Consider the following 100,011-nt stretch of genomic DNA (forward strand, 5'->3'; position numbering starts at 1 on the left):
CATGAGGCGGTGGGCACGGCCTGGAGCGCGGCGGCGTCGAGCTTCTGCTTCTTCGCCTCCGGCGCCATCATTCCGATCATCCCGTTCCTGCTTGGCATGACGGGCGTCGCGGCACTGGTGGTTTCCGCCGTGCTGGTGGGCATGGCGCTCCTGGTGACGGGCGGCGTCGTCGGACTGCTGTCCGGGACCTCCCCGACGAGCCGCGGTTTCCGGCAACTGGCCATCGGCATGGGCGCCGCCGGCGTCACGTACCTCCTCGGCCTGGCGTTCGGCGCGGTGGTGGCCTAGTGGACAGTCCCCCGCCCGGTCAACGGAGGCCGCGGCATTCCGGCCGGATGGGCATGACGGCCCGGATTCTGCGCAACGTGGCCCTCACCGCCCTGATAGCGGTGACGGCGTTTACCGCTGCCGGACTGTTCTACGGCGATCCACGTTTCGTGGGGCTCTTCGAGTTCCGGAACAGCACGGTCCCCAACGGACAGGCCGCGGACCAGCAGCCGGGAACAGCTGCGGAAACGGTTGGGTCCGATGCGCCTCCCCCGGGACTGGAGGAACAGGACTCCCCGCTGGGAACAGCGGACGAGCCGCCTGTCCCCAGCGACTCCTTCAAGTTCCTGGCGATGAACGACGACGGCACTCCCGTGGGCTATTCGCCGTGCCGCCCGCTGCATTACGTGGTCAATGCCGGGCTGGCTCCGGCCGGCGCGGAAGGCCTGGTGGAGGAAGCCGTCGGCACCATAGCCCGGGCCACCGGGATCCGCTTCATCAACGACGGACCATCCACCGAAGCGCCTTCCGAGGACCGCGATCCCTACCAGCCAGAAACTTACGGCGAGCGGTGGGCGCCGCTCCTCATCTCGTGGACCACTCCGGAAGCCTCCCCCAAGCTCAAGGGGCAGGTGATCGGCACCGGCGGGAGCACGCACTACAGTTTTGACGGCGGCCCGAAGACATTCGTCACCGGCAGCCTGGACCTCGACGCACCGCAGATTGCCGGCGAACTCGAGCGGCCCGAGGGCTCCGCCTACGCCACCGCCGTGGTCCTGCACGAACTGTCCCATGTGATGGGGCTGGAGCACGTCGATGACCCCATGCAGCTGATGTACCCGGAAATCGGCACCCCCGACGGCCTCGCCGCCGGCGACCTTAACGGCCTGTACCAGCTGGGCCAGGCGGCCTGCCGCAAGGACCTTTAGCCGGCCGCTGCCAACGGGACCCTGCTAACGGGACACTGCTAATGGGACACTGCGTCGAGGGCTTCCTCCACGGTTTCCACGAGGAAGATCCTGTCCGCCATGGACTTGCCCGCCGCCAGGCTCTGCAGCAAGGGCCACGCCGGATACCGCCGCTTCCAGTGCTCGCTGCCGACGAGCACCATGGGCCTGATGGTTTCGGAGGCTCCGTAGTAGTTCTCGCACGCGTCCTGGAAGATTTCCTGCAGGGTGCCGGCGGACCCGGGCAAGAAGATCACACCGCCTTCGCAAAGCTCCAGCAGGATTGCCTCCCGGATGGCGTTGGCGAAGTACTTAGCGATGTGGGTGGCGAAATAGTTGGGCGGCTCGTGGCCGTAGAACCAGGTGGGAATCCCCAGCGACGGCGTCCCGCCCGGATGGCGTTCGACGACGGCGGCGGCCGTCCGGGCCCACGCGGACACCGAGGGCCGGAAGCCCGGAACGGCTGCCAGCTGGGTCAACGCAGCGTGGAAGTCCGCTTCCGGCAGTTCGCTGAGGTACGCGCCCATGTTGGCGGCCTCCATGGCCCCCGGCCCGCCGCCGGTGGCCACCACCCGGCCGCTCCTGGCGAGGAGCCGTCCGGCGACGGCGGCCTCCATGAAGGCCGGCGTTCCGCGCCCCGCGGTGTGGCCACCCATCACCCCCACCATCGAGCGGCCACCCAGCTCGGAGCGCGTCAGGTCATCCAGGGCGTCGCCGATCGAATGGTCATGCAGCGCCGCGGCCAGCGTGGCATCCAGCCGGTGGCGCTGGCCGGGCCGGATGCTCCAGTGGTAGATCCGGGCGTCCAGCGTGGCCTCGTAGGGCGCACCGGGCGGACCGGAGTAGAGCTCCTGCGGTGAGTAGAGCTGCCCGCGATAGGGGTTGAAGGGGACGGACTCCAGCCTGGGGAAGATCAGCGCCCCGCGGTCCCGCAGCGACTCCTCCACGCCGTCGTCGAAGGTGCAGCCAAGGAAGATCGCGCCCTGCGCGTCCATGCCCTGCAGCGACGCGGTGCGGCCGCGCAGGTCCAACGACTGGGCGTGCCAGCCATGCATGGTGCGGACGCCCGCTTTCACCAGCCGGTCGAAGCTGTCCAGGCTTTCAACCTCAAGGGTTCTGGGGCTTGGGCTCAGGCTCCCGGCGGCGTTCATGCAGTCAGCCTAGTCCGCAGCGGGCAGAGCAGAAGCGCCCCGGCGGAAATCCGCGGGGCGCTTCTGCAGCTACGTTCAGTGGACGGACAGGCGTTCACGTCCGGGCGGGGCCGCCGCGGATCAGGAGACCTGGAGCCCGCCGTTGATGTCGTACGTGGCGGCAGTGATGTAGCCGGAGTCCTTGCCGAGCAGGAAGGAGATCAGGGCCGCGACTTCCTCGCGGGTGCCAACGCGCCCCATCATGATGCCCTCGGACATCTGGGACTTGCGCTCCTCGCTCAGGGTGCCGCCCATGATGTCGGTGTCGATGGGACCGGGTGCGATCGCGTTGACGGTCACCCCGAACTCCCCCACCTCACGGGCAAGGGCGCGGGTGAAGCCGATGATTCCGGCCTTCGACGCGCTGTAGGCCACCTTGGAGTACGTGCCGCCGCCGCGCTGGGCGGAAATCGACGAGATGCTCACGATGCGTCCGAGCTTGCGCTCGATCATTCCCTTGAGCACGCGCTGGGACACGATGAACGTTCCGCGCATGTTGATGGCGAAAACCTTGTCCCACTCCTCCACGGTGGTTTCCATGAACGTCGTCGGCGAGCTGATGCCCGCAAGGTTCGCGAGGGCCACGATAGGCGGCAGGGATTCTTCGATCTCGGTGATCGCCCGGTCCACGGAGGCGGCATCGGAAACGTCGGTGCCAACACCGATCGCCTTCACGGCGCGGTTGGAGCCGATCTCGGCAGCTGCGGCCTTGGCGTCCTCGGCGTTGATGTCCAGGATCGCTATGGACCAGCCCTCGCTGGCCATCCGGTCAGCGGCTGCGCGGCCAATGCCGCGGGCGGACGCCGCTCCGGTCAGCACTACGGTGCGTTCTGCGGGAAATGAAGTGGTTGTCATGAGGTTTCTTTCGTCGGCAACTAGGGGTCAGGAGACTTTGGTGGTGTTCACTGCGGCTGCGGCGGCGACTGCGGGATCGAGGGCCGCGTCGCCTTCAGGGCGCTTCCGTGCGTAAAGGTAGGTAGCCACGGCCGTGACGCACAGGCAGAAGGACAGGAACATCAGTCCGCTCTGGTTGTTGCCCGTGGCGTCCTTGAGCAGGCCAACGGCGTAGGGGGCCACGAAACCGCCGAGGTTGCCCAGCGAGTTGACCAGGGCCAGACCGGATGCAGCTGCAGCTCCGGTGAGCGCGGCGGACGGCATCGACAGGAACGGGGCGATTGCACCGTAGATCCCCATGGCCGAGGCGGTCAGGGCGATCATGGCCAGGACGGGGTTGACCGGGAGCAGGTAACCGGCTGCCAGCAGGCCCATGCCTGCCAGCACCATGCTGACGGCCGTGTGCCAGGCGCGCTTGCCCGTCCGGTCCGCCCGCTTGCTCCAGAAGTACACAAAGACCGCGGCGATGGCATAGGGAATGAGGACAATGAAGCCCACTTCTGCGGTGGAGAACTTGCCCAGCGCTGCGACGATGGTGGGCATCCAGAGTCCGAGGCCGTAGATACCGCAGACCAGGCCGAAGTACAGGGCCGAGTAGACCAGCGTGCGTTTGTCCTTCAGGCCAGCCAGGAAGTTGTGGTTTCCACCCTTGGACTTGGCGGCCAGTTCGGCATCCATGGTGGTGGCGAGCCATTCGCGCTCGTCGGTGTTGAGCCACTTGGCGTCCCGCGGGCGGTCGGTCATCAGGAACGGGGTCAGCATGCCCAGCAGGATGGCTGGGATGCCTTCGATGATGTAAAGCCACTGCCAGCCGTGCAGGCCCATGATGCCGTCCAACTGCAGCAGCAATCCGGACACCGGGGCGCCCAGGGCATTGGACACGGGCTGGGCAAGGATGAAGATGCCCAGGACCGTGACTCGCTGCGCGGCGGGGAACCACAGCGTCAGGTAGAAGAGGATCGCGGGGAAGAACCCGGCCTCGGCCGCACCCAGCAGGAAGCGGATGATGTAGTAGGTGCTTTCACCGTTGACCATGGCCATGGCCGTGGCGAAGATGCCCCAGGTGATGAGGATCCGCGCGAGCCATTTGCGGGCCCCGAACCGGTACATGCCGGCGTTGCTCGGAACCTCCAGGAGCGCGTAGCCGAGGAAGAAAATGCCGGCGCCCAGGCCATAGGCGGCGGCGTTGAGGCCGATGTCCTCGCTCATGGTGAGCTTGGCGAAGCCCACGTTGTTGCGGTCAAGGTAGGCAACAAAGTAGAGCAGGACAATCAGCGGCATGACGCGGCGGCGAACCTTGCGAAGTGTGCGTTCGCCGAGCTCGCCGAGTCCTGCGGACTGCATGGAGAGTGAAGTCATCGTCGACCTTCTATCTGACGGATGCGGCGCCTGAACAGCAGCTGGATCCGATGGGGGATGTTGAGGGGATTCCGTCGATTAGTAACTCAGTCTGATGTCTGACATCTGACGGAAGAGCATGAGAAAGATCATAGGAGGGTGATCTGGGTTACGTCAAGCCTTGCGTGTTTCGGCGGGCGCGCGATTGGGCGGCTCCGCAGCGGGCGACGTCAGGGCTGGGGGTGGTGGACGTAGCGCTCGTAGTCGCGGTACGTCTGGTCCATGTGTTCGTCCATGGTTCGCCGGGACACTTCGGCGTCCCCGCTCAGGATGCCGTCCAACACCTTCTGGTGGTACTCGATGGCGTGCAGCTGGATTTCCGGCACGGCGGAGGTCTCCCGCCGCGTCATGTAGAGCAGCTGTCCCAGTTGCGCGAACAGCGCCCGGACAAAGGGATTGCCCGAGGCTTTCAGCACGGCGTCATGGAACGCGATGTCGGCCTCGACAAAGCGGTCCAGGTCCCCGGCCTCGTGGAAGCGTTTCATGTCCGCGATGCACTCACGCATCTGCTCGGCGTGCTCGGGAGTGTGCCGCTTGGCGGCAAGGGCGGCGGCGCCGGTTTCCACCATGCGCCGCATCTCGATGAGCCCCACGGAGACCTGGTCCGCACCGTTTCCGTGCGACGCGGCCTTGAAGATCGCGTCCAGCCCGGTCCAGTTGTCCGAGGGATTGACGAACGTTCCGCGCCCGGCCTTGACGTAAAGGATGTTCTGCGCCCTCAGCGCTTTGAGGGCTTCCCGTACGGTGAGCCTGCTGACCTCGTAGGCCTTGGCGATGTCGGCTTCGGGCGGGATGGCATCGTGCGGCTTCAGCTTGCCGTCGAGGATGTCGTCGAGCAGGCCGTCGACGAGGTCGTCAACGAGTGTCCTGCGGCCCATCCTGGCTCCTGCCTTCGGTCTTGCCCTCTGCTGCTGGCGCTTTCCACATTACTGTCGAATGCCGTCCGGATCAGCATCACGGCCGGAACCGGCGACATACTTGTCCGGCTTTGCCAGGGCAGCTTCCAGGTTCGCGGAGTGGCCGGGCGGCGCGGAAGCCTAACGGCTTCAGGCTGTTGCAGAATGAATCATGCGCACTCCGCCCCTGCCCTCGCCCGGCCGCCCCCGGATCGGAATTCCGGTCCGCCTCAGCAGCTCCCTGGACCCGGACCCGCGGGTGGGGGAAGCCAACGAGCTGTTCGATTTCATCGTGGACCTGATCCACGACGGCGGTGGGGAGCCGGTACTGCTTACAACGAACTCCGGCGACGGCCGGCTGGCCGAAACGCTCAGGGGGCTCGACGGCGTCGTACTCCCCGGCGGGGGCGACCTTGACCCGCGACTTTACGGCGAGGAGCAGGGCGACGAGTGCTACGACGTTAACCTCGCGCAGGACACACTGGACCTGGAAGTGGCCCGCGGGACCATCGATCAGGGCGTGCCGCTACTGGGGATCTGCCGCGGACATCAGGTCCTCAACGTGCTTTATGGCGGCACCCTCGTCCAGGACATGGCTGTCAGCGCCGTGACACACCATGAGCCCGCGGCCACTGCCGGCGCAGGCCCGAAGGGTGCCGATGAAGCCGGAACCGGCCCTTGGGCCTGGCACGACGTGGACGTGGCCCCGGGCTCCAAGGTGGCCGGACTGTACGGCCCGCCGGGCAGGAGGGAAGCCCTCACGGTCAAGATAGCCTCCGGCCACCACCAGGCGGTGGCCAGGGTCGCGGACGGGCTGGTGGTGACGGCGGTTGCCGGCGACGGCACCGTGGAAGCGCTCGAGGACCCGGACCGCTGGGTGGCGTCCGTTCAGTGGCATCCCGAAGCACGGGAGCTCCCGGCGGAGGAACGTGTCGCCCCGTTCCGTGCGTTTGTGGAGGCCTGCCGCACGCGTCAGCGGGCCTAGCCGGCCAAGGCCGGCCGTTGGCGGGTGACCGCCGCAACATCGGAAGGCATCCGGTTGCCGGTCCTTGGCACCCCAAATCAGCCTGCTATTATCGTCAAAAAGGCAGTATGTCCTATCAAGAGAACATACGCTGACATACGCGGGTTCCCCGGCACCATCGGAACCCCGCGGAGCACAAGGGAGCGCTCAGTGGCGAATCAACTTAATCTCAGCATCGACCGCTCTTCGCCGGTGCCCCTCTACCACCAGGTGGTCCAGGGCATCGAGTCCGCCATCCACACCGGGCTGCTCCCCCCGGGCAGCCGGCTCGAAAACGAAATCGACCTCGCCGCCCAGCTCAACCTGTCCCGCCCCACCATGCGCAAGGCCATGGACGAGCTGGTGCGTTCCGGCCTCCTGGTACGCAAGCGCGGCGTGGGAACGCAGGTGGTCTCCAGCCAGGTCCGGAGGCCGCTGGAACTCTCCAGCCTCTACGACGACCTCACGAACAACGGGAGCAAGCCCACCACCGACGTGCTCAGCTTCTCCCACATCGAGGCCGACGCACCGACGCGTGAAGCGCTCCAGCTTCCTGCCGGTGCAAAGGTCTACCACTTCACCAGGCTGCGCAAGGTGGGCGGCAAGCCGCTGGCGCTGATGGAAAACTGGGTCCGCGATGACATCACCCCCATCGACGAAGCCCAGCTCGGCGCCCAGGGCCTGTACGCGATCCTGCGCAACGGCGGAGTGAACTTCCGGCTGGCCTCGCAACGCATCGGAGCCATGGTGGCCAACGACTACCAGGCGCCCCTGCTGGACACGCAGCCCGGTTCGGCGCTGGTGACCATGGAACGCACCGCGGTGGATGACACAGGCCGCATGGTGGAAACCGGGCACCACGTCTACCGCGGTGACTCCTACAGCTTTGAAATGACCCTCGTCCAGCGCTAGGCGCCAGCGCCAGGCCCTGCAGGCAGCACGCACGTAAACGAAAGAGTAAATCTATGGCCAACTGGGTATATCCGCTGGGTTCCGCTGCCGACGGCAGCTGGGACGTCTCACTGGGCACTTCGGACTCCGCCTTGAAGGTGGACGGCTGGGCCCACACCGGGCTCAAGGTCGCGACCCTGGCGGCCGGCGCCGCCGTCGAACTTCCCGCCGCCGGTGAGGAACGCATTGTGGTTCCGCTCAACGGGTCCTTCACCGCCACGGTCGACGGCGAGGACTTCCGGCTCGCCGGCCGGGCCAGCGTGTTCAACGGCCCCAGCGACGTGCTCTACACGGGCACCGGGAGGACCCTCACGATCAGTTCGGCCGACGGCGGCAGGGTGGCCGTCGCAACGGCTCCCGCGAACACTGCCTACCCGACCCGGCTCGTGACGGCCGCCGAGACTCCCGTGGAGCTGCGGGGCGCCGGCAACTGCTCGCGGCAGGTGCACAACTTCGGCACCCCCGCCGCGCTGGAAGCGGACCGCTTCATCGTCTGCGAAGTCATCACCCCGGCCGGCAACTGGTCCTCCTATCCCCCGCACAAGCACGACGAGGAAAAGGACGGCGAAACCAGCCTCGAGGAGATCTACTACTTCGAGACCCGGGTGGCACCGGGCCTTCGGGCCGCACCCGGCCCGCAGGGGGACGCCATCGGCTACCAGCGGGTGTACGCCTCGGACGAGCGGCCCATTGATGTCTCGGCGGAGGTCCGCACGGGCGACGTGGTCCTGGTTCCCTACGGCTGGCACGGTCCGGCGATGGCTGCCCCGGGTTACGACCTGTACTACCTGAACGTCATGGCCGGTCCCGGGCCGGTCCGCGACTGGCTCATCAGCGACGACCCGCACCACGGCTGGATACGCCAGACCTGGGAAGGCCTGGACGTGGACCCGCGGCTTCCGTTCGGAGCCTAGGCCAGGAACGTTTCAGACGGTGGCGCGTGGAGCCAGGCGCTGCGCAGGGCATTGCGTGGCCAGTCCGCAACTTCCTAAGCGGCCGGGAATATCGCCCACTCCGGAAAGGGGTCAGTGGGCGGTTGCTCCAGGCTTCGCGGCGCGTCCGGCCAGTCGGGTGGTTCCCAGTCCTGTTCTTCGCCGCGGTAGTAGCGTCCCGAGGGTGAGATCCATCCGGGCGGCTTGTCCCGGGTGGCTTCAACGGGTTTCCAGCGTGTGCTGTGTTTGAGCCGGTGGTGTTTGCGGCATGGCTGGCCAAGGTTTGTGATGCCGGTGCCGCCTCCGTCCGACCAGGCCAGAAGGTGATCCGCCTCGTTGTCCAGCGATTGGTTGCTGCAGCCTGGAAAGGGACACCGTCCGTCTCTGAGCCGCAGCCATTGGCGCATTGGTTTCGGAACGCGGTAGCTGGTGCGTCCGATCTCCAGCAGGGCACCGTTGCGTGGATCGGTCAGCACACGGAGGAAGGACGCGGCACCCTCCCCGACAAGCCGGCGGGCCATGCTGGCGGGAATGGGACCGTAGCCATCCAGTGCGGCCGGTTCCGTGCCGACGTCCATGAGCGATAACACAGGAACGGTGACGAGAACCTGCGCCGTTGGGGACGGGGTTCCTTCCGCGACGCCGCCGAGCAGCCAGGAAGCGGAGACGTCTGCGCGGAGCTGCGTCAGGGTCCGGAGTTCATGAGGGCCCTGCAAAGCGCGCGCCGCTTCGGTGGCGCGGGACCAGATGCCGGCCGCTGCGTCCGCGGGGAGGTAGGCCGAGATCCAGGCCATGCCATCCCGGTCCGGGGTGTACTCCAGTCGGCGGTCACGGGCGCTTTTGCGGTGGCGTATTTCGATGCTGACAGGATGATGGCGCTCGCGCCAACTGCGCGCTTTCGCGCGGAACCGGGACGCCACAAGCTCTCCGGCCGGGCAGCCGCGCGCAGCCCGCGGAGCCTCCGGGTCGAGGAAATGGGCTTCCAAGGCCGCCGCGGCCATGGGTTCCAGGCTGGCAGTTTCGTCGCACAGGATCCGCGCGTGCTGCCAGGACAGGGTTCCGGCCCGCAAGGCAGCAAGCGTCAGCGGCAAGGTGGTGGTCAGCGTGCGGGACTCCGCCAGGAAGGCTGCCGCCGTGCCTTCGCTGGCAGTCAGAGCGCAGGCAACTTCCGCAACCATACCCATGTCCAGGACAGCGTCGTCGTCGCGGCTCACCGCCGGCGCTGCGATGCACCGCGAGGCCTCAGCGTAGTCCGCAGCCAGCCGGACCTTGAGCGCCGCCGTACGGGCTTCCAAGCGGGTGACCTCTTCCATTGACTGCAGACATTTTTCTGCCACGAGCCGCAGAAGGTCGGCATCAGCCCGGTCCGGGGACGGGGACGCAGCGAGAAGCCCGGCGAGCGCAGCAACGGATGCTGCTATCGCCTCCAGATCTTCCGCCTCCAGATCTTCTGCAGCTGCCTTGCTTTCCATGGACCCAGCATGGCAGCGAGCACTGACATTTACGGCCCGGACTGCCCGCGCGCTGCGCCCGGCGCTGAAAACAACTGATGCCCCCAACCGCGTGCGGTTGGGGGCATCACATTTTGCCGGGGGCTACCGTGCCACTTTCTGGGCCACGCGGACCGGGAGTCCTGTTACCAGCGATTCCTGGGCGGCGTCGGCCACACGGGATGCAGCCACGGCGTCCTCAGGGGTGCACGGATTCTCCCGCCGGCCCAGGATCAGCTCCACGAAGGCTTCCATCTCGGAGCGGTACGCCTGGTCGAACCGCTCGGCAAACGTCTTGTGGGGCTCCCCCGCCGGGAAGCCGACGCCGGCTTCGGCCGAGGCCATCGCCGTCTTGTCATCCAGCCCGACCATGAGAGAACGGCCCGAACCCTGGATTTCCAGGCGGACGTCGTGGCCTGCGCCGTTGTACCGGGTGGCAGAGACGGTTCCGACCGTCCCGTCGTCGAACGTCACCAGCGCCAGGGCCGTGTCCACGTCGCCCACTTCCCCGATGGCCGGGTCACCGTTGTTGGAGCCCCTGGCATACACCTCGACGATTTCCCGGCCGGTCAGCCAGCGCAGGATGTCGAAGTCATGGACGGAGCAGTCCCGGAAGAGGCCTCCTGAGCTGGCCAGGAACTCCACGGGCGGGGGTGCCATGTCGCACGTGACGGCCCGCAGCGAGTGGATCCAGCCCAGTTCGCCCTCCTGGTAGGCCCGCCTGGCTTCCAGGTAGCCGGCGTCAAAGCGGCGCTGATGGCCGATCTGCACCACGCCCTGCCTGTCCCGGATGTAATCCAGCACCGGCAGTGCATCCGCCACGTTCATGGCAACCGGCTTCTCGCAGAAAACCGGGATGCCGGCATCCACGCCGGCCTTGATCAGCTCCGGGTGGGTAGCCGTTCCGGTGGCAATGACCAGTCCGTCCAGCCCGGAGGATAAAAGTGCCTCCGCCGAGGGAAGGAACTCGGCGCCGAGCCCGGCCGCGACGGTCCGCGCGTGCTCTTCCGCGACGTCCGTGAGCCGGAGCCTGACGTTAATGCCTTCCGGGTTGAGGACCCCGTTCAGCGCGGCGATGTTGTTGGCATGCATGACGCCGATTCGCCCCACTCCGACCAGGCCAAGAATGACGTCTTTCACGATTTCTCCTCCGCATAAACAGTAAATGCCGTCCGGAAGGCGTCCAGCGCCGCGACGCTGTCACCCTTGGCCCAGGCTTCCATGCCCACGGTGCCCTCGTAGCCGGCGTCAGCGAGCGCCCTCGCGACGGCCGCATAGTTGATTTCCCCGGTCCCGGGTTCACAGCGGCCCGGGACGTCCGCCACCTGGATCTCGCCGATATAGGGCAAAGCCGTGCGCACCAGCTCGATGAGGTTCCCCTCCCCCATCTGTGCGTGGTACAGATCCAGCATCAGTTTGGCGTTGGGGTGCCCGGCTGCCTGCACCAGCGCCAGGGTGTCCTTGGCGCGTGACAGTGGGATGCCGGGGTGGTCCAGAATGGTGTTGAGGTTCTCGAGGCAGAACGTCACGCCGTATTTCCCGCCCAGCTTGCCAAGACGCTCCAGGGTCCTGGCACCGGTGCTCCACATACGGCCGGTGGAACGGTAGACGGGGCGCGCGGCATGCCCGTCGACGAGTTCGGCCGGGTGCACCACCATGCGGCTGACACCCAGTTCAAGCGCGGTCGGGATCAGCGACTCGGCTGTTTTCACCACGTCATCGGCCGTGTCCGGGTCCACCAGGCTGCCCGAGGTGTACCCGGTCATGGAGGAAAAAACGGCACCGGTGGCCTTGAGCGCACTGATGTCCTTGGTGCGCGAATCCCACAGCTCCACGTCGAACCCGGCCTCGTGGATCCGACGCACGCGTTCCACAAACGGAAGGTCCGTGAAGACCATCTCGGCGCAAACTGCCAGCCGCATCAGACTCCGGCCTTGTTACTGAGTGCGGATGCTGTAGGCAGTCCTGCCACGGCCACCGGGGCTCGGCGCTTGACCGATTCGATGCAGGCCAGCGCCATGGCCAACGCCCGCCTGGCGTCAGCGGCACCCGGCGTCAGGGTGACGTCGGACGACGACTGCGGCACGCTGTCGCGCTGTGAACGCACCGCAGCCGCGAAATCGGCAAGTTCATCCGTGTAGGCCTGCCGGAAGAGTTCAACGTTGAGCCTTGGCGTATCGGCAGACATCCCATCGGCCGTGTACCGGCGCGCTGCCGTTTCTGTTGCGCGGCCGGCCTGGACCATCCCCTTCGAACCGAAGACCTCGCCGCGGATGTCGTACCCGTACAGGGCACTGAAGTTTGCTTCCGCCACGGCCACGGCACCATTGGTGTAGCGGATGGTCACCACTGCGGTGTCCAGGAATCCCTGGTCGCGCAGCCCGGGCTCTACGAGGGCGTCCGCCACAGCGTAGACCTCCACTGGCTCGGCACCTTCGTTGAACCAGTTGAGGGTGTCGAAGTCGTGGATCAGGGTCTCCAGGAAAATGGTCCAAGCCGGGACCCTGGCAGCATTCGGGATACTTCCGTTGCCGGGGTCGCGGGTCAGCGAACGCAGGAGTTGCGGCGTCCCGGCCACACCCGCGGCAAGGTCCTTCTTGGCGGCTTGGAAATCATCTGCGTACCGCCGGTTGAATCCGACCTGGAAGTGGACGCCTGCTGCCTCCACCGCAGCCAGGGCCGCATCGAGCTCGTCGAGCCCCTGTCCGGCAGGCTTCTCGCAAAAGACGTGCTTCCCCGCGGCAGCCGCCTGCGCGATGAGGGAAGAGTGGAAGCGCGCCGGGCTGGCGATGATCACTGCGTCGATCTCGGGATCTGCCAGGACATCCTCGGCGTTGGCCGTCACTTTGACGGGGCCCAGGGACCGGGCCAGTGCCTCAGCGGATTCAACGTTGGGATCGGCGATGGCCGCGAGGACGGCGCCGGGGACCCGGCGCGCGATGCTCTCGGCGTGGAAGGCGCCCATCCAGCCGGAGCCGATGAGACCGATCCGCACGGGCAGGGGAAGGTCGGTGGAGTTCTGATTCAGGTAAGCCATGGGCTCGTCCTTTCGATTGTTCACAACTTTGTGAGGGTGGAACCGGTCCGCTGCGGGACCGCGGCTTCCTGGCCTTGCCCGGCCGGCGCAGGAAGGAGCAGGGCCGTGCCCCGAAGGGCGGACGCTGCTCCCCCGCGCTGCTAGTAGGTCTTGCCGGTGGTCTGGGCTACCTCTGCCACCTCGCCCTGGACTTCCTTGACCACGTCGCCGTGGCCGCCGAGTTGTTCGAGTTCGTGGGCGAGTTCGGCGAGCTCGGCGCCGCCGGCCATTTGGGCCGTGAGCTCGTCGAGGGTGATGTCCTTCTTGTCGTAGTAGCCGATTGACTTGCCGCGTTTGAGCAGCAGGAACCGGTCGCCGACGGGGAAGGCGTGGTGCGGGTTGTGGGTGATGAAGATGACCCCGAGGCCGCGGTCGCGGGCCTGCAGGATGTAGCGGAGCACGACGCCGGACTGCTTCACGCCCAGGGCAGCGGTGGGCTCGTCCAGGATCAGGACCTTCGCGCCGAAGTACACGGCCCGGGCGATCGCGACGCACTGGCGTTCACCGCCGGAGAGCTGGCCGATGGGCTGCTCCACGTCGCGGAGATCGATGCCCATCTCGGCGAGTTCCTTGAGCGTGATCTCCTTCATCTTCTCGACGTCCATGCTCTTGAACGGGCCGAAGCCGGAGGTCAGTTCCGAGCCGAGGAAGAAGTTCCGCCAGATCGGCATCAACGGGACCACCGCAAGGTCCTGGTAGACCGTGGCGATGCCGGCGTCCAGGGCGTCCCGGGGCGAGGAGAACTTCCGTTCCTCGCCCATGATGTTCATGACCCCGGCGTCGTGCTGGTGCAGGCCGGCGATGATCTTGATCAGCGTGGACTTGCCCGCGCCGTTGTCGCCCAGGACGCAGGTGACGCGGCCGTTGTCCACGGCCATGGTGACGTCGGACAGGGCGATGATGTTGCCGTAGTGCTTGCCGACGCCCTCGAGGGAGAGCAGGTGCACGGGGGTGTGCGTGAGGGGGTCTTTTTCGTTCTGCAGCAGCGTTTGCTGGTCGATCTCGTTGGCTTTCATTTCTCCGGGCCCCTTTACTTGAGTTCCGCGCGGCGCTTGACGATGAGGTTGACGATGGTGGCCAGCAGCAGCATCAGGCCCAGGAAGAACTTGAACCAGTCCGGGTTCCACTGGGCGTAGACGATGCCCTTGTTGGCCATGCCGAAGATGAACGCGCCGATCGCGCCGCCGATGGCCGAGCCGTAGCCGCCGGTCAGGAGGCAGCCGCCGATGACCGCGGCGATGATGTAGAGGAACTCGTTGCCCACGCCTTCACCGGACTGCACGGTGTCGAAGGCGAAGAGGTTGTGCATGCCCAGGATCCAGCCGCAGAACCCCACACCCATGAACAGGCCGATCTTGGTGGCCTTGACCGGCACACCGACGGCGCGGGCCGCGTTCTCGTCCCCTCCGACGGCGAAGATCCAGTTCCCGACCCGGGTCCGCATCAGCACCCAGGTGGCGACCGCGACGAGTGCGATCCAGATGAACACCGTGATCTTGACGTCGACGCCGCCGATGGACACCGAGGAGGCGAACACCGCCCGGGCCGAGGCGAAGCCGTCCATGTTGGAGATGGACGGGGAGGACACTGAGCCGCCGATCAGGCGGGTCAGGCCCAGGTTCAGCCCTGTCAGCATCAGGAAGGTCGCCAGGGTGACGATGAAGCTGGGCAATTTGGTCTTCATCAGGATCCAGCCGTTGATATAGCCGATGCCCAAGGACACCACCAGGGCCAGGAGGACACCAACCCAGACGTTCGTGCTGAAGTACCAGCTGAACATCGACGCCGTCAGCGCCGAGGAGATTACGGCAACACCGGTGGACAGGTCAAACTCGCCGCCGATCATCAGCAAGGACACCCCCACGGCCATGATCCCGATCGTGGAACTGCCGTACAGAATGGTCGCCAGGGCGCTGGGCTGGGTGAAGGTCGGGGAAACCGCCGCGAAGAAGATGAAGAGGACGATGGCGCCCACGAGGGCACCGACCTCGGGACGTCCGAGGAGCTTCTGGAACGGACTGCGCTTGGCGACGCGCTCATCGGGCGCCGGTGACTTTGTCTTGGTCTGGGTCATGGTCATGATAGATCTCCTTGCTGCCGGGCCGGCCTTGACCGGCCCGGCCAGCGGGCTGTTAGCGGATACCCTGCTGGGCGAAGGTCAGGACTTCGGCCGCATTTGACTTGTCGACGAGGCTCGGTCCGGTGAGGACCGACTGGCCGCCGCCGATACTGAATCCGCCGCGCTTGTTCTGCCACAGCGCATCAACGGCTCCGTAGCCCTGCAGCCACGGCTGCTGGTCCACGGTGAACAGAACTGCACCATCCACGATCTTCTGGGCGAGATCCGCGTTCAGGTCGAAACTTGCAACCTTGGCAGAGCTGCCGGCGTCCGTGACCGACTTGAGGAGAGTCAGGGTTATGGGGGCACCGAGGCCGATGATGACGTCGGCGTCATTGGTAGCCTGGAGCTTGGCCGTCGCGGTGGACTGGACGGAGGTCATGTCCTTGCCCTCGACGTAAAGGATCTCCGTTCCAGGCACCTTCGCCTTGACACCGGCGCAACGTGCTTCAAGTCCGACGTGGCCCTGCTCCTGGATCACGCAGACCGGGTGTTTGAAGTTCTCCGCCGCGAGCCGCGTACCGACGGCCTGTCCGGCGAGCTGCTCGTTGGAACCGAAGTGCGTGAAAGCCCCCAGCTGGGTGGCGACCGATTCGCCGGCGTTGAGGCTGACGATCGGGATGCCCGCGTCGGTAGCCTTCTGCAGGGCGTCTTTTAGGGCTTCGGGCTTGGCGAGTGTGACCGCGATGCCGTCGACCTTCTGGTCGATAGCCTGCTGGATGAGCTGGGCCTGACGCCCGGCTTCGGGATCGGACGTGTAGAGGAGCTCAACGTTGTCCTTCGCCGATGCCTCCTCGGCACCCTTGCGAACGATGTCCCAGAAGGTGTCCCCTGCTGCGGCGTGGGTAATCAGGGCGATCTTCATCCGTTCCGTTGTGGCGACCTGACCGCCGCCGGCCGCGTTGCCGGAATCCGCGGGCTTGCCGCCGGTGCTTGAACATGCACTCATTGCCAGCATCGGCACAACCGCCGCCACAAGGGTCGCCTTGCGCCAGGAAAATTTAGCCACCGTGAATCTCCTTTGATTTCAGCTCCGGGCTGCTACCTTGCAGCCGCCGGAATAATGCCTACTTCGATCATGGTGACTTAGCTCACGCATGTCAATAGTTTGTCCTGACATTAGGATGTAATCACGTAACTAAAGTGGGTGGGCGCGTAAGAAGTCATTGGTTCGCGGGCGATTCCAAGGCGGTGGCAGCAACCAAGAACCGACGACGACGGCAGCGAAAAGTGGCGGTGACAGCGACAGTAACGGAGAAGGGGCAGCATCAAAATTGTCGGTGCCTGATGATCTGACGGGGTTATGGATCGCAGGACAGCCTGGAGTGCGGAGAGCAGGGAGGCCATGGAGGCCGTCGCTGCATCCGCTGTTGCGCTTGCAGCCTTCACCTCCGGCGCGGACCACGCTGATCAGTCGGGCATTGATCAGTCCCGGGACACGGATCCGTTCCGGGGCGTCGATCCGTCCCGGGGCGCCGGTCCGTTGCGGGACGCTGAACCGCTGCTGGATGCCGATCCGTTGCGGGATCTGGCCGATGCCTGCCTGGACGGGCTGGCCGGTGCGGCCCGGCTGGAGGCTCGGACCGCCGCGCTGAAGGTGCGGCTGACCGCGGACTACCTGCAGGCCACCAGGGCCCTGGCGTCCCCGGCGGCGTCCCCGCACGACCACACCGTCCAGGAGATGGCGCTGGTGTCTGAGGTCGCCTGTGTCCTGACCGTCAGCGAACGCACCGCCAGCGCCTTGTTATGCGAGTGCGAGGCACTGACAACTTCGCTGCCGCTGACCCTGGCGGCCCTGCAGGCCGGGACGATCTCCTGGCAGCATGCCCGGATCCTCGTGGACGAAACCAGCAGCCTGGACCTGGCCGGGGCGGCGGCGCTGGAAGCGCACTTCCTGGACCCCGAAGCACCGAACCCGGCCCGCGGGTGCCCGGCCGGGGACCTCGTCCCGGGACGGTTCCGCACCAAATCACGCACCTGGCGGGAACGCCACCACCCGGTCAGCATCGAACAACGCAACACCAAGTGCGCCGCGGACCGGCGGGTCGAGTTCGTCCCGGACCGGGACGGCATGGCCTGGCTCTCCGCGTATCTCCCGGCCGATACCGCCGCAGGGATCTGGGAACGGACCACCGCCGCCGCCCGCGCCCTCCAAGGCCCAGACGAACCCCGGACCCTGACCCAGCTGCGCGCCGACATCGCCGCCACCCGGCTCCTCACCAGCGACGGGACCGGGGGCTGCAGCAGGACATCGGGCGGACTGGCCGACTGCGGACTGGCTTGCGGCGGAACTTGCCTGGACGGCGGTGCGTGCGGGGGCGGGTGCGGGGGTGTGCCGTCGCCGCGGGCGCAGGTCCTCATCACCGTCCCGGTCCTGTCCCTCCTGGGCGTCACCGGTGAACCGGCCATGCTGGACGGGTACGGGCCGATCCCGCCGTCCATGGCCCGCCGCCTGATCACCGACGGTGCCGACTCCTTCTACCGGGTCCTGACAGATCCCCGCGATGGTGCCCCGCTGGAAATCGGACGGACCAGCTACCGCCTCACGAAAGCCCAGCGCCAGTGGCTCCGGCTCCGGCTCCGCGACAGCAGATGCCCCTTCCCCGGCTGCAACAGCCACTCCCTGGACAACGACGCAGACCACCTCCTGGCCTGGGCCGACGGAGGCACCACCGGGATCTCCAACCTGGGCCAGCCCTGCCCCAAGCACCACCGCCTGAAACACGGCTCGGCCTGGACACCGGCCGGGGCCAGCAAAGACAGCCCGCCGGGATGGACCTCACCCTCAGGACGGTACTACGCCAGCGAACAGCAGGACTGGGAACCACCCGACTGGCCGCCCCACCTCATGGCCGCGAACGAAGGCCTAGACGGAGGCCTGCCCGCGGATCCAGGCTGGGATCCCGAACTGGACCTGCACGCGGACCCCGGCCGGGATCCCGACCTGGACCTGCCCGAAGACCCCTTCCCGGACTGGCACCACTTCACGGCCGCGTTCGAAGTTCCCGCGGCAGGCATGGAGGATCCGCCCCTGGCCAGCGCCCCTCGAGGACCCTTTCCCGCAATGGCTCCTGCTCCTGTCTGCGTGCGACTAGTTGCCTAACGTTTCAGCCCAGTGATTCCACCAAGTTGTGGCACAAGGCGCCCTAGGTCCGCTGGAGTTCCACACTCTCCTGCTCACTGTCCGCGCTGACGCTGACGCCGGATTCGGGCAGGCCGCCACCCTGCGCGCCGTCGTGTCCGGCGGGCACGGCTTGCCCGGCTCGCCCGCCGTCGTGCCGCTTCGCAGCGGCCGCCGCGAACACCATGACCCCCAGGCCCAGCAGGGTGATTGCGGCGCCGGCCCAGATGGGCGAGGTGTAGCCGAGGCCGGCGGTGATGGTGACGCCGCCGAGCCAGGCACCGAGGGCGTTGCCGACGTTGAACGCGCCGATGTTGGCGCCGGAGGCCAAAGTGGGGGCGCTGTGGGCGTATTTCATGACCCGCATCTGCAGTCCCGGGACCGTCGCGAAACCGAAGCCGCCCATCAGGACGATGGAGGCGATAGTGAGGGGCTGGTTGCCGGCGGTCAGCGCGAAGGCCACGAGGACCACCACCAGCACAGCCAGGACCATCAGGAGGGTGCGGTCCACGTTCCGGTCCGCCGCCTTGCCGCCCACGGTGTTGCCGATGAACAGTCCAACGCCGAAGAGGATCAGGAGCCAGGGCACGGTGGAGGCCGCGAAGCCGGTGACCTCGGTGAGGGTGAAGGCAATGTAGGTGAAGGCGCCGAACATGCCGCCGTAGCCGAGGATGGTGACGAGGACGGACAGCCAGACCTGGCCGGAGCGGAAGGCGCTGAGTTCGCTGCGGAGGCTTCCGGGGGCGGTGTCGCCGCGGCCGGTCTTGGGCACGAGCGTCAGGATGCCCACGAGTGCCAGGACGCCGATGCCCGTGATGGCCCAGAAAGTGGAGCGCCAGCCTGCCGCCTGGCCGAGCATGGTGCCGAACGGAACGCCCAGGACGTTGGCGGCGGTGAGTCCAGTGAACATGATGGCGATGGCGCCGGCCTTCTTGGTGGGGGCCACCATGTCAGCGGCCACTACCGCCCCGATGCCGAAGAACGCACCATGGGCCAGGGCGGCAACGATCCGCCCGATCATCATCATGGAGTAGTCGGGGGCGAGGGCGGAGATCAGGTTGCCGCCGATGAACAGCACCAGCAGGACGGCGAGCACGGGTTTGCGCTCGAAGCGGGTCACGGCTGCGGTGAGCAGCAGGGCGCCGACGACGACGGCGAGGGCGTAGCCGGAGATCAGCCAGCCGGCCGTGGCCTCGCTGACGCTGAAGTCAGCGGCAACCTCGGGCAGCAGGCCCATGATCACGAACTCGGTGAGTCCGATCCCGAACCCGCCGAGGGCGAGGGCTATCAGGCCAATAGGCATGGTGAAGCTCCTTCAAAAACTGTACGGAATGGGGTAGGGCGCGTAAGCTAGTAGTTGCAGACGCGTTATTTATTGTTGCACAAGCAGATACCACGCGCAAGCAACTATTATTTGTTGTGCCCCGTTTCACATCCGCGGGTACACGAACCGAAGGGAAGTACCAGATGGGCATCAAGGACGACGCCGTTGAAGTCCGCGCGCAGGGCTGGCGGACCCTCGCGGCCCTGCACGGCCTGATCGAGTCGGAGCTGGAGCGCTCGCTCCAGGCCGAAGCCCAGCTGTCCGTCGTCGAATACACCGTGCTCGACGCCCTCAGCCGGCAGGACGGCTGGCACATGCGCATGCAGCAGCTTGCCCGGGCCACCGCGCTCAGCGCCAGCGCCACCACGCGGCTGGTGAACAGGCTCGAGGACCGCGGCCTGCTGACGCGCATCCTTTGCGCCGATGACCGGCGCGGCATCTACACCGAGCTCACCGACAGCGGGATCAGGCTGCTTGAAGAGGCACGCCCCGCCCACGACGCCACGCTGGAACGCGCCCTCGCCGAGGCCCAGGGAGTACCCGAACTCGCCCCGCTGGTGGACGCGCTGCCCAAACTGCACGCGCACACCTAGGTCCCAAAGGAGCCCCGCAAAACAAGAGGCTGGGCAAGAGCCCGCACAGCAAAAAGCCCCGCGCCGCGCCGAAGCGCCCGCGGGGCTTTTTGCTGTTTGCTGGCCCTACTTTCCGGCCACATTCTTGAAGAAGTGTTCCAGGTCTTCCAGGCTCTTGTCCTTGGTCTCGGGAATGTACTTGGCCGCGAAGAGGATGGCTCCTACTCCGAGGCCGGCGAAAACGAAGAACGTGCTGGAGATGCCGATGGCGGCCAAGAGCTGCGGGAATCCGAAACCGATCAGGAAGTTCACGATCCACAGCACGAACGCCGAGGCGCCCATGCCCAGGCCACGGATCTTCAGCGGGAAGATCTCCGACAGCATCAGCCAGGTGACGGGCGAAATGGCGCCCTGCTGGAAGGCCAGGAACGTGACGGTCAGGGCCAGGATCACAAGGCCGCGGCCGGTTCCTTCAGGCAGGACGAGCGAGAAGAAGCCGATAAGCAGCAGTGCCGTGGTGGTGCCGATCTGGCCGGTAATGAGCATCTTGCGCCGACCCACCTTGCCCAGCAGCCAGATGCCCACGAATGTTGCCAACACGGAAATGACGCCGTTGGCAATGTTGGCGGTCAGCGCGGCTTCGCGGCCGAAGCCGGACTGAGCCAGGATCTGCGTGCCGTAGTACATTATCGAGTTGACGCCGGTGATCTGCTGGATGACGGCCAGGCCGATGCCCACTATGAATATCCGCCGGAGCCAGGGAATGCCGAGGTCCTGCCAGGAGCCCATCTTGGACTTGTAGTCCTCAACGGCCATGGACTTGACTTCTTCGAATTCAACGTGCGCCTCCGCCTGGGAACGGATCCGCTGGAGCACGCTCAGGGTTTCGCCGAAGCTCCCCATCGAGGCAAGCCAGCGGGGGCTTTCGGGCATGAAGTTCATCCCGACCCACAGTGCAATGGCCGGCAGGGTGGCGATCACCAGCATCCACCGCCAGATGCCGCCGGCTTCGCCGAAGGTGTTTCCGAGGTAGGCATTGAAGATGAAGGCAAGCAGCTGGCCGGTGACGATCATGAGCTCGTTCTGGGTCACGATCCGGCCGCGAAGGGCGCTGGGCGAGACTTCGGCCAGGTAGACGGGAACCGTCACTGAGGCGCCGCCGACTGCCAGCCCTAGGACAAAGCGGGCTGCGATCATCACCTCGGTGCTCGGCGCAAAGGTACAGGCGAGGGTACCGATCAGGAAGATCACGGCGAGGACCATGATCATCTTGCGGCGGCCGTTGCGGTCTGCCAGGCGGCCGCCGAACAGCGCCCCGAACGCTGCTCCGAACAGCAGCGAGGACGTCACGAGCCCCTCGGTCAGTGGGCTGAGGCCCAGGTCCTCCTGCATGTAGGGCAGGGCGCCGTTGATAACCCCTGTATCGTAGCCGAAGAGCAGGCCTCCGAAGGTGGAAATGATGGTGACAGTCCGCAGCGCCCGTTTGTGGTTGACCGGCCGCTGCTGTTCGGTGACGGCGGTCGTCATAGGCTGACCTTCTGGACGTACTGCTTCATTGTCTCCAGCTGGTACCGCGAAACGTCCGCCGCGTTGTCGTCCTCGGCAAAGACGCTGGACACCATGACCGTGTCGTCGCGGTCCAGGAAGCCGATTTCCTGCAGGCCGCCGAAGAACTCGTCCCAGTTGACGTCGCCGTCGCCGATCTTCAGGTGCTGGTGCACGCGGACAGGGTTGCCGGGCGGGTTGGTGATGTAGCGCAGGCCGTGCGAGGCGTGGTGGTCCATGGTGTCTGCAACATGGACCAGGCGGAGCTTGTCCCCCGCGGCGCGCATGATGTCCAGGGGCGCGTTCTTCATGTGGAAGCTGTGCGAGGCCACGTACACCAGGCCCACGTTCTTGGAGTTCAGGCCGCGGATGACGCGGATGGCGGCAAGGCCCTCCTCCACGAAGTCGTCCGGGTGCGGATCGATCAGCAGGTCGATGCCTTCCCGTTCGATGATGGGCAGCAGCTCTTCCATGGAGCGGTAGAAGGCGCGCTCTGATTCTTCGGCCTTTTCGGGGCGGCCGCTGAATTCGGTGTTGATGGTGCTGACGCCAAGGTCCACGGTGATCTGGATGACGCGCTTCCAGTAACGGACGGCTGCCTCGCGGGCATCTTCATCGGGGCCGGACCAGCGGAGCACGGGCAGGACCGAGGCAATCTCGATCCCGGCGTCCTTGCAGGCCTTGTTCAGCCGGCCCACCAGTTCGTCATCGGCCTTCGGGTGGTTGTAGAACGGGATGAAGTCGGCGTGCGGGGTCATCTGCATGTACTTGTAGCCCAGGTCCGCCACCACCCGGGGAAATTCAAGCAGGCTGTGCGAGTGGTGGAACGGCGTGGGGTCAAGTGCGATTTTCACGAGGAACACTCCATTGTGGATCAGTCAGGTTGTGCATGGGAGCGGAAGGAAACGGGGAGGGGGCCGCGGCCCCCTCCCCGTCGTTCCTAGCTGTAGAGGGCAGGCTTGTCGTTCAGTTTCACGGCGACCTTTTCGCCGTTCTTCTGCGCTTCCACGCCGGCTTCGCAGCATGCCGCGGTGGCGTAGCCGTCCCAGGCGGTGGGGCCGCCGATTTCGCCGCGGAGTGCAGCGTCGACCCAGGCCTGGATTTCGACGTCGTAGGCCGCACCGAAGCGCTCTTCGAAGCCGGGGGTGACGTTGCCGCCCCAGCGGCCGGCGCTGCGGGTGTACGGTCCCTTGTCGCCGCCAATGTTGACGATGCCGTCTTCGAACGCGGCCTGCGTGGCCACTTCATAGCCAAACTTGGCGTTGACGTAGATTTCGACGTCGGCGAGCACACCGGACTCGGTTTCCACCAGGACATGCTGGGGATCGTGCTGGCCGGCCGGGGCGTTCTTCGTGGCCTTGCCCAGGCGGACCTGGACGCTGGTGATTTCCTCGCCCGTGAAGAACCGGATGGCGTCGAATTCGTGCACCACCGAATCGTTGATCAGCATCTCGTTGGTGAAGCCCGGCGGCGTGGTGGGGTTGCGGTGCTGGTGGTGCAGCATCAGCAGTTCGCCCAGTTCGCGGTCGCGGATGACCTGGCCCAGGGCGGCGTACTCGGCGTCGAAGCGGCGCATGAAGCCCACCTGGATGCGATTGTGGCCCAGCTTTTCCTCGGCCTTGACGATCTTCCATGCTGATTCGGCGTCGGGCGTGAGCGGCTTCTCGCAGAGGATCGGGATGTCCCTGGCAAGTGCTTTCAGCAGGATGTCCTCGTGCAGGAAGCCGGGGGTGGCAATCAGTACTGCGTTGACGTCGCCGTTGTTCAGCGCCTCTTCGGCATCGGAGAGGGCCACTGCGCCCGGGATGCCTTCGATGGCTGCCTGGGCGCGGGCGAGGTCCACGTCCACGACGGCGGCGACTTCAGCGCCGTGGATGCGCTTGCTGAGGCGCTGGATGTGGTCCGCGCCCATGCGGCCAGCGCCGATGACGGCGACGCGAAGGGTTTCAGTCATTGTTCTTTCCTTACGTTTCAGGTAGCCTGGGCGGCTGTCAGTTGACGGCCGTGCGGGAACCGCAGGACAGCAGGTAATTGCGGGTGCGCTTGGCGATCGGCATGGGAACGTCGAAGGCCACGGGGTACATGTCCTGCTCCACGATGCCGAAGACGGGGCGGTTCAGTGCCTCCACTGCTTCGATGACGGCGCGGAGGTCGGGCAGCCCGTTCGGCGGCTCGGTCATGACGCCGGCAAGGTTTGCCGCGGCCCAGGTCATGTTTTCCTCGTTGACCTTCCTGAGGATGTCCGGGTTGATCTGCTTCAGGTGCAGGTAGCCGATGCGGTCCGGGTAGTTCTTGATGAGCTCCAGGCTGGAGGCACCGCAGTATTCGGCATGGCCGGTGTCCAGGCACAGGTTCAGGTATTTCGAATCCGTGGCGGCCAGCAGGGTCTCGATGTCCTCCTGTGCCCCGACGTGGGAGTCTGCGTGGGAGTGGAACTGCTGCTTCAGGCCGAAGTCCTCCAGCAGGGTCTTGCCCAGGCGGTTGTGGCCGGCGAACAGGTCGCTCCAGGCCTTCTCGGTGAGCTGGCCGCTTTCCACCGCTTCGCCGGTGACGTCGTCGCGCCACATGGCCGGGATGACCACGATGTGCTCGCCGCCCATGGCCGCCGTGAGCTCGGCGACCTTGCGGGCCGGTTCCCAGGCCGTCTCCCACTGGTCCAGCCCGCGGTGGAATGCGGTGAATACCGTTCCCGCAGTGACCTGCAGATCGCGCTGCTTGAGCTCCTCGGCCAGCCGGGTGGGGTCGTTCGGCAGGTAGCCGTAGGGGCCGAGTTCGATCCACTTGTAGCCGGATTCGGCCACTTCGTCGAGGAACCGCTCCCACGGGGTCTGCTTGGGGTCATCCGCGAACCAGACGCCCCAGGAGTCCGGTGCGGTGCCGATGATCAGCTTGTTGTCGGTCATTTCTATTCCTTCTCATCGATTGCTCCGTAACCGCCCTTTTGGACGCTCAAAACGGCGGTTACGGAGCAGTCGACCGGGGTTTGTCGGGGTTAGTTGGACGGGAAGTTGTACGAGGCACCCGAAGCGTGGGTGGGCTCGGGCCAGCGGGACGTGACTACTTTGCCACGGGTGTAGAAGGAAACGCCTTCCGGCCCGTAGATGTGCTTGTCGCCGAACAGTGAGGCCTTCCAGCCGCCGAAGGAGTGGTAGGCCACCGGGACGGGCAGCGGCACGTTGATGCCGATCATGCCCACGGTCACCGAGCGCTGGAACTTGCGGGCGTTGGCGCCGGAGGAGGTGAAGATGGCGGTGCCGTTGCCGTAGGGGTTGGAGTTGATCAGGCTGATGCCTGCATCCAGGTCCTCCACGCGGACGACGACGAGGACCGGTCCGAAGATTTCCTCGGTGTAGGCGGTCATTTCGGCTTTGACGTGGTCCAGGACGGTGGGGCCGACCCAGAAGCCTTCCTCGTGGCCGGGGACCACCAGGTCGCGGCCGTCCACCACCATGGCCGCTCCCGCGGCTTCGGCTTCGGTGACGATCTTCACGATGCGTTCCTTGGAGGCGGGCGTAATGACCGGGCCCATTTCGGCGTCGGGCGCGGTGCCGTTGTTGACCTTGACGGCCAGGGCGCGCTCTTCGACCTTCTTGACCAGCAGGTCGGCGGCATCGCCGACGGCGACGGCGACGGAGATGGCCATGCAGCGTTCACCGGCGGAGCCGAAGGCGGCGGCGGCGAGGTGGTCGGCGGCGTTGTCCAGGTCGGCGTCGGGCATCACGATGGCGTGGTTCTTCGCACCGCCCAGGGCCTGGACGCGCTTGCCGTGCTTGGTGGCCGTCTCGTGGACGTACTGGGCGATCGGGGTGGAGCCGACGAACGAGATGCCGTCCACGTCCGGGTGGGTCAGGAGCCCGTCCACGGTTTCCTTATCGCCGTGCAGGACCTGGAAGACGCCGTCGGGCAGGCCTGCCTGCTTCCACAGCTTGGCCAGCAGCATCGAGGCGGAGGGGTCGCGCTCGGAGGGCTTGAGGATGAAGGCGTTGCCGGTGGCGATGGCCATCGGAGCCATCCACAGCGGCACCATCACGGGGAAGTTGAACGGCGTGATCCCGGCGACGACGCCGAGCGGCTCGCGGAAGGAGAAGACGTCGATGCCGGTGGAGACCTGGTCCGAGTAGTCGCCCTTGAGCAGCTGCGGGATGCCGCAGGCGAACTCAATGACCTCCAGGCCGCGGCCGATCTCGCCCTTCGCGTCGGAGAGGACCTTGCCGTGTTCGGCGGTGATCAGTTCGGCGAGTTCGTCCACGTGGGAGGCGACGAGTTCGCGGAACTTGAACAGCACGGTGGTGCGCTTGGCCAGGGAGATGTCGCCCCAGCTGTCGGCGGCGGCGCGGGCAGCGGCCACGGTGGCATCCAGGTCCGCCCGGTTGGCCAGCCGCAGCTCCGCGGACACGGCGCCGGTGGCGGGGTTGTAGACGGGCTGGGTGCGGGTGCCTTCGCCCGGAGCCTCTTCACCATTGATGAAGTGGTTGATGGTGGTGGTGACGGTCGTCGTTGACATGTGTTGGACTTCCTTGGTCTGTGAGGAGTTCTATCCGAGCAGCTTGCGCTGGCGGTTCTTGTGGTCGGTGTAGGTCTGGAAGGCTTGCCGGGTGGAATCGAGATCGGAAACCTCGGAGACCGGAACGTCCCACCATGATTCGGAGCTCGGGGCATCCAGCAGCGGGTCGGATTCGACGTGGATCAGGATGGGCCCGCCGCGCTCGGGGGCGGCCTTGGCGTCGCGGATGGCCTGCTCGAGTTCGGCGATGACCTTCTCCCCCGGTTCGATCCTGATGACCTTCACGCCGAGGCTTTCGGCGTTCAGGGCCAGGTCCACCGGGAGCGTTTCGCCTTCGTCGAAGCTGTGCTGCTCCTCGTTCAGCGCCCGGTACTGGGTGCCGAAACGCTGCGAACCCAGCATCTCGGAGAGCGAGCCGATGGAGGCGTAGCCGTGGTTCTGGATCAGGACCACGATCAGCTTGATCCGTTCGGCGACGGCGGTGACCAGTTCGGTGTGCATCATCAGGTAGGAGCCGTCCCCCACCATGACCACGACGTCGCGCTGTTCGCCGCCGCGCGCGGCCTCCGCCAGCACTGCCCGCTTGACGCCCAGCCCGCCGGGGATCTCGTAGCCCATGCAGGAGTACGCGTATTCCACGTGGTAGCCGAAGGGGTCCCGGACACGCCACATCTTGTGCAGGTCCCCGGGCAGGGACCCCGCGGCGCAAATGACGACGTCCTGGGCGTCCATGGCCCGGCTGGTGGCGCCGATGATCTCGTTCTGGGCCGGCAGAGGCGTGAACCGGGTATCGAACGCCTCGTCCACGGTGGCGTCCCAGCGCTTCTTCTCGGCAGCGATCCTCTGTTCCAGGTCGGCACCGACGCGGTAGCCGCCCAGGGCCTGGTTCAGCTTGACCAGGACCTTGCGGGCATCGGCCACGATCGGCAGCGAGGTGCCGTGCTTGTACGCGTCGATGGCGGCGACGTTGATGTTGATGAACTTCACGTCCGGGTTCTGGAACGCGGTCCGCGAGGCGGTGGTGAAGTCCTCGTAGCGCGTGCCGATCCCGATGATCAGGTCCGCCTCGGCAGCGATGGCGTTGGCCGCCGTCGTGCCGGTGGAGCCGATCGCACCGAGGGAGAACTTGTGGTCCCAGGGCAGGACCCCGACGCCGGCCTGGGTGTTGCCCACCGGGATGCCCGTCAGCTCGACGAACTTCGCGAGTTCGTCGTTGGCGTAGGCGTAGAGGACGCCGCCGCCGGCGATGATGAGCGGGCGCTTCGCGGTACGGATGGCCTCGGCGGCACGGCGGATGTCCACGTCGTCGGCGTCGGGGCGGCGGATGCGCCACTCGCGTTCGGCCAGGAACTCCCCGGGCACGTCGAAGGCCTCGGCTTGGACATCCTGCGGGAGCGAGATGGTGACGGCGCCGGTCTCGGCCGGATCCGTCAGGACGCGCAGGCCGTGGTGGAACGCGGAGAACAGCTGCTCGGGCCGGGAGACCCGGTCGAAGAACTTCGACAGCGGCCGGAACGCGTCGTTGACGGTGATGTCGTAGGCGTAGGGCTGCTCGAGCTGCTGCAGGACGGGGTCCGCAGCACGCGTGGCAAAGGTGTCACTCGGGAGCAGCAGCACCGGCAGGCGGTTGGTGGTGGCCAGCGCCGCCCCGGTGAGCAGGTTCGAGGAACCCGGGCCGATCGAGGTGCTGATGGCGAACGTCTGGCGGCGCCGGGTGTGGCGTGCGTAGCCCACGGCCTGGTGCGCCTGGGCCTGTTCGTTGCGGCCCTGGTAGTACGGCATGATCGTCGGATCGAGCTGCTGGTACTGCTTCAAAGCCTGTCCGACGCCGGCAACGTTGCCATGGCCGAAGATGCCGAACGTTCCGGGGATCAGGCGTTCCCGGTAATCCAGCCCGCCGACAGAGTCAACGGTGTACTGCTTGGAAAGGTATTCCACCACGGCCTGGGCCACGGTCATACGACGGGTTCCGGTTGCTGTTCTCGTCCCCATGGGAAGTTACTCCGATACTTCTGCGGTGTGGGCTGATGCGGTGTGGTGAAGGAGGGAGGCGGCAGTGGCCACGGCGCCGGCAACATCGCCGTCCTGCGGATACAGGAGGGTCCGGCCGACAGTGAGGCCCTGCACGCCGGGGAGGGCCAGGGCGGCCTCCCAGGTGGCGAAGACCTCGTCCTGGGTGCCTTCCGGATCCCCGCCCAGCAACACGGTAGGCATGGTGGTGGCGGCCATCACGCGCTCCATCTCGGCCACCACGGGCAGCTTCATCCACGTGTACGCGCTCGTGGACCCCAGGCCCTCGGCGATGGCGATGGACTTGATGACGGCGTTGGTGGACAGGTCATTGCGCACCTTGCCGTGTTCGCGGACGGACAGGAAGGGCTCCACCATGGCGATCAGCTTGCGTTCAGCGAGGGAGTCGATGACCTTGGCCGTTGCTTCCAGCATGGACACGGTGTCCGGGTCGCTCAGGCAGATGCGCGTGAGCATCTTGCCGCCGTCGGCCCCCAAGGCTTCCAGGGCTGCGGCGGTGTGGCCGGTGAAGCGGTCATCGAATTCGTTGACGAGGCCGGACAGGCCGCCGCGGTTCATCGATCCGAAAATCAGTTTGCCGTCGAGTGCCCCGAGCAGCAGCAGGTCGTCCATGATGTCCGGCGAGGCGAGCACGCCGTCCACGTCGGGGTTGGCCAGCGCAATCTGCAGGCGGTCCAGCAGCTGCCGGCGGTCCGCCATGGCCACGGGATCGTTGCCAACCGCGAGGGCGCCGCGGGCGGGGTGGTCTGCGGCGACGATGAAGTTCTGCCGGCCGTACTTAAGCCCGGGGTGGCGGCGCCGAGCCTTGGCAGCGCGGGCAATAGCGTCCGGATCCTCCAGGCGGATGGTGCTCAGGTGCGCGTAGCGGCGGGGATCATCGTCGAGGGCATTGTTCGAGGCGATGGGCGTGAGGGTCACAGTGCTGCTCCTTCTGTGGCGAACTGCCCGGGAACCAGGCGGCCGCGTTCGGCCAGCAGCGAGGTGACCTCGGCCGGCGTCGGCATGGCGTCGGCGCAGGACAGGCGGGACGCGACGATCGCGCCGGCGGCATTTGCGTAATCCAGGACCTGGGCAAGGGGCCAGCCGGACAGCAGTCCGTGGCAGAAGGCGCCGCCGAAGGAGTCTCCGGCGCCGAGGCCGTTGACGGTCTCCACCGGAACGGGGGCGGACACCACGCGTTCGATGCGGGTCTTGGCCATCACGCCTTCGGGGCCGAGCTTGACGACAGCGATTTCGACGCCGGCGGCCAGGAGCCGGTCTGCCTGCTCGTCCGGGGTTCCCTCGCCCACTGCGACGGCACATTCCTTGTCGTTGCCGATCGCCACCGTGACATGCGGCAGGATCTTGGCGACCTGGGCCCGGGCTTCCGCTTCCGAGGCCCAGAACATGGGCCGGTAGTCCAGGTCCAGGATGGTGTACTGGCCGTCTTTCAGGCCGGCGTGCGGGCGGGCTTCGTGGGCCTTGATGTGCGCTTCGCGGCTGGGCTCCTGGCACAACCCGGTCACGGTGGACCAGAAGATCCGCGCCTCCCTGATGGCGTCCAGATCCAGCTCTTCGGCCTTGATCTGCAGGTCCGGGGCCGTGGGAAAACGTCCGTAGAAGTAGAGCGGGAAGTCTTCCGGCGGCTTGATGGCGCAGAACGTGACCGCGGTGGGCCATTCCTTCACCGGCGTCACGAACGTATCGTCCACGTTGAACTTGTGCAGTTCGCGGTGCAGGTACGTGCCGAAGGCGTCATCACCGGTGCGGGTGATGACACCGGTCCGGCGGCCGTGCCGCGCGGCTGCCACAGCCACGTTGGACGGTGAACCACCGAGGTACTTTCCGAAGGACGTGACGTCCTCCAGATCCACCCCGATGTCGTTCGGGTAGATATCAACGCTGATGCGCCCGATCGTGAGCAGTTCGTGGGTCACGGTAATCGCGGACCTTTCTGGTTTGAACTCTGTACCTCTGAACAGATAGAGCTCCGGTTCCTGGCGGACCCCCGTGAGCGGGGCCACAACCACTACTTTGCCCTAGAAATAATGTCCTGTCAAAGGTTTGTACTGACATATTTACAACTTGGCATAACATGCCGAATAGACACCCGCGGGACTGCCCGGCGGGGCCAAAAAGGCCCGGGCTACTTGCGGGGAACCGACAGTTCGCCGGTGACATACTGGGCCCGACCGAAGCCGAAGGACCAATCACCGGCAGTGTTCTCCACGTAGCCGATGAACACGTCCTCGCCGGCCACGCCCAGCTCTCCCAGCCTGCCGGCGATCGCCGCAAAGAGGGATTGCTTGGCTTCCTGGCTCCGGCCGCCCTGGGTGAAAATCTGGATCATCACCACGTCCGGCGTGCGCTCAAACCCCAGCCCGGCATCCTGGGCAAAGATCTGCCCGCGGGGATGTTCGGTCAGGACATGGAAGTAGTCGCGCTCGGGGATCCCGTATTCCGCCAGGATCGCATCATGGATCCCCCGGCTGAGACGGCCCAGCTCCTCGGGGCTGCGGCCCTGGTTGACATCAATTCGCACGAGAGGCACGGTTTGCTCCTTCAGTAGTTTGTCCTGACATACTAACAAACTATGGATCGAAGGAACAAGCCATCAGTGCAGGGAAATACCCCTTGCCCGGGGGCTCCAGCAGGCGTAGCCTTAAACAACCAAGAGGTTGATAAAGCGATTGATTGACTAAGGGCAAGGTGATTGGCAGGCCATGGACTCCGGCGACGATGAACTGCTCGATGCGGCCTTCCTGGCCCTCGCCGATCCGGTCCGCCGGCGCATCATCTCCCGGCTCAGCCGGGGCCCGGCTACCGTAAACGAACTGGCGGAACCCTTCGCGATCACCAAACAGGCGGTCTCGAAGCACATCCAGGTCCTCGAGCAGGCGCAACTGGTCACCCGCACGCGTGACGCCCAGCGCCGGCCCGTCCACCTGAACCCCGCACGGCTGGAGGCGCTCACCGCATGGATTGACCAGTACCGGTTGGTCCGCGAGGGGCAGTTCCGCAGCCTCGATGCCGTACTCCAATCCAGGGCCGCCTCAGGCGGCACACAGGCAAAGGACCCATCATGAGCAACGAACTGAAACTCAGCATCCCCGAGGGACTCCCCTTCATTGACTACGAACGGGAATTCGACTTCCCGGTGGCGGACGTGTTCCGCGCCCACGAGGAACCGGACCTGATCGTCCAGTGGCTCGGCCCCCGGGGACTCAAGATGGAAATCAACCACTACGATTTCCGCACCGGCGGCAGTTACAGCTACCTCCACACGGGACCGGACGGTGCCGCGTACGGGTTCAGCGGCGTCTTCCATACTGTCCGCGAGAACGAGTTCGCCGTCCAGACCTTCGAATTCGACGGCTACCCGGACGTGGTCAGCATCGAGTTCCTCACCTTCGAGGACCTGGGCGGCGGCCGGTGCCGCGTCAAGGGGCATTCCGTCTACCCGAGCCAGGAGTCCCGCGACGGCATGGCGCAGTCCGGCATGGAGGGCGGCATGACGGAGGGCTATGAGCGGCTCGACGAACTCCTCGGCGGGACTGCCGGCAGCCGGGTGGCCGGGGAGGGAACGGCATGAGCAACGCACTGAAGCTCGTGGCCCCGGAGAATCTGCCGTTTGTGGACTCCGAGCGCGAGTTTGATTACCCGGCGGCAGCGGTCTTCCGCGCGCATGTGGATCCGGGGCTGTTCCGGCAGTGGATCGGACCGCGGCAGCTGGCCACGCGGATTGACGAGTTTGACTGCCGCCCAGGCGGAACGTACCGCTTCGTGCAGGAGGGCAGGGACGGCCGGCGGCATGCGTTCCGCGGCGTCTTCCACACGGTCCGCGAGAATGAGTTTGTGCTGCAGACGTTCGAATATGAGGGATATCCGGATGTCGTCACGCTTGAGTTCGGAACGTTCGAGGATTTGCCGGGCGGGCGTTCCAAGCTCACCGGCAGGTCCGTTTACCCCAGCGTGGAAGCACGAGCCCGGTTCCTGGCTGACGGCATGGAAGCCGGCATTGCTGCCGGCTACGAACAGCTGGACGAGCTGCTCGGCCGGTGAGGCAGCCGGCAGTTAAAGAAAAGTACGACGGCGTCCCGCCACCCTCCCTGGGGAAGGCGGCCGGACGCCGTCGTACTTTTGGTGCTGTGGTGCTGCGGACCTAGAGGGTCGCGAAGACCTCGCGCAGCAGCTTGGCGGTCTCGGACGGCGTCTTGCCGACCTTCACGCCGGCAGCCTCGAGGGCTTCCTTCTTGGCCTGGGCGGTGCCCGCGGAACCGGAGACGATGGCGCCTGCGTGGCCCATGGTCTTGCCTTCCGGAGCGGTGAAGCCGGCCACGTAGCCAACAACCGGCTTGGTGACGTTGGCCTTGATGTAGTCCGCGGCACGCTCTTCAGCGTCGCCACCGATCTCGCCGATCATCACGATCGCCTTGGTCTCGGGGTCCGCTTCGAACGCTTCGAGGGCGTCGATGTGCGTGGTGCCGATGACGGGGTCGCCGCCGATGCCGATGGCGGTGGAGAAGCCCAGGTCGCGCAGTTCGTACATCATCTGGTAGGTCAGGGTGCCTGACTTGGAGACGAGGCCGATGGGGCCCTTGCCCGTGATGTTTGCCGGGGTGATGCCAACGAGGGCCTCGCCGGGGGTGATGATGCCGGGGCAGTTCGGTCCGATGATGCGGGTGACCTGCTTGCCGTTGGCGTCGACCTTGGACTGCGCCAGCGCCCAGAACTCAGCGGAGTCCTGGACCGGCACGCCTTCGGTGATGACGACAACCAGGCCGATGCCGGCCTCGATGGCTTCAACAACGGCGTCCTTGGTGAACGCCGGCGGCACGAAGACGATGGAGACGTTGGCGCCGGTCTCGGCAATGGCTTCCTTGACCGTGCCGAAAACGGTGATTTCGTTATCGCCGTGCAGGACCGTGGTGCCGGCCTTGCGGGCGTTGACGCCGCCCACGACGTTGGTGCCGGCCTTGAGCATCAGGGCGGTGTGCTTGGTGCCTTCGCCGCCGGTGATGCCCTGGACGATGACCTTGGAGTCCTTGTTCAGATAGATAGACATGGTGCGTCCCTTTACTTAGCTGCGTTGGCGAGCTCGGCGGCCTTGTCGGCGCCCTCGTCCATGGTGGCGGCCAGGGTAACCAGCGGGTGGTTGGCCTCGGCCAGGATGCGGCGGCCTTCTTCGACGTTGTTGCCGTCGAGGCGGACAACCAGCGGCTTGTTGGCGGAGTGCCCCAGCTCAGCCAGTGCACCCACGATGCCCTTTGCCACAGCGTCACAGGCGGTGATGCCGCCGAAGACGTTCACGAACACGGACTTGACCTGCTCGTCGCCCAGGATGACGTCCAGACCGGCAGCCATAACCTCGGCGGACGCTCCACCGCCGATGTCCAGGAAGTTGGCGGGTTTGACGTTGCCGTGGTTTTCACCGGCGTAGGCAACGACGTCAAGGGTGGACATGACCAGGCCGGCGCCGTTGCCGATGATGCCAACTTCGCCGTCCAGCTTGACGTAGTTGAGGTCCTGCGCCTTGGCCTTGGCCTCGAGCGGGTCAGCAGCATCCTTGTCTTCGAGGAGTGCGTGCTTAGGGTGGCGGAAGTCCGCGTTCTCGTCCAGGGTGACCTTGCCGTCAAGGGCAACGATCTCGCCGGCGCCGGTCTTGACCAGCGGGTTGACCTCAACCAGGGTTGCGTCTTCCTTCTTGAAAACGTCCCACAGCTTCAGGATTACGTCGGCGACTTTGCCGCGCAGTTCCTCCGCGAAGCCTGCAGCGGCAACGATTTCATCGGCTTTGGCTTGGTCGATTCCCACTGCGGGATCGATGGCGATCTTGGCGAGCGCCTCGGGGCGTTCGACGGCGAGCTGTTCGATTTCCATGCCGCCTTCTACCGAGCACATGGCCAGGTAGTTGCGGTTGGCCCGGTCCAGCAGGACGGAGAAGTAGTATTCCTCGGCGATGTCCGCGCCCTGGGCGATCATGACCTTGTTGACCGTGTGGCCCTTGATGTCCATGCCCAGGATGTTGGTGGAGTGCTCCAGAGCCTCATCGGCGGTCTTGGCGACCTTAACGCCGCCGGCCTTGCCTCGGCCACCGACCTTAACCTGTGCCTTGACGACAGTTACGCCGCCGATCTTCTCGGCAGCTGCCTTTGCTTCTTCAGGGGTGTGCGCCACGATGCCAGCAAGCACGGGTACACCGTGCGCCTCGAACATATCGCGCGCCTGATATTCAAACAGGTCCACGGTTTAGTGTCCTTCTACGTCGAAGTAGTTTCTGTACAGCCGGACCCCACGTAGTCGTGGTTACCGGGCTGCGGAATAAACGCACCCTGCGGCAGGTTTGGAAACGAGCCACACGGCGCAATGCTCCTTTCGGAACTCTAGTCCTTTCTGCGGACCGGCCCGTTCCAGAGTACCTGTTATGTGAGTAAGGACACTATTCTATGGAGCGTAGAAAAACCCCTAGATTACGGGCTTTTTGGCCCCTCCGAGGGCGTCGCTGAGGCGTTTTCACTGCCTCCGGAAACTAGTTCGTAATGGTCCCGGGTAATGAAGAAGGCAACACCGGCTGAGACGTTTCCGCAGGCCACGCCACCGTTGTAGGCCGAGCAGCGCAGGCCGTTCCGCTCGAGGTTCTGGCCGTCGTCCAGGACGGGGAGCTGGGATACGGGGCCGGCTTTGCTGCCTTTGGGCCCGAATTCGGCTTCCATCCGGGTCACACCGGAGCGGCATTCGCCGTAGCTCGCCTTGTCCGGCGTGAGCAGGGCTGCGCCGCCCAGGTAGCCCAGGCCGGTGCCGGCGCAGTCGTCCGTGACGTCCGCGGGATCAGGTTTGGCATACCTGGCCAGCTCGCAGTGCGCCACCGGCACGATGGCGAGCTTGTTGTTGCCGGGGTCGCTGAAGGCGTTTGGTTCATACGGCAGGTTGACGTGTTCGCCGCGCGCCGACGTGAGGGAGCAGACGGTGTTTCGGTCCGCCGTGACGAAGCTGAGTACGTCCTCGCCCGCAGAGAACGGGGCGGAGTCCGCCACGGGCGCCTGTTTCAGCTGCTCCAGCACGGGAAGCGGCGGCGGGGGCATGTAGTCCGGGTCCTTCTGCGTGACGGTGCACGCCGTGCAGGCCATCAGGAAGAGGGCGGCCAGGATCCCCAATACAGTCCGTCGCATGGCACCCATTATGCGTCATGACCGCCGTCAGCCCGCGCCGGGAACGTTCGGCGTGCTCATCTACTACCTGGTCGCCAACATCGCTGCCTTCACGCAACCGGCCACAGACCGCCGATACCCCAAAGCACTCCAAGTGGTTGGCGCCGTGGCATGTGTGGCCCTGGTCGCTACCCTCCCGCCGCTGTCCGTGGTGCTCGGCATCCTCATGTTCGCCGCAGGGATCATCCTGCGCCTGGCCAGGCTGAGCAGTGTCGGTTTCAGACCGTGCAGCCGACGCTCGGCGCTCAGCCGACGTGGACCCAGGGGCGTTTTGTGACGTCAGGTTCGGCCTCTCGGAGCACTTCGCGGGTGACCGGGGCGATCTCGCCTTCGCCTAGGAACAGGAAGCGCAGAAGGTTGATTACCGGGTTGCCTTCGGTCCAGCGGAAGTAGATGTGGGGCATTAGGCCGGTTACGTCCCGGATGTGGAAGAGCACCGAGGCAATGGTGTTCGGGACCACGGGGCCGTGCACTTCCAGGATCCGGTAGCCGTGCCGGACCACCCCACGGACTTCGAGTGCGGTTTCGAAGTCGGAGGAGTCATCCACGATCACTTCCAGGAACAGTGCCTCGTAGTCGACCGGAATGTGGCTTACCTCGATTGCCGAGGTGAGCTTGTCCCGGTAGGCCTCTGCGGTCAGACGGAGCGGTTCGTGGGCGATGAGCGCGATGGGGCCGCTGAGGTTGGAGGACATGAATTCCAGCGCTTCCCGGTCAAGGTGGACGTGGGTGGCGTGAAGTTCGAAGGACCGGCGGACGCGGGACAACAGGGAGATCACGATGATGCCAAGAATGAAGATCGCGGCGATCCGGATGCCCTCGGGACGTTCGAAGATGTTGGCGATCGTGGTGTAGATGAAGACCACGGCAGTCACCCCGAACCCGACAGTGCGTTTGCGCTGCCTCGCTCGGCGGGACGAAAGCGTGACGGCGACGGCTGCCGAGGTCATCAGTACCAGCACCCCGGTTGCGTACGCGCCGCCCTGGGCGTCGACGTCGGCGTCGAACAGGAACGTGATGAGGAAACCGACCAGGGTGAACACGAGCACCAGGGGCCGCACGGCCTTGGCCCATCCGGGGGCCATACCGTAGCGGGGCAGGTACCGCGGGACCAGGTTCAGCAGCCCGGCCATGGCGGAGGCCCCCGCGAACCAGAGGATGGCGATGGTGCTGATGTCGTACACGGTGCCGAAGCCGACGCCGAGGTACTCGTGGGCCAGGAAGGCCAGGGCACGGCCGTTGGCCTGGCCACCGGGCTGGAAATCCTGCTCCGGGATCAGGACGACGGTGATGAAGCTGGTGGCGATCAGGAAGGTGCTCATGATCACGGCGGCCGTGGTCAGCAGGCGGCGGGCGCCCTTGATGCGGCCGACAGGGTTTTCCTCGGTGTCATCAGGATGGCCCTGGATCTGGGGCATGACAGCCACTCCGGTTTCAAAGCCGGAGAGGCCCAGCGCCAGTTTGGGGAAGACGAGCAGCGCGAAGCCGACGACCATGACCGGGTTGCCGTGGGAGGTCCACAGGGTGCTCCACCAGTCGCCGACGGCAACGGGGTGGGTGAACACCTCGAACAGTGTGGTGAGGACCACGACCAGGTTCAGTCCGAGATAGAGGGCGACCAGGGTGACGGCGACGCCGATGGCTTCCTTGAATCCGCGCAGGAACACGGCGGCGAGCAGGGCGAGCAGGAAGAGTGTCACGGCAACGTTCTGCCCCTGTAGCCAGGCCGGGACGATCGGGTTCTGGATCACGTGGGCGGTGGCGTCCGCAGCGGAGAGCGTCATCGTGATCATGAAGTCGGTGGCGGCGAACCCGAGGAGAACCAGGACGAGCAGTTTGCCGCCCCAGCGGGGCATGAGGCGTTCCAGCATGGCGATGGAGCCCTCGCCGCGGGGGCTCTCGCCCGCAACCCGGCGGTAGACGGGCAGGGCGCCCAGGAGGGTGACGGCCACCAGGACGATGGTGGCCAGTGGGGAAATCACGCCGGCGGCGAGGGCCGCGATGGCCGGCTGGTAGCCCAGGGTGGAGAAGTAGTCCACCCCGGTCAGGCACATCACCTGCCACCACGGATGTTTCTTCAGGTGGGAGTCGCTTACGGCGCCGGGCCCCGGGTGTATCCCCTTGCTGTCCTGGAGTCCGAACAGCAGCCAGATCTTCAGGGCCGCCATGCCCTTGGGGCGTCGTGCTGATGGGTCCGCGGGGGGCCTGCTCAACGTGGTCATGGATTCCTTTCCGCGCGGCACACCGCGTCGCGACCACAGCCGAAGCTAGCACCGGCCACGAAGGATTCCCGCGGATTGTCGCCGATCTTTGCGAATCCTTAACGCCGGGTCCTTAACACCGGGGCGAATGCGGGAACGGCGAAAGGCCGTGCGGACCGGTCCACCGACACAGGATTTGTCGCGGGCGCTAAGAAATCGTCAAGGTCCGGCCCTGGCGCGTTAAGAATTCGTTAGGGACGGCTTTTTCATGGCTCTTTCGCGACTCGCCGGGGGTTGACTGGGCCTGTCCCGCAGAAAATGTTGCGGGCGGATGAAAGGAACGTGTCGTGGCCGATCTGGCTGTTGTGGGCATTTTTGTGGTGTCCATGGGTTTCGTGATGTGGGTCGGTCATCTCCTGACCGGGGTGGTTGGCGGTGCCAGCGATGGGCCGGTGACGGACCAGTGAACGCGGATGCCATCATGTGGGCCGTGCTGTTGATCGCGGGCCTGGCCCTGCTGGGCTACCTGCTGGTTGTGCTCATTCGCCCGGAAAAATGGTGAGGATCCAGTGAACTTCAATACTGCCTCGTTCCTCATTCAGGTGGCCGGCCTTGTCGTGGCCCTGGCCGCCGTGCACAAGCCGCTCGGGGTGTATCTGGCCCGGGTTTTCGAGGGCAAGACTTCGACCCGGGCGGAGCGGCTGTTCTACCGGCTCGCCGGTGTTGACGCCGGGACCGAGCAGACCTGGTCCGTTTATCTGCGCAGCGTCCTGGTGTTCTCCGCCGTCTCAATCCTGGCGGTGTTCCTGCTCCAGCGGCTGCAGAGCGCCCTCCCGGGCAGCAACGGTCTGGCCGGGGTTGACCCCTGGGTGGCGATGAACACGGCGATTTCCTTTGTCACCAACACCAACTGGCAGACCTACGCCCCGGAGGCCACCGTCGGCATGTTCGTGCAGATGTGCCTTTTGGCCGTACAGAACTTCCTGTCCGCCGCCGTCGGCATCGTCGTCGCCGTCGCCTTGATCCGGGGCATCGCCCGCACCCGGACGGATCGGCTGGGAAACTTCTGGGTCGACCTGGCCCGGACCTCGTTCCGTGTCCTGCTGCCGTTGGCGGCCGTCGTGGCCATCGTGATGGTCCTCGGCGGCATCGTGCAGAACTTCTGGTCCACCGACGTCACCAACCCGGCGTCCGGGATTGCGCAGACGATTCCCGGCGGGCCCGTCGCGTCCCAGGAGGCGATCAAGATCCTGGGCACCAACGGCGGCGGCTATTTCAACGCCAACTCCGCCCACCCGTTTGAGAACCCGAACGTGTTCATCAGCCTGTTCCAGGTGTTTCTGCTCCTGCTGATCCCCTCGGCCCTGCCCTACGCCTACGGCCGGATGGTGGGCGATCAGCGGCAGGGCTTCACCGTTGCCGCGGTCATGGGATCGCTCTGGCTGGCCTCCGTTTCCCTGATGGGCTGGGTGGTGGCCTCCGGGCAGGGAACAGCGACGGCGGCCGCCGGGGGCCTTGGCGAAGGATTCGAGCAGCGCTTCGGGCCGGTGCCGAGCGCGATCTTTGCCGCCTCCACCACTTTGACGTCCACCGGGGCCGTGAACACCGCCCATGATTCGCTGCCGCCGCTGGCCGGCGGCACTGCGATGGTGAACATGATGCTTGGGGAGGTTGCCCCCGGCGGGACGGGCTCCGGGCTGTACGGCATGCTGATCCTGTCCATTATCTCCGTCTTCATCGCCGGGCTCATGGTCGGGCGCACTCCGGAATACCTGGGGAAAAGGATCGGCCCGAGTGAAATGAAACTCACGGCCCTGTACATCCTGGTCACCCCGGCCCTGGTGCTCGCACTGACCGGCGTCACTGCCCTGCTCCCGGACGTCGTGGCCAATGCCCCGTCCTCGGGCCCGCACCAGTTCAGCGAACTGCTCTACGCCTTCACCTCCGGAGCGAACAACAACGGCTCGGCCTTCGGCGGCATCACCACCTCCGGCCCGTACCTGTCGGTCATGATGGGCATCGCCATGCTGCTGGGCCGCTTCCTGCCGATTGCGCTGGTGCTGGCCCTGGCCGGCTCCCTCGCCCGGCAACAACGCATCCCCGTGTCGGCCGGAACCGTCCCGACCCACGGATGGCTGTTCGGCTCGCTGCTCCTGGGCGTGACGGTCATCCTGACCGCGCTCAGCTACTTTCCGGCCCTTGCCCTGGGGCCTCTCGCAGAAGGACTTCTCAAATGACCCCGTCCCGGACGGACACCGCCGCCGCCGCCGCCGAAACCTACGCCGACGGCAACCCCCTGGGCACCCCCGGGGAGCACAAGCACCACACCAAGGCCCCGGCGAAGCTGACGCTCTCCACCGTCGCGGCCGCACTCCCGGTCGCGGTCCGGAAGCTCGCACCGCGGCAGATGATCCATTCCCCGGTCATGTTCACCGTGCTTGTCGGCGCCGCCCTGTGCACGGTTATCAGCGCGGCCCGGCCGTCGGTGTTCGGCATCGCTGTCACGGCGTGGCTGTGGCTCACCGTGCTGTTCGGAACACTCTCCGAAGCCATCGCGGAGGGCCGGGGCAAAGCCCAGGCCGACAGCCTCCGGGCGAGCCGCAAAGGCGTACACGCCAGGCTGCGGCAGCCCGACGGCAGCACCAGGGACGTCCCCGGCACGGAGCTGCGGCTCAACGACGTCGTCATCTGCGAAGCCGGGGACGTTATCCCCTCGGACGGTGAAATCATCGAGGGCCTGGCCAGTGTTGACGAATCGACCATCACCGGCGAATCGGCCCCGGTCATCCGCGAATCCGGCGGGGACCGCTCCTCCGTCACCGGCGGCACCAGGGTCCTCTCGGACCGCATCGTCATCCGCATCACCGCCGAGCCGGGCCAGACCTTCATCGACCGGATGATCAAGCTCGTCGAGGGCGCCGTGCGGCAGAAGACCCCCAACGAGATCGCCCTGCACGTACTCCTCGTGTCCCTGACGATCGTGTTCCTCATCGTCACCATGTCCCTGGCACCGTTCGCCTCCCTCGCCGGGGCCACGCCGTCACCGATCGTGCTGGTCGCGCTCCTGGTCTGCCTGATCCCCACGACCATCGGGGCCCTGGTCCCCGCGATCGGCATCGCGGGCATGGACCGCCTGGTCCAGCACAACGTGCTGGCCACCTCCGGCCGCGCCGTCGAAACCGCCGGGGACATCACCACCCTGCTGCTGGACAAGACCGGCACCATCACCTACGGCAACCGCCGCGCCGTCAACTTCTTCCCCGCCAACGCTGTGGAGCGGACCGAACTCATCGACGCGGCCCGGCTCTCCAGCCTGGCCGATGACACCCCCGAGGGGCGCTCCATCGTGGACCTCGCCGCAGACAAAGGCGTGACCGGGCCTGACCTGGGCGCACTCCGAAAGACCTTCGGCGAGTTTGCGGTGGTCGAGTTCAGCGCCAGCACCCGGATGAGCGGGCTGGATGTTGACGGCACGCAGATCCGCAAGGGCGCCGCGTCCGCGGTAGCCGCGTTCGTTGAAGAGGCCGGCGGCCGCATCCCGGCCGAAGTCGAGCACCGGGTGAAGGAAATCTCCGCCCAGGGCGGCACACCCCTGCTGGTCGCCCGGATCAGCGCGGCCAGCCACGCCGAAGTCCTCGGAACCGTCCACCTGGCCGACGTCGTCAAGCCCGGCATGCACGCCCGCTTCGCCGAACTGCGGAAAATGGGAATCCGGACCGTGATGATCACCGGCGACAACCCCATCACCGCCAAGGCGATCGCCGCCGAGGCCGGCGTCGATGACTTCCTCGCCGAAGCCACCCCCGAGGACAAACTCGCCGTCATCAAAAAGGAACAGTCCGAAGGGAGGCTGGTGGCCATGACCGGGGACGGCACCAACGATGCCCCCGCGCTGGCCGCCGCCGACGTCGGGGTCGCGATGAACTCCGGGACCCCGGCAGCGAAGGAGGCCGCGAACATGGTGGATCTCGACTCCGATCCGACCAAGCTCATCAACATCGTCGGCATCGGCAAGCAACTGCTCATCACCCGCGGCGCGCTCACCACCTTCTCGGTCGCGAACGACGTCGCCAAATACTTCGCCATCGTCCCGGCCCTGTTCACCGCCGCCTTCCCCGGGCTCGGGCTGCTGAACATCATGGGCCTGGCCACCCCGTCCTCGGCCATCCTGTCCGCGGTGATCTTCAACGCCCTGATCATCATTGCCCTGGTACCGCTGGCCCTGCGCGGCGTGAAGTACCGGGCAGTGTCGGCCAACCAGGCCCTGGGCCGGAACCTGCTGGTCTACGGGCTCGGCGGGCTCATCGCACCCTTCATCGGCATCAAACTCATCGACCTGCTCATTTCCCTCATCCCCGGTATCGGCTAGGAACACCCCCATGAACATTCTCACCGGTTACCTCCGTCAGGCCGGAACCGCCCTGCGGTTCCTCATTCTTGCCACCGTGGTTCTCGGACTGGTCTATCCATTGGCGATCTTCGGCATCGGGCAGGCCATCGCCCCCTACCAGGCCAACGGATCCATTCTGAAAGGCCCGGACGGCAAGCCCGCCGCTTCGGCACTGCTGGCACAGGTCTCCGCCGACGATACCGGCATCCAGGACCCGAAATGGTTCCACGCCCGGCCCTCGGCCGTGAAGTGGGACCCGGACTCGTCCTCGCCCAGCAACCTCGGCCCCAACGATCCCAAGCTGCTCGATGCCGTCACCGCCAACCGGTCAGCCATTGCCGAGGCAGAAGGCATCAACGGGGCGGATGTCCCCTCAGATGCCGTGACGGCCAGTGGATCCGGGCTGGACCCGGACATCTCCCCGGCCTACGCCAGGATCCAGGTCCCCAGGATCGCCGCAGCCAGCGGCCTCAGCCCCGAAGCGGTCCAGTCCATGGTCGACCGGCACACCAGTACAGGTCTGGAGGCGCTCCTGGGACAGCCCTCCGTGAACGTCACGGCACTGAACCTGGACCTGGCCGCCGCGGTGCAGTCCAAGTGAAAGAATGACCACATGGCACGGGCAACGCTGCGGATCTTCCTGGGGGCCGCACCCGGGGTCGGCAAAACCTACGCCATGCTCGAGGAGGGCCACCGGCTAAAAGGACGCGGCGAGGATGTCGTGGTCGCCTTCGCGATGGACCACGGCCGCAGCGACACCCGTGCCCTGCTCGACGGGATCGACGTCATCCCGCCCCGGCGCCTCCCGTACCGGGGCACCGAGTTCGAAGAGATGGACCTCGACGCCGTCCTGGCACGCCGGCCCGGCACCGCGATCGTGGACGAATACGCGCACTCCAACATCCCCGGCAGCCGCCACCCCAAACGCTGGCAGGACATCGAGGAACTCCTCACCGCCGGCATCAACGTCCTGTCCACCGTCAACATCCAGCACCTGGAATCCCTGGGTGACGTCGTCAATGCCATCACCGATGTCCGGCAGGCCGAGACCGTGCCCGATGACATCGTCCGGCGCGCCGATCAGATCCATCTGGTGGACATTTCCCCGGAACTGCTCCGTCAGCGCCTCGGCGACGGAAAAATCTACGCCGCCGACAAGATCGACGCCGCCCTGTCCAACTACTTCCGCCTCGGTAACCTGACAGCCCTGCGGGAACTTGCCCTGCTCTGGCTCGCCGACAGGGTGGATGAGGGCCTGGCCAAATACCGTGCCGAGCAGGGGATCGAAGCCAGCTGGCCGGCTCGTGAACGGATTGTCATCGGCCTCACCGGCGGCCCCGAAGGCGAGGCTCTGATCCGCCGGGCCGCCAGAATCCTCAAGCGCGTCAGCGGCGGAGACCTGCTCGCTGTTCATGTGCGCGCCGCGGATGGCGTCGCCGCAGAATCCCCGCAGGCCCTCGAAGCCCAGCGCCAACTGATCCGAGACCTTGGCGGCAGCTACCACACCGTGGCCGGAGAAGACCCGGCCACGGCCCTGCTGGACTTCGCCCGCAGCGTCAACGCCACCCAGATCGTCGTCGGTGTCTCCCGCCACAGCAACCTCAGCAGACTGTTCGGCGGCGGCGGGATCGGCAACCGGGTGGTCAGGGACTCCGGCGACATCGACGTGCACATGGTCTCCCATGCGCTCGGCGGGCGCGGCCTCGACCATCCACGGGAACGGGACCTCGGACGCGTCCGGGTTGCTGTCGGCTTCGCCCTGGCAGTCCTTCTCCCGGTCCTGCTGCAGCTGCTGCTGGCCGCCAGCCCGGCCCATAATGTTGCGACGGCCGTCCTGATCCAGCTCACCGGATCGATTGCCGTCGCACTGGTCGGCGGGCTGTGGCCGGCATTGCTTGGAGCACTGTGGAGCAGCCTCCTGGTGAACTACTATTCCACTCCGCCGGTAGGCAACCTGACTATCAGCGACCCGCAGAACATCCTCGCGCTCCTGGTCTTCGTCGGCGTCTCCGCAGCTGTGGCAGCCGTGGTGGACGTTTCGGCCCGCCGCTCGAAGGAAGCCTCCCGCGCCCGGGCGGAGGCCGCAACCCTGGGTGATCTGACGCGCGGGGCCGTCAGCGCCGAGGACACGGTCAAGGGATTGCTCGAGCAGGCGCTGGACGTGTTCCAGGTGCGCGGCTCATCCCTCTTCACCCGGGCGGGCAGCACCTCCGGGAGCAACGCGGCCGCCGACGGCACTGACAGCAGCTGGCGGCTCGTGGCCCACGCAGGGGATATTGCCGCCACCGGCCCGGATGAAGGCGAGAACATCGAAGACGTGAATCCAGGGACCCGCCTCGTCCTCTCAGGCAGGGTCCTGCCGGCTGCCGACCGGCGCCTGCTCGGCGCGTTCGGCGTCCAGCTCGCGGCCCAGCTCGAACGCCGCCAGCTCGCGGCGAGCCGCCGCGAAGTCCTCCGCCTGGCCGAAAGCAACACTATGCGCACCTCGATCCTCCGTGCCGTCTCCCACGACCTGCGCACACCACTGGCCGGTATCAAACTGGCAGTCGGCGGCCTCAGACAGCCCAACATCCACTACACCGCAGAGGAGGAACAGGAACTGCTCGCCACCATTGACGAGTGCTCGGACCGCCTCGACGCCCTCGTGGGCAACCTCCTGGACATGTCCCGGATCACCTCGGACTCAGTGAACCCCCTGATCCGGCCGGTCCGCTGGTACGAAGTCATCCAGCCAGCCCTGCACGGCATCCCGGCCGGCAGGGTCCGGGTGGACCTGCCGCCCAACATGCCCGAAGTGGATGCCGACGCGGGAATGCTCGAACGGGTCATTGCCAACATCGTGGAAAACGCCATCAAATACGCCCCGGATTCCGACATCGTCCTGGTCGGCGCCGCCGGCGGACTCAGCACCACCACACTGACAGGGCAGCCGGCAGGGGAACTGCGCATCATCGACCACGGCCAGGGCGTCCCCGCCGAAAGCGTCGTGCAAATGTTCCAACCATTCCAACGGCTCGACGACGTCCCGGCGGCCACAGGGGTCGGGCTCGGCCTGGCCGTGGCCAAAGGCTTCACCGAAGCGATGGGCGGCACACTCACCGCCGAACAGACACCCGGCGGCGGACTCACCATGGTTATCCGCCTGCCGCTCTCCACCGGCGTAGCCTTCACCGACGACGGTGCGCAGGCGCCGGTAAGCGCACAGTCCGCGCTCCTGCGACGGCAGCACACCTCACCCCTCCCAGCCCGGAAGCAGACACCATGAGCAACGTACTCGTGGTGGACGACGACGCCCACATCCGGAGCGCACTAGGGATTACTCTTCGTGCAAACGGCTATACCGTCTCCACCGCACCGGACGGTGAATCCGCACTTGTTTCAGCCGCCCAACACCCGGTCAATGTCGTCATCCTCGACCTCGGCCTGCCGGACATCGACGGAACCACAGTCATCACGCGCCTGCGGAAGTGGAGCGGCGTGCCAATCCTTGTCCTTTCCGCCCGGCACGGTTCCAACGACAAGGTCCAAGCCCTGGACGCCGGCGCGGACGACTACATCACCAAACCGTTCGGATTCGACGAGCTGCTCGCCCGCCTCCGCGCCCTGCTGCGCCGCAGCCTTGAACCTGACGAAACACCGATCATCACCACCGACGCGTTCACCGTGGACCTGGCCTTGCACCGTGTCCTCCGCGACGGAAAGGATGTGAGCCTGACACCCACCGAATGGAACATCCTTGAGCTTCTGGTGCGCAATCCCGAGAAACTCATCACCCAACAACAGCTGCTGTCCGAAGTGTGGGGGGCCGCCTACGGGAAGGAAGCCAACTATCTGCGGGTCTATATGGCCCAGCTCCGCCGAAAGCTCGAACCCGAACCCGGAAACCCCCGCCACCTCTTGACCGAATCCGGCATCGGCTACCGCTTCCAACCCTGAGCTCCGTCCGGACATGGGACTGTCCGATAAACGGTGTGTGGGTCCGGCCGGTTTTCACTAGTGAATGGTTCTTTCGAACCGACCGGCGAAGGTAATCGCGAACGCGTTCAGCGCAGGCTTCCACCTCATGACCCAGCGTGCCCGACCGCCGCCGGTAGGATCAAGAGCCCTGGTGACGCGCAACCTTTCGGTCGTCTTCGCAACGATGCGGCCATCCATTGTGGTCTCAAGTCCTCTTGAACGGGCAGTGGACACCGCACGCGTGATCGCCGAAGCGGCCGGAGCCGCCCGGTGGGTGGATGAGTGCTTCAAGGACAGGGACTACGGCCCGCAAACGGGTCACCTCACGGCTGAGGTGACCGCACGGTGGGGAACGGTGGATGACGCGCCCGGTATGGAGCCGGCCGCGGACGTTCTCGCCCGTGCCCGTCCGGCCCTTGATGCGCTCCTTGACGATGCTCCGGGACTATCCGTGATCGTTGTTACCCATGACGCGGTGATCCGGCCAGATCGGACCTGGCCGCGCCGACCGGGAGCTGGAACGATCTCTGCCGTGCAAACGGGATCTGGAGTGTCCTGACGACTGATCAGAAACCCGCCGCCTGATCAGGGCCAAGTCTCCACATCTCCGTCAGGACCTGCCTCTACACACCAGTACCGGATCGTGGCGCCCTGCGCGCCCTCTTGACCCTGGACTGATCGTGTCAACGTGATCGGAGTCCGCTGGGGCGGACCGAACAGTACGCGCCTGAGCTACTTGTCGGACCGGCTGGCAGGAACGGTCCACCCGGATGGCGGCGGATCTGATGTCGATGGGGCGTGTCATGAGTTTTCTTGCAGGATCAGCGACGGACCCGAGTAATTTCCTCGCAGTCGCTGACGGGGCAGTTGCGGGTGCATCGCTTCGTTTCCTCCTAGACCGCGGGACGCGTTTCGCTGGCGGCTCTCGGCGGTCGTGGATTGTGGAGTCCGTTCTGGCGTTCGGGCTGGGTCTGCTGGCCGGGGTTGTTCTTGGTGCCGGATCAGGTCCGTCCCTTTCGCCGCTGGGGTTGGGGGCGTTTGCCGCGATGGCGGCCTATGCCGGGACAGCGTTCGCGGTGTCCTGGATGGGGCAAAAAGAGACGGAACACGCCCCTGTCGTGCCCGCGGCGCACCTGCTGGTAACACTGTTTGTTTCACTTGCAGGAGCCGCCGTCGTCATGGCCGTTGCCGGGCAGCTCCAGGCCGGTTAGGCGGCCGCACCCTGCGCGGGAGCGGGCTTGAGCAAGGGAATGAAAGCGATCAGCGCGGCAAGCTGGGTTGCCACGGTAAAGACGATGAGCCCTGTCATTGTGGCCGCGTAGAGGGCTCCGATGATGGTGGACCCTGCCAGCCAGGCGAGGCCGTAGAAGGCGGTGAAGATCCCGTATCCGGTCCCGCGCCGGGCAGCCGGGACGATGTCGGCGACGGCGGCGCGGAGCGTGGATTCGTGGATTCCCAGAGCCGCTCCCCAGACCACGGCGCCGGCCCAGACCAAGCCGGGAGTGGTGGTGAAGGACAGGAACGGGACGGCGGCGGTCAGCGGCAGAGCGATGAGCAGACCGCGCAGCCCGATCCGGTCATAGAGCGCCCCGGAGGCCAGGGCCGCCAGGGCGGCTGCGCCCATGGAGACGGCATAGGTGACCGGTATCAGGGCCGAGGGCATCACCTTCTGGACCTCCAGGTGGAAGGAGATGACCCCGAAGGTCGAAAAGCCGAACATCGACACGGCGGTGAACGCGCTGTACCACCAGAACCGGGCCGGCAAAGGGACCCGAACCCTGACCTGGCCGGGCACGGCCACGGGCTCCCTGACGGCCTGTGTTTCATAGCGTGCCGGATCCGGCGCAGCCCGGCGCAACAGGAGCACGGCAACAAGGGCCGCCGCCCCCGGGATGGCAAGGACACCGAATCCGAGCTGGTACCCGGAGACGGCGATCATGAGCCCGACAAGCAGCGGACCCAGGAGCGCACCGGACTGGTCGAGGGCTTCGTGGATCGCGAAGGCCTTCCCGCGGCCCATATCTGCCCCCGCATGGGAGAGCATGGTGTCCCGGGCCGGGGTGCGGACGGCTTTGCCGAACCGCTCCATGACGACCAAGGCCGAGGCCTGCCACAAGGAACTGGCGAGGGCCATGAACGGTACTGCGATGACGGTCAGGGCATACCCGGCGATGGTCAGTGGCCAGTACTTACGGGTCCGGTCGGCCAGGGGGCCGGTGCCCAGGCGCATGACCAGGGCCACCGCTTCCCCGAATCCGGTGATGAAGCCGACCATGACCGCGGTCGCGCCGAGGGTGGCCAGGAACGGGCCGGTGATGGACCGGGCCCCTTCGTAGACGACGTCGGCGAGCATGCTCACGACACCGAACGTGAGGACGAACCCCATCGGTCCGAGCCGGTTCTCCCGGGCAGGATCTGCCTGGGCCTTGGCCAGTCGCTGTTCGTTCATGTCCGGCATGGGGGCGCTCCCTGCTGCAGTAGATGGACTCGTTCAGGCTGATGCCTCTTATAGGAGGCTTGCCAGGGCCAGGCCTGCGGCCGCCGCGGCCACAGCGGCGATGGCGGTACCGACGCTGTTCAGGAGGGCCAGTCCTGTGCGGCGGGACTGGATGAGCCGGACGGTCTCGAAGCTGGCGGTGCTGAAGGTGGTGTAGCCGCCCAGGAACCCGGTACCGGCGATGGCCTGTAGCTCGACAGGTGCCGCGTGGCTGATCACGGCTCCGGCGACCAGTCCTAGCAGGAAGGATCCGGTGATGTTGATGGCGATCGTGCCAACGGGCAGGGCGGCGCGGAGCCGGGAGCGGACGAGCCCGTCGATGACGAATCGGGTTCCGGCACCGAGTCCTCCGGCGAGGCCGAGCAACAGGATGGTGAGAGTGTTCATCGGTCGCTCTCCTGTCGGTCGGGGGGGAGGGTCGCGTCGTGCCTCCGGGTGGTCATTCTGGTGTGGTGTCCGGCGGCGACCCGGATCCCGGCCACTGTTGCCACCGCGCCGCCGATCACCGTGGCGGCGACATAGATCACCGCGTCGGTGGTCCGTCCGGTCCCGAGCAGGGTGTTCGTTTCCAGGGCCAGGGCGCTGTAGGTGGTGAAGGCGCCCATGAACCCGGTCCCGGCGAGCAGCCGGATGAACCTCAGCCGTCCGGCGTCCGGACCGCGGCGGACCAGGGCCTCCAGCAGCGCACCAAGCAGCAGCGCCCCGGCCAGGTTGATGATCAGGGTTGGCAGCGGCCACCCGCCCGGGGACGGCAGTGCGCTGCTGAGCCCGTATCGGGCCAGGGCGCCGAAGACACCGCCGGTGATGACGACCAGCACGAACCCCGGGTGCAGGTGCACGGGCCCGTGGGAGCGGGCCTCGCCGAGTGTGCCCGCGTCCGCGTCCCCTTCGCTGGTTCCTGCCGTGTCGCTGTCGATGGGCAGGTGACCGGTCGGGTCGGTTCGTTCCGGAGCTCCGGTGTCCGCCGTGGTCTCGGGGGTGGGCGGTTCCATTAGTGGCCCTCCTGCCGGGGGTGCCTGGTGTGGGGAGCGAGCGGGACGACCAGGACGGGCCGGTGCTGGCGGTGCGTGAGGTGCACCGCGACCGAGCCTACGAGCAGTTCCTCGAACCGGGCCCCGAGGCCGCGTTCGCGGGTGCCCACGACGATGATGGAGGCGTCCGCTGACTCGGCCAGCCGTCCCAAGGCCCGGGCGGGGTCACCTGCGAGGGTCACGAACGACCAGCGGACCCCGCTCCCGTCAAGGGCCTCCTGCAGCCGTTCGCGGATGCCGGCGCTGATCCCTTCGATGTCGTCATCGATCCCGTCCGGATCAATTGGCAGAGTCTCGACCCGGCCGTCGGGTTCCTCGGCCAGGTAGCTGGTGACGTCTACGTAGGCGCAAACCAGTTTGACGTTCAGGCTGTGGGCCAGTTCCGCGGCCCGGTGCGCAACAGCCAACGGCTGGCCGGGCACGACGCCCATCAGCACAGGGCCCGTGATCCGGCGTGGAACATACGGTGTCGGCCCGGTAGCGGGACGGGGCTCGTTCTCTGGTTCGTTCATGGGCGCTCCTGCTTGGGATCGGTGTCGTTGAGGTAGGTTCCCTCAGGACCGTAAGGCAAAGAGGGGTCCTCGTCGGTGATTTCCAGCAGCCGGTTGTATTTGGCGACGCGTTCCCCGCGGGCCGGGGCCCCGGATTTCAGCTGCCCGCAGCCTGATCCGACGACGAGGTCAGCGACGAACGTATCATCGGTTTCCCCGGACCGGTGCGAGACCATTGCCCCGAAGCCCCCGTCGAAGGCGGCCCTGAGAGTGTCGAACGTTTCGCTCACCGTGCCGGCCTGGTTCGGTTTGATCAGCACCGCTGTCGCGGACCGGTCCCGGATGCCGTCCCGTACCCGGTCAGCGGAGGTGACGAACAGGTCATCCCCAACGACCTGCACCCGGTCCCCGAGGGCCGCCGTCAGTGCCGGCCACCCGCCGGTGTCTTCTTCGGCCAGGGGGTCCTCCAGGCTCCAGATCGGGTAGTCGGTGATGAGCTTCTCGTAGTAGCTGACCATCTGTTCGGGGGTGTGGGCCTTGCCGGCGACCGTGTAGGTCCCGTCGGTGTAGAAGGAGTTCGCGGCCGGGTCCAGGGCGATCGAGATCCCGTCCCGGCCGGGGGTGTAGCCGGCATCCTCGATGGCGGCCACGATCAAATCCAGTGCTTCCTCGGGGCGGGCGATGTCAGGGGCGTAGCCGCCCTCGTCGCCCAGGCCGGTCGCCAGGTCCTGCCGGCGCAGGCGCCGGGCGAGGGCGTGGTAGACGTCCGATCCCCAGCGGAGCCCGTCGGCGAAGGAGGGTGCGCCGGCCGGGGCGATCATGAACTCCTGGAATTCCAGGGGGTTCGCGGCGTGCTGGCCGCCGTTGAGGACATTGAAGTGCGGTATCGGCAGCCGTCCGGCCCGGCCCAGGGTCTGGGCGGTCCAGACATGAAGGGGCAACCCGGCCGCTGTCGCGAAGGCACGGGCTGCGGCCATCGACACCGCCACAATGGCATTTGCCCCCAGACGGGACCTGCCGGGTGTTCCGTCCAGCCCGACCAGTGCCTGGTCCAGGTCCGCGAGGGTCTGCCAGCTGCGGGAGGTGAGCAGCTCACTGATTTCGCCGCGGACGTTGGCGACCGCCTTCTGCACGCCGCGGCCGGAGTACTCCGAGCCGCCGTCGCGAAGTTCGACCGCCTCATGCGCCCCGGTGGATGCCCCGGACGGCGCCGAGGCAACCGATACGGCGCCGTCCGCTGCCGTGAGCCAGACCTTCACCGTAGGGTAGCCGCGGGAGTCCAGTATCTGCAGGGCTCGCACCCCGGTGATCGGCAGTTCATACATGATGTTCTCCGTTCGTTGTCTCAGGTCCCGCCGGCGGCGGCGACCAGGGCGGCGGCGGTCCGCGCTGCCAGCGGATTCAGGTATTCCCCGCCCCGCACCACGGGCATCAGCCCGGCGGTGAAGCGGTAGGCCAGAGGGTGCCCTGTCGGGATGTTCAGGGACTCGACCTCCGCATGGGAGAGGCCGTCCAGGACAAGACACAACGCCCGCAGCGAGTTCCCGTGCCCGATCACCAGTACATGCTCACCTGCGCGGATCCGCGGGCGAAGATGCTGGTGCCAGAAAATCCGGACCCGCTTGACCACCCCGCACAGGGATTCGGTGGCCTGGACCGCTTCCGGAGGCAGCCCTGCGAACGCCCGGCTGCGGCGGAGTGCGGCCACCTGTGACCATGGCATCGGCGGGGGTGCACCGTAGTAGGAGCGGCGCCAAAACCGGAAGACCTCCGGCCCGAGCTCGCTGAGCAGTTCCGTTCTGGCCCTGCCGGTCAGTGAGCCGTAACTGCGCTCGTTCAGCTCCCACGCCGCAAGCACCGGAATACCAGGGTCGCCCAGGACGTCGAGGAGGATGCGGGCAGTGTCCCGGGCACGGGTCAGCGTGGAGGTGTAGACAATATCGGGGGAAAACGATGATGAGGCCAGCAGAGCACCGGCGCGTGCCGCTTCGTCTTCTCCAATGGGGCTCAGGGCCGGGTCGAGCAGGCCGGTGAACCGGTCCTGGGCGTTCAGGACGCTCTGGCCGTGGCGGAGCAGGAGAAGCGGGCCGGGTGCGGGCATGAGTTACCTACCTTCGTATCAGCAAAGGTAGGAACCATTAGCCAGGAGGCGGTTCGAACGCCCCGCACCTTCGTGCGGGATGTTCCGGCGGGATCCATCACCGTGAACAGAGACTACAGGGACAGCGGCGACCGCCGCCACACTGTGACGTGGTCAGTTTCTCCGCCCTGTCTCCGTGGTGTCCGGTTCGGGACCTGCGTCCGTCGCGGCGGCGGCCAAGTACAGGGGCAGTCCCCAGCCGGCGAAAAAGCCGATGGCCTCGATCCAGGAGGTGTTCTCCTCGCTCCCGACCGGAGCGCCGTAGTCCGTCATCGAATCGGTCAGGTGCCTCATCCGCCCCCGGATCTCCCGCAGCCGGGCCGCGACCGCGTGCCGCAGCTGCTCAGGCAAGGGCCTGCGGGCCGCCAGGTGGAAGCGGCAAAACAGCACCGGATCACCGGCTCCCTCAGGCGTTCCGGGATCGCAGCCAGGACATACCCGGCCCCGCCAGAGCGGGAGTGTTTCCCGGCACCACACCGTGGTGTGCACGAGCCCGTTGGCTTCAACGGTGAGGGCTTCGGTGTTGGAGTTCGCGTAGCCCATGCGCAGACCGGGCAGGTCCGGTGAGGCCATGTCCTCACAGATTCGGCAGGGCCCTACCGGCAGAAGCACATCGTCCGGATGCCGGTGCAGTAAGGAAGTTTTCCGGTCCAGCCCGTCGGCGACGTGTTCCAGGAGGTCCTCGTACAGGATAGTCACGTCGAAGGGTTGGTGCCCTCCTCGGGACCCGGCGCCGGCCTGCCACAGCTCAACCTCAACAACGGCGTAGGCCCAGGTATGCCGGGGACACAACCCGAGGGAGGCGCGCAGCAACCGGCGCATGCTCCCGTCCATGATGTCACCGTGAATGAACGACCAGAGTTGGCGCACTTCCTCCACGGACAGTTCCAACGGGCCGACCGGCACCAGGACGCCGGTGAGCCCACCCCTGTCCGACGTTTCCGGGCTGCCGGGCCCGCTCCGAGTTCCAGCCATAGCGACCATCCTGCCCTTCACAATCGGGGCAGGAACCATCAGCCACGTCGGCGGTCCGGACCGGCAAATCAACCGGTCCCGGTGGGATCCATCACCGTTACAACAAGGCTAAACCCGCAGCCAGCCGATTGTGCAGCGTTCCTGGACCCACGTTGACTCTTCTCCCAGCCAGTCCGGCCTGCCGACTTCCCTACGCCCGTTCACAGATCGACTCCGTTTCATCTGCCTCGATCCTCCGAAGGGACTTCATGAGGGGAGGCACCACTGCGACGAAACTCACGTGCCTCGCCTTGACGGCGACCCTGACTTTGCCCAAACACCCCGCGAGGGCAGATAATCCGGAAGCTGGTGACGTTGCTGGCGAAGATCTTCTCGCCGTCGAACCCAATGGCCCGGGGCCCCTTCAGCCGGGCCCGCTCCGGATAGAGTTCCGCGGGGTTATCCGCCCGGTGCTCCGTGGCACGCCGGAACGGAAAGAGTGGAATGACACGAGCCGAGATCCCTGAACTGTAATCCTGCCGCCAGGACCCGGCAAGGGTCGCTGCCCGGCGGCGGGACCCTTGCCGTCCTGGAACGCGTGTTAGGCGTCGAGCTTTGTCAGCGGTGCGTACCTCAGCAGCAGGCGCTTTTCGCCGACGCTGAACTTCACCTTGGCCACGGTCTTGTCCCCCGCGCCTTCGACTGCCAGGACGGTGCCGTTTCCGAAGCTCGTGTGGTTCACCTTGTCCCCGACACTGACGGCAACGACTTCCTTCTGCGGCTGTACGCGGTTCTTAGCGACGGCGGCCGGAACATCGGCATTGAAGCCGGCGGAAGGGCTCGCTGCGTTGCCGCGGGCCGTGCCCGCGCCCCAGAACGATCCGCCGTACCTGCTGGACCCGATGGACGCCCCGCTCCCCCAGCCGCTGACCTGCCGCGAGGTGCCTTCACGCCGCCATTCCACCAGTTCGGCGGGAATTTCCTCGATGAACTGGCTGGCCGGGTTGTACTGGCTCTGGCCCCACATGCTGCGGACTTCCGAACGCGTCACATAGAGGCGCTTCCGGGCACGGGTCAGGCCCACATAGGCCAGCCGCCGTTCCTCCGCGAGCTCCTTGGGATCCGTGGCCGAACGCTGGTGCGGGAAGAGGCCGTGCTCCATGCCGGTAAGGAACACCACCGGGAATTCCAGCCCCTTGGCCGTGTGGAGGGTCATGAGCGTCACCACGCCCAGCCGTTTGGCTTCGGCCACGGCGGCATCGATGTCAGCGCCCGGGGCGTCCGGGATCTGGTCGGCGTCCGCCACGAGCGACACCTGTTCCAGGAAGGCGCCCAGGGAACCTTCGGGGTTCTCCTGCTCGTATTCGCGCACGACGGCGACGAGTTCCGCGAGGTTTTCCACCCGGGACTCGTCCTGGGGATCGGTGCTGGACCGCAGTCCCGCCAGGTACCCGGTCTGCTCCAGGACAGCTTCCAGGGCAGCAGCGGCACCGGAGCCGCTGGCCACTTCGGCGAGGTCATCCAACAGCTTCACGAAACCCAGCACCGCGTTGACCGAGCGGGTGGCCATCCCGGGCGCCTGGTCCGCACGGCGGGCGGCGGCCATGAACGAGGTCCGTTCGCGTTCGGCCAGGGCCGCCACGGCACCCTCGGCGCGGTCGCCGATGCCGCGCTTGGGTTCGTTGAGCACCCGGCGTAGGTTGACGTCGTCGTCGGGGTTTACCAGCACGCGCAGGTACGCGAGGGCGTCCTTGATTTCCTTGCGCTCGTAGAAGCGCGTGCCGCCCACCACCTTGTACGGCAGGCCAACGCGCACCAAGACATCTTCGATGGAACGGGACTGGGCGTTGGTGCGGTAGAAGATCGCGACGTCGCCGGGGCGCAGGTTGTCCTCGTCCTGCAGCCTGTCGATTTCCTTGGCGATGAACTGGGCTTCGTCGTGTTCGTTTTCGCCCACGTAGCCGATGATTTTGTGGCCTTCACCCTCGGCAGTCCAGAGCCTCTTGTCCGGACGGTTGGGGTTGCGGGAAATCACCGAGTTGGCGGCCGTGAGGATGTTCTGGGTGGAACGGTAGTTCTGCTCCAGCTTGATGGTGCGCGCGTTCGGATAGTCCTTTTCGAACTCCACGATGTTGCGGATGTCCGCCCCGCGGAACGCGTAGATGGACTGGTCCGAGTCGCCCACCACGGTGAGTTCGGAAGCCCCGGGACCCTCGCCCACAATTTCGCGGACCAGCGCGTACTGGGCGTGGTTGGTGTCCTGGTATTCGTCCACCAGGACGTGCCGGAAGCGCCGGCGGTACGATTCGGCGAGCGCCGGGAAGGCACGGAACATGTAGACGGTTTCGGCGATGAGGTCGTCAAAGTCCATCGCGTTGGCCTGGCGCAGCCGCTGGGTGTAGCCCTTGAAGACGTCGGCCACGGCCTGTTCGAAGGGATCGTTGTAATTGGCGGAGGAGGCGTACGAATCGGCGTCGATCAGCTCGTTCTTCAGCGCCGAGATCTTGTGCTGCATGGCCTTGGGCGCGAACTTCTTGGGGTCCAGGTCCAAGGTTTTGGACACCTGGGTGACAAGCCGCAGGGAGTCCGCGGAGTCGTAGATGGAGAAATTGGACTTGAGTCCAACGTTGGCGGCTTCCTGCCGGAGGATGCGCACGCAGGACGAGTGGAAGGTGGAAATCCACATGATCTTGGCGCGGCCGCCCACCAGCGCTTCGATGCGCTCCCGCATTTCCGCGGCGGCCTTGTTGGTGAAGGTGATGGCCAGGATCTCGCCGTGATGCGCCCTCCGGGTGGCGATGAGGTAGGCGATCCGGTTGCTGAGTACGCGTGTCTTGCCGGATCCGGCTCCGGCCACGATGAGCAGCGCGCCGCCGGTGTGCTTGACCGCTTCTTTCTGCTGGGGGTTGAGGCCCTGCAGGAGTTCGTCCACGCCGGGCAGCTTGGGACGTGCCCGATCCCCTTCGGATTCCGGCCCGCCGTTCCCGTAGCGAGCCGGATCTTCCCCTGTCCCGGGGCGCGACTTGGTGAGCGCTGCCGCTTTCGGGGCAGCCTTGAACGGTCCGTCAGCATACGGGTCAAACAACATATCCATGGTGCTATAAGTCTAGGCGGTGGGGCCGACACTCACTTCCGGACCGGCCTGCGTTCGGCTCAGCGCGTGACCAGGGGGCCTTACTCCACCGAGCCGGACTCGAGGGCGGCGCGGAGCTGCCGGACCGCCGTCGTGCCTCCTGCAACGAACCACTCGAGGCCGTTGACCCGCACGACGTCGACGGCGCCGCCGGCCGCAAGCACAATGGCTTTGCCGGGGAGCCAGTCCCATTCGGGGCAGCTGTGCTGGAACCAGCAGTCGAGCTCGCCGTCGGCCACCCGGCCCAGGTCGCAGGACCCTGATCCGAACATCCGCAGCGACGCAGCAGAGGTGGCCGCGGAGTGCCAGGGCATGGCGCACAGCGGGTCCGCGAGCCACGAGGGGTGGATGTAGGTTGCGGCGCCCTGTACGGCCAGCGGCTGCAGCGTCCGCGCCCCGCCGTCCGTATGGAATGACGTCAGCCGTTCACCGTTCAGGGTGGCCGGCCGGGTGGTTCCGCCCAGCCAGAGCTTGTCCTCTTCGGGCTGGAAAATGGCGCCAAGAACCGTCCCGGAGGCGTCCTTGAGGGCGAGCGCGGAGCACCAGTACGTGGAGCCGTGCAGGAAGTTGTAGGTGCCGTCCACGGGATCGATCACCCAGGTCCGGCCGCTGCTCCCCTCCACAGAGGCGCCCTCCTCCCCCAGGATGCCGTCGTCCGGGCGGCAGCGCCGCAGCTGTTCGAGGACATAGGCTTCGGCGGCGTGGTCGGCAGCCGTGACCACATCGGAGACCGAGGTCTTCTGCTGTCCTTCCAGGCCGCCCTGGCGCATCATGAGGGCCAGCATCCCGGCTTCCCGGACCAGTGCCTCGGCCAGCTGGTAATCGTCCAGTCCCGCGCTGAGTTCCGCCGCGCTGTGCCTGCCAAGTTTGTGTCTTCCAAGTTCCGTCACGCGTCCCAGCCTATCCGGGGCCGCAGGCGGGGAACAGGCGGGGACAGGAACAGCGATAATGAACCCATGGCCAAGACACCAGCACAGCGGATCAAGAAACATGGCGCCAACGCGTCCGTTCCCCAGCACCACCTGCCGCCGGTGATCAACCCCACCACCCAGCGGTCGCCGGAGAAGGCGCGGAACAACAGCAACGTGATCCTCATAGCGGGCGTGGTGGCCAGCCTTTTCCTGTTCTGGTACCTGCATTTGCTGACGTTGAACCAGCTCACCCAGCTCTCCGGCGGCCTGCCCATGCCCGATTCGCTGATCGGCGGCTTTGACCAGGGGTTCGTGGACCAGCTGAGGGCGGCGATGAATGAGGAAGCCCGCGGCCAGCTCAACTACGTCCACAAGACGGCGGGCACGCTGTTTCCGCTGATTTTCGGCTTCACGTGGCTCCTGCTGATCGGGACCAACGTGGCACGCAAAACGCTCCGCTGGGCGCTCTGGGCGCTCCCGCTGCTTTTCGCCGCCGTCCGGCTGTGGGGAAACGCTGCCATCGATTCCATGCTGTCCGCGTCAGCGGCCGACGGCGGCCAGGTGGCCCTCGCGTCCGCCCTCACCGTCAGCGGCTGGGTACTGCTCGTGGTGAGCCTACTGGCAGGCGGCGCCGCGGTGTTCCTGGGGCGGAAGCCGAAGGCCCGCTAGCCCCTCAAAGGGTCCTCGTTGCCTGGGCAGCTGTCCGGGTCTTCCGTGCCTTCAGTTCCTGCCGGACGCGCTGGGCAATCACCAGCCCCGTGGTGGCCAGGCCTATCGTCACCGGATAGCCCATGAACCGCTCCAGCGTGCCCGGCTCCGGGACATCCATGCCGGTGACCCCGCCGATCACCAGCGCCCCGAAAGACACCGCCCCGCACGCAAGGATGAACCATCCCAGCGGCGACTGCCTCAGCCACAGCTTCCCTAACAGCAGCAGCGCCAGCGCCCCGCCGATGAAGTACATCAGGGCGCCGGTCAGATGCACGGCAAACCATCCGGCGTCCTCGGGCACCAGCCCCACAATGATCGTCCCGGTGCCCGCGGAGAAGGTCAGGACCTTGGCCGCGAGGGCAGTGAACCAGGGAACACGGTGGCCATGGCCGAAGGCGAGCCGGACCCCGGGCCGGGCTGCGACGCACAGGAGTGCCGAGCTGAGGAGCAGTGCCCCCACCAGCATGCCCAGGCCCTGCACCACGAACGAGGCATTCATCACCGGATGCAGGGGCGAACACACGTCCCTGCCCTCATAAAGGCTGCAGTGGACGGCCCCGAGATCGCTGATGTAGCCGGTCCGGCGGTCGTAGGGCTGCGGACCGGCCCAGGCCGCGATCACTGCCGTTTCAGCCACGAAATACTGCAACACGCTCAGCTTGGCCCACGCCCCGAAATACTCCCGGGTGGAGGCTATGTCCGGGAGGAATCCGGCCCGGATGGACGTTACTGGTGTTGCTGCAGTCATGCCAAGAGCGTAGTACGCGTCTGTACCTTGTATGCTTGTATCCGTGCCCGAACAGGACGGCCTGGTGCCAACCAATTCGGACGCCCGCCCTCGTAGCTCAGTGGATAGAGCACGGCTCTCCTAAAGCCGGTGTCGTTGGTTCGATTCCAATCGAGGGCACTTGAACTTCCAGCGGCAGGATGCAGAGCAGAACAAGGCGCAGGATTTCGATCTGCGCGCCTACCTGCTGGGCAGCTGGTCTGTGAAGCGCACCCTGTGGGACCGCAGCTCCGACGCCCACGGAACCTTCACCGGCGTCGTCCGCTTTTCCCCGGACGACGACGGCGGCCTTCAGTTCCACGAAGAGGGCACCATGCGCTGGCCTGCTCCGGCCGGCGGCACCTTCACCGGCACCGCAAGCCGTGACTACATGCTGCATCCCACGGCCGCCTCCGACTCGCTGGACATGACGTTCCCCGACGGCCGGCCGTTCCACCGGATGAGCTTCCGGGCCGAGTCCAGCCACGACGAGCACTGGTGCGACCCGGACACCTACCGCGTCACCTATGCGCTCCGGGGCCCGGACGAATTCAGCTATTCCTGGGACGTTCACGGGCCGCGGAAGAACCAGCTCCTGGAATCCGTGCTGCACCGCCTGCCGCGGGATGGAACAGGTCCGGACGCGCCGGCGCCGGACATGGCGGGCTCCAATGGGCTAGGGTCGTAGCCGTGAAAGACCGCATTGTTGTGTCCGCCGTCTGCGTCTATGACGACCGAGGCCGCCTGCTGACCGTCCGCAAGCGCGGCACGGACAAATTTATGCACCCTGGCGGCAAGCCCGAACCCGGCGAATCCGCGGCCCAGGCCGCCTCGCGTGAACTGCTGGAGGAAGTGGGCATCGAGGTGGCGCCGGAAGACCTGCGGCACATGGGCGTCTGGCTTGCCGACGCCGCCAACGAGGCCGCCACAGACATTGAGGCAACGGTGTTTACCGCCCCGGGCACCTGGAGTGCACACCCTTCGGCGGAGATAGCCGAAGTCCGTTGGCTGGACCTGGCCGCCGAGCTGCCGGCCGACCTTGCACCCCTGCTGACGGACCATATCCTGCCCGCCCTGGCGCCAACCGCTCGTAGGGGCCGAGCCTAGAGCTCCGGAACGGCCTCTTCCACCACAGCGTTCGCTTCCGCGAACTGCGTGCGGTAGAGCTCTGCGTACCGGCCTTCCGCCGCGAGCAACCCGGTGTGGGTGCCGCGCTCCACGATGGCGCCGTCCTCGACCACCAGGATCATGTCCGCGGCGCGGATGGTGGACAGCCGGTGGGCGATCACGACGGCGGTGCGGCCCTCGAGCGCTGCCCCCAGTGCAGCCTGCACGGCCGCTTCGTTGGTGGAATCCAGGGCGGCGGTGGCTTCGTCAAGGATGACGACGCGCGGCTGCGCGATCAGCAGCCGCGCAATCGTGAGGCGCTGGCGTTCACCGCCGGAAAGCCGGTAGCCGCGCTCCCCCACCACTGTGTCAAGGCCGTCCGGCAGGGACCGGATCATGTACTCGAGCCGGGCCTGGCGCAGCACATCCCACATGTCCGCTTCTGTGGCGTCCGGGCGGGCCAGCCGCAGGTTGGACGCGATGGATTCGTGGAACAGGTGCCCGTCCTGGGTCACCATGCCCAGCGTCGCCCGCATCGAATCAAAGGTGGCGTCACGAACGTCCAGTCCGGTCCCGGGCACTGTTCCGCCGAGGCGCACGGCGCCGGAATCGACGTCGTACAGCCGTGACAGCAACTGGGCGATGGTGGACTTGCCGGCCCCCGAGGACCCGACCAGGGCAACGGTCTGGCCTGGTTCCACCCTGAAACTGATGCCGTGCAGCACTTCTTCGCCGCCGCGGGTGTCCAGGGTGGAGACGTCCTCGAGCGACGCCAGCGACACCTTGTCCGCTGCGGGGTAGGCGAACCGAACGTCGTCGAACTCCACCGAGACGGGACCCGGCGGCACCTCGACGGCGTCGGGCTTCTGCTGGATCAGGGGCTTGAGGTCGAGGATTTCGAAGACCCGCTCAAAACTGACCAGGGCGCTCATGATTTCCACCCTGGCGTTGGAGAGCGCGGTGAGGGGCGCGTACAGGCGGGTGAGCAGCAGTGCCAGCACCACGACGTCGCCCGCGGCGAGCTGGCCGCCCAGCGCAAGCCAGCCGCCCAGCCCGTACACCAAGGCTAGGGCCAGGGCCGAGACCAGTGTCAGCGCGGTGACGAACGTGAACTGGAGCATGGCGGTGCGCACACCGATGTCACGGACCCGTCCGGCGCGGACGGCGAACTCACGGGATTCCTCGTCCGGGCGGCCGAAGAGCTTGACCAGCGTGGCGCCGGGCGCGGAGAACCGCTCGGTCATCTGGGTACCCATGGCGGCGTTGTGCTCGGCAGCCTCGCGCCGCAGGTCGGCCAGCTTGGAACCCATCCGGCGGGCCGGGATGAGGAAGATCGGCAGCAGGATCATGGCCAGCACGGTCACCAGCCAGGACTTGCCCAGCATGACCACGAGGGTGAGCGCCAGGGCCACCACGTTGCTGACCACCCCGGACAGCGTGCCGGCGAAGGCCGACTGCGCGCCGATGACGTCGTTGTTCAGCCGGCTGACCAGGGCCCCTGTGCGGGTGCGGGTGAAGAAGGCGATGGGCATTTTCTGGACGTGGTCGAACACCTTGGTGCGCAGGTCCACGATCACGCCTTCACCGATGGTGGAGGACAGCCAGCGGGTCACGAGCCCCAGCCCGGCCTCGGCCACGGCCACGACGGCGATGAGCACCGCCAGCCGGATCACGACGTCGGTGCCGGCGCCTGCAATGATGGCGTCCACCACCTGGCCGGCAAGGACCGGGGTGGCCACGGCCAGGACAGCCATGGCGATCGAGAGCAGCACGAAGGCGATGAGTTTGCGGCGGTGCGGCCGCGCGAAGCCGAACACGCGCTTGAGCGTCGCCTTGGAGAACGGTTTGGAACCGCTGGCGGCCCGCGTGATGTTGTAGAGGGAGCTCCACGCTACCCGGTCCATGCTCATCGTGTCTGGCCTTTCATGGCGCCGTTCCTGGCGCCTGGTGATGCAGCGGCTGGTGCGGACCCACCGGCGAGCAGTTCGGTCACCACACCGTCCTCCACATTCCAGCGGACGTCCAGGCGCACGTTTTCCAGCAGCCTGCGGTCATGCGTCACCAGGAGCAGGGCGCCGTCGTAGCTTTCCAGTGCCTCTTCGAGCTGCTCGATGGCGGGCAGGTCCAGGTGGTTGGTGGGCTCGTCCAGGACCAGCAGGTTCACGCCGCGGGCCTGCAGCAGGGCAAGCGCCGCGCGGGTCCGTTCGCCCGGGGAGAGCGAGTCGACCGGGCGCGAGGTGTGGTCCGCTTTGAGTCCGAACTTGGCCAGCAGGGTGCGGACTTCCGCCGGGGACAGCTCCTTCAGGACAGCCTCGACGGCGTCACCGAGGTTGAGGTCACCGGCCAGCAGGCCGCGGGCCTGGTCGATTTCGCCAATGGCCACGGAGGCGCCCATGGCGGCGTTGCCGGAGTCCGGCGGCCGGATCCCCAGCAGGAGCCGGAGCAGCGTGGACTTGCCGGCCCCGTTGGGACCGGTGATGCCGATGCGCTCCCCGGCGTTGAGCTGCAGGTTCACCGGCCCCAGCGTGAAGTCACCCTGGTGGACGACGGCGTCCCGCAGCGTTGCCACAACGGCACTGGATCGCGGGGCCTGGCCGATGCTGAACTGCAGCTGCCACTCCTTGCGCGGCTCCTCCACTTCGTCGAGCCGGGCGATCCGGGATTCCATCTGCCGCACTTTCTGGGCCTGCTTCTCCGAGGATTCGGTGGAGGCCGCACGCCGGATCTTGTCATTGTCAGGGCTCTTCTTCATGGCGTTCCGGACGCCCTGGGAGCTCCACTCGCGCTGGGTCCGGGCGCGGGAAACGAGGTCCGCCTTCGTGTTGGCGAACTCCTCGTACCGCTCCCGGGCATGGCGGCGGGCCACGGCGCGTTCCTCCAGGAACGCCTCGTAGCCGCCGTCGTAAACGGCCACGGAGTTCTGGGCGAGGTCCAGTTCCACGATGGTGGTGACACAGCGGGCCAGGAACTCACGGTCGTGGGATACCAGGACCGCACCGCCGCGGAGCCCCTGCACGAACGCCTCCAGCTTGGCCAGCCCGTTGAGGTCAAGGTCGTTGGTGGGCTCATCGAGCAGGACCACGTCGAAGCGGCTCAGCAGCAGGGCGGCCAGCGCCACGCGTGCCGCCTGCCCGCCGGACAGCCCCGTCATGAGCGCCTCCGGCCCCACGTCCAGCCCCAGGTCGGCAAGGACCGGCGCGATCCGCTCGTCCAGGTCCGCAGCGCCGGAGGCCATCCAGCGGTCGAAGGCCAGGGAGTAGGCGTCATCGGCGCCGGCGGCACCCGAGCCCAGGGCCTCCGCCGTTGATTCCATGTCTGCCGTTGCCTGTGCACAGCCGGTCCGGCGTGCGACGTACCCCGCCACTGTCTCGCCGGCGACACGTTCGTGTTCCTGCGGCAGCCAGCCAACGAAGGCATCGGCCGGGGCCAGGCTCACCGATCCGGCCAGTGGCTGGTCCACCCCTGCCAGCAGCCGGAGAAGAGTGGATTTGCCGGCGCCGTTCGCGCCAACAACGCCCACAACGTCGCCCGGGGCCACGGTGAGGGAGAGTTTTGAGAAGAGTGTGCGGTGGTCGTGACCGCCCGAAAGATCTTTGGCAACAAGGGTTGCAGTCATTAGTCCATCCTCTCACTGCGGCCCAAAACGGCCTGAAATCCCGCCGGGCATGGAAGAACCCGCTGGTCCGGACTTGGGGGGTGTACGGACCAACGGGTTCGACCATCTAGCATAGTTCACATACCCCCCGCCGTAAAATCGACGGTCGCTACTCCAACCGCCCCACCCCGCAGGAAGCCATCCATGCCACTCCCCGCCAAGGCGTTCCAACGCTGGCTTCACGGAATAGCGCCCCAGGCGAGCACTGCCGATATCTGCAGGATCTCCGGGGTCAAGCGGACCACCCTGGCGCAGCAGCTGGTCCGCGGGAAGGTGGCGGAAAGCACCGTCGTCAGCATCAGCCGGGCCTTCAATATCAACCCGGTGGCGGCGTTGGCCACCTTCGCGAGTTACAGCGAGCTTGCCGGAAGCCCCGTGCTGCCCACTGCCGCGGAACTGGTCAGCCAGATCGCCACCATGGACCTCCTGAGTGCGGTCATTGCCCGCTCCGCCGGTGCAGCGGGCGGCGGCGACGCGGATAGGCCGCCGCCCGCCCCGCCGCTCACACCCGCGCCGCATGCAACCTCCGTGAAGAACTGGGTAGACGCAATCGACGACGGCGAGCTCCGGCACCGGGTTTCCGCCGCCACCGGGATCGCCCCCCAGAATTACTCCGCGCAGCTGACCGCCAACCGGCTGACCCCGGAGCTGGCCATCGCCACGTCCAGGGCAGCCGGCGTTGGGCTGACTGGCGGGCTCGTGGCCACCGGAATGATTACCGAGTCCGAGGCCGGCTGGCCGCCCGGCGCACGGCAGGCAGCCCTGGACGCCTTGTCCGATGGCGAGCTCGCCGCCCTGGCCGGCGAGCGGCTGCAGGCGCTGGGAAAGACCCTCAGGCGCCAGGAACAAGACCACCAACAAACCAAAACGATCTGGGAGAACCTCGGATGATCGAGATCCTGCAATGGTCCACCCTGGCCGTCTGCTGCGCCGCTGCGGTGGCACGAATTCCAAGTGCGGTCAGGGGTGAGAACAGGTCACTCTTTTACATCTTCCTGCTGGCCACACTCGCAATCCTCCTGAGCATTGACGGCCCGTATGTTGCCATCGACGGCCTGCTCGGCGGCATCAACGTCGCCAACCTCATACTGCGCTTCGTCCTCTTCACCGTCATCTTTTTCATCGGGCTGCGTTGCGTGAATGCCTTCGGCGCCGATAAACAGAGGCGCTGGCTGGTCGGGCGGCCGGGGCTGCTGGTGTTTGGCCTCATCTCTGCCGTCATGGTCGTCTTTTTCGCCATGATGGATTCGTTTAGCTCGTCGGCGGGGCTTAGTGCGGTGTACGAGCGCAGCACCCGCAATGCCCACCTGGTGGAGTATTACGGTGCAGCCGGGCGCGCCTACCCGGCCTACGTTTCCCTGGTCCTCCTCCCCGCCATGGTGAAGGCCGTTGGCAGCCGGCTGCCGGGGCTGGTGCGGGCGGGGGCCCTCCTGCTGGCCATCGGCGGTGTCTGCCTGACCGTGAGCCTGCTGTTCCCCTTCTTCCCGGCACAGTTGACTCCCCTGAAGTTCGTCATCAATTACGGAGCCGCGCTCTGCTTCGTGGTGGGCCTCGCCGCCTTCTGGATCGCAAGGGTCCGGGCAACGCAATCCGCCCCGCAAAAGTCATCTACTGCAAAGTAGACTTAGGGCTTTCACAAAATCATTAGAACGTGAGAGAATCATGAATGTGTGAAAGTGGCTTCTGCCTGGAGTCGGGAATGGGGACAATCCGTTCGACGCCGGGCAGCCACAGAGCGCTATTGGGGGGATGAGTGGTGGCGGGCCGTTGGGGACCGCCCCCACTCAGCCTGTTTAACGGCCGTTGCGCCTCAGCGGGTGAATCGCAGGGTCACGAGCTGGAACGGGCGGAGCGTCAGTTTCGCGGAATCCAGGCCCGCTGTCACGCCTTGGCCCGCAATTGGACGCTCCAGCAGATCCACGGCATGCACTTTCTTCGTGTCGAAGTTCGCCGTCACCATTCCCTCTGACCGCTCCCCCAGGGATTCGTAGAGACGTACGATGACATCGCCGGAGCCGTCTTCCGCCAGCTTCACCGCCTCGACCACGATTCCCTGGTTGAACACCGTGAACAGGGGGCTGACGGCGTGCGCGCCCTTCACGATGCGCGGTGCAAGGTTGGTCCGGTAGCCCTCTTCGACGGCGTCGGCGATGGCCGCCCCGGGCCTGATGGTCACCAGGAGTTCGTGCCGGCCACGGTCCGCACCCGGATCCGGGTACTTGGGGGCGCGCAGCAGCGACGTGCGCACCGTAGTGGTGGTGCCGCCGTCGTCCCTCACGCTGCGGGTGACGTCGTGGCCGTAACTGGAGGCGTTGGACACCGCCACGCCATAGCCCGGCTCCGCCACGTGGATCCAGCGGTGGGCGCAGATTTCGAACTTCGCCGCTTCCCAGGACGTGTTGGTGTGGGTGGGCCGGAACACATGCCCGAACTGGGTCTCCGACGCGGAGCGGTCCGCCCGGACGTCCAGCGGGAAGCCGATCTTGAGCAGCTTTTCCCGTTCCTGCCAGTCCACGGCGGTCAGGATGCTCAGTGATCCGGAGCCGGCCTCAAGCGAAATCCGCTGGGTGATGGCTGACGATCCGGCCAGCCGTTCCACCACCACGACGGCGTCCCAGCCGCCCCGCTCCAGCGTCACCGAACGCGCTTTGGTCAGTGAGGTGACGTTCCGGCGGTAGAACTCGTCAATGTCCCATGCGTCCCATTCGTTGGGCGTATCGCGGTGGAGTTCCAGATGGTTCCCGAACTGGCCCGGGGCAATCGCTTCGCGGCCGCTGGCATGGTCCAGAAGCGAGGTCAGGAGCCCGTTGGCGTCCAGCACGGCCCTGATCACGCCGTTGTCCAGGATGTAGCCCCCGCCGGATTCGGTCACCGTCACCGGGTGGTCGCTCCGGACGGGTTCGGCGGCGGCCAGGGCGGGAACACCGCTGCGTTCGTGCGGTGCGGCGTTGAGCAGGAACTCGCTGGTGCCTTCCCCGAGTGCGGCGCGCGCGGCGCCGGCGATGATGGCCTCAAGGGCATCCGCGACGGCTGCATAGTTCCGCTCGGCGTCCTGGTGGACCCACGCGATCGAACTCCCGGGCAGGATGTCATGGAACTGCTGAAGCAGGACCAGTTGCCACAGGCGTTTCAGTTCGGCTGCCGGGTAGGCGAACCCGCCCGCAGTGCGGACGGAGGCGGTGGCGCACCACAGTTCGGCTTCCCGGAGCAGGTGTTCGCTGCGCCGGTTGCCCAGTTTGGTTTTTGCCTGGCTGGTGTACGTTCCGCGGTGCAGTTCCAGGTACATCTCCCCCACCCACACGGGCAGGGACGTGTATTCAGCCTGCGCCTGCGTGAAGAAGTTGGCGGCAGTGCCGATCCGCACCTTCGGGGAGCCTTCGAGGTCGGCCGTGCGGTGGGCTGCGGCGATCATTTCCCGGGTTGGTCCGCCCCCGCCGTCGCCGTAACCGAACGGGACCAGCGAGACGGTGCCGCGGCCGTGGTCCCGGTAGTTCCGTTCGGCGTGCGCCAGTTCGCGGCCGCTCAGTTCCGAGTTGTAGGTGTCAATGGGCGGGAAGTGGGTGAACAGCCGGGTGCCGTCGATCCCTTCCCAGTTGAAGGTGTGGTGCGGCATCCTGTTGACCTGGTTCCAGGAGATCTTCTGGGTCAGGAACCACTTGCTGCCAGCCGCCTTTACGATCTGGGGCAGCGCACCTGAGTATCCAAAGGAATCAGGCAGCCAGGCTTCCTGGCAATCCACACCAAATTCATCCAGGAAGAACTTCTTCCCTTCGATGAACTGCCGGGCCATGGCCTCGCCGCCTGGCATGTTGGTGTCCGATTCCACCCACATGCCGCCCACCGGTACGAATTGGCCGGCCTTGACCTTCTCGCGGATACGGCCGAAGAGTTCAGGGTAGAACTCCTTCATCCAGGCCAGCTGCTGCGCGGACGAACAGGAGAAAACGAAGTCCGGAGACTCGTCCATCAGGGCCACGACGTTGGAGAACGTGCGGGCACACTTGCGGATGGTTTCCCGGACCGGCCATAGCCATGCGGAGTCGATGTGCGCGTGGCCCGTGGCAACCAGCTGGTGGGCCGAGGCGTAGGCCGGGCGGGACAGCACCTCGGCCAGGGCTGCACGGCCCGCCGCCGCGGTGCCGGGAACGTCGTCCGGATCCATGATGTCCAGCATCCGTTCCAGGGCGCGGAGGATCTCGTGCCGGCGCGGCAGTTCCATGGGGAGCTCGTGCATGAGGCCGCTCAGGGTCCAGACGTCCTGCTGCAGTGCCCAGACGGTCTGGTTGAGTTCGGCGATCGCGATGGTGCCAAGCCGGTATTTGGGGTCCTGCCCCGCGGTCGCCTTGTCGCCGTAGGGCATGGCTGCGAATGTCCAGCCCTGCGCGACGTCGGGATTGGCGGCGGCCTCGACGTAGAAGTCCACTGCCATGCCGCTGCCCAGGAGCTTCAGCGGTATGTACTGGTTCCGCGGTGAGATGGCCTTGATGATGGTTCCGTCCGGCCGCCAAGCGATTCCCTCGCACTGGAAGCCCGGGAGCTCACGGGTGAAGCCAAGGTCCACCACGATTTCCACCGCGGTGTCAGGAGCGGTTCCCCATGAGTCCGGCACCTCGCCCTGCAGCCTCATCCATTTGGTGCTCCACGGGCGGCCCCACGGCGACCCGTGGTCCAGCGGGGTGAAGTCGTGGTGGAGGGCTTCCATGACGGAAACTGGCTCGTCCGGAACGTCCCAGCTGCCGAGGTTCAACGGGACGCTGCGGGTATACACCGCGGTGTCCACGCGTTCGCGCATGAAGCGGTCGAGACGGACTTCCGTGATGCGTCGGTCGTCGTGCAATGTGGTCCTCTTTAATGCCTGTGGCCTGGGAGCTGACAGCTGGTCCGCGGTACGTGCCTGCCCGCTGGCTTCAGCTTATGCGCACACCCTGGAACTCGGCCGAAGGAGCGGATCGGCGCGTCCAATCGATGGATAAAATCTACTGCGCCCAGTCCGTTAATCCAAGCGCTTTGCCTATCCGGGCACCGGTGCGGGAGCCGTGATCCGGTGTTGTCCGGCATAGACATTAAGCTTGGTGCCCCTGCTGAAGCCTGCCAGCGTCATGCCGCTGGCTTCCGCAAGCTCCACGGCCAGGCTGGAAGGTGCACTGACGGCGGCCAGCACCGGGATGCCGGCGAGGGCGGCCTTCTGCACGAGTTCGAATGAGGCCCTCCCGGAGACCTGCAAGACCGTGCCCGCCAGCGGCAGCAGCCGTTCCCGCAGCGCCCAGCCAACCACTTTGTCCACGGCGTTGTGGCGCCCCACGTCCTCACGCAGGCACAACAGCTCAGTGCCGCCGTCGTCCGTGATCCGGAAGAGCCCGGCGGCGTGGACTCCTCCCGTGGCCTCGAAGACGGCCTGCGCTGCGCGGAGTTTGTCCGGCAGCCCGGACAGCGTCTCCACAGGGACAGTCAGCGGATCCGCCGCGGGGCTGAAATGCGACGACTTGCGGACGGCGTCGATGGAATCGGTGCCGCAGATGCCGCACGAGCTTGAGGTGAAGATGTTCCGTCCCCTGTCGGGCAGGACGACGTCGGGCCGCAGCTGCGCTTCCACAACGTTGAAGGTCTGCACCCCGTTCTCGTCCTCGCCCGCGCAAAACCGCAGCGAGACGAGCTGCTCGGGGGCCCAGATGATGCCCTCGGACACCAGGAATCCGGCCACAAGGTCAAAATCGTCTCCGGGCGTCCGCATGGTTACGGTAAAGGGAAGGGATCCCAGCCGTATTTCCAGCGGTTCCTCCACCGCCAGCACGTCTTCCCGGTGCCGCACGGGAAATTCAAGGGACTGGGGTGAACCGTCCAGGACAAACCTGTGGATCTTGCGGCGTTGCGTCATGCGGGCCACGTTGTGCTCCTAACAGTGCGGGATATGACCATCATTGCAAGCCGGAACCGGCTTCACCAGCGGGGACCGAATTAGCCCAGCAGTGCGCTCCAGTCCACGGGACCGTCCGAAGCCGCGGGCTTCCGGGAAGCCTTGCGTGGAGCAGTCTTGGGCTTCGCGGCCGCAGGTTCCGCCTGCTGGATCGGCGCGCCCCAGGGTAAGGCGAAGGCGGGCACCGCCTCCCCCAGCTGAACGCCGTGCGGCGGAACCACCAGGACGCCGTCCGCCGCCGCCAGGCCGCGCATCATGCCGGGACCGGCGTGCTGGGCCGGGGATGCCATGCCGTACAGGAGCCTGAACGGCATCAGCCTCGTCCGTCCCGGATCCGGGTCGATCAGCGTTCCGCAAGGCACTTCACCGACCGGCGGCAGTGTCCCGTGGCCCAAGGCGGCCAGCAACGGCGCACCCACCGTGCAGAGCGCCATCATCGCGGCAAGGGGATTGCCGGGCAGGCCAAGGATGAAACGGCCGTCCGGCAGCTCGGCGAGGACCGCCGGGTGCCCGGGACGCATGGCGATGCCGTCGATCAAGAGGCGACCGCCGAGTTCCGCGACAGCCCGGCGGAGGTGGTCGGTCCCGGAACGGCCGGTTCCGCCGGTGGTGATGACGACGTCGGCAGGCGCCTCTTCCGCTGCCGGCTCCCCTGTGTCCGGACGAAGCCCTGACCCGTCATCCGGCCCGGTGTCTTCCAGGGCAGCAAGCCATTCGTCGTAGTCGTCGCCGATTTTCTCCTGCCCGGCGCTGATGCCGCCGAGCATCTCAACCACGGCTCCAAGCTGCGGGCCGAAGGTGTCCCGGACCTTGCCCGGCGCGGGCAGGCCTGCGGTGACCACCTCCGATCCTGTCAGCAGGAGCTTCACCACAGGTTTCCCCTGGACCCGCAGGGTGTCATGGCCGGCCAGCGCCGCGAGGGCCAGGTGGGCCGGGTTCAGGACCGTGCCGCTTTTGACCAGGATGTCCCCGGCGGCCGCTTCCTCGCCCGCCTTCCGGATGTGCTGGCCGTTCTTCGGTTCACCGGGCCGTGCGGCCCCGCCGAGGGCCAGGACCGGGAGCCCTTCGTCGTCCGTGGTTATCGTGCCGCTCTCGCTGCGGAGAACAGCCTTCGCCCCGGGCGGAATGAGGCCGCCGGTGACGATGGGGCTGGCCTGGTGGGGTGCGAGCCGATGTCCGGGGTCCGCCAGGATCCAGGGCCCTGTGCCGTTCACTGCCCAGCCGTCCATGGCGGACGACGCGTAGTGCGGCATGTCCTGGAGCGCCGTAATATCGGCTGCGAGCGTTCGGCCCAGCGCGGTCCTGAGCGGCACCAGGCCGGGCGGAATGGGAGTTGCGCAATCGAATGACGCCTGCCGGGCCTCCTGCCAGGTGTGCGCCAAATGGCTGTCCCCGGTATCGGCGGACCCGGCTGCCGTGGCAGCGGCGTCCTCAGCTCCGGGATCGGAGGAGGACCCGCTGGCGCCTCCCCCAGGGCGTGGATCGGCTGAATCTTCGGTTTCGCCGCGTTCGGGCCCGTCGCTGGCGGCGTCACCCCCGTCCGGCGGCGCAGCCGTCATGCGCCGGTGTTCCCACTGCTGACCGACGGTCCGGGCGCAGCGTCGGTTCGCACCGAACCGGGGCCGGCCGGATCAGCCGGGCCAGTTGTGGAGTCGGCCGCTGCGTAATCCATTGCCAGCGCCCGTGCCACTCCCAGGGCCGCCTGCATTGAGACCGCATCCGGTGCCTGCCCCGAACCCGATGCCATGCCCGCCGCGAAGCCGGCGATGAAAGTGGTCAGCGGCGCCGCCGGCCGCACCACCGAATGGGCCGCGACGCCGGCCAGCGCAAGCACTTCATTGACGTCCACCTCGACGTCCTCCAGCTCGAAGGCTTGCAGCAGGGCCCGGCACCAGTCCTCCAGCGTTTCGTCCTGGCTTTTCACTGTTGCCTCCATACTCAAATTCAGTTGCGGTGCCACTGCACGGTCCCCCACCAACGGTGGATCATGACCCCTGGCGGGACACCCCTAACGCGGTGGCATCGTCCCACGTGTCCACGTCATCCGTGGCGCCGGCAGGGACAGTAACAGCCCGCACGTCAAGCCTAGCAAGGAGGGCGAAGACTGATGCCCCTGTAAGCCCCCCGCCCTTCTCCATTTCGTCCACCGCACGTTCTAGCACAGCTGTGCCATAAAAGCCGGCAAGCGGCTGTTTGCGGCCATCCGGAGAAACCGCCATGACTCCTTCGGATTCGGTGGCATTCTGGCTGTCATGGGCCAGGGCGGCCTGCAGGGCGGCCACGGCCTGGTCCGCTTTGGGCATGTCGCAAGCCAGGATCAGCGTCAACGCTGCCCGGAGCGGGCCACGCGAGCGGTCAAGGGACGCCAAACCTGCAGCGATCGCCGCCGCAGGCCCCGCGAACGCCGGCTCCTCGCGGCACGTCAGAACGCCCGGTGGCAACGTGCCCGGGTCAGGTCCCACCACCACCGTGGCGCCCGCACCGGCGGATGCTGCCAGCGACAGCGCCAGGAGGGTGGCGCCGTCGTACACGAGCTGGGACTTGGGCACGCCGCCCAGGCGCGATGAACGCCCGCCGGCCAGAATCAAGGCATCAAACTCCACATGGCCAGCCTAGCCCCGGACACTCGGCCCGGTGCAGACGTGACGCCTCAGGCGGCGGATTCGGGCAGAAGGAACGGGTCCCACGCTGGCGTGGGCTTCTCCAGCTCCTTGATCTGCCAGATGGTGCCGTGCGGAGGCGCCGGTACGAACCGGAGCTTCCAGCCCATCTCGGCCGGCGTATGGTCACCCTTAACGTTGTTGCACCGCAGGCAGGCGGCCACCAGGTTTTCCCAGGAGTCCGCACCGCCCCGCGATTTCGGGTGGACATGATCAATGGTGTGTGCTGCCTTACCGCAATAGGCGCAGCGGTGGCCGTCACGGCGCAGCACACCCCGGCGGCTCACAGCAGTGATTGTGTTGTACCGGGGCCGGATGTAGCGGTTGAGGAGAATCACGGACGGGCGGCCCAGGATCTCCTGCGGCCCAACGACAGGATCGTCGCCTTCGGCCACCACGCTTGCTTTTCCGGTCAGCACAAGAACCAGCGCCCGGCGGAAGGTCACAACCGCCAGCGGTTCATATCCAGCATTAAGAACGAGAGTGCGCATGCACATACCTCTTCACGGCCGCACCCGTCAGGGGCTCGAGGGCCGGCTGCCCTCTGCTTGTCCGGGCTATGGATCGACAACACAAGAGTAAACACTCAAGTGCCCGATCACCGAATCGGGCCACTACCACACACTGCGTGTCGGCAATAATTCACCTGCCGGAAACGCAGAAGAACCCCTGCCGATGGCAGGGGTTCTTCTGGAAGTCGCTAGCCGGAGGCTTTAGCCGCCAACGCGGATGAAGACCGGGCCGGAGCCGACGTTGACGCTGAACAGGGATGTGGTTCCACCGTTCCAGCCACCGTGCACGGCCTGGCCGTTGCCGACGTAAACAGCGATGTGGGCCATGCCCATGCCGCCGTTTTCGTAGTAGGCGAGGTCGCCCGGCTGTGCCTCGGCTGCACTCACGGTGCGGCCCAGGGACAGGTAACCTGCCGGCCAGCCGTGGTAGTTGACACCCACAGCGGCAAGCGCGTTCGTGGCCAGGGCGGTGCAGTCCTGGGAAACACCGAGCTGGGCGTAAGCGGCAGCTGCAATGGAAGCACCGTTTCCGCTGGCAGCGGCGGGCGCGGCGGGCGCTGCCGGGGCGGACACAGTTGCTGCAACGGCTGCGGGAGCGGCCTCGGGAGCAGCTTCCTGAACCTCGACGACCGGCTTCGGAGCCTCAACGACCGGAGCCGGAGTGGTGGAAACAGCCGGCTTCTCGAAGGAGATGGCGATGCTGGAAGCGGCCGAGATGTTGGCCGGAGCGGAAGACTGAACTTCCAGGGTGGAAGCGGAGGTTGCTTCGCGCTGAACGTTGGTGTCGGCAGCGTTGGCTGCGATACCGCTCGTCAGGACCAGACCGGAAGCAGCAGCGATAACCGCAGCCTGACGGCCCATGCCACCGGCGTTGTCGCCGACAGCTTTGGCAATGACAGCAAGCGAGTTGGTTTTGGTAACCTCGGCGCGGTGCCGTGCGATGGCACGAGTAGTCATTATTTCTCTCTTTCGTTTTCCTCAGACTGCGTGGCAGGCCGCGGTTTTTGGACGCTCCGGCATCTTGGGGGTAAGCCGGAACGGCCCGAACGGGTTTTTAGCGAAGTACGCGCGCTTCAGTGAAGGGAAGCGCGTGTGTTAGCGAAGCGTGTAGAACGCAGACGTGCCCGTGGCGGACACGGCGTGCAGGATGGTGCCCTGCGACGGGTTCAGCGCGCTGATCATCATGCCGTTGCCGACGTAGATGCCAACGTGAGCGCCGCCGTTTTGCATGACCAGGTCGCCCGGCGCCGGGGTGGCGGTAGGCGTCATGGCGTTCCATGCGTTGGTGCGGGGGATGCTGATGCCGGCCTGGGCGTAGACCCACTGGGTGAAGCCTGAGCAGTCCCAGCCGCTGGGGGTGGTGCCGCCCCAGACGTAGGGGCTGCCGATCCCGGTGTAGGCGATCGCGGCGAGGCCTGATGCGGCAGCGGAGGAAACGGCGTCGGCGAGCTTGCCTGCCTTCGCTTCTCCGTCAGCCTCAGTTGAATCTGAACCGGTCGACTGAGCCCGTACGGTTTCAACCTTGGGCGCTGCCTTCGTGGTCACTGCCGGACGCTCGAAGGAAATAGTCGCTGTCGGTTCCGCGGTAACGGCCAGCTGGGCCGACTGTGAGCCGGACTCCGTGGAAGCCGACACTCCCAGGTTGGTATCTGCGGCGTTTGCCGGCATACCAACGCTGAGGATCAGTCCGGACGCGGCTGCAATGACAGCCGCCTGGCGACCTACGGTCCCGGCGTTGGCAGTAACAGCCTTGGACACGGAGTTCAACGGGTTCGTACGAACCGTTTGCGCACGGTGGCGCGCAGAATTGTGACGTGTAGACACGAAGGTAGCCTCTCCCAATGCCTACGAGGTGAGCTGTCGGATTCGGATGGGAGTCACCCGGCCACGCCGCTTCCTGAGAAGCTTTGCGACTTAACCCCAAGGTCTTCTTGCGAAGACCAAAATTGGTTCCCCCGCCTCTGCCAGACGATGTAATGCGAACGGACCTTGAGCGGTGGCAGAGTTAGGCAATCCACTCAAGAGCGCCAACTTCGGAAAAGTTGGCGTGCTTTAGACGGTACAGGAATTCCAAGTGAATGTCACATTCAGGTCACGGCATGTCACAGGAATACGAGAGTGTTCCATCGGCTTGGATCAGAGCCAGCCGGTAGGGTCAACGACTTCGCCGTTGACCATCACTTCAAAATGGAGGTGGCAGCCGGTGGAGGCGCCGGTGGTCCCGCTGAGGGCCACAACGTCGCCACGGCTGACCTTCTGGCCTACCTGGACGTTGGACGAGGACAAGTGGTTGTACGTGGTCTCCAGGCCGTTGCCGTGGTCAATCACCACGCGGTTTCCGCCGCCGTAGGGGTGCCATCCCGAGAACGTCACCGTTCCGCTGGCCGCTGCCATAACACTTGTGCCGCACTGGGCCGCATAGTCCTGCCCGCGGTGGAATTCGCCGGAGCCGCCGGTGATCGGGCTGACCCGGAAGCCGAAGGGGGATGCGGAAACCATCTGCGCCAACGGTGCCCCGAGGCTGCCGGTGGACGCTGCACGGGTAATGGTGCCGGCGGACTGCGCGCTCAGCAGCTGCTTGAGCTTGCCGTCGGGATCGCCCTTGGTGGCGATGTAGGTCCGGTTGAAGTCGATTTTGGCGCCCGCAGCCGCGGAAACCTCAGGCTGCGCCGCTACAGATGCGGCGGCAGCGGACGTGTTTCCGGTGGCCGCAGTGCTCATCATGGGCCCGGTTGACGGGACGGTCACAGTGAGGACCAGTCCGGTGGCGGCCAGGGCAATGCCTGCTTTCTGACCCACACCGCTCGCGGAAGCGAACTCGGTGACCTGACTGAACAGGCTCCGGCGCCGGCGCGCATCACGATGTGCATCGCGTGGCCTGACCGTCATAACGGCTTCGGCCACGGGGTACTCCGAAGCGGGACCAGTCGCCCTGCGGCGGCCCCTGACGGTCTGCGTGGTCAAGAAATATCCTCTCTGGATAGCCTGCGGAGTTAGCTGTCGGATTCGGGTCAGAGAGATCAAAGACCCGGTCCGCCAATGCAAGGCATCCGGCACAGGGGTATCCCTAAGGATTCCTTCGTCGGAGATGACTTGCCGCTGACGGACTTCACCCCAAGGCCGTCTTTCAACGGCCGGTTGTGGTTCCCCCGCCTCTGCCAGGAGGTGATTCGTACGCTGATCCGCTGGCAGAGCTCGGCTTCGGATCAGGTAACGCTTTAGTATCGGCGCTAGTCCCCAACTATAGGTGATTAATCAGCGCGGTAATAATTCCGTTATCTACGTCTCAGTGAGTTGTAGGTGGTCCTATGATGCGTGCGGTTAGCTGACGGTAACAAACACGTGGGCCGCAACTTCCGGCGGCAGCTCGAGGGCGCCTTCGATTTCAGGCACGCGCACCGAGATGTACTCCCCAACCCGCTCCAGGGCGAGCGTCGCGCCAGGCCGGATTCCGCCTTCATCCAGCTGGACCAGCAGCTCCGGTTCAACCTGGATGGGTTCGGCCAGGCGGCTGACAGTAATGCGCGAGTCGGCCCCGTACCCGGTCATGGCGTCGAGCAGGTTCACCACGCCGTCGGTGAACAAAGGAGCCGGTTGGCCGCCAAGCGCCGCCAGGCCGGGAATGGGATTGCCATAGGGGGAAACCGTGGGGTGGTTCAGGAGTTCGAAAATGCGCCGTTCAACGCGCTCACTCATGACATGTTCCCAGCGGCAGGCTTCGTCGTGGACATACGCCCAGTCAAGGCCGATAACGTCAGCCAGGAGCCGTTCCGCCAGCCTGTGCTTGCGCATGACTTCGGTGGCCCGTTTCCGGCCGGTTTCGGTGAGCTCAAGGTGCCGGTCGCCGGAAACAACCACCAGCCCGTCGCGCTCCATCCGGCCGATGGTCTGCGAAACGGTGGGCCCTGAGTGGCGCAGCCGTTCGGCAATCCGGGCGCGGAGAGCCACGATGTTCTCTTCCTCAAGCTCCAAGATTGTCCGAAGATACATCTCCGTGGTGTCGATCAGATCCGTCATCCAGCTCAGCTCCTCGAGCACAGTCCTTGCGTCAGTCCCACCGTACCGCGCGGAAGCGTTCTCCGTCGGTCTCGTCAAGTGGATAGGCATCCACCGATCAGCCTTGGGAACAGCCCTCCCGGGGATCAGCCCGGCCGGCGTCGCGGCCCGCTGTACGTCAAGCTCAAGCCTAGCCTATTTTGAATTACTCCGGATAATCCGCCGCAGTACAGCCGGCGCAACTGAAGTGCGCCGACCGCCGGGATGTCTCAGTGACTGGACTATGACGGGTGCCGTTCCGTCCCCCGCAGGCACGTCAGGCAGAATATAGGGGATTCCTCCGGCAGGAACCCGTGTACTGCCGGGCCTCTCCCACGTCCACGCCGAAAAAATTGGAGCCATCGTGAGCGACACCAGCATCACTATCCCCGCCAACCTCCTGCCCAAGGACGGACGGTTCGGCGCCGGGCCTTCAAAGGTCCGCCCGGAGCAGATCGAGGCACTTTCCGCCGCGTCCGCCACGTTGCTGGGTACCTCCCACCGCCAGGCCCCGGTGAAGAACCTCGTGGGATCGGTCCGCAACGGCCTCAGCGAATTTTTCCGCGCGCCTGAGGGCTACGAGGTCGTTCTTGGCGTGGGTGGCTCCACCGCGTTTTGGGACATCGCGGCGTTCGGCCTGGTGGACAGCAAGGCCCAGCACCTTTCCTTCGGCGAGTTCGGCTCCAAGTTCGCCTCCGCCACGAACAAGGCTCCGTTCCTGGACGCCTCCTCCATCCTCAAGGCCGAGCCCGGCACGCGGCCCACAGCCCAGGCGGAAGCGGGCGTGGACGTGTACGCCTGGCCGCAGAACGAAACGTCCACGGGTGTGGCTGCCCCGGTCAAGCGGGTTGCCGGTGCGGATGAGGGATCACTGGTCCTGGTGGATGCCACGTCCGCCGCGGGCGGCCTGGATGTGGATGTCTCAGAAGCCGACGTTTACTACTTTGCGCCGCAGAAGAACTTCGCGTCCGACGGCGGCCTGTGGCTGGGCCTCTTCTCCCCCGCCGCGCTGGAGCGTGCCGCGAGGATCAAGGAAAGCGGCCGGTGGATCCCGGACTTCCTGGACCTGCAGACCGCCATTGACAACTCCCGCCTGAACCAGACGTACAACACCCCGGCGCTGGCTACCCTGGTGACGCTGGACGCGCAGGTACAGTGGCTGAACGCCAGCGGCGGCCTCGATTTTGCCGCTGCCCGCACTGCCGATTCAGCCGGACGCATCTACTCCTGGGCCGAGGCCTCCGAGTACGCCACGCCGTTTGTCACCAAGGCCGAAGACCGCTCAAACGTGATCGCCACGATCGATTTCGACGACTCGATTGATGCCGCGGCCATCGCCAAGGTCCTCCGCGCCAACGGGATTGTGGACACGGAGCCTTACCGCAAGCTGGGGCGCAACCAGCTGCGCATCGCCACCTTCGTTGCGATCGAGCCGGACGATGTCTCGGCCCTCCTGTCCAGCATCGACTACGTAGTAGGCGAACTGCGGAAGTAACGCATCAGCTGACGCTGACCCCGTTAGCGTTCGACGGCGTCGTCCGGGTTTTGCTCCCGGACGGCGCCTTCTTCTTTGCCTTCTTGTCTTTCCGCTTCGCTGGTGTGGCCGGACGCGCCGGATACCAGTCGGAAAAACCGCATCCCCCGGGCACGGCGGTTGAAGCCCAGCCTCAGCTGCTTTGCCCGGATGATCCACACCATTCCGATCAGCGCGGCCAGCAGCCCGGAAACCGCGGCCACGGACATGGACCAGCGCGGCCCTGCAACGTTGGCCACCCAGCCGACCAGGGGCGCCCCGATGGGGGTTCCGCCCATGAAGATGGCCATGTAGAGGGCCATCACCCGGCCGCGCATGACCGGGTCCGTGGTGGTCTGCACGTAGCCGTTGGCGCTGGTCATCATCGTGATGGCAAAGAGGCCCACCGGCACCAGGGCCACGCCGAACCAGAAGTAGCTGGGGGCCAGGGCCGCCAGCCCTGACGTGACGCCGAACGCGCCGGCTGCTCCGAAAATGATCCGCAGCCGTGGCTTGCTTCGGCCGGCGGACAGCAGCGCGCCAGCCACGGAGCCGATGGCCATGATGGAGTTCATCAGCCCGAAGGCACCGGCGTCCAAACCGAACTCTGTACCCACCATGGCCGCGATGAACAGGACAAAATTCAGGCCGAGGGTGCCCACAATGAATACGGCCACGAGGACCACCACGATGTCCGGGCGGAACCGTACGTAACGAAGTCCTTCACGGATCCTCCCCTTGCCGGGAGCCGCGCGGGGAAGGAGGCGCAGGGATGAAGCTGGAATCTTCCACAGGCTCAACAGGAGGGCCAGGAACGTGGTGGTGTTGATCAGGAACACCCATCCCGGTCCGACGGCCACCGTCAGCACGCCGGCCACCGCGGGTCCGATCATCCTGGCGACGTTGAAGGAGGCGCTGTTGAGTGCCACCGCGTTGGGCAGGTAGTCGTCCCGCACCAACTCGGAGACGAAAGTCTGCCGCACCGGTGCGTCCAGGGCGGAAACAAGGCCCAGGAGCAGGGCAAAAGCGTAGACATGCCACAGCTGCCCGGCACCGAGGACCACCAGGAGGCCCAGCCCGGTGCTCAGCAGCGCCATGGTGGACTGGGTCAGCACCAGGAGGTGCCGCCGGTTGAAGCGGTCAGCCACCAGGCCGGCCACGGGCGCCAGGAAGAGCTGCGGCCCCAGCTGCAGGGCCATGGTGATGCCCATGGCCCCCGCGTCATGATCTGTCAGATGGTCAAAGACCAGCCAGTCCTGGGCGGTGCGCTGCATCCAGGTCCCGATATTGGATATCAGGGCACCAACGAACCAGAGCCGGTAGTTGACGATATGCAGGGACTTGAAGGTGGACATCATCGCCGGCCTCCGTGTTGCCTGGTCCCCGTTATTTCAGCTGGCTAGTCAGCCTCGCGGAGCGATTGGCCGGCGTCTGATTCCGGGTGGCCGGCGTCAGGGCGGTCGTCGGGTTCCTCTTCCGCGCCGCCGTCGGAAACGGCATCCTCGTCGTCGTCGAAAACGGGTGCCCCATCGTCGTCGAAAACAGTTGCCTCGCCCATCAGGTCCGGGGCCGTATCGTCCGCGGCTGCGTCGTCCGCAGCGTCCACGGCGATCCCGTCGACGGCTGCGCCGGCGTCCGCAGTTTCGGCGTCCGCAATTTCATCGTCCTGGGCATCTTCGGGGCGGACCCGTTCTGCCCACGGCACCCATTCCGGCGCAAGGATTGAATCCTCCGAGGGCAACAGGCCGAGTTCGTTCACCGTGATGACCTTGGAACGTGAATTGCGTGTGAGCACCGCGTACCACTGCCAGCCCTGGTACCCGGCCAGCAGGGACTCAAAGAGATGCGTGACAACACGGTCACCCTCGGTCTTTGCACCCAGGTGCCGTCCGATCTGCGAGGCCGGGGCGATACCCTCAACCGCAGTCCGGGCAAAGTCGGCGGCTGCAGCGAGCACGGCATCCGGCTTGCCGGTGCGCCATACGGGGACGCCGGCACGGGGCCTTGAGGCCGGTTTGGGGGCGCCCTGATCAGGTTCGGAAGTCATACGGATGCCTAAGCGTCCAGCTCGTCGGCAACCTTACGGAGGGCGGCGGCAATCGCCTTGGCCTTGTTGCCTTCCGGGTACTTTCCGGCGGACAGCGTTCCGGACAGGTTATCCAGCACGGTCACCAGGTCCTGGACCAGGGGGGCCAGGTCCTTGGCGCTGGGACGCTTTGCTTTGGCGATGGACGGTGTCTTGTCCAGCACGCGCAATCCGAGCGCCTGTGCGCCCTTGCGTCCGTCAGCCACGCCAAACTCCACCCGGGTGCCGGCCTTGAGCTCCGTTACGCCCTCGGGCAGGGCGGATTTGGGCAGGAATACTTCCTGGCCGTCCTCGCCCGCGAGGAATCCGAAGCCTTTTTCCTTGTCATACCACTTGACCTTGCCGGTAGGCACGTAATCAACCTTCTTCGTTCTGGACTTCCTGTGACACGGCCGGCGGCCACCGCATCCGCATTGATATGCGGGTTCAGGGTATGACTGCCTGGACCATGTTGGTCTGTATCTTCAAGGTTATCCTGCCGGGACCCGGTTTCCCGCTTTGCGGCACGGGCACAGCCGGGCTGTTAGCGTTACTTCCATGACACCCTCCCGCTACCGGCGGCCACTGATGATAGTTGCGGCGGTCATTGCCGTTTTTTCCCTGGCCGCCGTGGGCGCCGTCATGGCCATTGCCTTTGCCGGCAGCGCTGCCCCGGTGTGGGTGACGTCCTTTGCCTTGTACGGCCTGCCGCTGGCATTCTTCCTGATGATTATCCTGGTGATCGACGGCGTTGCCGCCCGGCGCCGGGCAGGAAAGTCCGGCGGGCGGTAACGTTGGACTGATGTCCCTTATTCGCGCGCTCAGCAAGGAACTGGAGGCACGCAGCGATGACTCGTTGCGGGCCTTGTTCTCCGCGCGGCCGGACCTCATCTCCCCGAACGTTCCGGACTTCCCGGCCCTGGCGGCCCGGGCCAGCGCACGAGTCAGTGTGCAACGGGCGCTGGAGCGGCTGAACCGGCCGCAGATGCAGGTCCTGGAGACCCTTCACCTCTGCACCAACACGGACACGGCCCACAGCGCTTCGGCTGCGGGGCTGAAGAAACTGGTCCACGGCGCGTCGCTTTCCGCCATTGAACGGATCCTGCATTCCCTTGAGGAACTGGCCCTTGTGCACCGTGCCGATCCCCCGCACGGTGCCGCGCTGCCTGCCGGTCCCCGCCAGCGGTTCTATCTTCCGGTGGGAAGCCTTCGGGACGTCGTGGGAATTTATCCGGCGGGGCTGGGCCGCAGCTACACGGAACTGGTCCGGCTGCAGCCGGCCTTCGCCCAGCGCGTGGTGCAACTCGTAGCCGAGCTGCACCACAGCGGTGCCGCCATCCATCCCGCAACAACGCCCATGGAAGCCGCCCTGTCGCTGCAGCACTGGACGGCCACCCCGGAGGCGCTGAACCGGATCCTCGCCACGGCCCCGGAGCGGACCACCGGGCTCCTGGCACGCTTCGGAAACTGGGCCATGGGCGCGGTCCCCCAGGCCCAACGGCGCGCTTCGGTCCTCAACGAAGGTTCCGACGTCGGCCCGGTGGACTGGCTCCTGGCGAGGGGCCTGCTGGTCCCGCTGGACGCCGCGCACGTGGAGTTGCCGCACAGCGTGGGCATCTCGCTCCGCGGCGGCGCCGTGATCGAGGATTTCACCCTGACTCCCCCTGTCCCCAGGCTTGGACAGACCACGGCGGCACTGCGGCGCAATGCCGCCTTGGGCGCCATCGCGGAAACCCTCCGGCTGACAGGCGACCTCCTGTACTGCGTGCGCGAGCAGCCGCTCGTGACATTGCGGAGCGGCGGCGTCGGGGTGCGCGAGATGAAGCGGCTGGCCGACTCGCTCCGGATCGAACTGCACGACGCCGGCCTGCTGGTGGAGCTCTGCGCCCTCGCCGGACTCGTCCGGCTTGACGTTGACAGCTCCGCCTGGGTCCAGCCAGAGCAGCTGGAGTGGCTTACGCTGCCGCGGCAGGAGCAGTGGCTGTGGCTGGTCAATGCCTGGCTGGCCAGCGAGCGCGCCCCGTCGCTGGTGGGGCAGCCCATCACCGGCCCCGGCGCGGGCCCCGCCCCGCATCGTGCTGCGGCCGGCACCACCATCAACGCACTGTCCGCTGAAGCCCAGCGGCCCGACGCCCCTGTGGTCCGGAAGCGGATTCTGGAGATCCTGAACGAACTTACGCTTGAGGCGGCCGAGGCGGATGGCAAGGCGCCGGTGCTTGACGCCGCGGCGGTGCTGCAACGGGCCGAGTGGACCCAGCCGCGCATGGCCAGGCGTTTTAGTTCGCTGATCCGCGGTGTCCTCGCCGAAGCCGAAATGCTCGGCCTCATCGGTTCGGGTGCGCTCAGCCAGCTGGGCTCGGCCATAGCCGCCGAGCGTCCGGATGAGGCTTTGGACATCCTGGGAGAGCATCTGCCGGCCGCACTCAACCACGTCCTGCTGCAGGCCGACCTTACTGCTGTGGCGCCGGGATACCTGGCACCTGAGCTGAGCGAAAAGCTCCTTATGATGGCCGACGCCGAGGGCCAGGGTCCGGCCACTATCTACCGCTTCTCGGTGGCCTCGATCCGTCGCGCCCTCGACGCCGGCCACGACGCCGCCAGTTTGTTGGGCTTCCTGCGCGAGCATTCGGCCACCGCGGTGCCGCAGCCGCTTGAGTACCTCGTGGAGGACACCGCGGCGCGTCACGGCAGGCTCCGGGTGGGCGGCGCCTCCAGTTTTATCCAGAGCGACGATGAGGACGCCCTGCTGGAGCTGGTCAAGGAATCCAGCGCGTCCGGGCTGGGGCTGGTACGCATCGCGCCCACAGTCCTCATATCCCGCGCGGGGCCAAAGGAAACCGCCCAGGTTTTGCGTGCCCTGGGATTGTCGCCGGCCGTCGAGGAACCGGAATCAGCGCTGGTCCGGCTGCGCCGCACCACTGCCGTTCCGGGCAGCGGGCGCCCGGTGTACAGCGCGCCGCGTACGGCGCCTCCTGAGGCCGACGTCGACGCCCAGCTGGTGATTCTCCGCAGCCACAAGGGCTCCCACGGCGGGAACGGCAACGGGAGCCACCGCCCGCCGGCGGGATCAACTGGTGAGGAAGCAACGCAGCTCGGGCTCGAAACCCTGCAGAAGGCCATCCGGCTCCGGCAGTCCGTGGTGATGAACGTTGTGGACGGCCAGGGGAATTCCAGCCGGGAAACGGTTGTTCCGGTTTCTGTGAGCGGAGGACGGGTCAGGGTGTTCGACCCCGCCCGCGAAACCGAGCGGGTGCTCTCCATCCACCGGATCATCGATATTGAGGCGGAAGAGGAATTCCAGCAGTGACCAGCATCCACCCGACCGGGAGCCTTCGGGCGTTGGCGCCGTGAACGACGGCCCCCTGATTGTCCAGAGCGACAAAACCATCCTGCTGGAAGTGGACCATGAGCAGGCAACGGAGGCCCGGCACGCCATCGCCGCCTTCGCCGAGCTTGAGCGCGCGCCGGAGCACGTGCACAGCTACCGCCTCACTCCCCTGGGCCTGTGGAATGCCCGCGCGGCAGGGCTGGATGCTGAACGGGTGCTGGACACCCTCCTGAAGTATTCGCGTTTTCCCGTCCCGCATTCCCTGCTCATCGACATTGAAGAAACGATGTCCCGGTACGGCAGGCTGCGGTTGGAAAAGGATCCGCAGCACGGACTGGTGATGCGGACCAACGATTACCCCGTGCTCGAGGAAGTCTGCCGTGCCAAGAAGATCCAGCCGTTGCTGGGCCCGCGCATCGACGGCGAAACCGTGGTGGTGCATTCCTCGCAGCGGGGGCAGCTAAAGCAGCTGCTCCTCAAGATCGGCTGGCCCGCAGAGGACCTTGCCGGCTACGTGGACGGCACGCCCCACCCCATCATGCTCAATGAAACCGGCTGGAAGCTCCGGCCGTACCAGAAGCTGGCCACGGAGAACTTCTGGGCCGGCGGCAGCGGAGTGGTGGTGCTCCCCTGCGGAGCAGGCAAGACCCTGGTGGGCGCGGCGGCCATGGCCACCAGCTCCACCACGGTGTTGATCCTCGTAACCAACACCGTGTCCGCCCGGCAATGGAAGGACGAGCTCATCAAGCGGACGTCCCTGACGGCGGATGAGATCGGCGAGTATTCCGGTTCGGTCAAGGAAGTCCGCCCGGTCACGATCGCGACGTACCAGGTCCTCACGACGAAACGCGGCGGACTCTATGCCCATCTGGAACTGCTGGACGGCCACGACTGGGGCCTGATCATCTACGACGAGGTCCACCTGCTGCCGGCACCCATCTTCCGGATGACGGCGGACCTGCAGGCCCGGCGGCGGCTGGGCCTGACGGCAACGCTGGTGCGCGAGGACGGCCGCGAAGGCGAGGTCTTCAGCCTGATCGGGCCCAAGCGCTACGACGCCCCCTGGAAGGACATCGAGGCCCAGGGCTACATCGCGCCGGCTGACTGCGTGGAAGTCAGGGTGGACCTGCCGCACGACGAACGTGTTGCGTACGCCATGGCCGAGGACGCCGACAAATACAGGCTGTGCGCCACCTCCGAAACCAAATCCGATGTGGTGGAACAACTGGTGGCGCAGCACCGCGGCGAGCAGCTGCTGGTGATCGGTCAGTACATTGATCAGCTGGACGAACTGGGCGAACGGCTGCAGGCCCCGGTCATCAAAGGCGACACGTCCGTGAAGGAACGCCAGAAGCTGTTCGACGCGTTCCGGGCTGGCGAGGTGCAGACCCTGGTGGTTTCCAAGGTGGCCAACTTTTCCATTGACCTTCCCGAAGCCTCGGTCGCCATCCAGGTGTCCGGCTCCTTCGGTTCCCGGCAGGAGGAAGCCCAGCGCCTGGGCCGCCTGCTGCGCCCCAAACAGGACGGCCGCGCGGCGCGGTTCTATTCACTGGTGGCACGGGACACGCTCGACCAGGACTTCGCAGCGAAGCGCCAGCGGTTCCTGGCGGAGCAGGGCTATGCCTACCGGATCATGGATGCCAAGGACGTCGGACGGAATCCCACAGCCACCTGAGCGGACCTCCCGAGGCCGGACCCATGGGACACACAACATTCATTCAGAAAACTCCCAGATTCTGGGAGCATCATGGGAGATATGAAAAAGAACGGTCCCGAAGCCAAGCTGCTCGTCGTCGATGATGAACCAAACATCCGCGAGTTGCTCTCCACGTCGCTGAGGTTCGCCGGCTTCGAGGTCGTCTCGGCCGGCAACGGACGCGATGCCCTCGCCGCCGCCGAGCTCCACTCCCCCGATCTTGCGGTCCTTGACGTCATGCTGCCCGATATGGACGGCTTCACGGTGACCCGCCGGCTGCGTGCCGCCGGCAAGCACTTCCCCGTCCTCTTCCTCACCGCCAAGGATGACACCGAAGACAAGGTCACCGGCCTCACGGTCGGCGGCGACGACTATGTCACCAAACCTTTCAGCCTGGACGAGGTGGTGGCCCGGATCCGCGCCGTACTCCGGCGCACCCAGCCCATGATTGACGACGACGCCGTGATCCGGGTGGACGACCTGGAGCTCGACGACGACGCCCATGAGGTACGGCGCGGCGGGACAGTCATTGAGCTCTCGCCCACCGAGTTCAAGCTCCTGCGCTACCTCATGCTGAACCCGAACCGGGTCCTGTCCAAGTCCCAGATCCTGGACCACGTCTGGGAATACGACTTCAACGGCGACGCCTCGATCGTGGAGTCCTACATCTCCTACCTCCGCCGCAAGGTTGACATCGATCCCGATGCCCCCGCCCTCATCCAGACCAAGCGCGGGGTGGGCTACGTACTGCGGACAGCCGAGAAGCGCTGACCTTGCTGCGCCGTTGGAAGTCGGCCTCACTGCGTTCCCAGCTGGTGGCCATCATGATGGCGCTGATGCTGGTGGCACTCGCCGTGACCGGTTCCGGCACGCTCACGCTCCTGCACAGCTACCTGCAGGGGCAGGTGGACGACAAGCTCAAGGTCGCCGTCAATTCCGTTAAGCAGCAGCAATCCTTCAGCCAGTTGCAGGAACAGAACCCGAATATCCCCACGGATTATTCCCTCATGCTCCTGCGCCCTGACCAGGACCCCTTCCCGTTCGGCGGCAGCAAGGACTCCCACCCGGACATCGACAGCCTGTCCCCGGCGGATGCCAAGAGGCTCGACCTCGACCCGTTCCAGGTCCGCGGAACCGACGGGCGCAACTGGCGCGTCGTGGCGCTGAACGTGCTGGACGGCAACCAGCGCAACGCCGTCGTGATTATCGGGCTGCCGCTGGCCCCCGTGGACTCCGTCGTGGAACACGCTGCGCTGGTGGTGATCGGGGTGGGCTTCCTGACGCTGGTTCTTGCCTTCTTCATTGCCACTTGGACGGTGTCCAGGTCCTTCCGCCCGTTGGCGCGGGTCGAAAAGACAGCAGCAGCCATCGCTGCGGGTGACCTGTCGCGCCGCGTCGATGTGGAGAATCCCGCCACGGAAGTGGGCCGGCTGGGCGGCTCGCTCAACGCGATGCTCAGCCACATTGAGTCCGCCTTCGCAGCCAGGATGGCCTCGGAAGAGCGGATGCGCCGCTTTGCCGCTGACGCTTCGCATGAGCTTCGCACTCCCCTCGTGACGATCCGGGGGTTCTCCGAGCTCTACCGCCAGGGTGCCCTGACCAAGGAAGAGGACGTGGCCACCGCGATGGGGCGGATCGAAAGCGAGGCCAAGCGGATGGGCTCCATGGTGGAGGACCTGCTGCTCCTGGCCAGGCTGGACGAGCAGCGCCCCCTGCAGCAAAAGCCCGTGGACCTGCTGCTCCTGGCAAACGACGCCGTGGTGGACACCCAGGCCAGCGACCGGGACCGGAACATATCACTGACCGGCCTCGACGGCGGACCGCCGTCTCCGGCGCCGGTGCTGGGCGATGAGGCGAAGCTCCGCCAGGTGGTGGGAAACCTGGTGGGCAACGCCCTGCGATACACCCCGGCAGGAACGCCCCTTGAACTCGCGGTGGGCGTACGGACCGGCGACGCCGGCCAACGCCACTCTGTCATCGAGGTGCGCGACCATGGCCCCGGGATCTCCGAGGACGAGGCCCCGCGGATCTTCGAGCGTTTCTACCGGGCGGATACCTCGCGGACCCGCGAAACAGGCGGCAGCGGCCTGGGTCTGGCCATCGTGGCGGCCATCGTGGGCTCCCACTCCGGCTACGTCCGGGTGGAACAGACCGACGGCGGCGGTGCCACCATGGTTGTCAGCCTTCCGTTCCAGGACGAGGCAGCAGACTTTGCAGACAGTAACCACGACGGCGGCGACGGCGGCGAGGTTGTCCACATATAGGCAGTATTTGTAGCGCGGTTTTCCGCCCACTTCCTAGGCTCGACGTAGCGGTCCCGACACCCAGGGCCGTCCGCAGGCTTGAACAAGCGTGCGCACTGCGTCGAAGGGCAATAACCATGAGCATCATCTCTGTTGATACCGAGCTGCTCCAGCTCAAGTCAGCGAACGTCAAGGCCACGGTGGACCGCATCAGCGCGGACGTCCAGGCGATGAAGCGCGGGCTGGATGAACTGCAGGGCACCTGGCGCGGATCCGCTGCCACCAACTTCCAGGCGCTGATCACGGAGTGGACCCTCACCCAGGGCAAAGTCGAGGCTTCCCTCGCCTCCATCAACCTGGCCCTCACCTCGGCGGCCGCCACCTACGCCCAGGCCGAGCAGGGCAATGCCCAGCGGTTTAGCTGAACCGGACAGATGATGTGTGCTGCCGGCTCCTTGGGCCAACGTGTTTGGCGGATGTGCGGCCGGGCTGCGCCGCCGGGCCGCGGCTTACGCCTCCGGTGTTCCCTGGTGAAAGCGCAGGCGCCACTGGGATCCGTCAAGGACCCAGAGCGAACTGCGGAGCGAGGATCCCGCCCTTCCCTTGCTGCGGTAGGTCAACAGGACTGCCTCAGCTCCGACCCGATCGGCACCGATCAGGTCCAGTTCAGCTCCGCCGCCGGGGTTTTCCTCGAGCGCCATCATCATTGAATCCCGCGTCCACAGCCGCCCTGACGTACCGATCTCCGTGAACTCCGGGTGCAGCAGCACTCCTGTACGCCCGATGTCGGCGCGGGTGTCGGGGCGGAGCAGCTCCCGTTCCTGTGCCTCAACGATGGCCTCAGGGGCTGCTTCCGGCCCGGCCTGCGCGGCGAAGGGATCCGTCTCCAGCTCACTGAAAAGGTCTGGCTCGCTGAAAAGGTCCGGCTGATTGCTGCGTCCCGGCGGGGTGAGGAGCTCCTGCTGCCCTGGCGCCTTGAGGGCGGCTGCGGGGGCTCCGCCCGCTGCACTGCCGGCTCCCGTGAACGGCCGGGAGGCCGCTGCCCCGTCCCCGCGCACGAAGCCCGGTCCTGACCGCACTGCAACGCCCTGCTGATAGGCGGTCGCGGCGGCCCTGGCGCGGTCGTCAGCGGCTTCGTTCAGGTCATGGCCGGCGTGACCCCGCACCCATTCAAAGCGGTATTTGCGTCCTGTAAGCGACTGGTCGATTTCGCGAAGGATCTCCACGTTCAGCACGGGTTTGCCGTCCGCCTTGCGCCAGCCCTTGCGCTTCCACCCCGGCATCCATTTGGTCACCGAGTTGATCACGTACTGGCTGTCGCACAGGATGTGCAGTTCCTCGTCCGGAAGGTGCGCCGTGCAGCGGAAAAGATCCAGCACAGCCATCAGCTCGCCCTGGTTGTTTGTACCGTGCGGCCAGCCGCCCGCCCGCCAGCAGTCATCATTCACGTACCAGGCCCATCCGGCCGGACCGGGATTTCCTAAAGCCGAACCGTCGGCTGCTGCAGTAATCGTCACCGCACTATCCTGCCAGACCGGCCCGACATTGTGGTTCTCCGCAGCAGGAACCAGTTCAGTGGGCGCGGGTTCAGTACCCGCCTGGCGGGACTGTCGGCGGTCGTCCGCAGCCGTCCGTGCCGACGCGCCTTGGGCCGGCCAACGCAAAGTGCGGCCCCCTCGAATCGAGGGAGCCGCACTGAGTGTGTGCGTCAGGCGCGGTTGGACAGGTTAGAAACCGCCCATGCCGCCCATCTCGTCGCCGCCACCCATGGCCGGAGCGTTCTTCTCCGGCTTGTCGGCCACTACGGCCTCGGTGGTGAGGAACAGGCCCGCGATGGAAGCGGCGTTCTGCAGTGCAGAGCGCGTTACCTTGACGGGGTCGTTGATGCCGGCAGCCAGCAGGTCAACGTACTGTCCGGTTGCAGCGTTCAGGCCGTGGCCTGCAGGCAGGCCGCGGACCTTGTCCACAACAACGCCCGGCTCAAGGCCGGCGTTGAATGCGATCTGCTTCAGCGGTGCGTCGATGGCAACGCGGACGATGTTCGCGCCCGTTGCTTCGTCGCCTTCGAGCTGCAGGTTGGCGAATGCCTTGGCGCCGGCCTGGATGAGGGCTACGCCACCACCGGCAACGATGCCTTCTTCAACAGCAGCCTTGGCGTTGCGGACAGCGTCCTCAATGCGGTGCTTGCGTTCCTTGAGCTCAACTTCGGTAGCGGCACCAGCCTTGATGACCGCAACGCCGCCGGCCAGCTTGGCCAGGCGTTCCTGCAGCTTCTCGCGGTCGTAGTCGGAATCGGAGTTCTCGATCTCGGCGCGGATCTGGGAAACGCGGCCGGCGATCTGGTCTGCGTCGCCTGCACCCTCGACGATGGTGGTCTCGTCCTTGGTGACAACAACCTTGCGTGCCTTGCCCAGGAGTTCGAGGCCGGCGGTCTCAAGCTTGAGGCCGACTTCCTCGGAGATGACCTGGCCACCGGTGAGGATGGCGATGTCCGCGAGCTGCGCCTTGCGGCGGTCGCCGAAGCCCGGAGCCTTGACGGCGACGGACTTGAAGGTGCCACGGATCTTGTTGACGATCAGGGTGGCCAGGGCCTCGCCCTCGATGTCTTCGGCAATGATCAGCAGCGGCTTGCTGGACTGCATGACCTTTTCGAGGACAGCAACCAGTTCCTTGACGTTGGAGATCTTGGAGTTGACGATCAGGATGTACGGATCCTCGAGGACCGTTTCCTGGCGCTCAGCGTCGGTGACGAAGTAAGCGGAGATGTAGCCCTTGTCGAAGCGCATGCCTTCGGTGAGCTCAAGCTCGAGGCCGAAGGTGTTGGACTCCTCGACGGTGATAACACCTTCCTTGCCAACCTTGTCCAGCGCTTCAGCGATCAGGGCGCCGATTTCGTCGTCACCGGCGGAGATGGATGCCGTAGCGGCGATCTCTTCCTTGGTTTCGATTTCCTTGGCGGAAGCGAGCAGCTCGATGGTGACGGCTTCAACAGCCTTCTCGATGCCGCGCTTCAGGGACAGCGGGTCAGCGCCGGCTGCGACGTTGCGCAGGCCTTCCTTGACCAGGGCCTGTGCCAGCACGGTTGCCGTGGTGGTGCCGTCGCCAGCGACGTCGTCCGTCTTCTTGGCAACTTCCTTGACCAGCTCGGCGCCGATCTTCTCGTAGGGATCGTCCAGCTCGATCTCCTTGGCGATGGAAACACCATCGTTGGTGATCGTGGGGGCGCCCCACTTCTTTTCGAGGACGACGTTGCGTCCACGCGGGCCGAGGGTGACCTTGACGGCGTCGGCGAGGATGTTCAGGCCCCGCTCAAGACCGCGGCGTGCCTCTTCATCAAATGCAATGATCTTGGCCATAACGGCAGTAGTCCTTTCGGGACAGTCGTTAAGAATGAACCTTCGCTGCGGTGCCCGCGACGGACGACCCTTCACCGTCGGCCTCTGTATGCCGCGCGGATGGGATCTCACCCCAGCAAGGTATTTCTTTCGCTCCTTGTCCTTCCCGCTTACTCCACAACCGGCCGGAACCGGGCGTCGATTTAGCAGTCAGTCCGTGGGAGTGCTAAATCAATAATTAGCACTCCCCCGGGGAGAGTGCAAGCAGAGACTGCGGGAAATAGCGCGCCTGCGGCCCACGCTACGCTAGGAGCGATCAGCCGCCGGCGCGGGCGGCAGTTTCGCTGCCGGTCATCCTGGCCTTGTTGTCCGCGGAATAAGTGAACACCATGTAGTTGGCCGAGGTTACGTCCCCGTTGGCATCGAAGCCGATCCGGCCGGACTCGCCGTCGTAATCCGCAGGCTTTCCGGCCTTGATGGCGTCGGCGCATTCCTTGTAGTTTTTGCACACCGCGGCCGCGCCGTCCCCCGAGGCTGCGGACGGCACTGTTCCGCCGGACTTCCCACTCCCGCCGGAGACGGCGATCAGCCCCGCCGCAATGGAGGATCCGGCGTCGTCCTGGGCCGCGGCCGCGGCGATGGCCGCCAGGTTCACCGCGTCGTAAGTTTCCGCGGCGAACGTCATGTCCTTGAGCCCGGGATCAACCGCCACGAGCTCGCCCTGGAAATGCGCAGACGGGAAGACGCCCGGAAGGATCCCGCGGGCGCCGTCGAGGGCCTTGGACCCGAGGGCGGAGCCGTACTGGTGGATGGCGCCGTCGCTGAGGATGAGCTTTTTGCCGGCCAGACCTTTGTTGTTGAGTTCTGCAATTGCGCCCTGGGCACCGGTTCGCGCCACCAGGATGACGGCGTCCGGGCCGGCGGCCTTTGCGGCCGCGGCAGCCTGTTGTGCCTGGCCAGGCGTGAATTCGGCATCGGCGACGGTGCCAAGGCCGGCCGCCTTGGCGGCCGCCGCGACGGCCACGGAGACGTCCTTGCCGTAGCTGCCTTCCTCGTGCAGGACCGCTATGGTCCGGGCCCCGCCGTCCTTTGCCAGTTTGACCAGGACGGGAGCCTGGGCCACGTCGGCTGCTGAGGTGCGGAAGTAGTACCCCCCGCTCCTGTACCGGGAGAGGCCGTGCGCGGCATTCGCCGGGGAAATGACAGCCACTTTGGCGCGTGCCAGGACATCAATCGCGCCCGGCGCGCGGCTTGAGTCGGTGGGACCGATGACTACATCAGCCTTCGCCGCCACGAGTTCCTTGGCCTGAGCCGTTGTGTCCTCGCTGATTTTCTCCGGGAGCAGTTCCACCGGCCGCCCCTTGTGGCCCCCTGCGGCGTTGATCTCCTCGACGGCGAGCTTGGCCGCTGCGAGCTGCGAGGAGTTCAGAAACGACTGCTTGCCCGTGTTGTCCAGGATCAGGCCGATCCGCAGCGTCCCGTCACCGCCGGCATCGACCGTGTCGACACGGGCGTTTCCGGTCTGGCCGGAGCAGCCGGCCAGCACCAGTGCCGTGCCCGCGGCAAGCACCACAGCGGCGGCGAACCGCAGCCGCGCACCGCCGGAGCGGACGGAAGTCGTTGTGCCGTGCACCGCCGCGGAAGGAAGCATCAGGCCGGCCGGACGTTTTCTGCCTGGGGACCCTTTTCGCCTTCGCCCACTTCGAACTGCACCCGCTGCCCTTCGTCCAGGGCCCGGTAGCCCTCGCCCTCGATGGCCGACCAGTGGACGAAGACGTCGTCGCCGGAGCCGTCTACGGTGATGAAGCCATAGCCTTTTTCGGCGTTGAACCATTTGACGGTTCCCAATGCCATGTTGCCCACACTTTCCGGTTGCTTCTGTTCGGCCCACGTCACTGTGCGCCGTCGGGACGGTCCGCGCGTTGCGGCGCGGCATCCGGAATCACTCTAGCTATTGCCGTTGCCGGGCGCAGGACCGCGGCCTGCGAGCCCCCAATAGTTATTCAGGCGTAACCGAATTCCCCTACTGGAAGCCGGGCCCGAGGACCACCACGACAGGCTGCTGGAATTCAGCGGAGTCCACGAGCGAGGTGATGTTGAGGAGTTCACCCAGGGCCTCGGCGTTGGCTTTTTGCTCAGCTCCGTTGTAGTAGATAACGGAGGACTTCTGCGGCGTTCCGCCCCAGTTGCCCACCGGTCCGAGTGTCCAGCCGTCCGCCGAAACGGTGTTGCTCACCCGGCCCGCAAGCCCTGCAGTCGTGGTCCCGTTGTAGACCGCCACGGGCTGGGACTTGTCAACGGCCGGTGCGTCGTCCTCGGGAGCGGTGGATGGAGTGCCGGTGGTGGGGAGCGCTTCACCGGCAGAGGGAGTCGTGCTTGGATCCGCGCTGGGCTCGGCGCTCTGGGATGCTGTCTGCGGCGCCTCAGCGGAGGCTGAAGCGGAGGGGCTTTCCTGGGCGGACCCGGCCGCAAGGAGCGGGCTGCCGGTGGGGGCGAATCCCAGTTTGGGCAGGAACAGGAAGGCAACCAGGCCGATGGCGAGAGCCAGAACGCCGACGGCCAGAATGGGTCCCAGCCGGCGCCGGGGAGCATCGGAAGCGACCCGGTGGACACCCTGTCGTGAGGAGGTCTCCGGGACCTTGTCGAATTCATCCCGAGCGTATTTGGTCATGGTAAAACGATGTCCTTGCTGGTACTTGCTGATTTCTCAGCCCTGACTCTTACGCGTCTGAGCCCAAACGGCGCGCCGTGCGTGCCCGTTGGCGTGACGTACGTAGTCTACGCAATCTCTTCACGAGCATGGGGTCGTGGGCGAGGGCGTCCTCGGTATCAATCAGCGTGTTGAGGATCTGGTAGTAGTGGGTGGCGGAGAGGTCGAACAGCTCCCGGATGGCCTGCTCCTTTGCCCCGGCATACTTCCACCACTGACGCTCGAGCCCCAGCATTTGCTGGTCCCGCTCACTCAGCCGTGAGCCCGGCTGCGGGGCGGGCAGGAGGTCCAGGGTCACCGCGGTTTGGCTGGCGGTGTCCGCAAGTGACAGATCATCGCGCACTGGTTCGGCCACGGCAAACTCCTTCACTTGATCCGGTCAAAGTCTCTTTCCATGGTACGGGCGAATAACACGCGTGTCATTTACGTCGTGTGACGTGCCGTCGGGAGGCGGGCGGGCCCCATTCACCGGCTCCTGGAGCACAGCACTGCGAGAATGGACTCGTGTTTGATTCTGAAGCTTTGTTCGACCTGGAGCCTGCTGCGGGTGGGGGTCTGGGGTTCGCCGAGATGGCACGGATGCCGTTGGCGGAACTGGTGGCAGCCGACTGGGCCGCGGCGCTTGCTCCTGTGGAAGCGGAACTGCGCAGCGTCCTGGGGTTCCTGGCAGCTGAAGTGGCGGCCGGGCACCCGGTGCTTCCGGCGCCGTCGAACGTCCTGCGCGCCTTTCGGCGACCGCTGGCTGACGTCAGGGTGCTCATCGTGGGCCAGGACCCGTATCCGACCCCCGGCCACCCCATCGGGCTGTCCTTCGCAGTTGACGGGCACACCCGGCCCATTCCGCGCAGCCTGGCGAACATCTACAAGGAACTTGAAGCCGACCTGGGCCTGCCGGCCCGTATCCACGGTGACCTGTCGCGCTGGGCGGAGCAGGGGGTCCTCCTGCTGAACCGGGTCCTTACGGTCCGTGCAGGTGCGGCGGGGTCCCACCGCGGGAAAGGATGGGAGCCCATCACGACGGCGGCCATTGCCGCCGTTGCCGGACGGCGCTCTGCCGACGGCAGCCCTGTGCCCTTGGTAGCCGTCCTATGGGGCAAGGATGCCGAGAATGTCCGGCCCCTGCTGGGGAACGCACCCGTGCTGGCCAGCGCCCATCCCAGCCCGTTGTCAGCCTCGCGCGGGTTCTTCGGTTCCCGGCCGTTCAGCCAAGCCAACGAAACGCTCCGGTCGTTGGGTTCGGAGCCGGTGGACTGGGAGCTGCCTGTCCTCTGACCCGGGCCGGCACCGCCGGGGCCTGATTCGGCCCGCGTGGCAAGCCTGCGAACCCGGGAGCCCGGCCGGAGCTCCGGGAGGGCAACTTAGCCTAGGCTTACTTACATGACTTCACTGCCCGCAACCACTTCAGCCAGCCGAAAATCGCGTCCCCAGACGAATCTCACGGTCCTCAGGCGCGAGGAACTCTCGCCCCACATGGTGCGGATCGTGGCCGGCGGCGAGGGCTTCTCCGGCTACGTGAACAACGATTACGTCGACCGTTACGTGAAGATCGCCTTCCCCCAGCCCGACGTCGAATACCCGCTCCCCCTGGACCTCTGGGCGGTCCGGGAGTCCATGCCGCGTGAACAGTGGCCGCACACCCGGACGTACACGGTGCGCTGGGTTGATGAAGAAAACCGTGAGCTGGCAATCGACTTTGTGATCCACGGCGACGAGGGCCTGGCTGGGCCGTGGGCGGCCAAAGCCCAGCCCGGCGACAGCCTGGTGTTCACCGGGCCGGGCGGCGGCTACAACCCCGACCCTGCTGCCGACTGGCACCTCTTCGCCGGTGACGAGGCCGCCCTCCCTGCAATTGCAGCCGCCATCGAGTCGTTGCCGCGGGAGGCCCGTGGCCTGGCGTTCCTGGAGGTGGACAGCGACGCCGAGATCCAGCCGATAGCGGCACCCGCCGGGCTGCAGATCCGGTGGCTGCCGCGTAACGGCGTCCCTGCCGGAAGCAGTGAACTGCTGATCAACGCCGTACGGGATGCCGAGTGGCCTGGCGGGCGGGCGCAGGTATTCGCCCACGGCGAGCGCGGCTACATGAAGTCCCTCCGGGAGGTCCTCTTCCGTGAGCGTGGCCTGGAACGCGGGCAGGTATCGCTTTCCGGGTACTGGGCCCACGGGCGAGTGGAGGACGACTTCCAGGCTGAAAAGAAGCTCCCCATCGGCCAGATCTAGCGGTCCGATGCAGCGGACCGAGGGTGAGGACTGATCCGGAAGCGGCCTTCGCGCCCGGCTAGCGGCGGCGGGCGCGCCGGCGTTCGTTGCTGGCCAGGCTGCGGGTCAGCGGACGGGCCAGGGTATCGCCCAGGACGATCCCGGCCGCGACGCCGAGCACGATCGCCCCTGCGTTCAGCATCCCCCCGGCGCCGATCAGGATTTCCGATTCCTCAATGGTCAATACATACATGGACCGGAATATGGTGAGTCCCGGCAACAGGATCAGCGCGGCGGGAACGGCCACCACCAGCTGCGGGGCGCCCATCCGGAGCGCCACTACCCGGCCGAGCAGGCCGATGACAACGGCGGCCAGAGCCGGAGAGAAGCGCGGCCCGATTCCCAGTTCCTGACCACCGATGAGGACCAGATAGCCGATGACACCCACCGCCGCTGTGGGGAGGAGAAGCTTCCAGCTCGTCTGTTCTGTGATTCCGATCGCGACGACGGCGACGGCAACCATGATGCCCACGGCCCACCACGGATACGCCGGCGGGAATGTTTTGGTGACGTCGATCGGTTCCATGCCAGTCATGTCCACGACCACGAAGCCGACGGCGATGCCGGTCACCAGGGCGCCGAAGGTCAGGATGGTCGACAGGAAACGGCCGGCGGCGGTGACCGGGAATCCGTTGATGGCATCCTGTACCGACGAGACGAGCCGTCCGGTCGGAAGCAGCAGCAGGATTCCGCCGACCACCACGATCTCGGGTGCGATCTGTATGCCCACCGGGCTGCCGAAACGCGACAAGAGCAGGGCGATGAAGGTGACCAGGAACGCGCACGAGGCGGTAATGAAGAAGTCCGGTGTGCGCCAGCGGCTCAGCCGCCGGGCCAGGAGGCTAACCAGCAGGTTGGAGACGAAGGCGACCGCGGAGGCTCCGAGCCCGCCACCGAGCACACCGACGAAGACGGCGGAGAACACAGCGAACGCGACCGTAACCATCCAGCGTGGGAATGGCTTGGAGCTCCGGACGATTTCGTCCAGCCGGCGTACTGCCTCGTCGCGGCCCACACCGCCGGCAACAATCTCCGTGACCAGCTGGTGCACCTGGGCCAGGCCTGCGTAGTTGTTGGTCCAGGACCGCACCACGCGCAGCAGGGTGATGGGCGTCTGGTCCTTGGGGGCGTAGTTGATTGCCACCGACTGGTTGGTGATGTCCACTTCGATGTGCTTCAGGCCCAGGGCGGCGGTGATCGCGATGATGCTGGTTTCCACTTCCAGGGCCCCGGCCCCGTACCGGAACATGGACTCGGCCAGGTGGAGCGCGAAGTCGATGGTCTTGCGCGCGGACGTGTCCACTCCCCCCACCTGGATCATGGGGTTGGCGTAGGGGCTGCCCGCGAGCCTGTCCACGATGCTCATGGGGGCCGTGGGCGGGTTTTCGCCATGCACGAGCCTGCGCAGCATGCGTTTGGCCGCGGCGTCCTGCCGCACCTGGGACGCGGTGAGTGGTTCTGTCGGGGGCAGCGCCCCCGTGGGCGGCCTGCGGCGACCGTCCGGTGCTTTGGTCATTGCGGCCTCCTCAAGGGCATCACAAGGGTTTTTAGTAAAACTGCCGGCCTGTTCGCCGGGTGTAGATCTGGCGCGCGACGCGTTCGCCGGCAGCCATCCAGGCCCTGTATTTCAGCGGGCTGATCACCTGGTCGTAGCAGCCCACGAAGTCGGTGACCGTTTTGCTGAAACTCGTCTTGAACAGCCCCAGCCCGTGGAAGGGGTTGGAGGTGTCCTTGAGTTTGTCGCTCGGCGGCGTTCCGCAGAAGTCGTATTCCGTACAGCCGAGTTCCTTGACCTGGTTGATCGCCGTCCATTGGACCAGGTGGGAGTCGCCGTACTGGCCGCGCTTCTGCAGCGAACCGCCGTCCTTGTACGTCCCCTTCCGGCCGTAGTTGATCACGAAGGCACCCACGGAGGGGACCCCATTCTCGTAGACGAACAGCAGCCGGCCCTGGCCGCGGTCAATGAAGTTGGTCCAGAACTTCTGGTAATACTCGTACTCCCGGACCCTGACCTGCGACTTCGCTTCCACCGTGGTGGTCATGAGGGCGTACATTGCCCTGAAGTTCTCCTCGGTGGGCTCCGCGTTGTGGACTTCCACACCTTCCCGGATGGCCCGGCGGACGGCGTTGCGCCCCCTGGAATGCAGGTTCCGCAGCAGCTGGTTCTCTTCCGGCGCGATGTCCAGCAGCGCCGTGGAGTCGTTGGGCTGCAGGTTGTGGGTCTTGACCAGGCCCGCGCCCTCGATCACCCGCTTGGCGTCCTCGGAGAGGATGATGTCAGGCTCGATCTTGATAGCGAATACGCCGAGCCTTGCACGCCTAACGAACTCGGCGTTTGCCGCCGCGATTCCCGGGATGTCCTCCACTGCTGCCACGTCCGGCCCCTTGATGAGGTACCAGAGCTTGCCGAGGACCGGGAAGGACTTCTCCAGCACCAGGTTGTAGCTCGTGTAGTCGGCGGTCTCGTAGACCAGGTGAAGCGGCTTCCAGCCGAAGTGCTGCTTGACCTGGGCGAAGGCCTCGGACTGGAGCAGGTTTCCGCCATTCGGGTTCGCGGTGACGTGGGAGTCCCAGTTGGCGACCTCCTCGGCGGAGGCGAAGCGGGCGGTGAATTCTCGCAAGTGCGCGGTGTCCAATCTTTGCGGCAGTGCTTCGGTGCATGCCGGGCATGCAATCCACAAGTCTATCGGCCCTGCCTGGAAGACACTGACCGGGGACCCTCCCCCGCGGCCACGGCCTCAAAGCCGGATCTGCTCCATGGACTCGAGCCGTAACGCCATGGGTTCCTTGCCCCGGGAGCGCTGGCTTTTGACGAGCCGATCCGCGTTTTCCAGCCGGGAAAGGCTCAGCCCGGTCAGCTCGGCGATCTGCCGCACCGGGACCTGAAAGGTGCGGAAGGGGCCAAGCGGCGGCGGTTCATCCGCCAGAAGCCGTTCCCGGATAGCCTTCTTGAGCTCCACTTTCCCCAGCAGCGGCGACTGGTCCAGCAGGAATCCCGCGGCAGCAAGCTTTCCGTCCATGGTCCAGGCAGCGACCTTCCAGAACTTCCTGGGAATCTGGACTCCCCGGTAGGGCAGGTCGTCCTCCTCCAGGACGGGCCCGGTGAAGACACTGAGCTTGGCGTCGTTGAGGTCGGCATGGTTGAGCACGTGGTCCTCCAGCCCGACCCACAGTTCCTTGCCCTGATTGAAGTCGTCAACCTGGGGTGCGGCGTTGGTGAAGGCGAAGGTGTCCTGGTTGGCTGCCTTAGCCGTGGCCGTGTCGCCCCAGACGGGATCCAGCCGCCGCACGAGATGCCCGCGGTCGAAAGCGTTGTTCTTGTAAACGTCCGGCCCTGCCTGCTGCTCCTTCGGAACGCGGGAATCAAAATGCCAGGTTCCTTCGCGGGCCAACGGCACAAGCTCGCGTCCGTTGATGTTCACCCCGACGACGGCGGCCAGTTTGCGCGCGGCACGCAACCGGACGGAAAAGTGGATGTAGTCAAGCAGAACCGTTGCTGCCGGCGGACTGGGCAGCTCAAGGCGTGCCCGCAAGAAGTCCCGGTCGTATCCCCCACTCATAGCTCCATAGTGGCACTGCCCCCTGACTGTGAACAGAGCGGGTGGACGGGGAAACCCAGTGCCTACGCGCCCGTGCCGGTCCGGCGCTTGACGCGGCGCTCCGGACTGGCAAGGGTTGAAGGATGCAGGCTCACCACGAACAATCCACGCCCGGTCCCGACGGCGGCCCCTTCAACGGTCCCGGCGCGTCCGTCCGCGGGTCCGAGTCCAGCTTCGAAAGCCACAGCGCCGGCGTTCAGGTGCTCGGACTGGCGGTGTTCCTGGCGGCTTCCGCGCTGGTCTCCTGGCTGGGTGCCATCGCCACGCTGAACAATGTGAACGGCTGGTACGTCGCCGCGGACAAGGCCCCATGGTCACCGCCCAACTGGGTGTTCGGCCCGGTCTGGACGCTGCTCTATGTCGCCATGGCAGTGGCCGCATGGCTCGTCTGGCGCCGCCTCACTGAACGCACCAGACCTGCGTTGGTTGCCTACGGGATCCAGCTGCTGCTAAACCTGCTGTGGACGCCGGTGTTCTTCGGCCTCTATCCGGTGATGGGCACGCCGGCGCTCTGGCTGGGCTTCGCCGTCATCATCGCCCTGATAATCGCTGTGACCGTGACCGTCCTGTATTTCGGCCCCATCAGTCGCGCCGCCGGCCTCCTGTTGTTGCCCTATGTCTCCTGGCTGGTGTTCGCCGCCAGCCTGAACTTGTGGGCGGCGCTGCACAACTGAGTCAGCACTCCACGACATTGACGGCGAGGCCGCCCATGGCGGTTTCCTTGTATTTGGAGCTCATGTCCTTGCCGGTTTCG

General features: G+C 66.3%; 93 protein-coding genes, 1 tRNA gene and 4 riboswitches (1 of these 98 running past the window's edge). Of the genes, 35 read left to right on the forward strand and 59 right to left on the reverse strand.

The features are described 5' to 3' along the window. Both CXQ91_RS09060 and CXQ91_RS09065 read left to right on the forward strand, forming a co-directional pair. Positions 1-288, forward strand: the 3' end of a protein-coding gene (locus tag CXQ91_RS09060; protein ID WP_104173586.1) for a VIT1/CCC1 transporter family protein. Its footprint begins 888 nt before the window's first position; only the last 288 of its 1,176 coding nucleotides appear in the window; its start codon lies off the left edge, out of view; its stop codon occupies positions 286-288. Between the two features lie 53 nt (positions 289-341). After that, positions 342-1,196 (forward strand): matrixin family metalloprotease, encoded by an 855-nt coding sequence (locus CXQ91_RS09065; RefSeq protein WP_104173684.1) that lies wholly within the window; start codon positions 342-344, stop codon positions 1,194-1,196. 38 nt (positions 1,197-1,234) lie between these two features. Here CXQ91_RS09065 and CXQ91_RS09070 read toward each other — a convergent pair whose 3' ends face one another. From CXQ91_RS09070 to CXQ91_RS09085, 4 genes are all read right to left on the reverse strand, one after another. Next, the gene (locus tag CXQ91_RS09070) at positions 1,235-2,365 is read right to left on the reverse strand and encodes an LOG family protein (RefSeq protein WP_104173587.1); all 1,131 of its coding nucleotides are present in this window, start codon (positions 2,363-2,365) and stop codon (positions 1,235-1,237) included. Between the two features lie 120 nt (positions 2,366-2,485). Then, positions 2,486-3,259: an SDR family NAD(P)-dependent oxidoreductase gene (locus CXQ91_RS09075; protein WP_104173588.1), complete on the reverse strand. Its 774-nt coding sequence runs from the start codon at positions 3,257-3,259 to the stop codon at positions 2,486-2,488. A 27-nt stretch (positions 3,260-3,286) separates the two neighbouring features. Continuing rightward, positions 3,287-4,657, reverse strand: coding sequence for an MFS transporter (locus tag CXQ91_RS09080; RefSeq protein WP_104173589.1), 1,371 nt, complete (start codon positions 4,655-4,657; stop codon positions 3,287-3,289). 209 nt (positions 4,658-4,866) lie between these two features. Beyond that, positions 4,867-5,574: a FadR/GntR family transcriptional regulator gene (locus CXQ91_RS09085; RefSeq protein ID WP_104173590.1), complete on the reverse strand. Its 708-nt coding sequence runs from the start codon at positions 5,572-5,574 to the stop codon at positions 4,867-4,869. A 190-nt stretch (positions 5,575-5,764) separates the two neighbouring features. Between CXQ91_RS09085 and CXQ91_RS09090 the strand changes: the two genes are divergently transcribed. The 3 genes from CXQ91_RS09090 to iolB all read left to right on the forward strand — a co-directional run bounded on the left by CXQ91_RS09090 (position 5,765) and on the right by iolB (position 8,460). Beyond that, the gene (locus CXQ91_RS09090; RefSeq protein ID WP_104173591.1) at positions 5,765-6,577 is read left to right on the forward strand and encodes a gamma-glutamyl-gamma-aminobutyrate hydrolase family protein; all 813 of its coding nucleotides are present in this window, start codon (positions 5,765-5,767) and stop codon (positions 6,575-6,577) included. 189 nt (positions 6,578-6,766) lie between these two features. Further along, positions 6,767-7,507, forward strand: coding sequence for a GntR family transcriptional regulator (locus CXQ91_RS09095; RefSeq protein WP_104173592.1), 741 nt, complete (start codon positions 6,767-6,769; stop codon positions 7,505-7,507). Positions 7,508-7,560: 53 nt separating this feature from the next. Next, positions 7,561-8,460: a 5-deoxy-glucuronate isomerase gene (gene iolB / locus CXQ91_RS09100; RefSeq protein WP_104173593.1), complete on the forward strand. Its 900-nt coding sequence runs from the start codon at positions 7,561-7,563 to the stop codon at positions 8,458-8,460. Positions 8,461-8,534: 74 nt separating this feature from the next. Here iolB and CXQ91_RS09105 read toward each other — a convergent pair whose 3' ends face one another. From CXQ91_RS09105 to CXQ91_RS09135, 7 genes are all read right to left on the reverse strand, one after another. After that, positions 8,535-9,950 (reverse strand): HNH endonuclease signature motif containing protein, encoded by a 1,416-nt coding sequence (locus CXQ91_RS09105; RefSeq protein ID WP_104173594.1) that lies wholly within the window; start codon positions 9,948-9,950, stop codon positions 8,535-8,537. Between the two features lie 123 nt (positions 9,951-10,073). Continuing rightward, entirely contained in the window at positions 10,074-11,108 is a 1,035-nt protein-coding gene (locus tag CXQ91_RS09110) for a Gfo/Idh/MocA family oxidoreductase (protein ID WP_104173595.1), read from the reverse strand. Beyond that, positions 11,105-11,890, reverse strand: coding sequence for a TIM barrel protein (locus CXQ91_RS09115; RefSeq protein ID WP_104173596.1), 786 nt, complete (start codon positions 11,888-11,890; stop codon positions 11,105-11,107). The genes CXQ91_RS09110 and CXQ91_RS09115 overlap by 4 nt, the downstream gene beginning before the upstream one ends. Further along, a complete protein-coding gene (locus CXQ91_RS09120) occupies positions 11,890-13,005 on the reverse strand; it encodes a Gfo/Idh/MocA family oxidoreductase (RefSeq protein WP_104173597.1) in 1,116 nt (371 codons plus the stop codon). The genes CXQ91_RS09115 and CXQ91_RS09120 overlap by 1 nt, the downstream gene beginning before the upstream one ends. A 140-nt stretch (positions 13,006-13,145) precedes the next feature. Next, positions 13,146-14,060: an ATP-binding cassette domain-containing protein gene (locus CXQ91_RS09125; protein ID WP_104173598.1), complete on the reverse strand. Its 915-nt coding sequence runs from the start codon at positions 14,058-14,060 to the stop codon at positions 13,146-13,148. Positions 14,061-14,074: 14 nt separating this feature from the next. Continuing rightward, positions 14,075-15,124, reverse strand: coding sequence for an ABC transporter permease (locus tag CXQ91_RS09130; RefSeq protein ID WP_104173599.1), 1,050 nt, complete (start codon positions 15,122-15,124; stop codon positions 14,075-14,077). A 52-nt stretch (positions 15,125-15,176) separates the two neighbouring features. Then, positions 15,177-16,172 carry a substrate-binding domain-containing protein gene (locus CXQ91_RS09135; RefSeq protein WP_104173600.1) on the reverse strand — a complete coding sequence of 332 codons (996 nt, stop codon included), beginning with the start codon at positions 16,170-16,172 and terminating at the stop codon, positions 15,177-15,179. Positions 16,173-16,466: 294 nt separating this feature from the next. Between CXQ91_RS09135 and CXQ91_RS09140 the strand changes: the two genes are divergently transcribed. Next, a complete protein-coding gene (locus CXQ91_RS09140) occupies positions 16,467-18,266 on the forward strand; it encodes an HNH endonuclease signature motif containing protein (protein ID WP_258073905.1) in 1,800 nt (599 codons plus the stop codon). 43 nt (positions 18,267-18,309) lie between these two features. Here the strand turns inward: CXQ91_RS09140 and CXQ91_RS09145 are convergent, their stop codons facing one another. Beyond that, complete coding sequence (locus CXQ91_RS09145; RefSeq protein ID WP_258073906.1) at positions 18,310-19,587, reverse strand: MFS transporter; 1,278 nt, start codon at positions 19,585-19,587, stop codon at positions 18,310-18,312. Positions 19,588-19,751: 164 nt separating this feature from the next. Here CXQ91_RS09145 and CXQ91_RS09150 point away from each other — a divergent pair, with 164 nt between their 5' ends. Further along, a complete protein-coding gene (locus CXQ91_RS09150; protein ID WP_104173602.1) occupies positions 19,752-20,201 on the forward strand; it encodes a MarR family winged helix-turn-helix transcriptional regulator in 450 nt (149 codons plus the stop codon). 105 nt (positions 20,202-20,306) lie between these two features. Here the strand turns inward: CXQ91_RS09150 and CXQ91_RS09155 are convergent, their stop codons facing one another. The 9 genes from CXQ91_RS09155 to CXQ91_RS09195 form a co-directional block, all read right to left on the reverse strand. Continuing rightward, a complete protein-coding gene (locus tag CXQ91_RS09155) occupies positions 20,307-21,707 on the reverse strand; it encodes a sugar porter family MFS transporter (RefSeq protein WP_104173603.1) in 1,401 nt (466 codons plus the stop codon). Beyond that, complete coding sequence (locus tag CXQ91_RS09160) at positions 21,704-22,579, reverse strand: sugar phosphate isomerase/epimerase family protein (RefSeq protein WP_104173604.1); 876 nt, start codon at positions 22,577-22,579, stop codon at positions 21,704-21,706. The genes CXQ91_RS09155 and CXQ91_RS09160 overlap by 4 nt, the downstream gene beginning before the upstream one ends. 86 nt (positions 22,580-22,665) lie before the next feature. Further along, positions 22,666-23,679, reverse strand: coding sequence for a Gfo/Idh/MocA family protein (locus tag CXQ91_RS09165; RefSeq protein ID WP_104173605.1), 1,014 nt, complete (start codon positions 23,677-23,679; stop codon positions 22,666-22,668). A gap of 37 nt (positions 23,680-23,716) precedes the next feature. Further along, complete coding sequence (locus CXQ91_RS09170) at positions 23,717-24,628, reverse strand: sugar phosphate isomerase/epimerase (RefSeq protein WP_104173606.1); 912 nt, start codon at positions 24,626-24,628, stop codon at positions 23,717-23,719. An 89-nt stretch (positions 24,629-24,717) separates the two neighbouring features. Continuing rightward, on the reverse strand, positions 24,718-26,229 hold the full coding sequence (locus tag CXQ91_RS09175; RefSeq protein ID WP_104173607.1) for a CoA-acylating methylmalonate-semialdehyde dehydrogenase: 1,512 nt from the start codon (positions 26,227-26,229) through the stop codon (positions 24,718-24,720). 30 nt (positions 26,230-26,259) lie between these two features. Further along, complete coding sequence (iolD, locus tag CXQ91_RS09180) at positions 26,260-28,188, reverse strand: 3D-(3,5/4)-trihydroxycyclohexane-1,2-dione acylhydrolase (decyclizing) (RefSeq protein WP_104173608.1); 1,929 nt, start codon at positions 28,186-28,188, stop codon at positions 26,260-26,262. Between the two features lie 39 nt (positions 28,189-28,227). Further along, positions 28,228-29,178 carry a deoxyribose-phosphate aldolase gene (locus tag CXQ91_RS09185; protein ID WP_104173609.1) on the reverse strand — a complete coding sequence of 317 codons (951 nt, stop codon included), beginning with the start codon at positions 29,176-29,178 and terminating at the stop codon, positions 28,228-28,230. Then, on the reverse strand, positions 29,175-30,176 hold the full coding sequence (iolC, locus tag CXQ91_RS09190; protein WP_104173685.1) for a 5-dehydro-2-deoxygluconokinase: 1,002 nt from the start codon (positions 30,174-30,176) through the stop codon (positions 29,175-29,177). The genes CXQ91_RS09185 and iolC overlap by 4 nt, the downstream gene beginning before the upstream one ends. A 209-nt stretch (positions 30,177-30,385) precedes the next feature. Next, on the reverse strand, positions 30,386-30,790 hold the full coding sequence (locus CXQ91_RS09195) for a tautomerase family protein (protein ID WP_104173610.1): 405 nt from the start codon (positions 30,788-30,790) through the stop codon (positions 30,386-30,388). A gap of 172 nt (positions 30,791-30,962) precedes the next feature. Here CXQ91_RS09195 and CXQ91_RS09200 point away from each other — a divergent pair, with 172 nt between their 5' ends. The 3 genes from CXQ91_RS09200 to CXQ91_RS09210 are packed head-to-tail and all read left to right on the forward strand — an operon-like array spanning position 30,963 to position 32,301. Continuing rightward, entirely contained in the window at positions 30,963-31,325 is a 363-nt protein-coding gene (locus CXQ91_RS09200) for a helix-turn-helix transcriptional regulator (protein WP_104173611.1), read from the forward strand. Further along, the gene (locus CXQ91_RS09205; protein WP_104173612.1) at positions 31,322-31,831 is read left to right on the forward strand and encodes an SRPBCC family protein; all 510 of its coding nucleotides are present in this window, start codon (positions 31,322-31,324) and stop codon (positions 31,829-31,831) included. Before CXQ91_RS09200 ends, CXQ91_RS09205 begins: the two co-directional genes overlap by 4 nt. After that, on the forward strand, positions 31,828-32,301 hold the full coding sequence (locus tag CXQ91_RS09210; protein ID WP_104173613.1) for an SRPBCC family protein: 474 nt from the start codon (positions 31,828-31,830) through the stop codon (positions 32,299-32,301). The genes CXQ91_RS09205 and CXQ91_RS09210 overlap by 4 nt, the downstream gene beginning before the upstream one ends. 100 nt (positions 32,302-32,401) lie before the next feature. Here CXQ91_RS09210 and sucD read toward each other — a convergent pair whose 3' ends face one another. From sucD to CXQ91_RS09225, 3 genes are all read right to left on the reverse strand, one after another. Continuing rightward, positions 32,402-33,304, reverse strand: a complete 903-nt coding sequence (sucD, locus tag CXQ91_RS09215; RefSeq protein WP_104173614.1) for a succinate--CoA ligase subunit alpha — start codon at positions 33,302-33,304, stop codon at positions 32,402-32,404. An 11-nt stretch (positions 33,305-33,315) separates the two neighbouring features. Further along, positions 33,316-34,485, reverse strand: coding sequence for an ADP-forming succinate--CoA ligase subunit beta (gene sucC, locus CXQ91_RS09220; RefSeq protein WP_104173615.1), 1,170 nt, complete (start codon positions 34,483-34,485; stop codon positions 33,316-33,318). Positions 34,486-34,709: 224 nt separating this feature from the next. Beyond that, positions 34,710-35,417, reverse strand: a complete 708-nt coding sequence (locus CXQ91_RS09225; protein ID WP_104173616.1) for a hypothetical protein — start codon at positions 35,415-35,417, stop codon at positions 34,710-34,712. On the opposite strand from CXQ91_RS09225, the gene CXQ91_RS25255 reads away from it, so the two are divergent. Continuing rightward, the gene (locus CXQ91_RS25255; RefSeq protein WP_258073907.1) at positions 35,407-35,724 is read left to right on the forward strand and encodes a hypothetical protein; all 318 of its coding nucleotides are present in this window, start codon (positions 35,407-35,409) and stop codon (positions 35,722-35,724) included. The genes CXQ91_RS09225 and CXQ91_RS25255 overlap by 11 nt on opposite strands. Here CXQ91_RS25255 and CXQ91_RS09235 read toward each other — a convergent pair. Further along, positions 35,693-37,669, reverse strand: a complete 1,977-nt coding sequence (locus CXQ91_RS09235) for an amino acid transporter (RefSeq protein ID WP_104173617.1) — start codon at positions 37,667-37,669, stop codon at positions 35,693-35,695. The two genes, CXQ91_RS25255 and CXQ91_RS09235, sit on opposite strands and share 32 nt — an antisense overlap. Positions 37,670-38,111: 442 nt before the next feature. Here CXQ91_RS09235 and CXQ91_RS09240 point away from each other — a divergent pair, with 442 nt between their 5' ends. The 8 genes from CXQ91_RS09240 (at position 38,112) to CXQ91_RS09275 (ending at position 47,206) form a co-directional block, all read left to right on the forward strand. Then, positions 38,112-38,210: a potassium-transporting ATPase subunit F gene (locus CXQ91_RS09240; protein ID WP_104173618.1), complete on the forward strand. Its 99-nt coding sequence runs from the start codon at positions 38,112-38,114 to the stop codon at positions 38,208-38,210. A 7-nt stretch (positions 38,211-38,217) separates the two neighbouring features. Continuing rightward, a complete protein-coding gene (kdpA, locus tag CXQ91_RS09245) occupies positions 38,218-39,885 on the forward strand; it encodes a potassium-transporting ATPase subunit KdpA (RefSeq protein ID WP_104173619.1) in 1,668 nt (555 codons plus the stop codon). Then, on the forward strand, positions 39,882-42,017 hold the full coding sequence (kdpB, locus tag CXQ91_RS09250) for a potassium-transporting ATPase subunit KdpB (protein ID WP_104173620.1): 2,136 nt from the start codon (positions 39,882-39,884) through the stop codon (positions 42,015-42,017). Before kdpA ends, kdpB begins: the two co-directional genes overlap by 4 nt. A 10-nt stretch (positions 42,018-42,027) precedes the next feature. Next, positions 42,028-42,639 (forward strand): K(+)-transporting ATPase subunit C, encoded by a 612-nt coding sequence (gene kdpC, locus CXQ91_RS09255; protein WP_104173621.1) that lies wholly within the window; start codon positions 42,028-42,030, stop codon positions 42,637-42,639. A gap of 12 nt (positions 42,640-42,651) precedes the next feature. Further along, positions 42,652-45,303 carry an ATP-binding protein gene (locus tag CXQ91_RS09260; protein ID WP_104173622.1) on the forward strand — a complete coding sequence of 884 codons (2,652 nt, stop codon included), beginning with the start codon at positions 42,652-42,654 and terminating at the stop codon, positions 45,301-45,303. Next, positions 45,300-45,974 carry a response regulator gene (locus tag CXQ91_RS09265; protein ID WP_104173623.1) on the forward strand — a complete coding sequence of 225 codons (675 nt, stop codon included), beginning with the start codon at positions 45,300-45,302 and terminating at the stop codon, positions 45,972-45,974. The genes CXQ91_RS09260 and CXQ91_RS09265 overlap by 4 nt, the downstream gene beginning before the upstream one ends. Before the next feature lie 127 nt (positions 45,975-46,101). Next, complete coding sequence (locus CXQ91_RS09270) at positions 46,102-46,554, forward strand: histidine phosphatase family protein (protein ID WP_258073908.1); 453 nt, start codon at positions 46,102-46,104, stop codon at positions 46,552-46,554. A 244-nt stretch (positions 46,555-46,798) separates the two neighbouring features. Next, positions 46,799-47,206, forward strand: coding sequence for a hypothetical protein (locus CXQ91_RS09275; protein WP_146072314.1), 408 nt, complete (start codon positions 46,799-46,801; stop codon positions 47,204-47,206). Here CXQ91_RS09275 and CXQ91_RS09280 read toward each other — a convergent pair. From CXQ91_RS09280 to CXQ91_RS09320, 9 genes are all read right to left on the reverse strand, one after another. Further along, positions 47,203-48,453 carry an MFS transporter gene (locus CXQ91_RS09280; protein WP_258073909.1) on the reverse strand — a complete coding sequence of 417 codons (1,251 nt, stop codon included), beginning with the start codon at positions 48,451-48,453 and terminating at the stop codon, positions 47,203-47,205. The two genes, CXQ91_RS09275 and CXQ91_RS09280, sit on opposite strands and share 4 nt — an antisense overlap. Before the next feature lie 48 nt (positions 48,454-48,501). Beyond that, a complete protein-coding gene (gene crcB, locus CXQ91_RS09285) occupies positions 48,502-48,879 on the reverse strand; it encodes a fluoride efflux transporter CrcB (RefSeq protein ID WP_104173625.1) in 378 nt (125 codons plus the stop codon). Beyond that, positions 48,876-49,484, reverse strand: a complete 609-nt coding sequence (locus CXQ91_RS09290; RefSeq protein WP_104173626.1) for a CrcB family protein — start codon at positions 49,482-49,484, stop codon at positions 48,876-48,878. The genes crcB and CXQ91_RS09290 overlap by 4 nt, the downstream gene beginning before the upstream one ends. After that, positions 49,484-50,035: a universal stress protein gene (locus CXQ91_RS09295; protein WP_104173627.1), complete on the reverse strand. Its 552-nt coding sequence runs from the start codon at positions 50,033-50,035 to the stop codon at positions 49,484-49,486. Before CXQ91_RS09295 ends, CXQ91_RS09290 begins: the two co-directional genes overlap by 1 nt. Then, positions 50,032-51,339: a phosphopyruvate hydratase gene (eno, locus tag CXQ91_RS09300; protein ID WP_104173628.1), complete on the reverse strand. Its 1,308-nt coding sequence runs from the start codon at positions 51,337-51,339 to the stop codon at positions 50,032-50,034. The genes CXQ91_RS09295 and eno overlap by 4 nt, the downstream gene beginning before the upstream one ends. Positions 51,340-51,359: 20 nt before the next feature. Next, the gene (locus CXQ91_RS09305; RefSeq protein WP_104173629.1) at positions 51,360-52,115 is read right to left on the reverse strand and encodes a 2,3-diphosphoglycerate-dependent phosphoglycerate mutase; all 756 of its coding nucleotides are present in this window, start codon (positions 52,113-52,115) and stop codon (positions 51,360-51,362) included. Positions 52,116-52,136: 21 nt separating this feature from the next. Continuing rightward, positions 52,137-52,226: riboswitch (Fluoride riboswitch) on the reverse strand. 42 nt (positions 52,227-52,268) lie between these two features. After that, positions 52,269-53,129 carry a hypothetical protein gene (locus CXQ91_RS09310; protein WP_104173630.1) on the reverse strand — a complete coding sequence of 287 codons (861 nt, stop codon included), beginning with the start codon at positions 53,127-53,129 and terminating at the stop codon, positions 52,269-52,271. A 22-nt stretch (positions 53,130-53,151) separates the two neighbouring features. After that, positions 53,152-53,234: riboswitch (Fluoride riboswitch) on the reverse strand. A 475-nt stretch (positions 53,235-53,709) separates the two neighbouring features. Beyond that, positions 53,710-56,196, reverse strand: a complete 2,487-nt coding sequence (pcrA, locus tag CXQ91_RS09315; RefSeq protein ID WP_374953643.1) for a DNA helicase PcrA — start codon at positions 56,194-56,196, stop codon at positions 53,710-53,712. 86 nt (positions 56,197-56,282) lie between these two features. Continuing rightward, on the reverse strand, positions 56,283-57,131 hold the full coding sequence (locus tag CXQ91_RS09320; RefSeq protein ID WP_104173632.1) for an inositol monophosphatase family protein: 849 nt from the start codon (positions 57,129-57,131) through the stop codon (positions 56,283-56,285). A 66-nt stretch (positions 57,132-57,197) separates the two neighbouring features. On the opposite strand from CXQ91_RS09320, the gene CXQ91_RS09325 reads away from it, so the two are divergent. Then, positions 57,198-57,821 (forward strand): hypothetical protein, encoded by a 624-nt coding sequence (locus CXQ91_RS09325; protein WP_104173633.1) that lies wholly within the window; start codon positions 57,198-57,200, stop codon positions 57,819-57,821. A 4-nt stretch (positions 57,822-57,825) separates the two neighbouring features. Here the strand turns inward: CXQ91_RS09325 and CXQ91_RS09330 are convergent, their stop codons facing one another. After that, positions 57,826-58,611 carry a DUF998 domain-containing protein gene (locus CXQ91_RS09330; protein WP_104173634.1) on the reverse strand — a complete coding sequence of 262 codons (786 nt, stop codon included), beginning with the start codon at positions 58,609-58,611 and terminating at the stop codon, positions 57,826-57,828. A gap of 86 nt (positions 58,612-58,697) precedes the next feature. Here CXQ91_RS09330 and CXQ91_RS09335 point away from each other — a divergent pair. The 3 genes from CXQ91_RS09335 (at position 58,698) to CXQ91_RS09345 (ending at position 59,736) form a co-directional block, all read left to right on the forward strand. Then, positions 58,698-58,770, forward strand: a tRNA-Arg gene (locus CXQ91_RS09335). A gap of 1 nt (position 58,771) precedes the next feature. After that, entirely contained in the window at positions 58,772-59,317 is a 546-nt protein-coding gene (locus tag CXQ91_RS09340) for a DUF6314 family protein (RefSeq protein WP_104173635.1), read from the forward strand. A gap of 2 nt (positions 59,318-59,319) precedes the next feature. Next, positions 59,320-59,736 carry an NUDIX domain-containing protein gene (locus CXQ91_RS09345; protein WP_104173636.1) on the forward strand — a complete coding sequence of 139 codons (417 nt, stop codon included), beginning with the start codon at positions 59,320-59,322 and terminating at the stop codon, positions 59,734-59,736. Here CXQ91_RS09345 and CXQ91_RS09350 read toward each other — a convergent pair. Continuing rightward, complete coding sequence (locus CXQ91_RS09350; protein ID WP_104173637.1) at positions 59,733-61,646, reverse strand: ABC transporter ATP-binding protein; 1,914 nt, start codon at positions 61,644-61,646, stop codon at positions 59,733-59,735. The two genes, CXQ91_RS09345 and CXQ91_RS09350, sit on opposite strands and share 4 nt — an antisense overlap. Continuing rightward, entirely contained in the window at positions 61,643-63,352 is a 1,710-nt protein-coding gene (locus CXQ91_RS09355) for an ABC-F family ATP-binding cassette domain-containing protein (protein ID WP_258073910.1), read from the reverse strand. Before CXQ91_RS09355 ends, CXQ91_RS09350 begins: the two co-directional genes overlap by 4 nt. A 183-nt stretch (positions 63,353-63,535) precedes the next feature. Between CXQ91_RS09355 and CXQ91_RS09360 the strand changes: the two genes are divergently transcribed. Continuing rightward, the gene (locus CXQ91_RS09360; protein ID WP_104173638.1) at positions 63,536-64,282 is read left to right on the forward strand and encodes a hypothetical protein; all 747 of its coding nucleotides are present in this window, start codon (positions 63,536-63,538) and stop codon (positions 64,280-64,282) included. After that, on the forward strand, positions 64,279-65,013 hold the full coding sequence (locus tag CXQ91_RS09365) for a hypothetical protein (RefSeq protein WP_104173639.1): 735 nt from the start codon (positions 64,279-64,281) through the stop codon (positions 65,011-65,013). The genes CXQ91_RS09360 and CXQ91_RS09365 overlap by 4 nt, the downstream gene beginning before the upstream one ends. A 188-nt stretch (positions 65,014-65,201) precedes the next feature. On the opposite strand, the gene CXQ91_RS09370 is transcribed toward CXQ91_RS09365, so the two are convergent. The 10 genes from CXQ91_RS09370 to CXQ91_RS09415 all read right to left on the reverse strand — a co-directional run bounded on the left by CXQ91_RS09370 (position 65,202) and on the right by CXQ91_RS09415 (position 76,494). Beyond that, the gene (locus CXQ91_RS09370; RefSeq protein WP_104173640.1) at positions 65,202-68,228 is read right to left on the reverse strand and encodes a glycoside hydrolase family 38 C-terminal domain-containing protein; all 3,027 of its coding nucleotides are present in this window, start codon (positions 68,226-68,228) and stop codon (positions 65,202-65,204) included. A gap of 174 nt (positions 68,229-68,402) precedes the next feature. Further along, positions 68,403-69,275, reverse strand: coding sequence for a formate dehydrogenase accessory sulfurtransferase FdhD (gene fdhD, locus CXQ91_RS09375; RefSeq protein WP_104173641.1), 873 nt, complete (start codon positions 69,273-69,275; stop codon positions 68,403-68,405). 71 nt (positions 69,276-69,346) lie between these two features. Further along, positions 69,347-70,864 carry a molybdopterin molybdotransferase MoeA gene (locus tag CXQ91_RS09380; protein WP_104173642.1) on the reverse strand — a complete coding sequence of 506 codons (1,518 nt, stop codon included), beginning with the start codon at positions 70,862-70,864 and terminating at the stop codon, positions 69,347-69,349. Continuing rightward, a complete protein-coding gene (locus CXQ91_RS25015) occupies positions 70,861-71,229 on the reverse strand; it encodes a DUF6457 domain-containing protein (protein WP_219816507.1) in 369 nt (122 codons plus the stop codon). Before CXQ91_RS25015 ends, CXQ91_RS09380 begins: the two co-directional genes overlap by 4 nt. Positions 71,230-71,290: 61 nt before the next feature. Next, positions 71,291-71,908: a molybdenum cofactor guanylyltransferase gene (locus CXQ91_RS25020; RefSeq protein ID WP_219816508.1), complete on the reverse strand. Its 618-nt coding sequence runs from the start codon at positions 71,906-71,908 to the stop codon at positions 71,291-71,293. Positions 71,909-71,955: 47 nt separating this feature from the next. After that, on the reverse strand, positions 71,956-72,456 hold the full coding sequence (locus CXQ91_RS09390) for an HNH endonuclease (protein ID WP_028271305.1): 501 nt from the start codon (positions 72,454-72,456) through the stop codon (positions 71,956-71,958). Between the two features lie 222 nt (positions 72,457-72,678). Next, on the reverse strand, positions 72,679-73,434 hold the full coding sequence (locus tag CXQ91_RS09395; protein ID WP_104173643.1) for an NlpC/P60 family protein: 756 nt from the start codon (positions 73,432-73,434) through the stop codon (positions 72,679-72,681). Positions 73,435-73,572: 138 nt separating this feature from the next. After that, positions 73,573-74,235 carry a C40 family peptidase gene (locus CXQ91_RS09400; protein WP_181038839.1) on the reverse strand — a complete coding sequence of 221 codons (663 nt, stop codon included), beginning with the start codon at positions 74,233-74,235 and terminating at the stop codon, positions 73,573-73,575. Positions 74,236-74,305: 70 nt separating this feature from the next. Then, positions 74,306-74,499: riboswitch (cyclic di-AMP (ydaO/yuaA leader) on the reverse strand. A 114-nt stretch (positions 74,500-74,613) separates the two neighbouring features. After that, a complete protein-coding gene (locus tag CXQ91_RS09405; protein ID WP_104173645.1) occupies positions 74,614-75,441 on the reverse strand; it encodes a M23 family metallopeptidase in 828 nt (275 codons plus the stop codon). A gap of 3 nt (positions 75,442-75,444) precedes the next feature. Next, positions 75,445-75,688: riboswitch (cyclic di-AMP (ydaO/yuaA leader) on the reverse strand. 110 nt (positions 75,689-75,798) lie between these two features. After that, positions 75,799-76,494 carry a metal-dependent transcriptional regulator gene (locus tag CXQ91_RS09415; RefSeq protein WP_104173688.1) on the reverse strand — a complete coding sequence of 232 codons (696 nt, stop codon included), beginning with the start codon at positions 76,492-76,494 and terminating at the stop codon, positions 75,799-75,801. A 382-nt stretch (positions 76,495-76,876) separates the two neighbouring features. Between CXQ91_RS09415 and serC the strand changes: the two genes are divergently transcribed. After that, complete coding sequence (serC, locus tag CXQ91_RS09420) at positions 76,877-78,007, forward strand: phosphoserine transaminase (protein ID WP_104173647.1); 1,131 nt, start codon at positions 76,877-76,879, stop codon at positions 78,005-78,007. A 23-nt stretch (positions 78,008-78,030) separates the two neighbouring features. Here serC and CXQ91_RS09425 read toward each other — a convergent pair whose 3' ends face one another. The 3 genes from CXQ91_RS09425 to CXQ91_RS09435 are packed head-to-tail and all read right to left on the reverse strand — an operon-like array spanning position 78,031 to position 80,464. Further along, positions 78,031-79,380, reverse strand: coding sequence for an MFS transporter (locus CXQ91_RS09425; protein WP_258073916.1), 1,350 nt, complete (start codon positions 79,378-79,380; stop codon positions 78,031-78,033). Positions 79,381-79,424: 44 nt separating this feature from the next. After that, positions 79,425-80,072 carry a DUF3027 domain-containing protein gene (locus tag CXQ91_RS09430; protein ID WP_104173649.1) on the reverse strand — a complete coding sequence of 216 codons (648 nt, stop codon included), beginning with the start codon at positions 80,070-80,072 and terminating at the stop codon, positions 79,425-79,427. A gap of 8 nt (positions 80,073-80,080) precedes the next feature. Next, the gene (locus CXQ91_RS09435) at positions 80,081-80,464 is read right to left on the reverse strand and encodes a cold-shock protein (protein WP_011690655.1); all 384 of its coding nucleotides are present in this window, start codon (positions 80,462-80,464) and stop codon (positions 80,081-80,083) included. Positions 80,465-80,648: 184 nt separating this feature from the next. Between CXQ91_RS09435 and CXQ91_RS09440 the strand changes: the two genes are divergently transcribed. From CXQ91_RS09440 to CXQ91_RS09465, 6 genes are all read left to right on the forward strand, one after another. Beyond that, a complete protein-coding gene (locus CXQ91_RS09440; RefSeq protein ID WP_104173650.1) occupies positions 80,649-80,882 on the forward strand; it encodes a hypothetical protein in 234 nt (77 codons plus the stop codon). Positions 80,883-80,892: 10 nt separating this feature from the next. After that, entirely contained in the window at positions 80,893-83,397 is a 2,505-nt protein-coding gene (locus CXQ91_RS09445; protein WP_104173651.1) for a helicase-associated domain-containing protein, read from the forward strand. Positions 83,398-83,437: 40 nt separating this feature from the next. Next, positions 83,438-85,093 (forward strand): DNA repair helicase XPB, encoded by a 1,656-nt coding sequence (locus tag CXQ91_RS09450; protein ID WP_104173652.1) that lies wholly within the window; start codon positions 83,438-83,440, stop codon positions 85,091-85,093. Positions 85,094-85,174: 81 nt separating this feature from the next. Then, complete coding sequence (locus CXQ91_RS09455) at positions 85,175-85,885, forward strand: response regulator transcription factor (protein ID WP_104173653.1); 711 nt, start codon at positions 85,175-85,177, stop codon at positions 85,883-85,885. 2 nt (positions 85,886-85,887) lie between these two features. Further along, on the forward strand, positions 85,888-87,378 hold the full coding sequence (locus CXQ91_RS09460) for a cell wall metabolism sensor histidine kinase WalK (protein ID WP_181038840.1): 1,491 nt from the start codon (positions 85,888-85,890) through the stop codon (positions 87,376-87,378). A 116-nt stretch (positions 87,379-87,494) separates the two neighbouring features. Then, the gene (locus tag CXQ91_RS09465) at positions 87,495-87,782 is read left to right on the forward strand and encodes a WXG100 family type VII secretion target (protein ID WP_104173654.1); all 288 of its coding nucleotides are present in this window, start codon (positions 87,495-87,497) and stop codon (positions 87,780-87,782) included. 84 nt (positions 87,783-87,866) lie between these two features. On the opposite strand, the gene CXQ91_RS09470 is transcribed toward CXQ91_RS09465, so the two are convergent. The 6 genes from CXQ91_RS09470 to CXQ91_RS09495 form a co-directional block, all read right to left on the reverse strand. Then, the gene (locus tag CXQ91_RS09470) at positions 87,867-88,874 is read right to left on the reverse strand and encodes a ribonuclease HI family protein (protein WP_104173655.1); all 1,008 of its coding nucleotides are present in this window, start codon (positions 88,872-88,874) and stop codon (positions 87,867-87,869) included. Positions 88,875-89,084: 210 nt separating this feature from the next. Then, positions 89,085-90,713: a chaperonin GroEL gene (gene groL, locus CXQ91_RS09475; RefSeq protein ID WP_104173656.1), complete on the reverse strand. Its 1,629-nt coding sequence runs from the start codon at positions 90,711-90,713 to the stop codon at positions 89,085-89,087. 295 nt (positions 90,714-91,008) lie between these two features. Next, positions 91,009-92,343, reverse strand: a complete 1,335-nt coding sequence (locus CXQ91_RS09480; protein ID WP_104173657.1) for an ABC transporter substrate-binding protein — start codon at positions 92,341-92,343, stop codon at positions 91,009-91,011. After that, positions 92,343-92,546 (reverse strand): cold-shock protein, encoded by a 204-nt coding sequence (locus tag CXQ91_RS09485; RefSeq protein ID WP_146072315.1) that lies wholly within the window; start codon positions 92,544-92,546, stop codon positions 92,343-92,345. Before CXQ91_RS09485 ends, CXQ91_RS09480 begins: the two co-directional genes overlap by 1 nt. Before the next feature lie 169 nt (positions 92,547-92,715). Beyond that, positions 92,716-93,363 carry a LytR C-terminal domain-containing protein gene (locus tag CXQ91_RS09490; RefSeq protein ID WP_104173658.1) on the reverse strand — a complete coding sequence of 216 codons (648 nt, stop codon included), beginning with the start codon at positions 93,361-93,363 and terminating at the stop codon, positions 92,716-92,718. A gap of 49 nt (positions 93,364-93,412) precedes the next feature. Further along, positions 93,413-93,700 (reverse strand): DUF3263 domain-containing protein, encoded by a 288-nt coding sequence (locus tag CXQ91_RS09495; protein ID WP_258073917.1) that lies wholly within the window; start codon positions 93,698-93,700, stop codon positions 93,413-93,415. A gap of 206 nt (positions 93,701-93,906) precedes the next feature. Between CXQ91_RS09495 and CXQ91_RS09500 the strand changes: the two genes are divergently transcribed. Both CXQ91_RS09500 and CXQ91_RS09505 read left to right on the forward strand, forming a co-directional pair. Continuing rightward, positions 93,907-94,674 carry a uracil-DNA glycosylase gene (locus CXQ91_RS09500; protein WP_104173659.1) on the forward strand — a complete coding sequence of 256 codons (768 nt, stop codon included), beginning with the start codon at positions 93,907-93,909 and terminating at the stop codon, positions 94,672-94,674. A gap of 105 nt (positions 94,675-94,779) precedes the next feature. Continuing rightward, positions 94,780-95,619: a siderophore-interacting protein gene (locus CXQ91_RS09505; RefSeq protein ID WP_104173660.1), complete on the forward strand. Its 840-nt coding sequence runs from the start codon at positions 94,780-94,782 to the stop codon at positions 95,617-95,619. A 58-nt stretch (positions 95,620-95,677) separates the two neighbouring features. Here the strand turns inward: CXQ91_RS09505 and CXQ91_RS09510 are convergent, their stop codons facing one another. The 3 genes from CXQ91_RS09510 to CXQ91_RS09520 all read right to left on the reverse strand — a co-directional run bounded on the left by CXQ91_RS09510 (position 95,678) and on the right by CXQ91_RS09520 (position 99,218). Further along, entirely contained in the window at positions 95,678-97,174 is a 1,497-nt protein-coding gene (locus tag CXQ91_RS09510) for a threonine/serine exporter ThrE family protein (protein ID WP_104173661.1), read from the reverse strand. A gap of 31 nt (positions 97,175-97,205) precedes the next feature. After that, positions 97,206-98,279 carry a peptidoglycan bridge formation glycyltransferase FemA/FemB family protein gene (locus CXQ91_RS09515; RefSeq protein ID WP_104173662.1) on the reverse strand — a complete coding sequence of 358 codons (1,074 nt, stop codon included), beginning with the start codon at positions 98,277-98,279 and terminating at the stop codon, positions 97,206-97,208. 117 nt (positions 98,280-98,396) lie between these two features. Further along, positions 98,397-99,218: a DNA/RNA non-specific endonuclease gene (locus CXQ91_RS09520; protein WP_104173663.1), complete on the reverse strand. Its 822-nt coding sequence runs from the start codon at positions 99,216-99,218 to the stop codon at positions 98,397-98,399. 122 nt (positions 99,219-99,340) lie between these two features. Between CXQ91_RS09520 and CXQ91_RS09525 the strand changes: the two genes are divergently transcribed. Beyond that, positions 99,341-99,931, forward strand: coding sequence for a TspO/MBR family protein (locus tag CXQ91_RS09525; RefSeq protein ID WP_104173664.1), 591 nt, complete (start codon positions 99,341-99,343; stop codon positions 99,929-99,931). Positions 99,932-100,011: the final 80 nt, after the last annotated feature.

Source organism: Arthrobacter sp. Y81 (assembly GCF_002929335.1).
Classification (GTDB): domain Bacteria; phylum Actinomycetota; class Actinomycetes; order Actinomycetales; family Micrococcaceae; genus Arthrobacter.

Coding starts and splice junctions, on each gene's coding strand:
- CXQ91_RS09065 (WP_104173684.1), top strand. CDS start 342: ATGACGGCCCGGATTCTGCGCAACGTGGCCCTCACCGCCCTGATAGCG.
- CXQ91_RS09070 (WP_104173587.1), bottom strand. CDS start 2,365: ATGAACGCCGCCGGGAGCCTGAGCCCAAGCCCCAGAACCCTTGAGGTT.
- CXQ91_RS09075 (WP_104173588.1), bottom strand. CDS start 3,259: ATGACAACCACTTCATTTCCCGCAGAACGCACCGTAGTGCTGACCGGA.
- CXQ91_RS09080 (WP_104173589.1), bottom strand. CDS start 4,657: ATGACTTCACTCTCCATGCAGTCCGCAGGACTCGGCGAGCTCGGCGAA.
- CXQ91_RS09085 (WP_104173590.1), bottom strand. CDS start 5,574: ATGGGCCGCAGGACACTCGTTGACGACCTCGTCGACGGCCTGCTCGAC.
- CXQ91_RS09090 (WP_104173591.1), top strand. CDS start 5,765: ATGCGCACTCCGCCCCTGCCCTCGCCCGGCCGCCCCCGGATCGGAATT.
- iolB (WP_104173593.1), top strand. CDS start 7,561: ATGGCCAACTGGGTATATCCGCTGGGTTCCGCTGCCGACGGCAGCTGG.
- CXQ91_RS09105 (WP_104173594.1), bottom strand. CDS start 9,950: ATGGAAAGCAAGGCAGCTGCAGAAGATCTGGAGGCGGAAGATCTGGAG.
- CXQ91_RS09115 (WP_104173596.1), bottom strand. CDS start 11,890: ATGCGGCTGGCAGTTTGCGCCGAGATGGTCTTCACGGACCTTCCGTTT.
- CXQ91_RS09120 (WP_104173597.1), bottom strand. CDS start 13,005: ATGGCTTACCTGAATCAGAACTCCACCGACCTTCCCCTGCCCGTGCGG.
- CXQ91_RS09125 (WP_104173598.1), bottom strand. CDS start 14,060: ATGAAAGCCAACGAGATCGACCAGCAAACGCTGCTGCAGAACGAAAAA.
- CXQ91_RS09130 (WP_104173599.1), bottom strand. CDS start 15,124: ATGACCATGACCCAGACCAAGACAAAGTCACCGGCGCCCGATGAGCGC.
- CXQ91_RS09140 (WP_258073905.1), top strand. CDS start 16,467: ATGGATCGCAGGACAGCCTGGAGTGCGGAGAGCAGGGAGGCCATGGAG.
- CXQ91_RS09145 (WP_258073906.1), bottom strand. CDS start 19,587: ATGCCTATTGGCCTGATAGCCCTCGCCCTCGGCGGGTTCGGGATCGGA.
- CXQ91_RS09150 (WP_104173602.1), top strand. CDS start 19,752: ATGGGCATCAAGGACGACGCCGTTGAAGTCCGCGCGCAGGGCTGGCGG.
- CXQ91_RS09155 (WP_104173603.1), bottom strand. CDS start 21,707: ATGACGACCGCCGTCACCGAACAGCAGCGGCCGGTCAACCACAAACGG.
- CXQ91_RS09165 (WP_104173605.1), bottom strand. CDS start 23,679: ATGACTGAAACCCTTCGCGTCGCCGTCATCGGCGCTGGCCGCATGGGC.
- CXQ91_RS09170 (WP_104173606.1), bottom strand. CDS start 24,628: ATGACCGACAACAAGCTGATCATCGGCACCGCACCGGACTCCTGGGGC.
- CXQ91_RS09175 (WP_104173607.1), bottom strand. CDS start 26,229: ATGTCAACGACGACCGTCACCACCACCATCAACCACTTCATCAATGGT.
- iolD (WP_104173608.1), bottom strand. CDS start 28,188: ATGACCGTGGCCCAGGCCGTGGTGGAATACCTTTCCAAGCAGTACACC.
- CXQ91_RS09200 (WP_104173611.1), top strand. CDS start 30,963: ATGGACTCCGGCGACGATGAACTGCTCGATGCGGCCTTCCTGGCCCTC.
- CXQ91_RS09205 (WP_104173612.1), top strand. CDS start 31,322: ATGAGCAACGAACTGAAACTCAGCATCCCCGAGGGACTCCCCTTCATT.
- CXQ91_RS09210 (WP_104173613.1), top strand. CDS start 31,828: ATGAGCAACGCACTGAAGCTCGTGGCCCCGGAGAATCTGCCGTTTGTG.
- sucD (WP_104173614.1), bottom strand. CDS start 33,304: ATGTCTATCTATCTGAACAAGGACTCCAAGGTCATCGTCCAGGGCATC.
- CXQ91_RS25255 (WP_258073907.1), top strand. CDS start 35,407: ATGGCACCCATTATGCGTCATGACCGCCGTCAGCCCGCGCCGGGAACG.
- CXQ91_RS09225 (WP_104173616.1), bottom strand. CDS start 35,417: ATGGGTGCCATGCGACGGACTGTATTGGGGATCCTGGCCGCCCTCTTC.
- CXQ91_RS09235 (WP_104173617.1), bottom strand. CDS start 37,669: ATGACCACGTTGAGCAGGCCCCCCGCGGACCCATCAGCACGACGCCCC.
- kdpB (WP_104173620.1), top strand. CDS start 39,882: ATGACCCCGTCCCGGACGGACACCGCCGCCGCCGCCGCCGAAACCTAC.
- kdpC (WP_104173621.1), top strand. CDS start 42,028: ATGAACATTCTCACCGGTTACCTCCGTCAGGCCGGAACCGCCCTGCGG.
- CXQ91_RS09260 (WP_104173622.1), top strand. CDS start 42,652: ATGGCACGGGCAACGCTGCGGATCTTCCTGGGGGCCGCACCCGGGGTC.
- CXQ91_RS09265 (WP_104173623.1), top strand. CDS start 45,300: ATGAGCAACGTACTCGTGGTGGACGACGACGCCCACATCCGGAGCGCA.
- CXQ91_RS09270 (WP_258073908.1), top strand. CDS start 46,102: ATGACCCAGCGTGCCCGACCGCCGCCGGTAGGATCAAGAGCCCTGGTG.
- CXQ91_RS09275 (WP_146072314.1), top strand. CDS start 46,799: ATGAGTTTTCTTGCAGGATCAGCGACGGACCCGAGTAATTTCCTCGCA.
- CXQ91_RS09280 (WP_258073909.1), bottom strand. CDS start 48,453: ATGCCGGACATGAACGAACAGCGACTGGCCAAGGCCCAGGCAGATCCT.
- crcB (WP_104173625.1), bottom strand. CDS start 48,879: ATGAACACTCTCACCATCCTGTTGCTCGGCCTCGCCGGAGGACTCGGT.
- CXQ91_RS09290 (WP_104173626.1), bottom strand. CDS start 49,484: ATGGAACCGCCCACCCCCGAGACCACGGCGGACACCGGAGCTCCGGAA.
- CXQ91_RS09295 (WP_104173627.1), bottom strand. CDS start 50,035: ATGAACGAACCAGAGAACGAGCCCCGTCCCGCTACCGGGCCGACACCG.
- eno (WP_104173628.1), bottom strand. CDS start 51,339: ATGTATGAACTGCCGATCACCGGGGTGCGAGCCCTGCAGATACTGGAC.
- CXQ91_RS09305 (WP_104173629.1), bottom strand. CDS start 52,115: ATGCCCGCACCCGGCCCGCTTCTCCTGCTCCGCCACGGCCAGAGCGTC.
- CXQ91_RS09310 (WP_104173630.1), bottom strand. CDS start 53,129: ATGGCTGGAACTCGGAGCGGGCCCGGCAGCCCGGAAACGTCGGACAGG.
- pcrA (WP_374953643.1), bottom strand. CDS start 56,196: ATGTTGTTTGACCCGTATGCTGACGGACCGTTCAAGGCTGCCCCGAAA.
- CXQ91_RS09325 (WP_104173633.1), top strand. CDS start 57,198: ATGGCCAAGACACCAGCACAGCGGATCAAGAAACATGGCGCCAACGCG.
- CXQ91_RS09330 (WP_104173634.1), bottom strand. CDS start 58,611: ATGACTGCAGCAACACCAGTAACGTCCATCCGGGCCGGATTCCTCCCG.
- CXQ91_RS09350 (WP_104173637.1), bottom strand. CDS start 61,646: ATGAGCATGGACCGGGTAGCGTGGAGCTCCCTCTACAACATCACGCGG.
- CXQ91_RS09355 (WP_258073910.1), bottom strand. CDS start 63,352: ATGACTGCAACCCTTGTTGCCAAAGATCTTTCGGGCGGTCACGACCAC.
- CXQ91_RS09360 (WP_104173638.1), top strand. CDS start 63,536: ATGCCACTCCCCGCCAAGGCGTTCCAACGCTGGCTTCACGGAATAGCG.
- CXQ91_RS09365 (WP_104173639.1), top strand. CDS start 64,279: ATGATCGAGATCCTGCAATGGTCCACCCTGGCCGTCTGCTGCGCCGCT.
- CXQ91_RS09380 (WP_104173642.1), bottom strand. CDS start 70,864: ATGACGGCTGCGCCGCCGGACGGGGGTGACGCCGCCAGCGACGGGCCC.
- CXQ91_RS09390 (WP_028271305.1), bottom strand. CDS start 72,456: ATGCGCACTCTCGTTCTTAATGCTGGATATGAACCGCTGGCGGTTGTG.
- CXQ91_RS09395 (WP_104173643.1), bottom strand. CDS start 73,434: ATGACTACTCGTGCCATCGCACGGCACCGCGCCGAGGTTACCAAAACC.
- CXQ91_RS09415 (WP_104173688.1), bottom strand. CDS start 76,494: ATGACGGATCTGATCGACACCACGGAGATGTATCTTCGGACAATCTTG.
- CXQ91_RS09425 (WP_258073916.1), bottom strand. CDS start 79,380: ATGTCCACCTTCAAGTCCCTGCATATCGTCAACTACCGGCTCTGGTTC.
- CXQ91_RS09430 (WP_104173649.1), bottom strand. CDS start 80,072: ATGACTTCCGAACCTGATCAGGGCGCCCCCAAACCGGCCTCAAGGCCC.
- CXQ91_RS09440 (WP_104173650.1), top strand. CDS start 80,649: ATGACACCCTCCCGCTACCGGCGGCCACTGATGATAGTTGCGGCGGTC.
- CXQ91_RS09445 (WP_104173651.1), top strand. CDS start 80,893: ATGTCCCTTATTCGCGCGCTCAGCAAGGAACTGGAGGCACGCAGCGAT.
- CXQ91_RS09455 (WP_104173653.1), top strand. CDS start 85,175: ATGAAAAAGAACGGTCCCGAAGCCAAGCTGCTCGTCGTCGATGATGAA.
- CXQ91_RS09465 (WP_104173654.1), top strand. CDS start 87,495: ATGAGCATCATCTCTGTTGATACCGAGCTGCTCCAGCTCAAGTCAGCG.
- groL (WP_104173656.1), bottom strand. CDS start 90,713: ATGGCCAAGATCATTGCATTTGATGAAGAGGCACGCCGCGGTCTTGAG.
- CXQ91_RS09480 (WP_104173657.1), bottom strand. CDS start 92,343: ATGCTTCCTTCCGCGGCGGTGCACGGCACAACGACTTCCGTCCGCTCC.
- CXQ91_RS09485 (WP_146072315.1), bottom strand. CDS start 92,546: ATGGCATTGGGAACCGTCAAATGGTTCAACGCCGAAAAAGGCTATGGC.
- CXQ91_RS09490 (WP_104173658.1), bottom strand. CDS start 93,363: ATGACCAAATACGCTCGGGATGAATTCGACAAGGTCCCGGAGACCTCC.
- CXQ91_RS09505 (WP_104173660.1), top strand. CDS start 94,780: ATGACTTCACTGCCCGCAACCACTTCAGCCAGCCGAAAATCGCGTCCC.
- CXQ91_RS09510 (WP_104173661.1), bottom strand. CDS start 97,174: ATGACCAAAGCACCGGACGGTCGCCGCAGGCCGCCCACGGGGGCGCTG.
- CXQ91_RS09520 (WP_104173663.1), bottom strand. CDS start 99,218: ATGAGTGGGGGATACGACCGGGACTTCTTGCGGGCACGCCTTGAGCTG.
- CXQ91_RS09525 (WP_104173664.1), top strand. CDS start 99,341: ATGCAGGCTCACCACGAACAATCCACGCCCGGTCCCGACGGCGGCCCC.